Consider the following 115,343-nt stretch of genomic DNA (forward strand, 5'->3'; position numbering starts at 1 on the left):
GGGCGCGAACCTGGTCAACTCCATGTGCGAAAGCATCGCACCCCTGATCGAGCAGATCAGCGCTGGTCGGGTGTTCCTGCGCATCCTCTCAAACCTGACCGATCGCGCCCTCGTGCGTGCCCGGGCGGTCATCCCGGAAGCCCTGCTGGCAACCGTGGACTATCCCGGCGACCGGGTGCGCGACGGGATCATTCTGGCCAGCGAATTCGCCGCCATGGACCCCTATCGGGCCACCACCCATAACAAGGGCATCATGAACGGCATCGACGCCGTCGCGATCGCCACCGGCAACGACTGGCGCGCCATCGAGGCCGCCGCCCACGCGTACGCCGCCCGCGGGCCACGTTATGCACCGTTGTCGACCTGGAGTACCAACGACGCCGGCGACCTGGTCGGCGAACTGACCATGCCGCTGAAGGTCGGCACGGTCGGCGGTCAGGTGGAATCGAACCCGGCCGTGCGCATCGCCCATACAATTTTGGATGTCGCCTCGGCGCGCGAACTGGCCGAGGTAATGGCGGCCGTCGGGCTGGCCCAGAACCTGGCTGCGCTCAAAGCACTCTCGACCACGGGGATCCAACACGGCCACATGCGCCTGCACGCCCGAGCGGTCGCGGTGGCCGCCGGTACCGGCCCGGCGCGGTTCGATGAGGTCGTCGAGCGACTCCTCGTCGGCGGCGAGATCAAGGTGTGGAAGGCGCGGCAGATTCTGGCCGAACTCGAAGCCCGGCCGTCGCCGGTCCGCGCACCCCCGACCGCAGTGCCCCGGGCTGCAGCGCCCCAGGCCGCAGTGCCCCCGACCGCAGCGATGCCGGCTGCAGCGATGCCGGCTGCAGCGATGCCGGCTGCAGCAATGCCGGCCGCAGCAATGCCGACGCGTGCGCCGCTCGGTGCCCGCTCGCAGGTCGGCTACGGAAAAATCATCCTGCTCGGCGAGCACTCCGTGGTCTACGGCCGCCGCGCTATTGCCGCGCCGATCGGCCTCACCGTGCGAGCCGAGGTCGTTCGCGGCGAACCGGGGCAGGCGCCGGTCATCACCGACTGGAACGTTGATGGTTCGACGCAGGAAACGATCAGCCCCGACGTCTCACATCAGGTCGCCGCGTTGATCGCGGCGCGTCTCGGGCTGCCCGAATCCGGCGTGCGGGTCGACGTGTTTTCCAAGCTTCCGCGCGCGAGCGGCCTGGGAGCGTCGGCCGCGTTCGCCGTCGCACTGATTCGAGCGACCGCCGAGTGCTTCTCGATCGAGCTCAGCGACGAACAGGTGTCGAGCCTGGCCTTTGAGTGCGAACAGATCGTGCACGGCACACCCTCGGGCATCGACAACACCGTTGCCACCTTCGGTCGGCCGATCCTGTTTAAAAAAACGGATGCCCCGAGCGGTCACGAAATAAGCGACATTGTCACACCGCATCCGATCCCGATCGTGATCGGTCTCAGCGGTGTGCACGCCCTGACCGCGCACACCGTGGCCGCGGTGCGCGCGGCGTGGCTGCACAACCGCGCGCGTTACGATGCGATCTTCGATCAGATCGACTCCCTGGTGGGGGAGGGGGCCGACGCCCTGCGCCGGGGCGACACGGCCGAACTGGGCGAGCTCATGAACATCAACCAGGGCCTGCTCAATGCCCTGCAGGTGTCGAGCCCTGAGCTCGAGCAGATGGTCGCCATCGCGCGCCGGGCCGGTGCGCTCGGTGCCAAGCTCACCGGCGGGGGCGGCGGTGGCGCAATTATCGCCCTGGCCGGGCCCGCTGGCGCCGAACCGATCCGTACCGCTCTGCACCAGGCCGGCTACATCACCTATCTCACCGAGATTCGATAACTGTTTGACGCATTACCGTTGCTGTCGAAGCTGAATTAAGACATGCTTATGTAATGTTAATAAATCACCGCCGTGGATCCGTGGACGCCGACGGGTCAAGCCCCGGGCCGAACGTTCTGGAAACCCGCACCTGGGACCGAGTGCGGGAGCTGCTCGCCGAAGACGGCCCGCTGACCGCTGCCGAACTCGCCTCGCGGTTGCAGTTGACGCCGGCGGCCGTGCGGCGCCACCTGGACCAGCTTGCCGAAGAGGGTGCTGTCGAGGAGCGCGAGCCCGCGACGGCCGGCGGCCGTGGTCGGCCGGCCCGCGCGTACGTGCTCTCCGCGGCCGGTCATGCCGGAATGCGCACCGCCTATGACGATGTGGCCACCTCGGCGTTGCGCTTTCTCGCAGAACGGGCCGGGCCGGATGCCGTGGCCGAATTCGCGCGCGAACGTGGCGCACAGCTGGAACGACGGTATGCCACCCAGCTGCCCTCGACCGGCGGAGATGTTCGTTCCCGCGCTGAGGCGCTCGCCTCGGCACTGAGTTCTGATGGCTTCTCCGCATCGATCCGGCCGGTTGAAGCGAAGACGCCAATCGCCGGCGTGCACCTGTGCCAGGGGCATTGCCCGGTACTGCACGTCGCGGCGGAGTTTCCGGTGTTCTGCGACGTCGAGGCCGATGTCTTCTCGCGACTGCTCGGAGTGCCCGTTGAACGACAATCTCGGTTAGTCGACGGTGAGCACGTGTGCACCACCTTCATTCCGCTGGAAGTCATCCAGACCAAGCCGACCGCACTGTGACCTACGTCATTGCCTTGCCGTGCGTCGACGTCAAGGACCGGGCTTGTATTGATGAATGCCCGGTCGATTGCATTTATGAGGGTGACCGGGCACTCTACATCCACCCCGACGAGTGCATCGACTGCGGTGCCTGCGAGCCAGTCTGCCCGGTGGAAGCGATCTTCTACGAAGACGACGTACCGGAAGAGTGGGCCGACTACTACAAGGCAAACGTAGAGTTTTTCGACGATATCGGTTCCCCTGGCGGAGCGGCCAAGGTCGGTCCATACGCCAAGGATCATCCGCTGGTGGCGGCCCTGCCCCCACAGGGGCATTGATCGACAGCCACTGACTGATCGACAGCCACTGACTGATCGACAGCCACTGACTGAGCGACAGGCATGGCTCGATCGAACGTGCCCGGAAGTATCACACAACAACTGGAGACGAAGATGAGTGCACCGACAATAACGCCCGGTATCTCGGACGAGGTCCGTGAATTAGCGAATCAAGATTACAAGTACGGGTTCGTCACCGATCTGGACACCGATGTGGCACCCCGAGGCCTGGACGAAGACATCATCAGGCTGATTTCGAGCAAGAAGAACGAGCCGGAATGGTTATTGGATTCGCGTCTGCGTGCCTACCGGCATTGGATCACGTTGACGGCACCCACCTGGCAGCATGTCTCCTACGGACCGGTCGACTATCAGGACATTATTTACTACGCCGCCCCGAAGCCGAAAAAGAACCTGGCGAGCCTCGACGAAGTCGATCCGGAGTTGCGGGAGATGTTCGACAAGCTCGGCATTTCTCTGGGGGAGCAAGAACGACTCAGCGGAGTAGCGGTCGATGCCATTGTCGATTCGGTCTCGGTTGCGACCACGTTCAAGGACAAGCTGGCCGAGGTCGGTGTCATTTTCTGCTCCTTCTCTGAGGCCGTGCAAGATCATCCCGACCTGGTGCGGAAATACCTCGGCACGGTGGTCCCGTACAACGACAACTTCTTCGCGTCCCTGAACGCTGCAGTGTTTACCGACGGCTCGTTCTGCTACATCCCCAAGGGCGTGCATTGCCCGATGGAACTCTCCACCTACTTCCGGATCAATGCTGCGGATACCGGTCAGTTTGAACGCACCCTGATCATTGCCGAGGAGGGCGCCTACGTGAGCTACCTCGAGGGGTGCACCGCGCCGGTGCGGGACACGAACCAACTGCACGCCGCCGTGGTCGAGCTGGTGGCCCTCGATGACGCTCAGATCAAGTATTCGACCGTGCAGAACTGGTACCCGGGGGACGCTGACGGAAACGGCGGTGTCTACAACTTCGTCACCAAACGAGGCATGGCCGCCGGGCGCAATTCCCGAATTTCCTGGACTCAGGTCGAGACCGGTTCGGCGATCACCTGGAAGTACCCCGGCGTCGTCTTGAAGGGTGACAACTCGGTCGGAGAGTTCTACTCAGTGGCGCTGACGGCCCGGCATCAGCAAGCCGACACCGGCAGCAAGATGGTGCACATCGGTAAGAACACCAAGAGCACCATCATCTCCAAAGCGATTTCGGCCGGACACGGCCAGAACACCTACCGGGGGCTGGTGAATATGCGACATTCGGCAGTCGGTGCGCGCAACTTCACGCAGTGCGATTCATTGTTGATCGGCAAGGACAGCGGCGCACACACCCTGCCCTACATCGAGGTGAAGAACAAAACCGGACAGGTCGAACACGAGGCCTCCACCTCCAAAATCGGCGAGGAACAACTCCTGTATTGCCGCCAGCGCGGCATCCCCGAAGAAGAAGCGGTGTCGATGATCGTGAACGGTTTCTGCCGGGAAGTGTTCAAGATGCTGCCGATGGAGTTCGCCGTCGAGGCGCAAAAACTGTTAACCGTAAGCCTGGAAGGAAGCGTTGGATAATGCTGAAAATCGAAGAATTGCACGCCAGTATCGAGGACAAAGAAATTCTGCGAGGAGTGAACCTGCAGCTCAAACCGGGCGAGGTTCACGCGATCATGGGTCCCAACGGGTCGGGGAAAAGCACCCTGGCCAGTGTGCTGATCGGTCGAGACGGTTACCAGATCTCGGGCAGCGTCAGCTATGAGGGGCAGGACCTACTGGCTCTGTCACCAGAGGACCGCGCTGCCGCTGGCGTATTCCTGGCCTTCCAGCATCCGGTTGAGATCCCGGGCGTCGGCAACATGTACTTCATGCGCACCGCACTGAACTCCCTCCGTCGTCAGCGCGGGCAGGACGAACTTGATCCGGTGGATTTTCTTGAGCTGGCCCAGGAGAAAATGAAACTGGTTGAGATGGACCAGACGTTCATGAACCGCTCGGTGAATGAGGGCTTCTCCGGCGGCGAGAAGAAACGAAACGAAATCTTGCAGATGGCGATCCTCGAACCCAAGCTCGCCATCCTGGATGAGACGGATTCCGGTCTGGACATCGATGCGCTGCGGGTTGTCGCCAGCGGGGTGAACGCTCTGCGGAGCGAAGGCCGGAGTATGCTCGTCATCACGCATCACCAGAGGCTGCTCGACTACATCATTCCCGATCAAGTGCACGTCATGACCGCCGGCCGCATCGTGCGTTCCGGCGGCAAAGACCTGGCGCTGGAGCTCGAAGCGCATGGCTACACGGACACGCAGCCGGTGGATTCTGGGCGTTCGACCCCGGTCGGGGTGTCCCGGTGACCCTGCAGCGGGCGGCCGGCGGGGTGCTCGCCGGTTTCGAACCTCGGCTCGGAACGCGCGACCCTGCCTGGCTCAATGACGCGCGGGTGGACGCCCTGCACTGGGTGGGCGAACACGGCTTCCCGACCCACAAGAACGAGGATTGGAAGTACACCGGGTTGGCCCCCCTCCTGGCCGTGCCGTTCGCTGCCGCTACCGTCGCCTCCGGCGGTCGGGTCACGGCAGAACTGATCGACGCTGCAGCGGTCGATCTCGGTGGACTACGCCTGGTCTTCATTAACGGCCACTATTCGGCGCAATTCTCCCGACTGACCGGGCTGCCAGCCGGTGCCGTAGTCACTACCCTGGCCGCCGTGCTGGCAGCCGGGCCTGACCGCCTCGAACCCTTCTTCGCCCACACGCCTGGGGCGCGCCACGCCTTCGCCGCATTCAACGATGCGCTCGCCGAAGACGGCGCATTCATACACCTCACGGCCGGCGCCATCGTGGACGAACCGATCCAACTCGTGTTCTTTTCTGACGCGGGCGGAGTGCCACTGATCTCCAGCCCCAGATCGGTGCTGATCGCCGACCCCGGCTCGCGAGCAACGATCGTCGAGACCTACGCCGGGATCGAGGCCGACGTGTATTGCACCAACGCTGTCACCGAAGTCGTCCTGGCCGAGGACGCGCAGATCGAGCACTACAAGGTTCAGAACGAGCCGGTGACGGCCTTCCACGTGGCGCTGCTCTCCGTGCGGCAAGGGCGCGGTAGCCGATTCTCCTCCCGCTCGATCATGCTGGGCGGCGCCATCGCCCGGCACGAGGTGCGCGTTGTGCTGGACGGCGTCGGGGCCGAGGTCAGCCTCGACGGTATCTACCTGCCGCGGGGCGATCAACTCCACGACAACACGATCTTCGTCGACCACGCAGCGACCGACTGCACCAGTCACCAGCTCTACAAGGGGGTGTTGGATGGGCGTTCCCACGGGGTATTCAACGGTCATATCATGGTGCGGCACGGTGCAGACGGAACGGATGCGAACCAGAAGAACAAGAATTTGCTGCTCTCCGACCGGGCCGAGGTCGACACTCGTCCCCGACTGGAGATTTACACCGACGACGTGAAATGCACACACGGTGCCGCCGTCGGTCAGATGGACGACGAGGCCTTGATGTACTTGCGGGCGCGGGCTATCCCACTCGAGGAAGCCCGGGGCCTGCTCATCTACGCGTTTGTGCACGAGATGGTCGACCGGATCGACTTGTTGCCCTTGCGGGCACAGCTGGAACGCGTGGTCGCCGGTCGGTTCGGAAATGACGCCCATCTGGTTGCATCGTGACGCCCGTTCGCGCCGTGACGACGAGCCCCGGTCAGAGGCGGGCACGGGCGGAACGCCCGGGCGAGCCAGCGGGCTCTTCGGTCAGTGCGGGTATTAGGGGTCTCTACCAGGACATGATCATCGACCACGGGCGCCGACCACGCAACTTTTGCACGATCGAGCGCGCGACCCGCACGGTCGAGGCGGTCAATCCGATTTGCGGCGACCAGGTGGTGCTCTCCGTTCAGATCAGCGATGGTGTCCTTGCCGACGTGGCCTTTCTGGGCGACGGATGTACCATCTCGCAAGCATCCGCCTCACTGCTGACCATGGCCGTCAAGGGGCTGCACGAAGATGAGGCTTTGGAGCTGTTCGATCGCGTCCACGCCATGCTCACGACCGAACCCTCCGGCGACGATTCCCTGGCCGAGGTAGGCAAGCTTGCCGTGCTCTCCGGTGTCTGGGAATATCCGGCGCGGGTCAAGTGTGCCTCCCTGGCCTGGCAGGCGCTGCGCAACGCGCTGGAAACGAAGGAAGACTGATCATGGGCTCCAGCGGTTACCAGATAGTGGAACTCAGTCAGAACTGTCAGGCAACCGTGATTCCGGGCGGATCGCCCATGTTGTTGCAGGCCGGCGAGCAGGTGGTCGTGACGCAGACCCTGGGCGACAGCGTGACCGTGCAGACCGCGATGGGTTACCTCGTGCGCATAGGCGCTGAGGATTCCGCAGCGCTGGGCCTGAGCCAGCCCGCCACCTCCAGCGTCGGATCCATGATGGTGAAGGAAGGCCCGTTCGAGCTGGATCACGTACTGGACGCGCTCAAGAACGTGTTCGACCCGGAAATACCGATCAATGTCGTCGACCTGGGGCTGATTTACCTGTGCCAAGACGAGTTGTTGCCCGATGGCACCCACCGGGTCGAGGTGAAAATGTCCATGACCGCTCCGGGCTGCGGCATGGGCGATGTGCTTAAAGAGGATGCCCGAACCGCGATCAAATCGGTCTCCGGCGTCAGCGAAATCGATATTGAACTGGTCTGGGATCCACCGTGGGGCCAGGACCGGATGTCGCCGGCGGCAAAGCTCCAGCTCGGAATGTACTGACGCACGCTGAATAGGTTCCGCCGTCACGCGCGTAAAGTATTTGTTGATTGTGCTGGTCCAAGCGAAGTGGAAACCCTGTGGCCGAAGTTCCGGCAAATGTGAATCGAGCAGTGCCCGCGAACGTCCCGGCACGATGGACGCGTACGGCGCGATTAGACGCCCTGCCGTTTACGCGCGAGCATCGCCGCCTGTTGGTCGGCTCCGGCCTGGGCTGGGCGTTGGACGCCATGGACGTGGGACTGATCTCGTTCGTTTTGGCCCAATTGGCGGTGCAATGGAACACAACCGACGTGGAATTGTCCTGGATCGCTTCCGCAGGTTTCGTCGGCATGGCCGTAGGCGCCGTTCTCGGTGGGCTCCTGGCCGATCGCATCGGACGACGCCAGGTCTTTGCTCTGACCCTCCTCGTCTACGGCCTGGCGACGGGAGCATCCGCTCTGTCCGGATCGGTGGCCGTGCTGATCGCCTGGAGATTCCTCGTGGGGCTGGGTCTCGGAGCCGAGCTTCCGGTCGCTTCGACGCTGGTCAGCGAGTTTGCGCCGCCACGAATTCGCGGTCGCATCATCGTGCTGCTGGAATCGTTCTGGGCAGTTGGCTGGACCATCGCGGCCGTGATCGGATATCTCGTGGTGCCGTCGTCGGAAAACGGATGGCGCTGGGCCCTGGCCGTCGGCGCTGCACCGGCACTGTACGCCATGTTCGTGCGCCTGGGCCTTCCGGAATCGGTTCGTTTTCTCGAATCGCGGGGGAGATTTGTGCAGGCAGAGTCAACCGTTCGCCGATTCGAACGCTCGGCCGGAGTAGCGGTGGCACACCCAGAATTGAACCCGTCCGATCGTGACAGGCCAGATCGACGAGCTCGCACGGGGGGCTTGGCCGCTTTGTGGTCGCCGGGGCTGCGTGGCCGCACCGCCGCCCTGTGGTTGGTCTGGTTCTGCGTGAACTTTTCTTATTACGGTGCTTTCATCTGGTTGCCTACCCTGCTGGTCGCCTCCGGCTTCTCTCTGGTACATTCCTTCGGCTATACGCTGATCATCACGGTGGCGCAGCTTCCTGGCTATGCCGCATCGGCCTATCTGATCGAACGGTGGGGGCGGCGCAGCACCCTTGCTGTGTTCCTGATCGGCTCAGCTATTTCGGCTGCCCTGTTTGGCACCGCAACCGACGCCAGCCAGGTGATCGCGGCCGGTATGCTGCTCTCGTTCTTCAATCTGGGCGCGTGGGGCGCGCTCTACGCCGTGACGCCGGAAGTGTATCCCACTCGCATTCGGGCAACTGGAGCTGGGTGGGCGGCTGGCAGCGGTCGAATCGCCGCTATCGTGGCGCCACTGGCCGTTCCCATACTGCGCGAGACCGGCGGAACCGGGTTGTTGTTCACTGTTTTCGCGGCATTTTTCGTGGTCGCCGCGCTCGGTACCTTCGGGCTCCCCGAGAAACGAGGCCAGGCTCTGAACGATTGATGTTGCTCGGCCGAGCTGTTGGCGAGTGCCGAAACGATTTAGACCTGCGGAAAGAGCAGCGGGAGCTGCAGAGTCAGCCACGGGCTGAACGCCCACGGCGTGGCACGCACCGCCAGGAAGAGGTCGTCGAGAGGCACCCACCGCCATTCCATGACCTCGTCGGCTCGCGGCGCAACGGGCGTCTGGGTCACTGCCGTGAACACCGGGCAGATTTCGTTCTCCACGATTCCGGACGCATCGATCGCACGGTAGCGAAAATCAGGTAAAGAGAGGGTGAGTTCGGTCAGTTCGATGCCGAGTTCGTGGCTGGCCCGGCGCAGCGCCGCATTCGCCAGAGTCTCACCGGGCGCCGGGTGACCGCAGAAAGAATTGGTCCACACGCCGGGCCAGGCTTTCTTGGTCAGCGCACGGCGGGTGACCAAAATGCGCTCGTTCTCATCGAAGACGTGGCAGGAGAATGCCAGGTGCAGCGCGGTATCACGGTCGTGCACGAGCGCCTTGTCGGCCGTGCCGATCGGCGTTCCGTCCTCGGCAACGAGCACCACGGTCTCTCCTGCCAGAACATCCCGATCATCGGTTATGGAATTGTGCGCCACGTCTGTCCATCCTCTGAATTTTCCTACGTCAAATCTACGCCAGCGGCGCGCAAACTATGTTGAGGCACCAGAAAACCCCCACGCCGAGGCGCGGGGGTTCGGTCGGGCCATGTGGTGTCGGTTAGACGAACAAGTTCGCGCGCTCGAGGTCTTCGGCGAAATCCACCTCGACGGCGTAGAAGTCGGAGATGTTCACCGGCTCCACCAGCATGCGGTTCTGCTCGATCGCAAGCTCAATGCCGCGCTCGAAGTAGTCCTGGTCGGCTACCTTGCTCAGCTGGCGGATCAGCGTCGCCTTGTCGGCACTCGACACGTAGTTGATGCCGACGGCTTCGCCGAGTCCGCCCTTGACAGTCTTGGACAGCTCCTTGATATAGCCCTCGGCGCTCGTCGTGTACTTGACCTCTTCATCGGACACCTTGTCGGTGTTCACGGTGACGAAGGACTGGTCGCGGGCCATCATGGCGGCCGCGCGGTCGAGAATGGCCGGGTCGAAGACGACGTCACCGTTCATCCAGAGCACGCCGCCCGACTTCGACGCCTGCAGGGCACGCAGCAGGCTTTTCGACGTGTTGGTCTGGTCGTATTCTTCGTTGTAAACGAAGGATGCCTGTGGGAACGCTTCGATGATGTGCTCGAGCTTGTAGCCGACGACGATGGTGACCTTGGCGGCTTTGCCGAAGGCGTGGGCGATGTTGTCGAACTGCTGCTGCATGATGGTGCGGCCATCGTTAAGTTCGGTGAGCGGCTTCGGCAGCGAGCGTCCGAGGCGGCTGCCCATGCCGGCGGCCAGAATAACGACCTGCGTCTTGACCGACTGCGTCTTACCTGCCTGTGTCGTCACGATTATCTCCTCAAGAATGGTTGGGGCTACGCCTGAAAACCCACTCGCTTGCGAAGAGTTTGCTTAGGATTCACCCACATGTTCACGTAAAGACACACCGTTATGTCAATCTCACCATAACCCGTCGGGTCGTTCCGCGGGCAGAAACGTCGCAGCACGTGTCCATTTCGTGACCCGGCATGGAGCGTACTCACAGGTTGAAATGGCTGTCAAGCGGCCTTCCGCGCCCTCAGGTCGGTGGTCCTTGGTAGGTTAGCTGAGTGACTTTTGTGCCGCTCGACTCCGAACCTGACGACGAATCTGTAACTGTCACTTCCGCTGAATCGAAAGCGCCGAACGCCGTGGAACGAAAGATCGTGGAACTCAACTCCGCGGGTCCGGCGGCAATTGAGTCAGCTCTCGTCAAACCCGCCACGCTGGAACCTCCTGTTCCGAAGCCGGCTGCAGGTAAGCCTGCCGCGCGTAAACCTGCCGTGCGTAAACCAGCTGTACGCAAGCCAGCCGCTGGGGCATCGGCTGCGGCCACGGCTAAGAAATCGACCGCGCCTGGACCGAACGCATCAACCTCCTCCGACACAACGGACACAACGGACACAACGGCCACAACGGCCAAGCCGATCGCACGCAAGCCGGCTGCACGTAAACCGACCGTGCGCAAGCCGGCGGTTCGAAAGGCATCCGTCCCCGCGTCAACGACCGCTCCGGCACCATCCGCGGCCACGACGTCGTCGCTCGCCAACAGCGCGACCGACGAAACGACTCGTCCCTATGCGACGCGCGATGCGCTCCAGGACCGGCTCCGCACCGCTGCGCCCACAGACCCGCCCGCGCCGGATCCCCAGACCGAGGTTCCAGTCGAGCTAGAGCCACAGACCGAGGTTCCAGCCGAGCTTCAAACGGCGCCCCAATCAGCGCCCAAAACGGCACCCAGGACGGCCCCGAAGGCGGCCCCGAAGGCCGGACCGAAGGCGAGCCTGAAGGCACAACCGAAGTCCGTGCCCGCATCCGTGGCCAAGCCGGCCCCGATTGTGATCGAGGCCCGTGGCCTGATCAAACGCTTCGGACAGACCATCGCGGTTTCCGACCTCAACCTGACTGTTCGTGCCGGGTCGTTCTATGGCATCGTCGGACCGAACGGTGCCGGCAAGACCACGACCCTGTCCATGATCACCGGGCTGCTTCGGCCGGCAGCCGGAACCGTCACCGTGCACGGAATCGACGTGTGGAAGCGACCCAACGACGCCAAGCGCGTCATCGGGGTGCTGCCCGATCGGCTTCGGCTGTTCGATCGGCTGACCGGGGCGCAGCTGCTTTATTACGCCGGCACGCTCCGCGGGCTCGACAACGACACTGTGCGTACCCGGTCGGCGGATTTGGCCGCGGCGTTCGGCCTCGAGGACGCACTCAACCGGCTGGTCGCCGACTACTCCGCCGGCATGACCAAGAAGATCGCCCTGGCCTGTGCCATGATCCATTCCCCCCGCGTACTCGTGCTCGATGAACCCTTCGAGTCGGTCGACCCGGTTTCCGCGGTCAACGTCACCGAAATTCTGCAGAAGTATGTTGCTGCCGGCGGCACCGTCGTGCTGTCCAGCCACGGTATGGATCTGATTCAGCGGGTCTGCGATCACGTCGCGATCATCGTGCAGGGGCGGGTCCTGGCGGCCGGCACCGTTGACGAGGTGCGTGGTCAGAAGACGCTCGAAGACCGGTTCGTTGAACTCGCCGGTGGGCGCAAGGTGGCGGAGGGCATGGAATGGTTGCACAATTTTTCGGATTGAAACTCCGGCTGCTCGCTAACCTGTTTCGCCGGAGTCCCTGGCAGGTCGTCGGCCTGGTCGTCGGCCTGCTCTACGGGCTCGGCGTTGCCATCACTCTTCTCGTCGCCCTGATCTCCCTGCGATTCGTCGGTGACCCGGTTCTGATTCGTGATTCGCTCATCGTGGCCGGATCGGTGGTGGTGCTGGGCTTTCTGCTCATCCCGATCGTCGCCGGAATCGACGACAGCATGGACCCACGCAAGTTCGCCTTCCTGGGCATTCCGAATCGTTCCCTGTCGCTGGGCCTGGCAGGGTCGGCTCTCATCGGTGTTCCGGCCGTCACTCTGAGCATTGTCCTGCTCGGCACGGTGTTCACCTGGTCGCGTGGCGTGGGCCAGACGCTGCTCGCGCTCGTCTCAGCCGGGCTCATCTTGGCCACCTGCATTCTGTTGTCGCGAGTGAGCGCATCCCTCGCAGCGTTTCTGCTCTCCACCCGGCGTTCGCGAGAATTCACCGGCCTCATCGGAGTCGTCGTGCTGGTCATGATTTCCCCGGTGGTCGTGGTGCTGATCAGCACGGACTGGGCCCGGCACGGCCGTACCTTGCTCGGCACGCTCGCCTCAATTCTGGGCTGGACGCCGCTCGGTGCAGCCTGGGCAGTGCCCGGGGACGCCTCCACCGGTGCCTGGGGCCCGGCCATTCTCAAGCTCGTCATCGCTGCAGCGTCGGTCTACACCCTGTGGTTGATCTGGCAGCTGGTCGTGGCGCGTATGCTCGTGTCGCCCGGTCGCGAAGCGGCAGCGAAGCAGTATTCCGGGCTGGGCTGGTTCGACCGCATGCCGCACAACGCCGTCGGCGCCATCGCCGCGCGCACCTTCACTTACTGGGCCCGTGACTCGCGCTACTGGGTATCGCTCATCATGATCCCGATCGTTCCGATTATCGCGGTCCTGCCACTCATTATCGCCGGTGTGCCCGTGCACTACCTCGCCCTGGTCCCGGTGCCGCTCATGTGCGTCTTCCTCGGCTGGACTATGCACAACGACGTCGCCTACGACAGCACGGCCATCTGGCTGCACGTTGCCTCCGGTACGCGCGGGGTAGCCGACCGCATCGGTCGGCTTGTTCCCGCATTGGTCATGGCCATCCCCGTTATCGGTATCGGGTCGGCCATCAGTATCTGGTTCTACGGAGACTGGACGGTGCTGCCGTCCATGCTGGGAGTGAGCACCTGCATCCTCCTGGCCGGTCTGGGTTTTTCGAGCTACACCTCGACGAGGTTTCCGTACCCGGTCACGAAACCTGGCGACAGCCCGTTTGCGCAGCCGCAGGCCTCCGACACGGCAGCGGCTCTGGTGCAATCGTTGACCTTCACCGGCTCGATTGTTCTCGCGCTGCCCGCGCTCCTGTTCGCGTACCTGGGAATTACCGCGGATCCGGTCTGGCATCTGCGTAGCCTGGGAGCTGGAATCGGGCTCGGCCTGCTCGCCGTGATCGTGGGAATCTGGCTCGGCTCGCGCACCTTCGAACGACGTGGACCCGAGATGCTCGCCTCCGCGCAGCGCGCCTGATCACCACCTACCTGATCACCCCGTGCCAGCCCAGCCGGCCCGAGATTGCTTAGACTGGTGCCATGACTGAATTTCGCGCGAGCATTGCAGAACCCGGCCAGCCCGGCGGCGGAACGTCCACCCTCGACCGTGAGCTCGAAGAACTCATCAAGCAGGAGCAGCTTGAACCGGGCGACCACGAACGGTTTTCGCACTACGTCCCCAAGGACAAAATCATGGAGTCGGCCATTTCCGGCAAGCCGGTCAAGGCGCTGTGCGGCAAGAAGTGGTTGCCGGGGCGCGACCCGGAGAAGTTTCCGGTCTGCCCGACCTGCAAGGCCATCTACGAAAAGATGAAGGCCAAGTAGCAGGTAGTCCGGCCGCAGCTATCGGTACGAGGTCGGAATAACAGCCTCACCGCGCCCGAGCCGAAACGCTTCAATCGGCAATTCCTGCATAACGGATGCATTATGCGCGCGAGCGCGCAGCGTCCCGGCAGATCCCAGGTAACGTTCGTCGACGGTGCCGCCTTCGATGAGGGGCACGAGGAGTGTTCGTTCCAGTCCGCTGCGGGAATCGAACTGGGCAGCGGGCCCATGGTCGAGCACGACGATTTCTTCCTGCGCGATACCGGCGCCATCCACTCGGCGCAGTGCGCTCTTGCGTCCACCGATGGACAGTTTCGCGGTTGAGGTCTTGGCAACGGAAATCCAGTCATCGCCGTGACCCTTGTGTGCGACGAGCTTGTAGACCAGGCCGGCGGCCGGCTCGCCAGAACCGGTGACCACCGAGGTACCGACGCCAAAGGCGTCGACCGGGCTGGCCGACAGGGCAGCGATGGCGAACTCGTCGAGATCGCTCGTGACCGTGATCTTCGTGTTGACCGCGCCGAGCGCGTCAAGCTGGGCGCGCGCGGCGGCCACGACGGTGGGTAGATCTCCGGAGTCGATGCGGATTGAACCGAGGTCGGGGCCAGCGACCTTGACCGCCCGGGCGATGCCGGCGGGCACGTCGTAGGTGTCCACGAGCAGCGTCGTGGCCGCACCGAAGGCATCCACTTGCGCCTGGAATGCTTCTTCTTCGCTGTCGTGCAGCAAAATAAATGAGTGCGCGGCGGTGCCCATCGTTGGCAGGCCCCACTGGCGGCCGGCTTCGAGGTTGCTGGTCGAGGCGAAGCCGGCGATGAATGCGGCGCGGGCGGCAGCGACCGCCGAATGCTCATTGGTGCGGCGTGAGCCCATTTCGGCGATCGGGCGGCCGAGGCTGACCGAGACCATGCGCGCGGCCGCGCTCGCGACCGCGATGTCGTAGTTGAGCACGCTCAAAATGAGTGTCTCCAGAATGACGCCCTCGGCGAAGGTGCTTTCCACCAGCAGAAGCGGCGACCCGGGAAAGTAGGCTTCCCCTTCCTGATAGCCCCAGACGTTGCCGCTGAAGGAGTAATTGGCGAGATAGTCCAGGGTGGGCGTGCGCACGACCCCGTTCTGCTCCAGCCAGGTCAGTTCTTCGGTTTCGAAGCGAAACTGCCGAATCAGGTCCAGCAGTCGGCCGGTGCCGGCGACGATGCCATAGCGGCGGCCCGCCGGCAGGCGCCGGGCGAAGGCCTCGAACATGCACTCGCGATCGGCGGTCCCGCTTTGGATTGCGGCGTCGACCATCGTGAGTTCGTAGCGGTCGGTTCGCAGTGCCGGTGAGTGCAGTGCCGGTGAGTGCAGTGCCGGCGTGCGGGCAGCCGGGGCGCCATCTGCAGGAACGGGGAACGTAGGGGACGGGGTCACCCGGCACAGCTTATCCGCTCGGTCGGGCTAGGCTTGATCTTCGTGACGGATGCACCGATTGGTATTTTCGATTCCGGAGTGGGCGGCCTGACCGTCGCCCGGGCGATCAAGGACCAGTTGCCGAACGAATCCATCCTCTATATCGGCGATACGGCGCACTCGCCCTACGGCTCGAAGAAGATCGCCGATGTGCGCGGTTTCGCACTCGACGTGCTCGATGACCTCGTCGCCCAGGACGTGAAACTGCTCGTCATCGCCTGCAACACGGCGTCGGCGGCCATGCTGCGCGATGCCCGCGAACGCTACAGCGTTCCGGTGATTGAAGTCATCCAGCCCGCAGTTCGGCGTGCGGTCGTGACCACGCGTAACCAGCGGGTCGGGGTGATCGGAACGGTCGGCACCGTCAACTCCCGCGCCTACAACGATGCCTTTGCTGCGGCGCCCCAAATCTCCCTGTTCAGCCAGGCCTGTCCCCGATTTGTGGAGTTCGTCGAGGCCGGTGTCACGACCGGCGCCGAGCTGCTCGCCGTCGCCGAGGAATACCTCGCACCGCTGCGCGCGGCCGAGGTCGACACCCTGGTGCTCGGCTGTACCCACTATCCGTTCCTGCGCGGCGCGATCTCATATGTCATGGGGGAGGGCGTGACTCTGGTCTCCAGCGACACCGAAACCGCCAACGACGTCTACCGGGTGCTGGTCAGCCAGGGGCTCGAACGTGGCCGCACGAGTCCGCCGACCTATCGCTACGAGGCCACCGGTGACAGCGCCGAGGATTTTCTGGCCCTCGCTCATCGCCTGATCGGCCCCGAAATCAACCGGGTCGAACTGATCGAAACCGGCGCGATCAATCTGAGCGCACTCGCATCGCCACCCTTTTCCGTCTTGAACCCGAACCACTAGGAGTACACCGTGACCGAAACCCTGCGCGCCGACGGGCGCACCAACGACGAACTGCGCCCGATCACGATCGAGCGCGGCTGGAGCGACCAGGCCGAAGGGTCGGCACTGATCTCCTACGGGCGCACCAAGGTGCTCTGCACGGCATCGTTCACCAACGGCGTTCCGCGCTGGATGAGCGGCAAGGGCAAGGGCTGGGTCACTGCCGAATACTCGATGCTGCCCCGCTCGACCAACAGCCGCATGGACCGCGAATCGGTCAAGGGCAAGATCGGCGGCCGCACCCACGAGATCAGCCGCTTGATCGGCCGCAGCCTGCGCGCTGTCGTCGATATGAAGGCGCTGGGCGAGAACACCCTGGTGCTCGACTGTGACGTGCTGCAGGCCGACGGCGGCACCCGCACCGCGGCCATCACGGGCGCCTACGTTGCCCTCGCTGACGCGCTCGAGTGGGGTCGCAGCAAGAAGTTCATCTCGCAGAAGGCGCAGCCGCTCATCGACAGCGTCTCGGCCGTGTCAGTTGGCATCATCGGCGGTGTCCCCATGCTCGATCTGGCCTACACCGAAGACGTGCGCGCCGACACCGACATGAACGTGGTCGTGACCGGTCGGGGCAAATTCGTCGAGGTGCAGGGCACCGCCGAGGCGGCACCGTTTGACCGCAGTGAACTGGACACGCTGCTCGATCTGGCGCTGAAGGGCGCCGTCACCCTGACCGAGTTTCAGACCAGCGCGCTGGGGAACTGACACGTGCAGATCGTTCTCGCCACGCACAACGCCCACAAGGTTGAAGAGCTGCGGCGCATCCTGGCCCCACAGCTTCCGGGCGTTGAGGTGCTCGCCTACGACGGCCCCGAGCCGGTCGAAGACGGCGTCAGTTTCACCGAGAACGCCCTGATCAAGGCCCGTGCTGCCGCGGCCCACACCGGGCTGCCGGCCATTGCCGACGATTCCGGTATCTGTGTCGACATTCTCGGCGGAGCGCCCGGCATCTTTTCTGCGCGCTGGTCTGGCCCGGCCAAAGACGCTGGCGAGAATCTGCGCCTGTTGCTCTGGCAACTCAGCGACGTTCCCGAGCAGCACCGCGACGCGCACTTCACCTGCGTGGCAGCCCTCGCACTGCCCGACGGCACCGAACGTGCCGTGACCGGCGAATGGCCGGGGCAGCTTCTGTTCGAACCGGCCGGCGAGAATGGATTCGGGTACGACCCGATCTTTCTGCCGGAGGGCTATGCCATCTCGGCCGCCGAACTCTCGGGGCACGTGAAAAACCAGGTTAGCCACCGGGCGATCGCCTTCGAGGGTCTCGTTCCGGTACTGCGCGAGGTGCTCGGCAGCTGATTCACCGCCAACTCGCCGGGCGGCTGGCGAGCAGCCCACCACGGCCCTAACCTTGTGCCATGGGCCACGATCACGCGCACGGCACCGGATCGAACCGGAGGCGTTTGTCGATCGCCATCGGCATCGTGGGTTCCGTGCTGGTGCTCGAGGTACTTGGAGCCTGGCTGACCGGCTCGCTCGCCCTGTTGGCCGACGCCGGGCACATGCTCTCCGACCTGTTCGGGCTCATCGTCGCGTTGACCGCCACCCTGGTCGCGGCAAGGCCAGCCACGGACCGGGCCACCTTCGGCTTTCAGCGCGCTGAGGTATTCGGCGCGCTCATCAATGGTCTGATCCTGCTCGTGGTGGCCGGTGTCGTCTCCGTCGCGGCGGTGCTGCGGCTGGTGCGCCCGAGCGACACGGAGGTGCTCGGCACTCCGATGCTCGTCGTTGCGATCATCGGTCTCGCCGCGAACGTGGCGGCTATGGTGCTGCTGCGTCCAGCCGCCGCCGGGTCGATCAACATGCGTGGCGCCTACCTCGAGGTGCTCGGTGACGCTCTCGGGTCGGTAGCTGTGATCGTCGCGGCCATCGTCATCCTCTTGACCGGTTTTGCGGGGGCGGATGCTGTCGCCTCGCTGGTCATCGCCGGAATGATCGTACCGCGCGCCTACTTCTTGCTGCGGGACGTCGTGCGGGTGTTCAGCCAGTCAACACCGGCCGACACGGACGTGTCCGAGATTCGACGCCACCTGCTCGGTGCCGCCGGTGTCGTCGCCGTGCACGACGTGCACGTTTGGGCCATTACGAGCGGCGCGCACGTGTTCACCGCCCACGTCGTCGTCGAACCGACGGTGCTCGCTGCCGGCACGGGCACCCTGCTCGACGAGCTGTCGGGGTGCCTGGCGAAGCATTTCGACGTCGCCCACTCCACCTTTCAGCTGGAACCGGCCGAGCACGCCGAACACGAAGACCAGCAGCACCGCTGAGCTGATCAGAAGCAGCTGATCAGAAGCAGCTGATCAGACCTCGTGCCGGCCGGAGTGGTTCGTGTTGAACGTGTCGGGGTCGAGCAGGTGGCTGCCGGTGGCTTCGCTGGGCCGATCGCGCAGGCGACGGGCCTTCACGACCGACTGCACGTAGTGGTACACCGTCGGGATCAAGGTGATCACGACGGCACCGATTAGGATCAGGTCGATGTAGGCCGTCACAAAATCAGCGACTGGCGGAATGTAGCCGAGAAAATAGCCTGCAAGGGTCAGCCCGGTTCCCCAGAGCAGGGCACCGATCAGGTTGTACAGGGTGTACTTGCGGTAGTCCATGTGGCCGACACCGGCGGCGACCGGGGCAAAGGTACGCACGATCGGCACAAACCGGGCCACGATGACGGCGACGCCGCCGAAACGCACGAAGAATGCATTGGTGCGGTCGACGTTTTTAATGCTGAACAAGCCGGATTCCTTGCGTTCGAAGACGCGCGGGCCGAACTTATGACCGATGAGGTAGCCGACCTCGCCGCCGAGAAATGCCGCAAAGCCGATGGCCAGTGCGACCCACCAGATGTCGATCTGAATCACGCCGGCTGCGGGGAACGCGAGTAGGCCGGTGATGATCAACAGCGTGTCCCCGGGGAGGAGAAAACCGACGAGCAATCCGGTCTCGGCGAAGACGATGGCACAGACGACGAGCAGCGCCCACGGACCGGCCGATTCGATGATCTGGGTCGGGTCGAGCCAGGGAATCAGTGCGGTGGGATTCATGCAGGGAACTCCAGTTGGCGGCGGGCATTTATCGGGTGAGTGCAGCGGATACCGAGCCCAGAGTATCGCGCAATCGTGGGAAATTGCCCGGCCGCTCCGCCCCGGCATTAGGGGGAGGTGACGCCCGATGACCGTGTGCGGGAGAGGGGACTTGAACCCCCACGCTCGAAAGCACAGGAACCTAAATCCTGCGTGTCTGCCAATTCCACCACTCCCGCCGGTGTGCTCCTAGTCTAGATGGCCAGTTGCGCGGCAGGATCTCGTTGGCCGTCGTGATGACCAAGCAACGCCGCGGCATACGATTCCATCTGGGCACGCAGGGCGCCCACCAGTGCCGCCACGGCGGGCAGCCGCAGCGATTCGGTGCGCAATACCATCCAGTACGGCAGTCGCTCCTGAAAACTTTGCGGCAGCACCCGCACCAGATCAGCGTGCTGATCGGCCATGAAACACGGCAGGAAGCCGATTCCAGCGCCGGCCCTGGTGCCCTCCACATGCACGAAGACGTTCGTCGAGCTGAGCGACTCCCGCATCTGCGGCACCAGCCGCCTGGGCGCGTCGAGATCGTCGACCTGCAGCATCGAATCCACAAAATAGACGAGCGGATGCTGCGTCAGCTCCTCCACCGTCGTCGGAGTGCCGTGCTCGGCCAGGTACGGCCGGGAGGCGTACATACCGAGGTGGTAATAGCCGAGCAGGATCGATTCGGCCCGGTGCACCTGCGGCTCACCGACCACGACCTCGATATCCAGGCCGGAGCGGTGCTGCAGGGCGCGACGTGTCACGGTGACGATTTCAACTCGCAGCAGCGGATGCCGTCGCTGCAGCGCTGCCACGGCCGGGGCGGCGATGTAGGCGCTGAATCCGTCGGTGGCCGACATGCGCACCACTCCGGACAGCTGCGGGGAATCTGTCGCGGAGCTGCGCAGCAGGGTGAGCGCCGATTCGACGCCTTCGGCCGCCGACAGGGCTCGGTGTCCGAGCTCGGTCAACTCCCAGCCGCCGACAGCGCGGGCCAACAGACGACCGTCGAGCGCCTTCTCCAGAGCGGCGATCCGCCTGGACACCGTGGTGTGGTTGAGGCCCAGGCCCTCGGCGGCGGTCGTGAAACGCCCGGTGCGGGCAACGGCCAGAAAGATCAGCAGATCATCGGGGTGTGGGTCGGTACCAGCCGGTTCAAAGGTCATATCTGCAATTATGCACACGCGCTCTGTCATTTTGACTCTTGTTGCCCGGCCGTCCTGCGGGAATACTCAGTCAGGTCGTGCTTCAGCCAGGCGGCCGAAATCTTTTGCGCACTTCTCACCGCACAGTACGTGTCATTGACGACACAAAGGAGACAGACAATGAGTGTCAATCAACGCGTTGGGGCTGCCGGTTCCGGTAAGACCACGGCAACCGCCGGCAGCGAAACTGAAAAGTCCGGCCTCAAGAAGATCGTCGCCGCTTCGATGGTGGGCACGGTCGTGGAATGGTATGAGTTCTTCCTCTATGCCACGGCCGCGAGCCTGGTCTTCGGCACGGTCTTCTTCCCGAACGCCGGCAGTGAGCTGGACGGCATTATCGCCGCCTTCCTCACCTACGCCGTCGGGTTCATTGCCCGGCCTTTGGGCGGCATCGTGTTCGGCCAGATCGGTGACAAACTCGGTCGCAAGCACACCCTGCAGGTGACGATCATCATGGTTGGTGCCGCCACCTTCCTCATGGGCTGCCTGCCCGGCTTCGACACCATCGGCTACTGGGCCCCCGCGCTGCTCGTGGCCCTCCGCTTCATCCAGGGCTTCGCCGTCGGTGGCGAGTGGGGCGGCGCCGTTCTGCTCGTCGCCGAGCACAGCCCGAACGCGTCGCGTGGCTTCTGGTCAAGCTGGCCGCAGGCCGCCGTTCCGGTGGGCAACCTGCTCGCCACCCTCGTGCTGCTGACCATGACCTGGCTCCTTCCGCCCGAGCAGTTCCTCAGCTGGGGCTGGCGCGTGGCGTTCTGGCTCTCCGCGATCATCGTCGTGATCGGCTACTACATTCGCACCCACGTCAGCGAAGCCCCGATCTTTCTCGAGGCCCGAGCCCAGGTTGAGGCCGAGAAGGCCGTCAACTATGGCGTGCTCGAGGTCGTGAAGAAGTACCCCAAGGGAATCCTCGGAGCCATGGGTCTGCGCTTCGCCGAGAATATCCTATACTACATCATCGTGAGTTTCTCGATCGTCTATTTGAAGACGGTGCACGAGTACGACACGGGCCAGCTGCTGATCGCCCTGCTGATCGCCCACGTCGTGCACTTCATCGTGATTCCCCAGGTCGGCCGCCTTTCGGACCGCCTCGGCCGTAAGCCCGTCTACCTCGCCGGTGCTGTGCTCGGTGCCAGCTGGGCATTCTTCGCCTTCCCCATGTTCGACACGCTGAACCCGGTGCTCATCATTCTCGCCGTCACGGTCGGGCTCTGCTTCCACGCCCTGATGTATGCCGGGCAGCCCGCGATCATGAGCGAAATGTTCCCGACTCGGATGCGCTACTCCGGGGTATCACTCGGCTACCAGGTCACGTCGATTCTGGCCGGCTCGATGGCGCCGATCATCGCCGCCGCGTTGCTGCAGCAGTACAACACGTGGGTTCCCGTCGCGATCTACATCATGATCGCCTGCGCGATCACCGTGGTCGCCGTCGTCACCCTGAAGGAGACCAAGGGGGCATCGCTGCGCGAGGTCGACGCGGTCGACGCCCGCAAGCATGGGCTCGAGCCCGCCTCCTCCGGCAACTGACCGGCTCAACTCATTCGATCGTCAGAGGCGGGGCGCCGGGGGTGCCCCGCCTCTGACCGACCCACCCTGCAGCGATCGCGCAACTAAAAGGAACCAAATGACTGATCTCACCGACGCCGTCAGCGCCAACACCTTCGTTGCCAGCAGCGTCTCCGTTCGAACCCCGAGCCAGCCCCTCGCCGGTCGTCGCGCCCTCGTCACCGGCGGGGCGAGCGGAATCGGCGCGGCCGTCGTTCGAACGCTCGCCGCTCGGGGCGCGCACGTCGTCGTCGCCGACATCGACACAGCGGAGGCGACCTCCCTAGCCGAGGAGGTCGGTGGATCAATCTGGACCGTCAACCTGATGGCCACCGAGGCCCTCACCGATAACGCTCTTGCCACTGCTCTTGACGGCGTCGACATTCTGGTCAATAACGCGGGAATTCAGCGGATCAATCCGATCCAGGACTTCAATCCGGCCGATTTTCACAATATTCTCACGCTGATGCTGGAGGCCCCGTTCCTGCTGATTCGGGCCGTACTGCCGCAGATGTACGCGGCGAACTTTGGGCGCATCATCAACGTGTCCTCGGTGCACGGCATTCGTGCCTCGCCGTTCAAGAGCGCCTATGTCTCGGCCAAGCACGGGCTTGAAGGCCTGTCCAAGGTGACCGCCCTCGAGGGCGGGGCGCACGGAGTGACGAGCAACTGCGTGGCCCCCGGTTACGTGCGCACCCCCCTGGTCGAGAAGCAGATCACTGACCAGGCTCTGGTGCACGGCATTCCGGAGGCCGAGGTGCTCAGCAAGATCATGCTCACCGAGAGCGCGATCAAACGACTGGTTGAACCAGCCGAGGTCGGGTCGCTCGTGGCCTGGCTCGCCTCCGACGATGCTGCCATGGTCACCGGGTCGAGCTACACGATGGACGGCGGCTGGTCAGCGCGCTGACGCTGGGTCGATCGCTGATAATCGCAACGGATGCCCGGCATCCGTTGCGACCATTTTTGGGGCTCGGGGCACCTAAAAACAAGCCCTGTGGATAACTTTTACGCAGAACGGTAAATGAGGCCATCATACGGGGATGACCGAAGCCGTTCGTATCATCACAGAGCAAGTGCGATCGCGGGTGCGCCGGGAGGGCGTCGACCTGGCGGCCAATAACGCGCTGGTCGAGCAGTACGTGCGCGACGAACTGCGCCGGTACAGCGAGCGGGCGCTCAGCGGGCTCGCTCCGATGATCGCCGACGAGCACCAGGCCGCCCGCGAGGTTGTGGCCGCGCTGACCGGTTTCGGCGTCTTGCAGCCGTTTCTGGATGATCCGGAGATCGAAGAGATTTGGATCAATGGCCCGGCCCGGGTATTCGTCGCCCGCGACGGGGTCCCCGAGCTGACCACGCTGCTGCTCGGCGAGCAGGACGTGCGCGACCTCGTTGAGCGGATGCTGCAGGCCTCCGGTCGCCGAGTCGACCTCTCGTCGCCGTTCGTCGACGCCTCTCTACCCGACGGCTCCCGACTTCACGTCGTGATCCCGGATATAACGCGAAAATATTGGGCGGTGAACATTCGCAAGTTCACCCGGCGCATTCGCGATCTGAACCAGCTCGTCGGGCTCGGCTCACTCACCCAGCAGGCCGCCGATTTTCTGCGGATCTGCGTGCTCGGCGGCCAGAATATTCTGGTCTCCGGCGCCACCCAGACCGGCAAGACCACGATGCTGAACGCCTTGCTCTCGTCGACGCGGCCGGGTGAGCGCATCGTGACCGTCGAGGAGACCTTCGAACTCGATCTGTCGGCCCGAGACGTCGTCGCGATGCAGTGCCGGCAGCCCAGCCTCGAGGGCACCGGCGAGATCACCCTGCGCCGCCTGATCAAGGAATCCCTGCGCATGCGGCCCGACCGGCTGGTGGTCGGTGAGGTGCGCGAGGCTGAAAGCCTCGACCTGCTGATCGCCCTTAATAGCGGGCTCCCCGGAATGTGCTCGATTCATGCCAACAGTGCCAGGGACGCGCTGGCCAAGCTCTCCACCCTGCCGCTGCTGGCCGGGCGCAACATCGACTCGTCGTTCGTGCTGCCGACGGTGGCCGGCTGCATCGACATCGTGGTGCACTGCGAGATTGATCGGCACGGCCGTCGCCGGGTCACCGAGATCATTGCGCCGAGCGGCCAACTGGCCGGCTCGACGATCGAGGCGAGCCCCCTGTTTCTGTCCCCGCACGGGCACCTCGAGCCGACCGGCTCGCATCCCACCAAGCTCGCCAAATTTCGTGCCGCCGGCGTCGACCCGGCGCAGGTGTTGCGGCAGGGTGCCGCATGACTCTCGTGCTGGGGTGCCTGCTCGGGAGTGGGCTCGTGCTGCTGCTGGCGCCGTTTCTCTGGCCGGCCGGCGCTGTATCCGCGGGAGGCCGGGCGGGCGCCGGGGAGCGGATGCGGGTGCGCCTGGTTCAGGGTGGGCTGCGGTCGGTGCCGGTGTCGGCGTTCCTGGCGGTGTCGACGATCGTGGGCGTGGCATCCGCTGCCCTGATGCACGGCCTGTTCGCCGTACAGGCCCTGAGCGCCGTCGCCGGACTGGTCGGAGTGCTGCTGCCGTGGCTGATCGTCTCGTGGCGGGCCGCGGCCCGGCGCCGGGCCAATCGCACGGTCTGGCCCGATGTCGTCGATCACCTCGTGTCGGCACTGCGTTCCGGGCTGGCCCTGCCCGACAGCGTGAGCAGCCTCGCCCAGGCCGGACCGGTGGCCACCCGCACGGCGTTTGCCCAGTTCGAGCGGGAGTACCGGGCCACCGGCAATTTCAGCTACTGCGTCGATGAACTCAAACGCTCCCTCGCCGATCCGGTCGCCGATCGCATCCTGGAAACCCTGCGCATGGCCCGGGAAGTGGGTGGAAGCGACCTCACCGTGGTGCTGCGCAGCCTCGCAGCCTGGCTACGACAGGATGCCGCGGTACGGCTCGAAGTTGAGGCGCGGCAGTCCTGGGTCGTCAATGCGGCCCGACTGGGGGTGGCCGCACCGTGGATCATCCTGGTGCTGCTCGCGTCCCGCCCGGAGGCTGCCGTCGCCTACAACTCGCCGGCTGGCGTCGCCGTGATCGCGAGCGGCCTGGCCCTGTCAATCGTGGCCTACCGGGTCATGCTCGCGCTCGGCCGGCTGCCGGAGGAACGCCGATGGTTCGCGTAGCCGGCGGGTGCCGGCCATGAGCGCGAGCCTGGGCTGGGCCGTCCTCTGCGGCAGCGGTCTCGGTGTGGGGCTGTGGTCGCTCGTGAGCCTGACGCCGCGGCTGACCCGGCCCCGTCTGATCGATCGGGTCGTGCCGTACATTCTCGACGTCTCCGCCGAAGCCCGCAGCATCGTCGCCCGGAAAACCGTCAACCCGATTCCTGTGCTGGGCAGCCTGTTTGCGCCGCTGTTCGGAGCGCTCACCCGCGGGTTGTCGAACCTGCTTGGCGGCAGCGAGTTCATCGCGCGCCGGCTCCACCAGTCAGGCTCGGCGAAGACCGCGCTGGAGTTTCGCTCGGTGCAACTGGTCTGGGCGCTTCTCGCCTTTGCCGCCGGCACGGTGATCACCATCGTTACCCTTCCGGAACTGCCGTGGCCGGCGCGCGTGGTGGTGCCGTTCGTGGCGGGAATCGGTGGCGCCGTGTTGCGGGACTGGCTCCTGCAGCGGGCCGCCACCGCCCGGTTGGCCCGCATGCGCAGCGAGTTGCCGACCATTCTCGAATTTCTCACCCTGTCGCTGTCGGCGGGGGAAGGCATCCTGGATTCGATCCGACGGGTGTCCCGCACGAGTTCGGGGGAGCTGTCGCGAGAATTCGCGGGGGTGATCACCGAGGTGCACGCGGGGGTACCGATCGGGGTGGCGCTCTCGGCGCTATCGCGGAGCATCCAGTTGCCGGAGGTGACCCGATTTGTCGATCAGGTCACCGGTGCTCTCGAGCGGGGCTCGCCGATCGCCGAGGTGTTGCGCGCGCAGGCCCAGGATTCCCGCGACCAGACCAAACGCTCGCTACTCGAGATGGCCGGCAAGAAGGAAGTTGCCATGCTCGTGCCGCTGGTTTTTCTGATTTTGCCGATGACCGTTCTATTCGCTGTATTTCCCGGCCTGGTTGTGCTGCAGGCCGGTTTCTAAACGCACTGCCCGGTACCGTTCCGCTCACCAGAAAAGAGAATTCCATGTCCCGAATCATGCTTCGCCTCAAGGGTCTGCTCCGCGACGAGACGGGTGACGTGCCCGGTTGGGTACTGATCACGCTCATGACGGCCGGTTTGCCTAATAAAACATAAATAGGGTTATCTGATGCCCTACGCGCTAGGTGGGTCATCGACAGGGGTACTCCGGAATGAGTACCCCGGTGATTGGCGCCGTTCGACATCGAGGAACCGCGAGCACGTGTCCTGGCGGTCGTGGCGCTTGGCTTGGTGGCAGGTACCCGATCACTCCCCGCTGCGAGCCGATAGGTGGCGGTGATCGCATCTCAGCGGCGCGAGGATGCCCGCTAACGCACGAGTTCGGGATTGTCGGGGAAGTCGTCGGGGCTAGACCCGGGCCGCGGTAGGACCGCTCAGATTAAGGATTGAGCCAAGCTCTAACCTGGTCCTCTGCCGGCACGTTCAGCAGGATCCACCGGTCTTGGCCGTCTTGACGCACATCGCCGTGAACCCAAACGTCTGTGCCCTCTTTAGAAAGCTTCTTGACCAAGCTGCACCATAGCTTCGCCTCGTCAGCGGGCACGAAGCCTACCTGTCTCTTATCCTGATAAACGGCGACCGCATTCTTGTCGAACTTGTTGCCAGGATCCGCCATTAGCTGGAACGGTCCGATTCCCCTGCCGCGAATGGCCGACTGCCGATAGCTCACCCCGGCCACAGGCATCGTGTCTGTCGCATTCGGAAGGAAGGTTACTGTGCGCTTTCGACTGAAGAATCCCATAGCCAGCTCCCTATTGTCTTGATCTTCGCATGAGCCGGGAATGAGTTCCTGTCCCAATCCGAGGGCCGCGACGACGGTTGCTTCGCGCGCGTGATGGGGTGGGGGTCGGCTCTCTAAGAAATTGGAAGATGGGGCGGTGTTCCGCTCTGCCGATTCTCTGAAAAAATCGGGGATTTTCGCGGGTTCTGTCCCTTGCTTCGCGCGCGACCCCCTCGTCTCGTGCCGGGGAGAGAGTATTGGAAAGGAGCGGGGTGAACCGCTTATCGCGATCCCTAAGAAAATCCTCGAATTTCGCGGTCTTGTCGTGTCTTTTGTTTGGGAATCAAGTGAACCGAAGGGTGGCGGTGCTTACCCGTCGCCATTGACGGGGGCACCTGGCGCGCTGGTCGGGTCATTGCGCATGAAAGGAGTGCGCTATCCGGCCATCCATTCCGCTGGTCCTAGTGCATGTCCCGTGTGCGGTTGTCGCTGCACGGTTACTAGGGCGGTGAGGTTGACACGCAAGCTGTGGGGGTGGGGAGCCGCCCACGGGGCTGCAGGCGGCTCCCTGGTGGTGCTTATTAGATGATGCCCGTTACTTTGCAGACGGCCAGCGCGTTGAGGATCGCGAGGTCGAGGCGGGTGGTGAGGCGGATCGCGGTGCTGTTGGTGTTGAAGGCGTAGTCCTCGCTGTAGGCCAGCTTGAGGTCTTCGCCGACTCCGACGACGACCTGATCAAGGTCGACGGCGAGCGCGTTGGCGGCGGGCATGTTCGCGGTGACGAACACCTTGGATCCGAACAGGCTCGGCTTGTCGGCGTTGGCGAGGTCGGGCATGAGGAGGTAGCGGCCCGTGCTGTCTTTGGTGCCGCGGATCGAGGCCCAGCCGGCGGGGTTGAGGTAGAACGCGATACGCTCACGCTCGGCTCCGGCGGCTTCCAGCTTGGACTGTGCACTGAGCAGGTGATCGATGGTCAGCGCGGTGGTCGCAGCGACGGTCTGCGTGCCGGTGGCTTTGAGCAGACCGTAGATCCGGTGCGGGCTGGTGGCGCCGACTCCGTTGAACAGGTCCGCTTCGATAGCGGTTGCGGCCTGACGCACGAGGTCGGTGGAGACGATTTCGCGGGCCTGCCCGTTGGTGTCTGCGAGCACCTCGTTAGCGATGAGGGTCATTGCGGCGTAGGAGACGGGCTCGAGGGTGATCGATGCGAGGCTCGGGTCGGTCGGGGTGATTGCGTCGAGGTCGTTGCGTGAGCTCACGGTGACGCTGGCGGAGATGAGCGGGTATCGCACGGCGTGTTCGCCCACGGTGACCATCTTGGGCCCGGAGTCGAGGAAGACGCTTTTGGAGCGGAGACGATCGAACCATTCGTTCGCCTGCCCCGTGGTCAGCAGTACGCCGGAATTGGAGCTACCCAGAGCGCGCTGCTCGGACTGAAGGTCCTGATACTCGGCCCGCGAGGGGATCAGGGCGGATCGGGCTTCTCCGAACACCGGGCGCTTGGCGCCATTGAACGATCGCGTGTCCGGCTGCGCCATGAGTTCGCGAAACGCTGTTTCGACTTTGATGTTGGAGGCTGCATCTGCGTCCAACTTCTCGAGGCGGCTGTCGAGCGAACGCATATCGTTGAGAATGGTCTGGTACCGCTTATTTTCGACGGGCGAAAGGTCACGCTTCTCGACCTTGGCCTTATCTAGCATGCGCTCGGCGGAGGCGTAGGCGTCGGAGCGCTTTTCTCGTAGTTCGTTCTTCGTCGTCATTGTGTTTCTCCTAAAGTAATGTGCGGGTTTGCCGAAAATGGGCGAGTGCTTCGCGGCTGATTCGCCAGCGACCGGCGACGGATTCTGCCTGGAGACGGCCCGCTGCGATCGCTGTTCGAATGCCTCGGTCGGTCATGTGGAGTTGTCCCGCTGCTTGCGTGGTTGAGAGCCATTCAGAGGATGGGGCAAGTTCCGGCGTTGACGCTCGGGGCGTTCCGGTGGCGGCATTGGACCAGGCCAGTTCTGCCACACGAAACGCGATCAGAAGCGCGTCAACTTCGGGATCGACCCCGGTGTTATCCAGGCGGAAACGTTCGAGGCCCGCATACCGGTTCAGGTAAGCGCAGATCCGCGCCGGCACGACGATGACGCTGCCACCGCCGTGGATGTAGTGCTGTGCCGTGCGTGGTGACGGCTTCACAGCGTGCCCAGTCCTTTGAACATGGTCGCTAACTCCGCCTTGGACTCGATCACGAGCATCAGATCTTCGGTCTGGGGGTGGTCAACCACGAGCCCATCGACAGTGGAGAGAATTTCCCCCAGCACGTGCCCGCTGAACAGACCGACCTCGGCGGGGCTAAATCCGGTCAGAGTGTCTTCCATGATGTTGGAACGTTGAGCATCATCGCCACGAGCAGCGATCAGCCGCCAGACCGTGCCGGCCACGTTCTCTGTCCATTCATCGGTGCCATATGCCGCGGTCACGGTCGGTACCCGAATTTTCCGGTGCTATCGACGTACACGGACTTGTAGTCCGTCGTGAGCAGGGTGCTGTGAACGGCGAGCGAGTTGATTCCGTTGGCGAATGTACCGGTAGACCCGGATACCGTACCCGTCGCGCTCACGTTGCCCGTTACTGCGGATCCGGCAGGCGGGCTTGCCACGAGTGAATCAATGACCGCCTTCGTGTACGAGTTCGCCGCGATCGACGCTTGCACGCCAGCGTCGATGTTCAGCAGGGTTTCGTTCACCTTCGCGACTAGAAGCTGCACCTGGTTTGCCGTGTTGCCGATGTTCGTTCCAGACGGCCGTTGCAAGTCCCTGAGCTGTGTGCGGATGTCCTTGAGCTCGCGTATGAGCGGTTCGAGTCCGGGTCCGTCTGGGGTTCGATAGAGTGCCATGGTTAGTTCTCCTTTTCGTGGTGCGTGTTGGACTTGTTGTTGTTTCGGTACCGCTTGCCGGCCCAGATTCCACCTAGCGGCCGGTCGAGCTCGGCATAGGTGGCGCATAGGTCGTAGAGCGGGCAGGCTCGGCAGATTGCGCCGAGTGCGCCTATCTCCTGGTTGTCGTCGGTAAAGCGGTCGTCACGCTGGCACGCCGGGTCCGTGGTGAGCATGGCGACCTGTAACCGGGTGAATGCCTCGGTGGCGCGGCTCATGCTGCGACCCGCTCGGCGTCGTGCTCGGGGTTGCTCTTCGCACAGATCCCCGCAGCGCGTGACGCCGGAAACAATAGCGGCGCGGCGCACACCCGGCAGGTGCCGGGGTCAGGCTGTGCAGCCGGTTCGACGGTCTGCGACGGTTCAAGCGGTTCCGTTACAGGGGTATCGGCAGACACTTCGACACTTCCCGACGGTTTAGACGGTTCCTGTCGGGGGGTGATGCCGGACTGTCGCCACGACTTGAGGAAGTCGGCGCGAGCGTATCCGCGCTGGTCCCGCGAGTTCTTCGAAGACCTGATCTTGATAAGCACGAGCGTTCTGCCGAGTCGCTGCACGGTGAGCGCGCGACCGTAGGCGCTCCCGGCATCCCAGTAGTCGGGGTTAGTCTGGATCAACCGACTCACGAGCTCGTTGGTGTTCACGAACGGCTCACTCTCGGGCCATACCGCGTACAGGTCCATGAGCATTACCATTTGGGGCGGGAGCTTCATAAGACCCTCTTCTCGTTCCATCTCTACCTCTTGAATGTCTCGGTCGATCAGGCGGTCTGCGACCTCGGGCCACGTACCGCCCGCAGCAGCAGCAACACGCTTGAGCGGGTTCCACTTCTCCTTCATGCGGCCTACGCAGCCGGTGGGGAGGTCGGGGCGTACCGTGCGGATGAATTCCCGGGCGGCGTCCATTGCATTCGCGAGCGCTTCGGCGTGGTCGCGGGCATCCGCTTCGATCTCTTCCCAGTCGGAGGATTCAACTACTCCGTAAAGGTCAGGCATGAGCAGCACGCGGATAGACCGTGAGCGGGTGTCGTCGGGCAGGTGTGGGGAGTTGCCCGCCATTGCCACCGGGGCGTAGGTAGACATCTCTGCTACGTCCCATTCGCCGCCCTTGGCCGGCACGAGTACGGGCCGAGTGGCGCCGCGCTTGTACCCGCTATTGAGAATGGCAATGAGGTCTTCTACGCCCGGTTTCTTCGGGTCGAGGGAGCGGTCTACCTCGTCAATCAGGATCGTCCTGATGCCCTTTGAGAGCATCCGGGCGAGCAGTGCAGGCGAGGATATGGACGCGGCCTGAATCGGGTCGTGACAGAGACGCTGTAGGTGTTCGAGAACGGTGGTCTTGCCGCTCCCTGGCATCGTGGAGTCGAGCACGAGCCGCGGGGTCGAATACGTTTCGAGTGCAACGTGAGTGTGTGCAGCCCAGAGCGCGAGCAAGTCGAGGTCGAGAGCATCCGGCACGGAGATAAACCGGGCGAGCCATTCTCGAACTTCGGTCAAGGTAGACCCCAGTAATGAACCGCTTGAACCGTCTGTAACCGTCGAGCCGTCGAGAATGACGACATCGCCGCTCACTTGGCGCCGCCTGAGTAGATCTCGTGGCGGGTGATTTCGAGCTCTGCATAGCTCGGACCGATCAAGATCGGCGCACGCGGGTTGAATGCGGCTGCATAGTACCGATCACGGTCGGCGTTTGCCTGAGCGAGCGCAGCCTCGAGCCGGGTGTACTCGGGGAGCAGTGATGCCAGCGCGAGCCGGTGACCGTGCAGCACGTAACCCTGCAGGGCGGGCGTGAGGTCGTCGAGCTTGATTTCGTCGGCCACGAGGCGCGCGAGCTCGGCGGCGAGGCGGGTCTCGACGGTGGCGCCGATCAGGGGCGCGGGTTCTGCTGAGGTCGGCTCGGTGGGCGGTACTGTAGAAGTATTCGAGCCGCGAGTGAGAATTTGAGCCGGTCCCGTTGCCAGGGGCCGGTTTTGCTCTGCCACTAGGCTGCACGCCCAACGGGGCGCAGCAGTGAGGCGAGCCGATCGCGTTGCTCGGGGGTGAGCGGCGGGGCTTTGCTGACGACCTTGGTGATGTAGTCAGCGAGGCGCTCGGCGGCTAGGTCACGGTGTGCGACTGCGATCTCGGGGGAAGGATTACCCCAGCGAGCCGCAGCGGCTATCTTGGCGACAGTTTGGCGCTTGGACGATTTTTCGGATAACAAAATAACAACACCTTTTCGGTGATGTCATCCTTGCCCAAGGTGATAACGGTATGCCGCCAGCAATAGGCGGGGCATTCTTTGAAGCTGGTTGTTATGCTACTGCATTGCATGGTGTATATGGCGCGACACGCCAGAATCTAGGTTTCGATGCGGGCAAGAATTACAGGTGGCTCTCCATTTCGATATGCGGCGACGATGGCGCGAAATCGTAATCGATACGCGCGACGGCAGTTCCCGCAGAACGCACTAACACCTTCATCGACATCTGAGGACTCGATGGACGCGAGACTTATGGTGCCCCAAGTCTCAGACTGATTGGACAGGGTGCGCGGCGTCGACAGGGCTTTCTTTGGACCTGGGATGCCAACTGCCACGCTTATCTTCGCCTCCCCATCGTCGTGCACGAGGCGCGCGAGAACGTGGGCACCGCGGCCGCGATCGCATAGGGCCAGGATTGTTTGCTTCATGGTGCTTCCCTTCTTGCGGGCAGGTAGATGAGAACGTCACCCACCTGCCCGGGGTGTCGATTGGTTACGCTGCGAGCGCGTCCAGGCGGTCAGCCATAGTGCGCAGCCATGCAGGGAATGCCTCGTAGGTGTCAGCCGCTTCTCTGAACTCCGCTGCCGTCATTTCGCCGCTTCCCTCAAAACTGATATCCCCTGTGAATATGCCTAGACGGTCGGAGATGGAGCCGAGCACGATTCCTCCGTCAAAGCTGGCATTCACGGCCTCGTGAGACCAGTCGGATTCGGGCACGATATATTCATGGCCGTCACCGGTGCACTCGGGGTATTTGCACGGCGTGTTTTGCGCCGCGGTCCACAGTTTCTCGTTCTCGGTGCGTGATGCGTCGTTCATGTTGGTTCCAACATTGGCTACAGTATTCATGATTCGTTTCTCCTTGCTTGGTGTTGCGGATCTCGCCCTCGAGTTGTTGGATCAGCTCGAGGGCACTTTCAGGACTACGCGCCTATGACAGCCACGCGATAGCCACATCTTCGGGGTCAAATACCCTCGTGTTCTTCTGCTTGGACACGGTGACGGTCATGAGCGACGCAATCACCTGCCGCTTTTGAGGCAAGCCGAGCAGCGCCCAGGCGTTGGCCGTGTCCTCTGCTAGGGCTAAGTCGGTCATTGTGGAGCCACCGCGAGCGGAGTCTATGACGGCTTGAATCCGGGCTAGCTTTCCTTGGATAGTCGCAACCTGCTCGCGCACCGCGGCCGGCCGCATCGTTCCGTCTGCCACGAGCTCGGCCAGGTCATCCCACCGTCGACGCAACACCAGAGCTTCGGCCTGTTGTGGCGCGATGTCTTGGTCTACGCGCATAAGTTCGAGCACGTCCGGCCGGGAGAATCGGGCGATGACGACGCCCTCCACGAGGGCATCTAAGCGCTCTTGGTCGCGCTGAGTGCACCACTTGTCAGTACAGGCATAAGCGATCCGTGGCGGTCGGTCTACGCCCTTGCGCGGATAGTCTGGGCGAGCCAGCATCCGACCTCCGCAGACGGCGCACAGAGCAAGTCCAGACAGTAGATATTTGGTCTTATTGCTCCAATCGTGCGGGGTCTTACGATGCGTTCGAAGTCGGGTGTAATCGTCCCACTTCTGGCGCGTGATGATCGGCTCCCAGTCGCCGTCTGCCACGACTTCGCCCTTGTACTCACGAATACCTGCATAGGCCGGATTTCGTAGGCGAGCGCGCAACGTCGTGATGCTCCACTGCTTTCCCGTAACGGTCAGAATGCCGCGGGTGTTAAAGTCCTCAACGATGAAGTAGTAGGAATCGCCGGCGAGGTATCTGCTGTACGCCTCACGCAGCACGACGGCTTCGTGCTCCACGATTTGGACCTTCCCCCCGACGCGCTCGTAACCATACGGCCGATTCGAGAACTGCCACACGCCTGCATTTGCGCGCTGCACGTTCGCGGCGACCTGCCGAGCACCCTTTTGTTCAACCTCGTAACGAGCAGCCGCGCCGAGAATCTGGGCCATCATTCGCCCTGCGGCGTTATTGAGGTCAAGATCACCCGCCTTGACCGTGAGAATGCGCAGCGCGTGCTTCTCCGCGAGCTCAACCAACTCCACGAGATCCCGAACACGACGATAGAGCCGGTCGGTGTGCCAGACGATGATGGTCGATACGGTGCCGGCCTTTATGGCGGTAAGCAGTTCTTGGAATCCTGGGCGCGTTCCCTTTGATGCTGAAACGTCGTTGTCGACGTACTCGTTCGCGATTTCGAGATTCTGCGAGGCTGCCAGTGCCCGGCATTCGGTGAGTTGGCGCGCTACGGCCGCGCCTGCCCCGTCCCTGTCGAGGGACTGTCTCACATAAATGATTGCCTTCATGCCGATTACCCTACACCTGTTATGGCCGGTTTGGTTTTGATCATCTGGGGCCTGGCCGGTCCGGCCCTCAGCGGGGTCTTCCAACAGGCCATGGATCGCGTCAGCAGTTTCTGACCGACCCATGCATAAGCGGATGCGGCGGCTCGCCTGGTTGCGCCTTCACGAGTTGCGCGACGAGGCGGGTAGCGCCGTGGCCGAGTTTGTCATGGTGGTGTCGTTGCTGACCTTTCTCACGCTCATGGTCATGCAGCTGGCGCTCGCGCTGCACATTCGCAACACCGTGCTCGATGCCGCGGCCGAGGGCGCCCGCTATGCCACACTCGCCGATAGCAGCCTGCCCGCCGGAGCTGCGCGAACGCGCGATCTGATCACGACCGCCATCGGATCGATCTATGCCACCGATGTGGTCGCTCGCTACGGCACCCGTGCCGACTACCCGAGCGTCGAAGTACGGGTGGTGGCGCCGCTGCCACTGATGGGCCTGCTCGGTGCCCCGCGCGGACTGGAGGTGGTCGCGCATGCCGCGGTCGAAACGCTGGAGTAGTCGCTCCGGGTCGCCCGGAAGTGAGGCCGGTTCGGCCTCGCTGGAATTCATCACGGCGGGAATGATCCTGCTGGTTCCGCTGGTCTACCTCGTGCTCGCCCTGTCGTCGTTGCAGGGCGGTGCGCTCGCCGTGGAGGGAGCCGCGCGGCAGGCAGCCAGGGTCTACGTGCAGGCGCCGGACCAGGCCACGGCGACCGAGCGCGCTCGGCGCGCCGTGGCCTTCGCGCTCGAAGACTACGGGCTGGATGCCGGAGATGCCGAGGTGCAGATCGAGTGCTCCGGTGGGCCGAGCCACTGCCTCACCCGCCAGACTCTCGTGACGGTCACCGTGCGTATCGGCATAGCCCTGCCGCTCGTGCCCGACCTGCTGGCGCTCGAGCAGAGCGCGAGCGTGCCGATGACTGCGGCATCCACGCAGATCGTGTCCCGGTTTGGCGGCCTCGAATGAGCGGGCGACTGCCGCACGCCGGGGCCGAGGACGGGTCGACCCTGCTGCTCATCATCTTCTACGGCTTTCTCGCCCTCAGCCTCGTGCTCGTGGCACTCTCAGCGACGTCGCTCTACCTTGAGCACAAGCGGCTGCTGAGCCTTGCCGACGGGGCGGCGCTCGCCGGGTCCGAGGCCTTCACTCTCGGCGAGGTGCAGGTCGGCATGGTGGGCCCTCGGCCGCAGCTGCGCTCCGGTGACGTGTCGGCTGCGGTGGATGAATACCTGCGCCTGGTCCCGCACGCCTCGTTCGAGGCGCTCGGCGTGACGAGCGCGGCATCCGCTGATGGGCAGAGCGCGTCGGTGACCCTGCGGTCGTGGTGGCGCCCACCCGTGCTCACCCTCGTGGTTCCCGACGGGGTGCCGCTCGAGGTAACGGCGGTGTCCCGGGCTGTGTTCCACTAACAGCATCCCCTTCCGCGAGAGCGGGATAATTGCTGCCTCAGCACCCGTGAAGCAACACATTTCCCGCTCTCGAGGGAGATGGCCGGGGTAGGCGGGGAGCGCCCACAAAGGCGCACTAGCTTTTTCAGGATGGAAGCGTACTATGCACAGACACGTAGCCGACACGGAGGCCTCTTACCCGTAGGAGGCATCACATTTTTACGCAGTCGAAACTCGTTCCAGCCCCGGTCCCCGGTTGGTAGTGCTGGCGACCTCGGGTCGTCGTTCAACCGGGCTGGTCGCCACCGGTTGACGTGGCCCAGCATGGCGGCTGAGAATCACCGAGAACGGCTGTTAATTCATGGATGCATTACTAGACCGACACGAAGTCGATGAGCACAGTGTGGAGCAGCTCGACTTCGAGTCCCTTCTCCCCTGCGAGGGAGTGCATCACTACCGCGGATTGAGCGGTCACGATCCGGCCGAATCGGGTGGCTTCATGGTGATCTCGCCGTGCTGTGGGCCCAAGGTCATCCAATGCTCCTCCCGGGTCGACGCGATGCGCGTGTCCGGAGTGCTCTACTGCGGTGCCTGCCAGCACGAACATTTGACCAGCGAATACACCTTCGTTCCGCTGCAGCTCTAGGCCGCGGTCGTCCGCGCATTCTCAGAGCGGATGCCGCGCGCGGTACCCTCGCTAGGTGCCCTGACGGCGCCGACAGGAGCAGCGTGCGTACCAAGCGGGGGCAATGGAAGGGTGCGGGAGCTCAACTCGCCACCGAAGTCAGCATCAATTTCGGTTCGTCGCTGGCCGGACTGCTCATTCCCCTCGTCGGCTCGCCGGTCGTCGTCGCGGCCCGACAAATCGTCATGGTCATCGTCGTGCTGCCGCTGGCCCGGCCCAGGCTCAAGAACCTGACCTGGATCCGCATCTGGCCGCCGCTCGCCCTCGGCGTCGTGCTCGCCGTGATGAACCTCAGCTTCTACCAGGCCGTGAGCATGCTCGGGCTGGGCGTTGCGGCGACCATTGAATTTCTCGGCCCGTTCGCTCTCGCCCTCGTCACCAGCCGCCGCATCCTGGACTTCGTGTGCGCCGCGGCCGCCGCCGGGGGCGTGTTTCTGCTGACCTGGTCGGACGGCACGCTCGACCTGCTCGGCATTGCGCTCGCCCTCACCGCAGCGGCTTCCTGGTTTTGTTACATCCTGCTGACCCGCAGGGTGGCGACCGAATTTGCCGGCCTTGAGGGTATCTCCATTGCCAGCCTGGTCAGCCTCGTGATCGTGGTGCCGTTCGCCGTGCTCACCCTCGACCTGTCGGCGTTCACCTGGGGCGTTGTCGGGTTGCTCCTGCTCGTCGGAGTGGTTTCCTCGGCCTTTCCCTACACACTCGACACGTACATTCTGCGGCGGATCAGCCCTCGGCTGTACGCGATCATCACGAGCTTCGGCCCGGTGATCGCGGCCGGGTTCGGCGCGCTCGTGCTCGGCGAGACCTTCACGCTGCTGCAGCAGATAGCGATCGTCGTGGTCTGCGTGGCCGCCGGGGCTGCCATCGCGACGCAGCGCGACCAGCCGAAGTCCGACCTCGAGCTGACCGCGGTCGCGATTCCCTGACGCGGCGACCCTGCGCGGGCGGCCGTACCAGGCCGGCCCGGGCATCCGCTTATCGAGCGGCGCCGAGGCCCGGCCTATTCGACGCGCAGGCCGAGGTGGGCGGCGAGAAGCGGCGCCAGCATGCCGAGCTGGGCATCGTCGATCGTGGCACCGCGCAGGCCCTCAAGGCCGTGGACGGCCGAGAAGTCGCTGGAGCGCAGGTCGACGTCCTTGAGCTTGGCGCCGCCGACATCGAGGGTGCCGATGCGGCAGTTCTGCAGTTCGAGGCGCTGCACGGTGGCGCTGCCGAGGTCGAGCTCGTCGATAATGCAGTTGCTCAGCAGCACATCGGTCAGGGTCGCGTTGCGCAGATTTACGAAATCGAGCTTCGACCCGTCGATGTGCACCGAGCGCAGCGTCGCCTCGTAGACCTCGACCGAGCCGAGTCGGGCGTGGTTGATCTGCACGTCACGCCAGTTCGAGCGCGGCGCGCTGAACACCGGGGCGTGCAGATCGGTGGCGAGACATTCCGAGAAGGATGCTCCGCGCAGCTTGGTCTCATGCAGCGAGACTCCCGCAAATTCACACTCCCCGAAGGAGATACCGGTCAGGTCGCGGCCGTCGAGGTTCACGCCGGTGTAGCGCTCGGCCTCGCGACCGTCGCCGGAGCAAAGCTGCGCCCCGTCGTCGTCGGCGAGGTCGGGCAGCGTTATGCGGTCGATCGACGCCTTGCGGGTGGCTGCTTTCGCCACCTTTATTCGATGGGTTCGAGCACGAAAACCGGAATCTTCCGCTCGGTCTTGACCTGGTAGGCGGCGTAGTCGGGGAAGGCTGCCACGGCGCGCTCCCACCAGACGGCCTTTTCGTCGCCGGTGATCTCGCGGGCGCGCATGTCCCACTTCTCGGGCCCGTCTTGCAGCTCCACCTCGGGGTGCGCGATGACGTTGGCGTACCAGACCGGGTTTTTGGGGCTGCCACCGAGCGAGGCGACAGCGGCATAGTGGCCGTCGTGTTCGACGCGCATGAGCGGTGCCTTGCGCAACTTGCCGCTCTTGAGGCCGACGGTGGTGAGTACGATCACTGGCATGTCACGCAGAGTCGTGCCCTCGGTTCCGCCGGACTTCTCGTACAGGTCGACCTGGTCGCGCACCCACTGGGCGGTGCTTGGCTCGTATTCTCCGATGAGGGGCATATTTGGCCCAACGCGCGAGCCGCCGGGAACATTCCACCCGGTCAGGTTCGCCCGGTCAGAGCAGGCGGCCGGGGCGATGCGGGGCGTAGCGCGGAATGTAGCGGCGCAGCAGCACCGCGCCGCAGAGGCCAATTGCCCCCATCACGCCGCTGGCAACCGAGAGCGAGACCAGCGCGGTGATGCCGGCGACCGCCAGGGGAGCTGCGGCGCTCCCGAAGTCGGCCGTGAACCGCCAGGCGCCCAAGAACGGTGCGGGATTCGGCCGCGGAGCGAGGTCGGCGCCGAGCTTCATCAGCAGGCCGCTGCCGACCCCGTTGGCGAGCGAGAGGAACATGGCCACGCCGATGAACCACTCCACGTTGCTCGGCAGGTCGTGGGTGAACGCGAGTGCCAGGTGGCCGACACCGAGGCCGATCATCGAGGGCAGCGCGCTCCAGATGCGGCCGAACCGGTCCATGATCTGGCCGCTGACATAGAACAGGGCGAAGTCGATGCCGCCGGCGATGCCGATGATCAACGCCGTGTCGGGGGCGCTGATGCCGATACTGACCGCCCAGAGCGGCAGCATCACGGTGCGGCTGGCCCGCATCGCACCGATCAGACCGGCGCCCGTACCGAGCCGCAAAAGCACTCCGCGGTGACTCCAAATGGTCTGGAACAATCCCTGCACCGGCACGGCCGGTCGCGCCGTTCCGGTGCTGCTGATCGCGCCGGTGCTCGTGTCGGTGGCGTCGAATATGGTCCTATCAGCGGAGGGAGTGGCAAAGGCTTTCGACGGGTCTGGCAACAACAGCAGCGTCGCTGATGCGGCGACGCAGCAGATGATGAATACCCAGAACACGGCCTGCGTACCACCGGTGAGGTGAATCAGGCCGGCCGAGAGAAAGGGGCCGACAAACCAGCCGGCTCGAAACACGCCGCCGAGGGTCGACAGCGCGCGGGCCCGGTAGACCAGCGGCACATAGTTGGTCATGAAGGCATGCCGGGCGAGGGCAAAAATGGCTGTGGCGAGGCCGACCAGAAAAATGCCGAGACCGAGCACGAGTGGGTTGGGAGCGACAATGCAGACGATCACGGCACCGATGGTGAGACCGGATGCCCAGACCATCGCGTTCCGTTCCCCAATGCGCGAGACGATCCAGCCGCTGGGAATATCGCCGACCAGCTCACCGAGCATGACCATCGCTGCAATCACACCGGCAATGGCCAGGGAGGCACCGAGGTCAGTCGCAACCAGGGGAATCAGCGGGATAATCGCGCCCTCGCCGATCGAGAACAGCAGGGTCGGTAGGAACGCGACCAGGGCGACCGAGCGCAGGCTGAAGGGGCGCTCGTGATTGCTCATCGGTTCGATGCTACTCGCAGTGCAATCCCGACGGTGCTATCCCGACCCGTGCTGCTCAGACCCGTGCGATCCCGCCCCTGTAATCAGACACGTACGATCCCGCCCCTGTAATCCGGCACGTGCAATCCCGACCGTGTTTTCCGGAGTGCTGTTCGAGTGGTGCTCTCACCAGCCCGGCAGCACCGCGCCTTCGCCCGGTAGGCTGAACAGAACATGATTGACTTGGATTTCTCAGTACAGATCGCCGCGCTGCGGACCACGTTTGGCGACATCCGCTCGGTGATCGACATTGATCGACTGCGCGCGGAGATTGACGACCTCAGCGGCGAGGCCGGTATGCCCGACTTGTGGGACGACACCGAGCACGCCCAGAAGGTGACGAGCGACCTCAGCCACCGGCAGTCGCAACTGGCCCGCATCGAAAGCATCGGTGCCCGCCTCGATGACCTCGAGGTGCTCGTGGAGATGGCCAATGACGGCCAGGGCGACCAGGAACTGGCCGACGAGGCCGGCGTCGAACTCGCCAGCCTGCAGAAGCTGCTCGGCGAGCTCGAAGTGCAGACCCTGCTCAACGGCGAATTCGACGAACGCAACGCCGTCATCACCATTCGCGCCGGCGCCGGGGGAGTGGATGCCGCCGACTTCGCCGAAATGCTGCTGCGCATGTACCTGCGCTACGCCGAACAGCACGACTACCGCACGACCGTGCTCGACATCAGCTACGCCGAAGAAGCCGGCATCAAGAGCGCGACCTTCGAGGTCGATGCCGCCTACGCCTTCGGCACGCTCAGCGTCGAGGCCGGAACCCACCGCCTGGTACGGATGAGCCCGTTCAACTCGGCCGGCAAGCGCCAGACCTCGTTCGCCGCGGTCGAGGTGGTGCCTTTGATCGAACAGACCGAGTCGATCGAGGTGCCCGACGGCGATATTCGAGTGGATGTCTTCCGCTCGAGCGGCCCTGGCGGCCAGTCGGTCAACACCACCGACTCCGCCGTGCGCATCACCCACCTGCCCACCGGCACCGTGGTGAGCTGCCAAAACGAGAAGAGCCAGATTCAGAACCGGGCCGCCGCCATGCGCGTGCTGCAGTCCCGGCTGCTGGTACTCGAGCGCGAGAAAGAGGCCGCGACCAAGAAAGAGCTCGCCGGCAACATCACCGCGAGCTGGGGCGACCAGATGCGCAGCTACGTGCTCGCGCCCTACCAAATGGTCAAGGACCTGCGCACCGAGTACGAGGTGAACAACCCCAGCAACGTCTTCGATGGTGACCTGGACGGTTTCATTTCGGCCGGCATCCGCTGGCGCAAGAAAGCCCCCGAAGACTAAACGGATGCTGAGCCTTCCCCCTCTCGGGTATGTCGCAGTAGGGAAAACGCCAGCGGGTGCCTAGGCTCTAAGAGCTATGATCCGCTTTGATCACATAACCAAGAAGTATCCCGGCACCTCTCGGCCGGCCCTGAACTCGATCGACGTCGAGATTTTGCGAGGCGAATTCGTCTTTCTGGTCGGCGCCTCCGGATCGGGCAAATCGAGCTGCCTGCGGCTCGTGCTCAAGGAGGAGAAGCCGACCAGCGGCAGCATCCACGTGCTCGGGCAAGACCTGCGCTCGATCTCCAACCGCAAGGTGCCCTATTTTCGCCGCAACATGGGCGTGGTCTTTCAGGACTTTCGGCTGTTGCCGAACAAGACGGTCTTCGACAATGTCGCGTTCAGCCTGCAGGTCATCGGCAAGAGCCGTGGCTTCATTCAGGAAGCCGTGCCCGACACCCTGAAGATGGTCGGCCTGGCCGAGAAGGCCCAGCGCCTGCCGCACGAACTCTCCGGTGGTGAGCAGCAGCGCGTGGCCATTGCCCGCGCCATCGTGAACAAGCCCCAGATTTTGCTGGCCGATGAGCCCACCGGAAACCTCGACCCCACCACGAGCGCCGAAATCATGGCACTGCTCGCGAGCATCAACGCGGGCGGCACCACCGTGATCATGGCCACCCACGAGGCCGGCATCGTGGACAAGATGCAGCGCCGCGTGATCGAACTGGTCAACGGCGAGATCGTGCGGGATGAACGCCAGGGCGGCTACGCCACCGCGTCCATCCCGACCATCGTGCCGTCGTCTGAAGCGGATGCCGCAGCGAGCGACCCCGTACCGGTCGCGTCGGCCGCCGTCGCAGCGCGGGCCGAGGCCCAACCGTCGTTGACGCATCCGTCGGCGCCGGTTCCCGAAACCTCCGTGTCCCTGCACCAGGCGGCGGCAGCTGCGGTTGCCGCGGCGGCCGCGTCGGTTGTTTCGGTACCGACCGTGTCGGCTCCCGCGGCCGAGGCTCCTGCTGATGAGGAGGCCGACACTGCCGTGGCCACGCCGCCGATGGCGCGCCCAGTTCTTCCGGTCGCCCCGAACGACGCCCCCGAACAGCTCACCCTCGCCGAGAAACTCGGGCTGCGGGCGCCGGGCGAGAAACCCGACCAAACCGGCGAACAGAACGTGGGGCCCAACCGATGAGGCTCGGACTGGTGCTCTCCGAGGCCGCGAACGGTCTGCGACGCAACGCATCCATGGTCGTCTCCGTGGTACTCGTGACTTTCATCTCGCTGACCTTCGTCGGCGCGGCCGTACTGATGCAGATGCAGATCGGCCAGATGAAGAACTTCTGGTACGACAAGGCGCAGGTCGGCATCTATATGTGCTCCGACATCTCGCCGGGCGAAACCTGCACCGGCGGCGACGCCTCGGCAGAGCAGATCGCAGCCGTCGAGGCCCAGCTCGAATCGCCGACCCTGGCGCCGTTCGTCGACACCTACTATTTCGAGACGCACGAGCAGGCCTTCGAGAACTTCAAGAAGCAGTTCGCCGGCAACCCGGTGGCCGACTACGTGACCGCGGATCAGTTGAACCAGACCTTCTGGGTCAACCTCAAAGACCCGTCCCAGTCCGCCGTGCTGGTCGAGAGCTTGTCCGGGGTGGCCGGCGTAGAAAACGTCGCTGACCAGCGCAAATACCTGGACCAGATCTTCTCGGTGCTCAACGTCGCGAGCTACACCGCCATTGGCATTGCCGGGTTGATGCTGATCGCAGCGGCGCTGCTGATCGCCACGACCATCCGTTTGTCGGCGTTCTCGAGACGCCGCGAACTCGGCATTATGCGACTGGTCGGCGCGAGCAACCGGTTCATTCAAACGCCGTTCATTCTCGAGGGCGTCTTCGCGGCGCTGCTCGGCTCGCTGCTCGCCGGCGGCGCGATTGTGGCGCTGGTCTACTTCTTCGTGCAGGGGTATCTCGGGGCCAGACTCACCGGCTTTGCCCTGGTCGGTATGGATGATGCGCTCGTTGTGGTGCCCATTCTGCTGGTGGTCGGTGCGGTGCTCGCCGCGTTCTCGGCCAACTTCGCGATCACCCGCTACCTCAAGGTTTAAGCGTCAAGCGGATGCCCGCGCGTAGCGATCAGGCGCGGGGCCGGTAGACTGGTGGGCTGTCTGCCGGATCTTTCGGTGGCATCCACTTGACGAATAAAAATTGAGGTGAACACATGCCCAGGGAACGTGGCGAAAAGGTCGTGGCGACCAACCGCAAGGCCCGACATGACTACCTCATCAGTGACACCTACGAGGCCGGAATGGTCTTGAGCGGCACCGAGGTCAAGTCGCTGCGCGCGGGCCGGGCCACCCTGGTTGACGGCTACGCCTTCATCGAGGGCGGCGAGGCCTGGCTGGATGCGGTGCACATTCCGGAGTATTCGGGTGGCTCGTGGACCAATCACCCGCCGCGCCGCAAGCGCAAGCTCCTGCTGCACAAGAAGGAGATCATTAAGATCAGCCACAAGACCAAGGAGGGCGGTTACACGCTCATTCCGCTGCGGATTTACTTCGCGGATGGTCGGGCCAAGGTTGAGATCGCCGTCGCCAAGGGTAAGAAAGAGTACGACAAGCGTCAGACTCTGCGTGAACGCACCGACAAGCGCGAATCGGACCGCGCGATGTCGGCGCAGCGCCATCTCGGCGACTAGGCAACTTCTGTAGTAGTATGGAGGGCTGCACCGAAACTGGTGCAGATTGGTAACTCAACAGCGTGTGACACGAACCCATCGCTGGCGCTTTTTGAGGCGTGCGATGTGTATGGGGATGATCGGTTTCGACATTGTTTGCGCAATTGTGAGAAGCGGGTCGAGGATGCAGGGTTATCTCGTAAACGATCTCTGCAAAACAATAAGTGCCAATTCAAAGCGCACTGACTTCGCTCTCGCTGCCTAAGCGAAAGCACTAAAGAAGTCCGCCAGACCGGGAATGCTCTCTACCCGGATCCTGACGCCATTTAGAGAGATTGCTTCTACATTGAGCCACGGGGTGTAGAGGGACTTAAACGAAGGCTGGGCCTGTCGGAGTAGATGCCAGTGGCAAATTCCGGGGCCGAGAAAGCGATTTCACTGGATACACCCGTAGAAGGCATATGACCACAGCAGTGGACCGGGGTTCAATTCCCCGCATCTCCACCACCGGTTCTGTCACACGCTGTTACCGCTTCTGAGGCCGCCCATTGGGCGGCCTCATTTGGTTTAAGCGGATGCTATGGTCAGCGCAGGCGCAGGCCGACCGACGGGCGGATGGGTTCGCGCTGGCCGCCGGAGTGCACGATGAAGTCGCCGTCGACACTGAGCTGGCTGGCGTGGCAGCGGAGGGCGGCCACGACGGTGGCGCGATGGGCGTCGAGGTCGAACCATTCCGTATCCGCTGTGGGGGAGTGGAGAATCTCGGCGTAGGGGAGGGCGATTGCTCGGCTGGCGGCGAGGGCGGCGTCGTGTACCCGCACGTGGTCCGGGTGGCCGTAGCCGCCGGTTCGGTCGTAGCTGATGACCAGGCTCGGTTGCACGTGCTGGAGAACGGCTACGAGGTCGGTGGTGACCTCGGTGAGCGGAGCGCGGGCGAGGGCATCCGCTGCGGAATCGGCGGCAGGGCCGGCCAGGCCGGGGCGGATCCACTCCATACCGGAGTCGCGGTAGTGGCGCGGCGCGAGCCCGGGCGCGCGGGCCGGTGCCTCGCCGAGCCAGAATCCCTCGTTGATGCCGAGCGTCCGGGCGGCGCGCTCGAGTTCGCGCTCGCGTTCCTCGGCCAGGGCGGCAGTGCCGACGAGCGCCGCGAGCGGCCCCGCGACGACTTCACCGCGTTCACCGCGGGTGGCCGTGACCAGGGTGATGCGGATGCCGCGGCTCGCGAGATACGCGATGAGGCCGCCGGTGCCGATGGTCTCGTCGTCGGGGTGCGCGTGCACGAACAGCACCGACCTGACGGCGTCCAGAATGCTCATCGGACAGAATCTCGATCGCTCTTCGGCGTGACAGTGGGGGGGACAGCGGATTCGAGAGCCATCCGTCGAGCCTATCGCCGCCAGCCCTATGGCGCCCCACGTACGCCTTAGGGCGAAAGATGGCACCTCGCGTAACACGCGCGTCGAACTGCGCGCGCTGCCCGGTACAGCTAGCCGCGCAGGACCGTTCGTGAAATGGACGTGCTCCCCGGAGCTTGACTCGATGGCGATGGCGATGGCGATGGCGATGGCGATGGCCGCGACGATGACGGCGGTGGGTTGGGGTCGACGAGGTCGTCATGGTGGATCGAGTCGCCGTGGATGGAGTCGACGAGGGTGTGCAGGGGTTCGTTGCTCCCGCCCCACTGCAGGGAGATGATCTCGGCCGCGATCGAGACCGCTGTCTCCTCCGGCGTGCGGGAGCCGAGATCGAGGCCGATCGGACTGCGCAGCCGGGCCAGCTCGCTGTCGGTCACGCCGACCGCCCGCAGCCGTTCCAGCCGGTCGAGGTGGGTGCGGCGGGATCCCATGGCGCCGATATACGCCACCGATGGGCCGTGCAGGGCGGCTTCAAGCAGGGGAACGTCGAATTTCGGGTCGTGGGTGAGCACACAGATGACCGTGCGGGGATCGATGAGGCCGGCCGCGATCTGTTCGCGCAGGTAGCGGTCGGGCCAGCTCACCACGACTTCGTCGACCCCGGGAAAGCGGGCGGCGGTGGCGAACACGCCACGGGCATCGCAGACCGTGACCCGGTAGCCGAGAAAGGTTCCGAGCCGGGCCAGAGCGGTGGCGAAATCGATCGCTCCGAAGACCAGCATGCGGGGCCTGGGCGCGTAGCTCGCGAAGAATACCCGCATGCCCTCACCGCGACGCTCGCCGTCTGGACCGTAGGTCAGAGTCGTGTTGCGGCCGGCGGCGAGCAGCCCCTGGGTGTCGTCGCCGATGGCGTGGTTGGCGCGGTCCGATCCGAGATCGCCCTCGAATCCCTGCGGCCGCACCACGAGGTGGCGGCCGATCCAGCCGGCATCCGGATGCTCGATCACCGTGGCGACCCCCACCGGGCGCCCGGCGTCCACATCGTCATGCACCCCCTCGAGCAGTGCGAAGGTTCCGCGGGAGACGGGTTCGATGAAGACGTCGAGGATACCGCCGCAGGTCAGCCCCACCGCGAAGGCGTCGTCGTCGCTGATGCCGTAGCGCACGAGCACCGGCACGCCGTCCTCTACGACCTGGGTGGCCAGTTCGTAGACGGCGCCCTCGACGCAGCCGCCAGAGACCGAGCCGGCGACCGTGCCGTCGGCGCTGACCAGCATCGATGCGCCGGCTGGCCGAGGTGCCGACTGGAAGGTGCGCACGACGGTCGCGAGGCCCGCCGTCGCGCCGCCCTGCCAGCCAGCGAAGAGGGTAGTGAGAACTTCACGCATGCCGGGCTCCCTTCTGTCGTCGGTCGACTCTAACGGCCGGATGCCCGTCGGCCGATTCGGTATGCGATGAACGCTACCGTGGCCAGCAGACCCACAAGTTTCACCGGGTCGCTCAACTGGTCGGCAATGACGCCCTTGACCAGGCTCAGAGCGTTGAGGCTCGGGGCCGGCGCTGCCCGATACGGCGCGCCGCGATGCCCGCCAGCGGGTGCCCCGCTATGGCCGTCTGACGGAGCCGCGCGCGGTGGCACTGGGCGCGGCGGCACGGCGCTGGGCAGCCGGGCGGGGGCATCCGGCGTGACGTTAGGGAGGGTATCGGCGGCCGGGGCATCCCCGGGTGGAATATCACTCACGTCGGTGACGGCGCGGGGGGAACCCTGGACGAGGGTGGCCGGGTCGTCGAGGTGGTCCCCTACGGGGGTGGCAGCGCTGTCGGCGGCCCTGGCTGCGGCATCCGCTTCACCGTCGGAATCAGCAGCGGCACCGCCCTCGATCAGGTCTTGCAGATTGCCGGCGAACAGCCCCATCATCTGCTCGGTGACGCTGCTGATGACGCCCTTGCCCATGGCCGCCGCCTTGCCGGAGAGGGACAAATCGGCGCTGACCGTGCCCTGGGTGACACCGTCGGTTTCGACCAGAACGAGGGTGACCGTGGCCTGGGCTGTACCCTGACCGCGGGTCTCCTGAGCCTTGCCGGAGAATACGGCCCGGTGTGCCTCGGCGTCGCGCTCGTCGACGTTCATCTGCCCGCGGTACTGCATCGTGACCGGGCCAAGCTTGACCTTCATCCCCACCTGGTAGTTGTCATCGCTGAGTTGGTTGAGAATCTGAGCGCCCGGCACACACCCGGCGACACGTTCGAAGTCCATCAGGGTGTCCCAGACCGTGTCGACGGGGGCGATAACGGTGAAGGTGCTGTCAAGTTGCATCAGGGTGTCCTCTGCTCGGTCAGGTCGGTTGGTGGGAGAATGCTCGTTGATCGGATGCTGGCGGGTCGCCGCGAATCGCGGCCGCCACCTCGGCCAGGGCGGCGTAGCTGTGGCCGCTGACGAAGGCGTCGCAGTAGGGGAGCGCGGCAGCCATTCCGCCCACGAGCGGCCGGTAGTCGACGGCGACCTTGCGCGGGTTCACCCAGATAATGCGGTGCGCGAGTCGGCGCAGGCGTGCCATCTGGGCGGCGACGTCGACCGGGTCGTCCTGCGCCCAGCCGTCCGAGAACACCACGATCACCGCTCCCCGGGCCAGACCGCGTCGCCCGAAATCGTCGATGAATCGACGGATGCTCGCGGCCAGCCGGGTACCGCCGGCCCAATCCGTCGCGGTGGCGGCCGCCTGCGCGAGTGCCTGGTCCGGGTCGCGGAGCGCGAGCTGACGGGTCAGCCGGGTGAGCTGGGTGGAGAACACGAACGCTTCGGCCCGCGCGCCGGACGCCGCGCCCTGAAGCAGCGACAGGAACACCCGGGTGTAGGGCTCCATCGAGCCCGACACATCGCAGAGCAGCACGAGTCGGCGCGGCTTCGACCGGCGGCGGGCGTGGTGCAGGGCGATCGGATCGCCCCCGGTACGCTGCGCTGACCGCACGGTGCGGGCCAGATCGAGCCGGTCACGGCTGTGCCGCGACGGATGCCTGCGGCGGGTCAGGCGGGTCGGCGTCGACAGCACGATGCGGGCAATGAGCTCGCGCAGGCGGGCGAGTTCGTCGGGGGCGAGGTCGGCGAACGCCATGTCGTGCAGGTGTTCGTCGCTCGAGGCCAGGGCGAGGATGGCGTCGTGCTCCGGGGCCTCGTTATCGTTGTCGCTCGAGTCGGTGCCGGGCAAGGGGGCCGGCGGTCGATCGGCCCCAGGCTCGGGAGCTGCGGCCGGACGATTGGTCGGCGGGGCGGCCTGGGAACGGGTTTCCGAGCCGATCACCGGGGGAGCATTGGGATCACCGCGGCTTTCGGCCGGGTCGAGTCGACCGTCGAAGACAGCGCTGAACACCGCGTCGAACCGGGCAAGGTGCTGCTGCTGGGAGACGAACACGATCTGGCAGGCCCAGTACAGGGCGGCGCGGTCGGTCGGGGGGACGAGGCGGAGCGCCTCGGCCAACCGGGCCGCCCGGTCGGGCGACACGGGAAGTCCGGCGCGGTGCAGGGCCGTGCTGAACCCGGCGGCGAGGGCCGCAGCTTCGATCGGCGGGATCCGGCCCTGGGCCGGCGGCTTCGGAAGCCTCGGTGAGGCCGACTCGGTGCCGGGCTGACGTGCGCCGGGCTGACGTGCGCCGGGCTGACGTGCGTCGCGCTGACGTGCGTCGGGCTTGCTGGTGCCGGGCTCACTTCTGCCGGGCACAGGTGCGCCGCGGTCAGGCACCGGCGGCCTCGACGACCCAGGCGGCCCCGCGAGCGGTAGCGAGATCGAGGTCGTCCCGGTTCTTCAGCACGAAACCCCAGGTCTGCTCGACCGCCCGGCCGCTCAGCTGTTCAATGCCGAGCACCCCGAGCGCGCCCACCCAGTCGATGGCCTCGGCGATTCCGGGCGGCTTCACCAGGTCAAGCGAACGCAGGCGGGTGATGGCCTGGGCGGCCTCGGTCGCAATCACCTGTGAACTGCTCGGTACCCGGCGGCGCACGATCTGCGCGATCCGATCCGGCCCCGGGTAGTCGATCCAGTGATACAGACAGCGCCGGGTCAGCGCGTCGTGCAGGTCGCGGGTGCGATTGCTGGTGAGAATCACGATCGGCGGATGCGTGGCCCGCACGGTTCCGAGCTCGGGGATGGTGACCGCAGCTTCGGCGAGCAGCTCAAAGGTGAAGGCTTCAAACTCGGCGTCGGCCCGGTCGATCTCGTCGAGCAGCAGCACGGCCGGCCGCGGGCCCGCGTGCTCGATCGCCTGCAACAGCGGGCGGCGCAGCAGGTAGTCGCGGCCGAACAGCTCGGTCTCGGCCAGTTCAACCCCGCGCGCCTCGGCCAAACGGATGCCGAGCAGTTGCCGCGGGTAATTCCACTCGTACAGTGCCTCCCCGGCCGAGATACCTTCGTAGCACTGCAGGCGAAAAAGTGCGGTGTCGAGCAGTCGGGCGAGTGCCTTGGCGATCTCGGTCTTGCCGACCCCCGGTTCGCCCTCGAGTAGCAGCGGCTGCCGCATGCGGACGGCCAGGAAAACCGCGGTTGCGAGCCCGTCGTCGGCCAGATAGTCCTCGGCATCGAGGGCGCGCTGTAGCGCGGCGACATCGGGCACGATCTCGGGCAGAGTCACCAACGCAGCCACCCCCATCGTGAAGTCGGGCGGCTACGGCGCGGACAGCTACCGCGCGGTCGCATACGGCTCCGGATTCGCCAGAAACGCCTTGCGGCAGCCCGCCGCACAGAAATAGACGGTCCCGCCATTGTGCTCGACCTGTAGCGTCGACGGCAGCGCGGCCACGGACATGCCGCAGACCGGGTCGATCGCGACGCCGGCGGCCTGCGACTCGGCAGCAGGTGGGTCGGCAGCACGCGCTTTGGCGTCAGGCGGCTCTGCGGCGATCGCCGAATCCGCCGCTCCCGCCACAGCACCGGCACCAGCCGCGCCCACACCAACCGCGCCCACACCAACCGGATGTCCCTGCCCGGCCCGTTCCTGTACCAGCTGCGCCAGAATCGACACCGCAATCTCTCCGGGCGTTCGCGCCCCGAGGTCAAGGCCCGCCGGACTGAACACCCGAGCGCGCTGCTCCGGCGACACGTCGAGCGACGCAAGCACCGCCGCACCGCGCCGGGGACTGGCCACGAGCGCCACGTACGGCACCCCCACAGCCAGCGCCGCCAGCAGCGCGGACTCCTCGTCCCGGCCGTGGGACGCGACGACCAGCGCAGCGTCGCCGGCCTGCGGGGCGGCAGAGGCGCCATCCGTTTGCAGGAGCTCGAAACCGACGAGCGGTGCGAGGGTGGCAAGGGCCGCGGCGTCGGGCGTCGACCCGACCACGATCAGGCGCGGCAGGGGAAGGCGCGGTTCGAGAAAGATCTCGATCGCCCCGCCGCTGACACAGGGGTTGGAGACCTCGACCGCGCCGTCCTCCACCGTGCTCGACGGTACACCGGCCACGACCTTGAGCAGCAGCGGCTGGCGACTTTCGAGCACCTGCAGGCTGTACAGGCGAACGGATGCCTCCACGCAGGTTCCGCCGACGAAGCCCTCGATCTCGCCGGTCAAGCGCACGAGCGCCGTGTCGCCCGCGTGCGCGCTCGTCGGGCGCACCGCGCGCACCACGGTCGCGTGCACGAACGGTTCGCGGCGCGCCTCGAGCTCCCGCTCCAGCACGGACTTCATCTCGGGCATGCTAAACCGGCGGTCTCGTGCGGCCCTGCATGGCCTCCCAGACCCGGGATGGTGTGCACGGCATGTCCATGTGCACCACGCCGAACGGGGCGAGAGCATCCACGACGGCGTTGACGACGGCCGGCGGTGACCCGACCGTGGCAGACTCACCAACTCCCTTTGCTCCGATCGGGTGGTGCGGCGACGGAGTCACGGTGAAGCCGGTCTCCCAGTCGGGTACCTCCATGGCGGTGGGGATGAGGTAGTCCATGAACGAGCCGCCGAGGCAGTTGCCCTCGTCGTCGAACTCGATGATCTCCATCAGTGCCATGCCGACACCGTCGGTGAGGCCACCATGAATCTGGCCCTCGATGATCATCGGGTTGATGCGGGTGCCGCAGTCGTCGACGGCGATGAAGCGGCGCACCTTGACATGGCCGGTGCCCGGGTCGACGTCGACGACGCAGATATAGGCGCCGAACGGAAAAGTGAGGTTGGGCGGATCGTAGGTGACCTCGGCGTCGAGATTGCCGTCGATACCCTCGGGCAGCGCGACCGTGCCGTGGGCGCCCATCGCGATCTCGGCCATGGTCTTGCCCACGCTCGGATCGCCCTTGACGAACCAGCGGCCCTTCTCCCACTCGAGGTCTTCCGGCCGGGTCTCGAGCATGGCCGCGGCGATGAACCGGGCCTTCTCCCGCACCTTGCGGGCGACGAGCGCCACGGCGGCTCCGCTGACCGGAGTGGACCGGCTGCCATAGGTGCCGAGGCCGAACGGCGTCTGGTCGGTGTCACCGTGCACGACGTCGATGTCTTCCGGGGGGATGCCGATCTCCTCCGCCACGATCTGCGCGAACGTCGTTTCGTGGCCCTGACCCTGGCTTTGCACCGAGATGCGCACGACGGCCTTGCCCGTGGGGTGGATGCGCAGTTCGGCGCCGTCCGCCATGCCGAGGCCGAGAATGTCCATGTCCTTGCGCGGGCCGGCACCGACCGTTTCGGTGAAGAATGAGATGCCGATGCCCATGAGCTCACCGCGTTCGCGTTTCTCCTTCTGTTCGCGGCGCAGTTCGTCGTAGCCGGCCATCTCCATCGACAGCCGCATGGTGGGTTCGTAATCGCCCGAGTCGTACTCCCAGCCGGTCTTGTTGGCGTAGGGAAACTGCTCCTTCTTAATGAAGTTTTTCAGGCGCAACTCGGCCGGGTCCATGTCGAGCTTGCGGGCCAGGATATCGACCATCCGCTCGACCAGGTAGACCGCTTCGGTGACCCGGAACGAGCAGGCGTAGGCCACGCCGCCGGGCGCCTTGTTGGTGTACACGCCGGTCACGGTGCAATGCGCTGCCTGCAGGTCGTAGCTGCCGGTGAAGATGTGGAAGAACCCGGCCGGATACTTGGTGGGCTGGGCGGTGGCGTTGAACGCGCCGTGGTCGGCGAGTACATTGGTGCGCAGGGCCAGGATCTTGCCGTCCTTGGTCGCCGCGATCTCGCCCTGCATAATGTAGTCCCGGGCGAACGAGGTGCTCATGAGGTTCTCGGAGCGGTCCTCGACCCATTTCACCGGTTTGCCGGTGACGATGGAGCCGACCACGGCGAGGATATAGCCCGGGTAGATTCCGACCTTGTTGCCGAAGCCGCCGCCGATGTCGGGGGAGACCACGCGAATCTTGTGCTCGGGAATGCCGGAGACCATCGCGAACAGGGTGCGGTGGGCGTGCGGCGCCTGCGTCGTCTCGTACAGGGTGAGGCGGCCGTCGACGGCATCGAAGTCAGCGACGGCGCCGCAGGTTTCCATCGGCGCCGGGTGCACCCGCGGGTAGACGATCTCCTGCTTCACCACGACGTCGGCGCTCGCGAAGACGGCATCCGTTTCGGCTTTGTCGCCGGCTTCCCAGTCGAAGATGTGGTTGTCGGTGCGGCCTTCGAGGTCGTCGCGAATGACGGGAGCGCCCGGGTCCATCGCCTTGCGGGCGTCGACGACCGGCGGCAGTACGTCGTACTCGACCTGGATCAGTTCAAGGGCGTCGCGGGCGGCGTAGCGGTCGTCGGCGACGACGAAGGCGACCTCCTGGCCCTGGAAGCGCACCTTGTCGGTGACCAGCACGGCCTGCACGTCCATCGAGAGGGTCGGCGCCCAGGCCAGGCCGAGGGCCTGCAGGTCGCTGCCGGTGATGACGGCGTGCACGCCGGGATGGGCGAGCGCCGCGGTGGTGTCGATCGAGACCAGCCGGGCGTGGGCGACGGGAGCGCGCAGGATCGCACCGTGCAGCATTCCGGGCAGCACGATGTCGTCGACATAGTGGCCCTTGCCACGCACGAACCGCGGGTCTTCCTTGCGTTGCATACGCCCGTGGCCGATTGGCCGGTCGTGGTCGCCGGCCGCCGGGTTCGACGGGCGGTCTTCGAGGATGGTCATGCGCGCACCTCTTCATCTTCGGTTGTGTCAACGGCGGCAACGAGTGGATGCTCGGCGGCCCACTGAATCGACCGCACGATGGTGGCGTAGCCGGTGCAGCGGCAGATCTGTCCCGAGATGGCCTCGCGAATCTCGAGCGGTTCGGGGTGCGGATTGTGGTCGAGCAAGGCGCGGGCGGTGAGCATCATGCCGGGGGTGCAGAAACCGCACTGCAGGCCGTGCTCCTCCATGAAACCCTGCTGCACCGGGTCGAGCGTGGCACCGTCGGCGAGTCCTTCCACCGTCGTGATCGTGTGCCCGTCGGCCATGGCGGCCAGCACGGTGCACGATTTCACCGGCTGGCCGTCCATGAGTACCACGCAGGTACCGCAATTACTGGTGTCGCAACCCCAGTGCGTTCCGGTGAGCCGCAGGTCGTCGCGAATGAAGTGCACCAGCAGTACGCGCGGTTCGATCTCGCGGGTGACATCGGTGCCGTTGATGGTCAGGCTGATCTGCATGAGGGCTCAACTCCTAGATCGTGATCTCAGAAACGGATGCCGCGGCGCGGCGGCAGGCCGCCCGCAGCACCCGACGGGTCAGCTCGTCGGCGAGGTGCCGCTTGTAGTCGACCGGTCCGCGCTGGTCGGTGAGGGGGTCGCAGGCGATGGAGGCCAGGCGCCCGGCCTCCGTGAATAGCTCCTCGGTCGGAGCCTGGCCGATCAGCACGGCTTCGACCTCGGTGACATTGCGGTCGAGTCCGACCGCGGTGAGGCCGACGGCCACCTGGCCGATCGTGCCGTCGGACGTGAGCGTCACGCTCGCACCGGCCGCAGCCACGGCCCAGTCTCCGACTCGTCGTTCGACCTTTTCGTAGGCGCTGCCGGAGCGCTCCCGAATCGGCACGCGCACCTCGATCAGCAGTTCGTTCTGGGCGACCGCGGTCTCGTACGGGCCGCGGTGGAAATCGGCCATGGACAGCATCCGCTCACCGGCCGGCCCGCGCACGACGGCCACCGCTTCGAGCACGTGGCAGACCGTGGAGAGATCTTCAGCCGGGTCGGCCTGGCAGAGCGAACCGCCGATGGTGCCGCGATTGCGCACGATCGGGTCGGCGATGACCCGTTCGGCATCGGTGATGATGGGAAACAGTCGCTTGACGTCGTCGGATTCGAGCAGCGTCGTGTGCCGGGTCATGGCGCCGATGCGCAGCACGTGCTGATCAACGAGCACTCTGTCAATCAGCAAGTAGTCGAGCTCGAACAGGTCGTTGATGTCGATGAGCCAGTCCGGCCGGGCCAGACGCAGTTTCATCATGGGCAGCAGGCTGTGACCGCCGGCGACCACCCGGGACTCGGGCCCGTGACGATCGAGCAGGGCCAGGGCATTTTCGACCGAACTGGCACGAACATAATCGAACGGAGCCGGAATCTGCACGGGCTTCTCCTCACGAAAGAAGGTTCCTTGGCCCCACGCATCAGTGCGCGACACCGTTGTGTGCCACAGCTTGCTCCCCGCGCCCACCCGCTGTCAACAACGACCTCGGCGAAGTTAGGCGCTCCGGCGCGCTCTACCGGGCCAGATACTCGTCATGCTTCTGATGCGCCTCAGCGACCTGCTCGCGGATGCGGTTGATGTCCTTGGCCTTGTCGCGGTATTTCAGGTCCATGGCCAGGACCTGTTCTTCTTCCGCGGTCAGCATTCGGTAGATCCGCTCGCGCTCGGCCAGATCAGCGGTGTAATCCAGATCGAGGTAGCTGACCGCGTGGCGGCGCGCGTTGTTGATGGCGGTCTGGGCTTTGCCCGCCTTACTCAACAGCGAGGCCACAACGGTGATCGTGAGCGCTCCGATGATCACGCTCAGGGACAGCCCCGTGCTGATTTCCACGACCGGGACCGGTACACCACCGTTGATGAACGGCAGATTGTTCTCGTGGAGCGCGTGGAGCACCAGCTTGACGCCGATGAACGCCAAGACGAACGCCAGGCCGTAGGAAAGGTAAATCAGCCGGTCCAGGAGCCCGTCGATCAGGAAGTACAGCTGGCGCAGTCCCATCAGCGAGAACGCGGTCGCGGTGAAGACGATGTAGACATTTTGTGTGAGGCCGAAGATCGCCGGTATTGAGTCCAGGGCGAAGAGGATGTCGGTACCGCCGATGGCGACCATCACCAGCAGCATCGGGGTCAGCGCCCGCTTGCCGTTGTGCATCGTGAACAACTTGTCGCCGTCGTAGTGCTCGGTGGTGTGGAAGAGCCGTTTGGCCAGCCGAATCATGACGTTGTTCGCCTGCGTATCGCCGTGGGCTTCGGGCTTGAGCAGATTGCCCGCCGTGATCAGCAGGATCAGTCCGAAGATGTAGAACACCCAGGCGAAGGAATTGATCAGCGCCGCGCCCAGAAAGATGAACCCGGTGCGGGCAATCAGGGAGAAGACGATGCCGAACAGCAACACTTTCTGCTGGTCTTCGCGGGGAACCCGGAAGCTCGCCATGATGATCAGGAAGACAAACAGGTTGTCAACGGACAGCGCTTTCTCCGTGATGTAGCCGGCGAAATATTCCGACCCCATCGTGCTGCCGCCGAAGACCAAGACCAGGATGCCGAAGAGGATGGCCAGGCCGACGTAGATGGAGGACCACACAGCGGCTTCCTTCAGCGAGGGAACGTGCGCCTTGCGAATATGAAAGAAGTAGTCGAAGGCGAGCAAAGCCAGGATGACAACGATGGTGATGACCCAGATGAGGGGTGTAACAGTCATGAACTCTGCTTTCCTAAGGTGGCGGCAGTGAGCCTAGCCCAGTTGCGGATGCTGCGTGACTCTTGGCGGCAAAGTGGCGGCTTGCGGTTGCCCAAGGTTAACCGCTTCGTCCGCGCCCGAGTAATCACGGGCGGTTCTTCCACTCCTGCCAAAACTTCGACTCGGCTACGGCTGCCTTCTGCTGCTCGAGGGCGTGCAGGCGGCCGTAGCTGAAGGTGTTCTCGCCGCGCAGGTAGGCGTCGACCGCGCCGCGCTTGAGCAGGCGCTCGCGGGCGATGACGCTGTCGTGCTGGTTGCCGAGAATGGTTTGAAGTTTCTGGGCGAAGGCACTGACCGTGGCGGCGCGCTTGCGGCTGAGCGGATGCGCCGTCTCAGCCGCATAGCGCAGCCGCTTGGCCCGCTTGCGCACCTCGTGCAGGGCGAGGTCGCGCTCGGCGCCCGGCACGGTTTTCGTGGCGGCTCGCACCGCGCGGCGCAGTTTCTTCCATTCCTTATTGATCAGTGCCGGCACGACCGTGCGTGCTTCCTGCCTGGCCACGGCGGTGAACGGCGGTGAGGTCACGAGCGCCGCGAGGGCATCGAGCAGCCGAAAGTAGCGGTGGCTGTTGAGGGCAGTCAGGAGCGCGTGGTGCGCCGCGTCGGTGTCAGTATCCGCGCGACTGCCAAGACGCTCGCGAATCGGGCCGAGCAGCAGCCCCTCGGGTTCGCGGTCGAGGTGGCCTGTGAGGCGGCGCTGCATCACCTCTTCGTCGCGGGAGCCGCCCAGAACGGCCCCGAGCCAGGCGAGTTCGCTGCGCAGGTTCGGCACCACGGTCGCATCGAGCAGGGAGCGATAGGTGGCGAGAACCGAGCGCAGCCGCCGAGTGGCGACGCGCAGGGCGTGCACGCTTCCGGTTGTGGCCTGCCGTACCTGGGGATCCTGGGCGCGCAGCACCTCGTACTGTTCGTGCAGGTTCAACACCAAAACGTCGCCGGCCCACCCCGAAGACCGGGGCCGCCGGGGCGCCGTGTCCGGACGCTCGGGAAACCGGTCGCCGAGGGCACGGGCCAGCTTTGACCCGTGCAGCGACACGTGGATGCCGCTCGCCGCGAGCATGGACTCCCCGGCGTCGAGCAGGTCGTCCGGACCATCGACGAGTTCAAGCTCCCATTCACGCCAGGCCGCCGTTGCCGGATCGGGGGTGAGGCGCTCGGCCTGAACGTGGTCGTCGCAGACCACCGCGAGGGTCTCGCCGCCCACGCCGATCAGGGCATGCACCACTCGCTCGGTGTTCAGCCGGGCCACGGGAACGAGCGGGGAGTCCCGCACGTGAAACCGCACGAGTTGGGCGAGCGACTCGGGGACGGCATCCGCTTCGCTGTGCCCATCAGAAACGAATACGTGCTTGCCCAGCGGTGCGTGAATTTCGCGCCGACGCCCGGCATCCAGCGGCAGTTTCAGGTGCCACCCGGCGTCGTCGCCGCCGGTGCGGCGACGCAGGGTGACGTGCTGGGCGGTGAGTACGAGATCGGCGGTGTCGAAATAGACGGCCTGAAGATCGTGGGTGACCGGCGCGGCAACCGTCTGCACCCCGGGAAGGTCGTACAACCGGGGCAGCAGCGCCGTTTCGTCGACGTCAAACTTGAGTTCTGTCTCGATGCCGCCGTTAGTATCCACGATTCAGCCTAGCGCGGGACCCGCGCCAGGCTGCCGAGGTCAGACTCCCGCGAGCCAGAGGTCGGGGCCGAAGATCTCGTAGTGGATGCGGTCGGCCGGAACGCCGGACTTTAGCGCCTGGGAGCGGAGGCTCTGCATAAACGGGAGCGGACCGCAGAGATACACCGAGGCGTCCTCCGGGATCGTCACGTTCTCCAGCGACATGAAGCCCTCGTGGTGGCCCTCACTCGGGATCTCCAGCCAGAGTTCGAGTTCGGCCGCCTCCAGCAGGGCGACGTCTTCGTTCATCTGGTCGCGCAGCGCCCAGCGCTCGAGGTTGCTCTCGGCATGCAGTACGAGCACCTCACGCTTTGAGCCGGTGTCTACCAGAGAACGCAGAATCGAGGCGCTGGGCGTGCAGCCGATTCCGGCCGAGGCCAGGACCAACGGGCCGGTGCCCGCATCGAGGGTGATGTCGCCACAGGGCACGGAGAGGATGAGCGTGTCACCGACCTGTACGTCGCGGTGCAGCACGGGGGAGACTTCGCCGTCGGCGTCGAGCTTGGTGGTGAAGACGCGGGTCGTGGACGTGCCGGCCGAGAGCGAATACTGACGCACCTGGCGGATACCGTCGGGCATGACGGCGGTGACGCTGACGTACTGGCCCGGCAGGGCGGGCGTCACGGGAGTGTCGTCGGCCGGTTCAAGGGTGAACGTGACGGCGTCGGTTCCGGCAGCTTCTTTTTTCACAACGATCCAGGGGGCGAGCGGCTTGTCGCTGGCGAGTCCGGCGTAGAGGCCCTTCTCCATCTTGATCAGGGCGTGAGCCATCAACCAGTAGACCTCGGTCCAGGCGGCGGCGATGTCGGCGGTGATGACGTCGCTGAGTTCGTCGGCGATGGCCTCGAACAGGTACTTGTAGACGACGTCGTACTGCTCGGGCGTAATAGAAAGGGAGACGTGCTTGTGGGCGATGCGGGAGAGCATGGCCTCCGGCGTGGTGTCCGGGTTCTGCACGAGGTAGGTCGCGAAGACGGCGATGCTGCCGGCGAGGGCCTGCTGCTGCGTGCCGTTCCTCTGGTTGGAGCGGCTGAACAGCCCGTCGAACAGTTCGGGGTGAATGGTGAGCATGCGGTGGTAAAAATTCTTCGCGATCTGGGGCATCCGCTCGCCGACGAGCGGCAGGGTGGCTTCGATGAAGGGGAGAGACTGGGGCGAAAGCATGAATACTCCTTCTGCGTGGCGACACCCGTTCGTGGGGTCTGCGTCAAAAGTAGCATTTGATATACCAATTAAACGGATGTTTTCTACAAGTTGTAGAAAATAGGGACTTTAGTCCTACCGCACCAGACCGAGTTCGACCAGAACCGGTCCATTCGGTTTTCCGTGTGGCAGAGCCGCGATGACGATGCCGTCGAGCTCGCGGTAGAAGGATTCCCGCGCCCGGCGCAGGGCGCCGCGGAGGCCGCATCCGCTCAATAATGGGCAGGGTCCATCGGGCGAGTCGCACGCTGCCAGATCGGTGCGGGTATCGAGCTGGCGCAGCAGCGCCCCGACGGTGGCTTCGCGGCCGAGCGTGCTGATGCGCACGCCGCCGGTGCGTCCCCGGATGACCTCGACCAGGCCCAGCTCGCGGAGCCGCATGATGGCCTTGGTGACGTGGTTGTAGGGCGTGCCGACCTCGGTGGCGACGACCCGTGAGGTGTACGTGATGCTCTCCGGCGCAGCTGCCAGCAGCATGACGACCCGCAGGCACACGTCGGAAAAAGCAGTGATCCTCATTCCTTAACTGTAGGTGCGCGGCTCGCGCCCCGAGAGTAGGAGAGAATGGGACAAGTGAACACTGAGTCGGAGACGCTGTTTGAGATAATCCGCTTCGTGGACCTGGCGGGCGTGCTCGCCAATGCCATTCTCGGCGGCGTCGCCGCGCGCACCGCACGCCTCGACATTGTCGGCTTCGTGGTTCTCGCGATCATGAGCGGGCTTGGCGGCGGCATGATTCGCGACACGCTGCTGCAGCAGGGCACGCCGGCCGCACTGCTCGACCCGGCCTACCTGATCTGCGCCATCCTCGGCGGGGTCATCGCCTACTTCGTGACCTTCAACGGTCGGTGGACTCGCCGCGTGCTGCTGCTGCTCGACGCGCTCGCCGTGGGCTGCTGGTCGGCGGTCGGGGCGCAGAAGGCGCTCGAGGCCGGTCTCGGCTGGCTCCCGGCGATTCTGCTCGGCATGATCACGGCCGTCGGCGGCGGCATGGTGCGGGACATTATGCTGCTCAAGGTGCCGACGATCTTCGGCGGAAACACGCTCTACGCCACGAGCGCGCTGCTCGCGAGCACCGAAATGGTCATCCTGAGCAAGCTCGGATTCGTCGCGATCGGCACCGGAGTCGCGATTCTCAGCGGAGCCGCGCTGTCACTGCTGGCCAAACGCTACGGCTGGATTCTTCCGACCGGGTACGCGCTGCGCATCCCCAAGCCGATTCTGCTGCTCAACCCCCGGGCTTGGCGGCAGCGCCGCCTCGATGCGCGCAACGCCCGCAACGGTGTGAATCCCGACGATCCGGGTGCCGGAGTCTAGTTTCGGCGCCCTCAGGCCGGGTTCAGCACGGCGAGGGTTGCCGCGTGCAGCAGGCCGTTCGTGGCCAGGGCGCTGCCGTGCCACGGTCCTGGCTGGCCGTCGATCGAGGTGAAGGTGCCGCCGGCTTCCTGCACGATCGGGGCCAGGGCAGCCATGTCGTAGGGCTGCAGGTCGAATTCGCCGGCCACGTCGAGGTGCCCCTCGGCGAGCAGCATGTACGACCACATGTCGCCGTAGGCGCGGGTGCGCCAGACCTGGCGCGAAAGCGTGACGAGCTCGTCGAGGTGCCCGGCTTGATCCCACTGCTGCAGGCTGCCGTAGCTGATGGATGCTTCGGCGAGGGTCGCGATGCCGGAGACGCGTAGGCGGGTGGGGGCGGCATCCGCTTTGCTGCTGCTGCTGCTGCTGCTGCTGCTGTCGGCGGTCGTATTAGTTGACCAGGCGCCGCTGCCGGTTGCGGCCCACCAGCGTTTACCGAGCGCCGGGGCGCTGACCACGCCGAGCACGGGGACGCCGTCGATGGCGAGCGCTATGAGGGTGGCCCAGATCGGGATGCCGCGGAGGAACCCGGCAGTGCCGTCGATGGGGTCGATGATCCACTGGCGCGTGGTTGATCCGGCCGTGCCGAATTCCTCGCCGAGAATGCCGTCATCGGGGCGCTGTTCGGCCAGCCGGTCGCGGATGGCGCGCTCGACCGCCCGGTCGGCATCCGTCACCGGGGTGCGGTCGGGTTTGGTCGTCACGACGAGATCGAGCGCTGTGAAGCGGGCACGGGAGATCGCGTCGGCAGCATCGGCTAGGGCAAGAGCCAGCTGCAGGTCGTCGGAAAGGGCGTAGTTTTGCGGTTCGGTCACGGTCTCAAGGATAGTAATTTCACGAACGGATGCCGGTCACCGCCGCTTTTCGGCCTCGATTGGCATCATGCCCTCTTGGGGTGTTAGGGTTACACGTTGCCGCGGATAGTTCCGCTGCTTGACATGCACCTCTAGCTCAATTGGCAGAGCAACTGACTCTTAATCAGTGGGTTCCCGGTTCAAGTCCGGGGGGGTGCACCATCAAACCCCGTCGTTACTGCTGATGCAGTTCGGCGGGGTTTTTTCGTGCGCGGTCTTTCGAGTCCCCGACCAGTGTCGACATCGCCGGGGCCCTGCGCGTGGCCACGCGTACGCAGACCGACCCCAACGTGGCATCCGCGAGGTGCTGGCCATTCTGCGCCCGAATGATGGTCGGGCCCACGATCGCCCCTCACTCGCCAGCCGCTTGCCTACGGCAGTGTGTTCGGCAGCGGGGCCAGAGGTTCCGTCGGAATCGCTAGCTGCTGCAAGTCGATAATAGCTACTGCTGATCGTCGCCCGGTCTGGACGTCTTCGGGCGGCCGCTGTGTTGGATTGTTAGCGCTTTGGAAATTGTCGCGAACATTGCGTGGAGTGGGAATGGTGTATGCACAGACGTACCGCACCCCGGTGATATCGATGTCCGATTGCCATTTGATGTCCGCGACGCCCGTCGCTGAAGGCCCTTTCTCCAGCCATGCGACTACCCATCCTGAGGGGTCTGTCGTTGTCATCAGTTCTGGTTCGATTCAGAGGTTCGAAGAGCTGTGGCCCTCGCGGATTCGTGCTTAGGGCGTCAACTTCTCCGGGCATCGTTCTCGCCACGGTGTGCTCCTTCCTCGAGCAACTGCGTTCTTGCTGAGCATTAAATTATTGCCGCATCCCCCCACGTGTGTTGGGGCTGTTGACGCCGATCGAAAACCGGGCGAGTATCGGGCTCATTGGCCCTGTTTTGGCCCGGTTTTGGCGCGGCGTTGACAACCGGGCCCTTTCCCCGTGGGGCGAGCTGGCCGAAAACGGGACTGATAATGCGAATGCAGTTTCGTTCAGAGTTCCCAATGTGTCTGAAAATTCCTCGACTTTGAGGGATGAGCTTGGTACACTTGTTCTATGAGCCAGAGCGGCGACACCCCCCAGCCGGGCCTCGTCGATCCGTTCTTTGCGGCCCACGGTTACCGGCCTTCCACACCCAAGGAGCGCGCCGAGTTTGATGCGTTCTGGGCGCAGTGCCAGGCAGACTGGCGCGTTGAGATCGCCGAGGGCCTCGGGCAGTTCGCTCCGTACGACGCCCTCGAAGACGTCGATACGGAGCCTTTCAGTACCGACCCCTTCGTAGCGGATCCTGTCGGCCCGGCGTTCTATCGCCGTGAGATGCCTGACGGCCCGCCCATTCCGGCCGGCCTGGACCTGATCGAGGTGTTCGCCGCGGTGCCGCCCGAGCACCTGTTCGATGACGACCTTCGCGAGGAGTTCCTTTACGCCGAGTACCTCCGCACCGAGCACGACATTGACGACGAACCGGGTCCGCTGCTACCGGCCGACAGCAGTCGGGCCGACGACCTGAGTCCGTTTCAGCGGCACCAGGCGCAGTTCGTCGACCGGGTGCTCTACCTCGAGAAGGTCATCGCTTGGGCGCAGGCGAGTAAGGCTGAGGTCTTGACGGAGGCGTGGGATTACACCACCAACAGTGCCGAGACCGGGCGCCCCCAGGCCGGTCCGCAGCATGAGCATGACTGGGATGCGACCTTCGCCGCTCAGCAGGGCCTGGTCGCCGAAATGGCCTGTGCGCTGCGCATCCCGGCCGGCACTGCCTCTGGCCTGTTGCGGGAGAGCCGGGTGTTGGTCGAGTCCCGGCCCGAGACCCTCGATGCGCTCCGCACCGGGGAGATCTCCCTCCGCCACGCTCGACAGGTGCTCGACCAGCTCGACTCCGTCCCGCAGCCCGCCCGCGCCGAGTTGGAGGCGGTATTGCTGCCGCACGCTCGTAAACTCACTCCGGCGCAGTTCGACGGTAAGGCTCGCAAACTCCGGGAGCGGTTCCACCCTGACAGCATCACCGTTCGCCGCACCCGGTGTCTGGCCGATCGCCGGGTGCAGTTCTTCCCCGACCAGGACGGCATGGCCACCCTCTGGCTGCGGGCGGCCGGAGACGACCTGCAAGGCGTCTATACCCGGGTCACCGATGCTGCGATCAGTCTGCAGGGCCCGGATGAGCCCCGCACCCTCAGCCAACTCCGCGCCGACGTCGCCATTGACCTGCTCCAGCAGGGCGTCACCGGCAGCGGCCTCGGCGCCGGCCTCACCGCCAACGTCAACATCACCGTCCCGGTCCTGACCCTGATGGGTGTGAGTGAGGAACCCGGCGAGCTCGAAGGGTACGGCCCGATCGACCCGGAGACGGCCCGCCGGCTGGCCGGGACCGCGACGAGCTTCCTCCGCGTCCTCACCCACCCGCACACCGGCATCGTCCTCGACGTCAGCTCCACCCCGTTCCGCGTGCCCGCGGCGCTGAAAAAGTACCTGCGCCTACGCGATGGAACCTGCCGGTTCCCCGGCTGCAACCGCTCCGCCGGCCACGCCGACCTCGACCACACCATCGATAAACAATTCGGCGGCCCCACCACCGCCACCAACCTCCATTTCCTCTCTCCCGCCCACCACAACCTCAAACACTTCTCCGATTGGAAAGCCGTCGCCGACCCCGACGGCACCGTCCACTGGACCAGCCCCGCCGGCAAACACTACGCCACCGACCCCGCCACCCGCATCAACCCACCGCAACAACAAACCGCGCCAGCATCACCCATGCCGGCCGAGCCGGCACCACCCGTGCCCGACCCGTGGACCACCGACTGGACCTCCGCCGGGAACTCCACTTGGAACACCGACAACCTCGACCTCGACACCGATCCTCAACCGTTCTAGGGCAAGCGATCCTCACCGGGTTCGTCGGTTCGGGGGTGCCCTCCGGCACCTTCGCACGTTGCTGGCCAGAACATTCACCTCGATAGACTGTGCCAACGTTCACCCCAACTCAACCGCAGCGACGCGGAAAGGTCTCTATGCCCCGCACGGATTCAATTGCTACACCCTCCGATCAGGGCGTGACGGTGTCGACGACCGGCACCGACGCATCCGCTTCGGCACACGCTGACGGCGAGGTGCTGCTGCAGCGGGACGGATCGCTGGCCCGCATCATCCTGAACCGGCCCAAGGCCCTGAATGCCCTCACGCACGACATGATCCGCAGTATCGCCGCAGCGCTCACCGACTGGGCTGACGACGAGACCGTGCAGACCGTGCTGCTCACCGGCAGCGGCGACCGCGCCCTGTGCGCCGGCGGCGACATCGTCTCGATCTACCGCGATGCCCGCACCGATCCAGACGAGAATGCCCGGTTCTGGGCCGATGAATACACCCTGAACGCCCAGATCAAGCGGTACCCCAAACCCTTCGTCGCCCTGATGGACCGCATCGTGCTCGGCGGGGGAGTCGGCCTCTCCGGCCACGCCTCACACCGCGTCGTGACTGAACGCACCCGACTCGGCATGCCGGAGACCACCATCGGTTTCGTGCCCGACGTCGGCGGAACCTACCTCTACTCGCGCACCCCCGGCGAGCTCGGCACCCATCTCGCCCTTACCGCCGCGACCATGACCGGTTCCGACGCGATCGCGCTCGGCCTGGCCGACAGTTTCGTCGACTCGACCCGGCTCGATTCCCTGGTCGATGCCCTCAATCGGAGGCCCGTTGCCGCGGCCATCGCCGAGTACGCCGAGTCGACGGTGCCCGCGGCCCCGCTGCTGGCCGAGCGCACCTGGATCGACGAGTGCTACGCCGGCAACAGCCTGCCCGGGATCATCGATCGGCTGCAGAACTCTCCCGTTGCTGCGGCCCGCGACGCCGCCACGGCCATTCTGGCCAAGTCGCCCACCGCGCTCACGGTCACCCTCGAAGCCCTCCGCCGCGCCCGTGAACTCGACAGCCTCGAAGCGGTGCTCGAGCAGGAATACCGAGTCTCCCTGCGCATGGTGGCCGGCCACGATGTGGTCGAGGGCATTCGCGCCCAGGTCATCGACAAGGACCGCAACCCGAACTGGCAGCCGAGCAGCCTGGACGCCGTGTCCGGCACCGATGTGCAGGCGCACTTCGCGCCGTTGGGGGAGCGCGAGCTGCGCCTGCCACGCGTACACGTTCCCGCCGAGCCCGAAACGAGCGTGCAGCCAAGCACGAGCGTCGAGCCCGGCATGACCGGCGAAATCCACACGACCGGCGAACTCCGCCAGAACACCGAACGGAAGGCCACCGCATGAGCGACACAACCCAGACCGAAACTCTGACCGACGCCGACACCTACGAAAACATCCTGCTCGAGCGCCACGGCCGGGTCGGCGTGATCACGCTCAACCGCCCGAAGGCGCTGAACGCCCTCAACTTCCACACCATGCAGGACGTCGTCGGTGCCGCCACCCGGCTCGACACCGACCCCTCGATCGGCGCGATCATCATCACCGGTTCGGAGCGGGCCTTCGCGGCCGGCGCCGACATCAAGGAGATGGCATCGATGAGCTACATGGATATGTACCTCCAGGACTGGTTCGCCGGTTGGGACAAGCTCGCCGGCGTGCGCACCCCGGTCATCGCCGCTGTTTCCGGCCACGCCCTCGGTGGCGGCTGCGAACTCGCCCTGATCTGCGATTTCATTATCGCCTCCGGCACCGCGACGTTCGGCCAGCCCGAGATCAAGCTCGGCGTCATACCCGGCATGGGCGGATCCCAGCGCCTGACGCGCGCCGTCGGCAAGGCCAAGGCGATGGAGATGATCCTCACCGGCCGTACCATCGACGCCGTCGAAGCCGAACGGGCCGGTCTCGTCGCCCGCATCGTGCCCGCCGCCGACCTGCTGGCCGATGCCCTAGCGACCGCCACGGAGATCGCGGCCAAATCGGCACCGATCGCGATGCTCGCCAAGGAGGTCGTCAACGCGGCGTACGAATCGATGCTGAGCGGCGGCATCCACTTGGAACGTCGCCTGTTTCATTCGGTGTTCGCGACTGAGGATCAGAGCGAGGGCATGGCCGCCTTCATTGAAAAGCGGTCACCGAATTTCACGAACCGCTAGCGACCACGCTTCCAGCTGTACTCATTCTCGGGCCGCCCGGGCGTGCCGTAGCGCGGCGCGCGCAGCACGAGACCGGTGTTGGCGAGATATTCCAGGTAGCGGCGCGCGGTCACCCGGGAGAGCCCCAGCGGCTCCATCAGCTCACTCGCCGAGACCGGCGCGGTCTGGGCCTGCAGAAAGGTGACCAGCGGATTCAGCGTCGAATCGGCCAGGCCCTTCGGCAGCGGAATATCGGTCGGCGCGCGCAGGCTCGCGAACGCGTTATCAACCGCCGACTGCGTCACAACGGATGCGTGCGCGTTCAGTTCCGCACGAAAGTCCCGGTAACTGGACAATTTCGCAGCGAAGGTCGAGTAAGTGAACGGCTTGATCAGGTACTGCACGACGCCGGCGGCGATCGCCCCGCGCACATTGTCGAGGTCGCGCACCGCGGTGATGGCGATGATATCCGTGGACAGACCGGCCGAACGGATGCGCCGGCTCACGTCGAGCCCGTGGCTGTCCGGCAGGTTCATGTCCATCAGCACGAGGTCGATCGGGGTGCCGGCCGAGGCGGCGGCCGCTACCCGGCGAAAGGCCTCCTGCCCGGTGCCGACCGTGGCGACGAGCTCGAACCCGGCCAGGCGACCGATGTAGACGGCGTGCGCCTCGGCGGCGAGTGGTTCGTCCTCGACGACGAGCACGCGAATCGGTGCTGAGTCAGTCATGATTGACCGCCGCAGCGAGCGTTTCGGGCGGTGTCGGTGTGGCCGTGGTGTCTGCTGCTGCGGGCAGAGGCGCTGCGGGCAGAGCAATCGCCGGAATCGTCACCGTGAACACGGCACCCTCGCGACGCCCGATGGTGAGTGTGCCACCGAGGCGCGTGACCGCCTGGCGCACCAAAGCCAAACCGAGGCCGCGGCCGCCGACCGTGCCAGTGCCCTTGGTGCTGAATCCCAGCCGCAGCACCTCATCGATGACATCGAGCGCCACACCGGGACCGCTGTCGGCCACCTCGATCACGACGGCCTGCTCGGTCGACGACACCGTGACCGATACGCGGCGTGGGTCGTCGCCGCCCGCCGCCGCATCGAGCGCGTTGTCGACCAGATTGCCGAGCACCGTCACGAGGTCCTGGATGGACAGCCCGGACTGCGCGAGCGTGCCGGACGCCGTGACGGTCAGGGTGATACCCAGTTCGTTAGCCTGCGCCGATTTGCCCATGATCAGGGCGCTGATCACCGGTTCGTCGACCGAGCCGACCATCTCGTCGGCGAGTCGCTGGCTCAATTCGAGGTCTTTTGTGGCGAATTCGAGTGCCTGCTCGGTGCGGCCGAGTTCCATCAGCGACACGATCGTGTGCAGCCGGTTGGAATGCTCGTGGGTCTGCGCTCGCAGTGCATCGGACAGGGTCCGCATTGACTGCAGCTCACTGCCCAGGTTCTGCAGATCGGTGTGGTCGCGAATCGTCGCCACGAACCCCATCGGTTCCGCACGGGCACCCGCGTTCCCCGAGGCGGTCGCCGGCTCCTGGTTCACTACGAGTACTCGCGTGCCGGTCACATGAATCTCGTCGTGCGCGTTGCGGCCGCTCCGCAGCAGATCTCCGAGACTCGGCGGCAGGCTCAGGGCGGTCAAAGCCTGCGGTCGCTCGAAACTTCCCGCCGCCGGGCGCGGCGGAATCCCCAGCAGGGTGGCCGCCTGATCGTTGTAGAGCACGAGGTCACCGTGCAGATCGACCAGCACCAGACCCTCCCGCACGGAGTGCAGCACCGAGTCGTAGTAGACGAACAGTTGCGCGAGGTGCTCCGGTCCCCAGCCCAGGGTGACCCGGCGTAAGTAGCGCCCCAGCAGCCAGGTCACCACTGACCCCGACGTGAGGAGCCCGAGAGCCAGACCGAGCACCGAGGGTAACCGGGCGTTCAGGGCGATCGTGATATTGCTCGTCGTGGTGCCCACCGCGACGAGCGCGCGCACGGTGCCGTCGGCATCCGTTACCGGCACCACGGCACGAACGGATGGCCCGAGGGTTCCGGTGCTGATTTCGGTGAAGGCGGTTCCGGAGAGTGCCGGAGCGATGGCGCCGATGTAGTCTCTGCCGATCTCGGTGTCTGTTGGGTGGGTCCACCGGGTACGGTCCGGGGCCATGATCGTGATGAAATCGAGCCCCGCATCGGCGCTCAACTCGAGCGCGTAAGGCTGCAGCGACGCGCTCGGGTCGGCCGACTCACTCGCCGCGAGCACGAGCGGACTGTCGGCGATGGCGGTGGCGACCGCGAGCATCCGGTTGCCGGTCTCGACGTAGCCGCGATCGCGCGCGTCGACGAAAAAGGCCGTTCCGACGAAGAGCGTGAGCATGACGATGAACAATGCGTGCGCGAAAAAGAGACGCCGAGCGATGCTCCATTCCTTACGCACTACCTGCCTCTTTCGTGAGCTCGTGAACAATATGACCGCAACCGTGCGCGAGCGGGGTGCGTCTAGCAGTGTGGAACAAATTGCACCGACCGGAGCCCCTGGTGGATCAGGTTAAGCCTAGACATAGGAGTCTGACATGGCATCGACGCCATCAACCCGTACCAAACTCAACAAACCCGGCAAGCCCAAGAAGAGAATCGACTCGTCGCACTACCTCTACATGGCCGTCATCGTCGCGGTCGTGCTCGGCATCGTCGTCGGCTTGGTCTGGGGCGGACCCGAGGGTTTCGCGGTCTCGCTCAAGCCGCTTGGTGACCTGTTCATCGCCCTGATCAAGATGATGATCGCCCCGATCATCTTCTGCACGATCATCCTCGGCATCGGCTCCATCGCCAAGGCAGCCACCGTCGGCAAGATCGGTGGCCTCGCCCTCGGCTACTTCCTGGTCATGTCGACCTTCGCGCTCGGCATCGGACTGGTCGTGGGCAACATGATTCACCCGGGCGAGGGCATCAACTTGTCGGATGCCACCTTCGCCGCCACGGAATCGGCCGACACCAAATCGTTCCTGCTCGGGATCGTTCCCACCACCCTGTTCTCGTCGCTGACCAGCGGGAACATTCTGCAGACGCTGCTCGTGGCTCTCATCGCCGGCTTCGCGCTGCAGCGCATGGGCCCGGCCGGCAAGCCGATTCTCGATGGGCTGGCCCACGTGCAGGCCCTGGTCTTTCGCATTCTGATCATGGTCATGTGGCTCGCCCCGATCGGTGCATTCGGTGCGATCGCGGCGGTCGTCGGTGCCACCGGCATTCAGGCCGTAATCAGTTTGTTCACGCTCATGGCCGCCTTCTACATCACCTGCATCCTCTTCATCGTGGTCATCCTTGGCGGCCTCCTCAAGCTGGTCACGGGTGTGAACCTGTTCAAGCTCATGCGCTACCTCGGCCGGGAATACCTGCTCATCGTCTCGACGTCGTCGTCCGAAGCCGCGCTGCCGCGACTGATCGCCAAGATGGAACACCTCGGCGTCTCCAAGCCCGTCGTTGGAGTCACCGTGCCCACCGGCTACTCGTTCAACCTCGACGGTACCGCGATCTACCTCACCATGGCCTCGCTGTTCATCGCCAACGCGCTCGGTCAGCCGCTGGCCCTCGGCGAACAGATCGGGCTGCTCGTCTTCATGATTATCGCCAGCAAGGGCGCCGCCGGGGTCTCCGGCGCCGGCCTCGCAACACTGGCCGCGGGCCTGCAGGCCCACGCCCCGCAACTCGTCGGCGGCGTCGGCTTCATCGTCGGCATCGACCGTTTCATGTCTGAAGCTCGCGCGCTGACCAACTTCACCGGCAACGCCGTGGCAACCGTCATGATTGGCTCCTGGACCAAGGAACTCGACCTGGTGCAGGTTGACCGCGTGCTGGACAAGCTCGAACCGTTTGACGAACGCACCATGCTCACCCACGGTCACGTCAGCGTCGCCGACACCCAGCGCACCGAAGAGAAGGCCGCGCAATCCCGGGTATTGGAACGCATTTGAGTCGAAAAGGCGAGTATTAGACTCGCGCTAAGGGTGTCGTCCGGAGGAATCCTCCCGGGCGGCACCCCTTTTTTTCTGCCCTTTCGGGCCACCGAAACCGGGGTGTGTTAGGATTGTTGACGGTCTTACAACCCTTCACCAGGACGCGCAGACGTAGCCACCATTTGAGATGGAACGGCCGCCTTCGTATGGTGCGGCACCGACGGATGCGATCCCATGATTGCTCCAGCCCGCGTTGATTGTCGCGTTTGGGCCGCTTGGCGCCAACCCGTCCGACAAGAGAGCACGCCCCAGTGTCAGCCGTGAAATCGGCTACGTTCGGCGTGCACCGGAGAACGCGTGACCGAGAGTTCAGAAACCATAGCCGTCAAGGCAGATCACCTCTACAAAGCATTCGGACGTCGTCCGCATGAAATCGTCAAGAAGCTCAAGGCCGGCAAGAGCCGCGCCGAAATCTCTTCCCTCGGAGTGGCCGCCGTCATCGACGCTTCCTTCGAGGTCAAGAGGGGCGAGATCTTCGTCGTCATGGGCCTGTCCGGCTCGGGCAAATCGACTCTCATCCGCATGCTCAACGGCCTGTGGGAGACGACCTCCGGCACCGTAACCGTTGGCGGCACGGACATCACCGACGTGTCGGCCAAGGAATTGCGCGACGTGCGCCGCAAGAGCATTTCCATGGTCTTCCAGCACTTCGCCCTGCTGCCACACCGCACCGTGATCGACAACGTGGCCTACGGCCTGGAGATTCAGGGCATGGGGCGAGCAGAACGCCTCGCCAAGGCCCAGACGATCATCGACCTCGTCGGTCTCGCTGGCTGGGCCGACAACCTGCCGTCCGAGTTGTCGGGCGGAATGCAGCAGCGAGTGGGCCTCGGACGAGCCCTCGCCGCCGACACCGACGTGCTGCTCATGGACGAAGCCTTCTCGGCCCTCGACCCGCTCATTCGCCGTGAAATGCAGGAGCAGCTTATCGAGCTGCAGGCCGCGCTCGGCAAGACCATCATTTTCATCACCCACGACCTCAACGAGGCCATGTTCCTGGGCGACCGAATCGCCGTCATGCGTGACGGCCGCATCGTGCAGATCGGCACGCCGGAAGAGATCCTGACCGACCCGGCCAACGACTACGTCGCCCAGTTCGTGCAGGACGTCGACCGGGCGCGCGTGCTCACCGCGACGACCGTCATGGAACCGGTTCGGGCTGTCGTCACCAAAACGGCTGGCCCGCGAGCCGCGCTCCGCACGATGCGAGACCTCCAGACATCCGTTGTTTTCGTGCTCAACCGCGACCGCAGTTTCGCCGGAATCGTGCGCGACCGCGACGTGCTCAAAATGGTCAAGGCCGGGGACGCCGACCTTCGAGCAATCATTCGAGACGATGCCACCACAGTTGCGCCCGATACTGCCCTTGTCGATCTCGTCGAGCCTTCCGTCGGCAGCGACCTGCCCATCGCAGTCGTCGACTCGAAGAATCGCTTGCTCGGAGTCATTCCGCGCGTCACCCTGCTCGCTGCAATTGGCAACGTCACCACGAGCACTGGTGAACTGCCGGTGATCCACCCGCCGGCGACTATTCCGGTCAACGTTATTACCGATATTTTGCGCGACACCGCGCTGGACGGAGCCGAAGCGTGAACGACTTCCGTATTCCCCTCGGCACCTTGATCGAATCCTTTATCGAATGGATCACGGTTACCTTCGGGTTTGTTTTTGCTTTCATTCGCCTGATTGTTGACGGTGCCTTCGGAGGCGTAGCCTTCGTGCTCGTCGCGCCGCCGTTTTACGTCATCATCGCGATCGCAGCGGCCATCGGCTTCGCCGTCCGCGGCTGGAAGTTCGCCGTGGGAACAGTGATCGGCCTCGGCCTCATTCTCGGTGTCAATCAGTGGGAAAACGCGATGTTGACCCTCGCCCTGGTTCTCGTGGCGAGCATCATCGCCATCGGGCTGAGTGTTCCGCTCGGTATTCTCGCGGCCAAATCTTCGGTCGCCTCGAGTGCCATCCGGCCGATGCTGGACTTTCTGCAGACTATGCCGGCCTTCGTCTACCTGGTTCCGGCCCTCATTCTGTTTCGGGTCGGCGAGGTTCCCGGCATCGTGGCGACCATCATCTTTGCCATGGCACCCGGTGTGCGGCTCACCGAACTCGGCATCCGCGGGGTCGACAAGGAGGTCGTCGAGGCCGGCCAGGCCTTCGGCGCGAGCCCGTGGCGTATCCTCAGGCAGATTCAGCTGCCGCTGGCAACGCCGACGATCATGGCCGGCATCAACCAGGTCATCATGCTGTCGCTCTCGATGGTCGTCATCGCCGGCATGGTCGGCGCCGGTGCTCTCGGCGGTGAGATTGTGGCGGCGCTGTCGCGTCTCGACGTCGCCCTCGGTTTCGAGGCCGGTCTCGCCGTGGTCATCTTGGCGATCTTCCTCGACCGTGTCACCGCCGCGCTCGGCAATGGAAGCACTCCGCTCGGACGTATGCTCGCTGCCCGTAAGGCCAATCGCGTGGCTGCGAACTCGGCAGCACAGCCGGCAAACGTGCCAGCATCGGCTCTCGTCTGACCTGGTCATTCCGAGTCCCTCCTCCCAACGGATGCCCCGCATCCGTTCCATGTGCGCAGGCTCCATGGGAGCTGGCGCACGCACCACGAGTCAATCCCCAGTCGCCCGCAGCGGGTGGCACGAAAGGAAGACGCATGAAAATTCGTTCAACACCCCTTATCGCCCTTGGAGCGGTTTCGCTCCTCGCCCTAGCGGGCTGTGCCGCCGAAACCGAGGTCGACACGGTCGGAAACGGCAACAACGACCAGAAGAACGTCACCCTCGCCGTGTTCAACGGCTGGGATGAAGGCGTCGCGGTCTCCGAGCTGTGGAAAGCCATTCTCGACGAGAAGGGTTACAACGTCGAACTCGAGTACGCCGACGTCGCCCCCGTCTACGAGGGCCTCTCCACTGGCGACTACGACCTCACCATGGACATCTGGCTGCCCGACACCCACGGCGAGTACCTCAAGACCTACGGCGACGAGATCACCGACCTGGGCGCCTGGAACAACGAGTCCAAGCTCACCATCGCGGTGAACGCGGACGCCCCGATCGACTCGCTCGCCGAACTGGCCGAGAACGCTGACCTGTTCGGTAACCAGATTGTGGGCATCGAAGCCGGCGCCGGCCTGACCGCTGCGACCCAAGACCGCGTCATTCCGTCTTACGGCCTCGAGGGCATGGAATTCACCACGTCGTCGACGGCGGCCATGCTGACCGAACTCAAGGCAGCCACGGATGCCGGCGAGAACGTCGTCGTGACCCTCTGGGAGCCGCACTGGGCTTACGGTTCGTTCCCGATCAAGAACCTCGAAGACCCCGAGGGTACCCTCGAGTCCGTCGAGAGCCTGCACTCCTTCGGCAGCGCCGACTTCTCGGAGAAGTTCCCCAAAGCCAGTAGCTGGATCGAAGGCTTCGAGATGGACCTCGAGACTCTGTACACCCTCGAAGAGGCCATGTTCGTCGACTACGACGGCTCGGACTACGCTCCGATCGTCGCCCAGTGGATCGAAGACAACCAGGAGTACGTGGACGGCCTCACCAGCTAGTCACGGATTCTGAACGAAGAACGGCCCGCGTCCTCGGACGTGGGCCGTTCTGTTTATTGTCGCGGAGTAGAACTTGTCGATAGATACATGATTTTTTCATCACGTCGCCGTGGTCAGCCATCAGCTGTTCATGGAGTTACGGCGCGAATCTCGGTACAGCGGAGGTGGTGTACGCCACGCCGGGTGTGGAATCCCCAACGTTTGTCGCTTAAGCGGAGTCGCGCCAGACGATAGGTGTCTGAAGAAGGATGCCGTCGGCGGGTTGCTCCTCGCCGCGCAGCTGGCCGAGCACGCACTCCGCTGCTCGCTCACCCAGACCGAAGGCCGGCTGGTGCACGGTCGACAGGTGTGGCTGGGTGCGCAGCGCCCAGGAACTGTCGTCAAATCCGACGATGCCGACGTCACCGGGCACGCTGCGCCCGGCATGGCGGAGCGCTTCGAGTGCTCCCGCTGCTACGGCGTCAGAAGCCGCGAACACGCCGTCAATCAGTGGGTCGCGTTCAAGCAGCGTGCACATGCCTTCAATCCCGTCGGTGAAGGTGTAGAGCGGTACTTGGGCGACGAGAGCAGGGTCGAAGCGGTCGCCCAGGGCATCCGTGAAGCCGGCGAGTCGGTCGGCGCCGGAATCGCGATCGAGTGCGGCTGCAATCATGCCGATGCGCTTGCGTCCGGTCTGCATGAGGCGTTCGGTAATCGCGCGCGCTGATGCCCGGTTGTCGATTCCTACGAATGGCAGCGGGCTCTGCTCTGGCGGATGTCCAACGAAAGCCGCCGGAAGACGCAGCTTCTCGATGACTCGGGTGATTGGGTCTTCGCGGCGGGCGGAGACGATGATTACCCCGTCGACGAAACCGCCGCTGAGGTAGCGGGCGACGCGGTCGGTGTCGCGCTGGGAGTCGATGACGAGACTGACCATCTGGTAGTCCGAGTGGGAAAGCACGGTGTTGGCCCCGAGCAGGATGCCGCCGATGTTCGGGTCATCCAGAAATAGCGAGTGTGGCTCGTGCACAATGAAGCCGACCGCTTCTGAGCGCTGCATGACCAGACTGCGCGCTGCGTTGTTCGGTACATAACCGACCTTCTCGATGGCGGCTTCGATGGCGATGCGGGCTGACGCCGAGACGTAGGGTTCGTCGTTTACGACCCGACTGACCGTGCCGCGGGACACGCCAGCCTCCACGGCGACGTCGTGAATCGTCGCGCGTTTGCGTCGAGACGGAATTATCACCATTTGATAACTGTAACGCTCACGAACAACCGCCGCACTTGACAGGGCCGCCAGCAGATACTTAGTCTGTGTACGTTCACAGAAAACCCAATGGAGAGTTTTTTTTCTTGATTCTGTGTACGTTCACAGAGCCGTCAACAGTGTGTCGCCTAAACGGCTTGCACGCCACAGTCAGGGAGCGCATGAACTCGCGAGCAGCCATTTTGAACGAGACGGCCACGGCCACTCCGTTCGTGCACGAGGGCATCGCCTACGGCTGTGACTACAATCCCGAGCAGTGGGGGCCCGAGACGTGGACCGATGACGTGCGCCTGATGCGCGAGGCCGGCGTTGACCTCGTCGCCATTAATATCTTTGGCTGGTCCCACCTCGAACCGCGGGCGGGCGAATACGACTTTGCCACCCTCGACACGATTATCGAGCTCTTGCACGCCAATGGCATCCGGGTCAATCTCGGCACCGGCACCTCCTCGCCGCCGCCGTGGCTGACCACGCTCCACCCTGAGATGCTCCCGGTCACCGCCGAAGGCACCACCCGCTTCCCGGGCGGCCGCCAGGCCTGGTGTCCGAGTTCGGCCGTGTTCCGTGAGCACGCGCTCGCCCTGGTGGAGAAGGTCGCCGAGCGGTACGGCCGCCACCCGGCCGTCGCCCTCTGGCACGTGTCCAACGAACTGGGCTGCCACAACGCGCTGTGCTACTGCGATGACACCGCGGCTGCGTTTCGTCTCTGGCTGCAGGCGCGCTACGGCACGATTGACGCTCTCAACGCCGCCTGGGGTACTTCGTTCTGGAGCCAGCGCTACGGCGAGTGGGCCGAGATCCTGACCCCGCGGCTCACGCTGTCCAGCCGGAACCCCGGCCAGGTGCTCGACTTCCACCGATTCAGCTCGGCCGAACTGCTCGACTACTACCGCCTCGAGGCCGCGGTGCTGCGCCGCCACTCGAACGTGGCGGTGACCACCAATTTCATGGTCACCGCGCACATCCGTAACCTCGACTACTGGTCTTGGGCCGGCGATATGGACATTATCGCCAACGACCATTACCTCGACCATCGCCTCGCCGACCCAGCCATCGAACTCGCTTTCGCCGCTGACCTCACTCGTGGGCTCGCCCAGGGGGAGCCTTGGCTGCTCATGGAACAGGCCACCGGCGCCGTCAACTGGCAGCCGCACAACCTGGCCAAGGTGCCCGGCGAGATGACTCGCAATTCCCTCGCCCACGTCGCCCGCGGTGCCGATGGCATCTGCTTCTTCCAGTGGCGCGCCTCCCTACAAGGGTCAGAGAAGTTCCACTCCGCCCTGGTACCCCACGCTGGCACCGACACCGTGCTCTGGCGCGAGGTCGTGGCCCTGGGCGCGACCCTTGATCGCCTCGTCGAGGTCGCCGGCAGCCGGGTCGTCGCGGATGCTGCGATCATCTTCAGCTGGGAGGCCTGGTGGGCCGGCGACGGAGAGTCTCGCCCCTCCCATGCGGTGCGCTATCTCGACCAGGTGCACGCCGCCTACACGGCTCTGCACCAGCTCGGCGTCACGGTCGACATCGTCTCGCCCGACGCTGATTTCTCGGCCTACCGCCTCGTTGTCGCCCCGTGCCTCTACCTGATCTCTGACGAGCAGGCCCGGAACCTGGGTTCCTATGTTGCGGCCGGCGGCCACGCCCTGATCACTTTTTTCAGCGGCATCGTCGACGAAGACGACCGGGTGCGCTCCGGTGGCTACCCTGGCGCGTTCCGCGAGCTCCTCGGAATCACTGTGGAGGAATTCTCCCCGCTGCTGCCCGGACACGTTCTCACCCTCGACTCTGGCGCCGCCGCGAGCCTGTGGAGCGAACGCCTGCGGGTGGACACCGCCGAGGTGGTGGCGAACTACCTTGACGGGCCACTACCCGGAATCCCCGCCATCACTCGCAACGGTCACGGAAGCGGGACAGCCTGGTACGTTGCGACCGCGCTGGAGCCCGGAGCATTGAGGAACCTCATGCGCACGATTGCTGAGGAAGCACGCGTTACCGCGGTTGGCCCGGAGAGCGCGGGAACCATCGAGGTCGTTCGCCGAGTGAATGCCACCGGCAGCTACCTGTTCATCATCAACCACGGTCACGATGACGTTGAGCTTCCGGCCTCCGGCCATGAACTTGTCGTCGGAGAGCCCATCGGTCGAGTCGTGCGCGTGCCGGCCGGCGCCGTCCGCGTGATTAGAGAGGACCCCGCATCATGAGCGCACCTGCCGTTCCTATAACGGATGCCCCGGGCGCCGCCGCCGGGAAGGGGCCCCGCGCCGCCAAGCCGCCAAGAGCAAAGCCCCGCGTGCAGCACAAGGGAGCGATCCTCGCGTTCGTGATCCCGTTCGGTGCACTGTTCGCCCTGTTCTACCTCCTGCCGATCGGCTATGCGATCTACCAATCGCTGCTCGTGATCGAGCGCGAGGGTACTTTCGGTCAAGCGACTCAGGTCTTCGGCGGACTCACCCAGTACATCCTGGTCTTCCAGAACGGGCCTTTCTGGGAGTCGATCGGCCGGGTGCTCGCCTTCGGCATTGTACAGGTTCCGATCATGCTCGGCCTCGCACTGCTATTCGCCCTGCTGCTGGACTCGCCGCTCGTGCGCGGAAAGAAGTTCTTTCGGCTGGCGTTCTTTGTTCCCTACGCGGTGCCCGGCGTCATCGCCGCGATCATGTGGGGCTACCTCTACTCGCCCAACCTGTCACCGTTCAGTGCCGTCACCGAAAACATCAATTTCCTCTCGGCGGACCTCGTTCTCTGGGCCATCGCCAACGTCGTCACCTGGGTCTTCGTGGGATACAACATGCTCATTATCTACTCGGCGCTACTGGCGATCCCGGCCGAGCTCTACGAGGCCGCCCGCCTCGACGGGGCCGGGCAGCTGCGCATCGCCTGGTCGGTCAAGATCCCGCTGATCATGCCGGCGATCGTCCTGACCGCGATCTTCTCGATCATCGGCACCCTGCAGTTGCTCGCCGAACCGCAGGTGTTCCGCAGCTTCAGCTCGGCCGTGACCAGCACGTTCACTCCGAACCTGACGGTGTACTCCACCTCATCGATCCCGAACTTCAACCTGGCCGCCGCGTTCTCCGTGGTGCTGGCCCTGGCCACGTTCATCCTCTCCTTCACGTTCCTGAAGTTCACGCAGCGGAAGGAAAGCAAGTGAGCACCCTGACCCCTACCAAGCCGGCACGCGGAATCCGTTCCTTCGAGGGCAAGACGCCGCGCGCGCAGCGAGAGAGCCCGTTCGCCCGGGTCAGCGCCATGATCGTCATGGGCGTCTTCACGCTCTATTTCCTGGTGCCGATCTGGTGGCTGCTTGTCGCGGCCTCGAAGAACCGCTCCGAGTTCAATAGCACGAACCCGCTCTGGTTCGCTGACTTCTCCCTGTTCGAGAACATGGCAAACCTGGTGGCCTACCGCGACGGCGTCTACCTCAAGTGGATGCTCAACAGCGCGCTGTACGCCGGTGGCGGCGCCCTCGTGGGCACGCTCATCGCCGGAATGTGCGGGTACGCACTGGCCAAGTACAACTTCCCGGGACGCGAACTGATCTTCAACGTCGTGCTCGGCGGGGTGCTGGTGCCCGCCACGGCTCTGGCACTGCCGCTGTTCCTGATCTTCAGCCAGATCAGCCTGACCAACACGTTCTGGTCGGTGTTCCTGCCCAGCCTGGTCAGCCCGTTCGGGGTCTACCTCTCCCGCATCTACGCGTCGGCCAGCGTTCCCGACGAACTGATCGAGGCCGCCCGCCTCGACGGCGCCGGCGAACTGCGCACCTTCTTCACTGTCTCGGTGCGGATGATGGTGCCGGCTCTGGTCACCGTCTTCCTCTTCCAGTTCGTCGCCATCTGGAACAATTTCTTCCTGCCGCTGATCATGCTGCGCGACGAGACCCTGTTCCCGGTCACGCTCGGCCTCTACGCCTGGAACTCGCAGGTCAACCAGATCCCCGTGCTGCGCGATTACGTTCTGATCGGCGCTCTGCTGTCGATCATCCCGCTGATCATTATCTTCCTGCTGCTCCAGCGCTTCTGGCGAAACGGCCTCAGCGCCGGTTCGGTGAAGTAGCCAGCTTCACCCCCTCGCTTCCCCCCCCCCAGCTGCACCACCCCCACCCCCAAGAGAAAAGAAGAATAATGCAGATCAAGAAGAGAGCAGCCACCGTCGCTTTGCTCACCGCAGCCACGGTCGTGCTGGCCGGCTGCGCGTCCGGCTCGACCGCGCAGGACGGCGGCGACGCCGCAGCCTGCGTACCCTCGGACGGCAAGGTTGATCTGACCTTTACGACCTGGATCCCTGGGATCGAGGATGTCGTCAAGATCTGGAACGAGGAGAACCCCGACGTTCAGGTGAAGGTGCAGACCGGCCCGAACGGCAACGGCGGCACGTACCAGAACTTCTTCAACCAGCTCAAGGCCGGCAACGCGCCCGACCTCGGCCAGATCGAATACGATGCCCTCCCCAACTTTCGCGTGCAGGACGGACTGACCAACCTCGCTTCCTGCGAGGGTGTGCTCGATGCTCAGGACAACTTCGTGGATTGGACCTGGGGTCAGGTCAACTTCGGTGAAGCAGACGCCGTTTACGCGGTGCCGCAGGATGCCGGGCCCATGGCCATGTTCTACCGCGCAGATCTCTTCGCGGCCAACAACATTGCGATCCCCACCACCTGGGAAGAGTTCGCCGTTGCCGCGGAGGCCGTGCGCGCCACCGGCGGATACATCACCAACTTCTCGCAGAGCGATATCAACCAGTTCGCCGGATTCGTCTGGCAGGCCGGCGGAAGCTGGTTCGAGAACGATGGTGATAATTGGACCATCGACCTGACCAGCCCGGAGTCCGTCAAGGTTGCCGACTATTGGCAGGACCTGATCGACCGCGACCTCGTCTCGACCAACCCGCCGTGGACCGACGAGTGGAACAACGCCTACAACACCGGCTCCAACTGGACCTGGAACTCCGCAGCCTGGGGTGCGAACTCCATTGCCAGCGGCGCTCCGGACACCGCCGGTAACTGGTCTGTCGCCCTCTCCCCGCAGTGGGCTTCCGGCGACAACGCCGCCGGCAACTGGGGTGGCTCGTCGACCGCGGTGTTCAAGGGCTCGAAGCACCCGTACGAGGCCGCCCAGTTCGCGCTGTGGCTGAACACCTCTGACGAGGCGCTCACGATGCTGAACGAGTCGGCCAACCTGTACCCGGCCGCCAAGAGCGGCCTGGAACTGCCGGCCCTCAAGGAAGGCGTTGAGTTCTACGGTGGCCAGCCCATCTATGACGTGTTCGCTGAGGCGTCAGCTCAGGTATCGCCCGACTTCGTCTGGGGCCCAACCATGACGCAGGTGTACAACGACACCTCGGACGGCTTCAAGGGCGCTGTCACGGGTAATGGCACCCTGACGGAGGCTCTCACGAGCGCTCAGCAGAGCACGATCAACGCTCTCGAGGCTCAGTCGATCCCGGTCAACAAGTAGCATCAGTTCTACTGTGCCCATTTCCTACCTCCGTGCCGCGGGCACCAGCCTGGTGCTGGACGCCCGCGGCACGGGGGTGCCCGTTATCGTGCACTGGGGTGCCGACCTGGGCGATTTGAGCGCCGCCATGCTGACGACGTTGGCCGACGCATCCGTGCCGGCGATCGCGCCAAGCTCGATCGACGTGCCTCTGCGGCTCACCCTGCTGCCCACCCTCGCACAGGGGTGGAGCGGACGCCCGGGAATCAGCGGTTTCCGGCCGGGCCTGGGCAGTCCGGCCATCGACCTTAGCCTGGTCGGCATTCGGGCCGGTGAGCGCCCAGCGGGGCGCGCCGCATTGCCCGGTACCCAGACCCTGACACTCTTGCTGGCCGATGCCGCCGCCCAGATATCCGTGCGCACCGACCTTGAACTCTCGGTTCAGGGGGTGCTTCGGCTGCGCCACACCGTGACCAACACGAGTACCGCCGCCGGCGACGCAGCATTCGAACTCGGTTCGCTCGACGTCATACTGCCAATTCCCGGTCGGGCCGGCGAACTGCTTGACTTCACCGGGCTGTGGACTCACGAGCGCCGGCCGCAACGCAGCATCCTTGGCCACGGCGTGTGGAGCCGGGAGTCCCGACACGGCCGCCCCGGGCATGACGACTCCTTTCTCATGGTGGCCGGAACTCCTGGATTCGGTTTTCGTTCCGGTGAAGTGTGGTGCACCCACCTCGCCTGGAGCGGTGACAAGCGCGCCTGGGCTGAGAACAGCCCCTTGGGCTTTTCGGTGCTCGGAAGCGGTGAACTGCTCGCTCCCGGCGAGCTGGGTGTGGCCGCCGGTGAGAGCTACAGCACCCCGTGGACCGTTGCCGCATACTCGGAGGCTGGGCTCGACGGGCTGTCGGCGCGGCTGCATCCGTGGATCCGATCGTGGTCAACTATTAGGACGCCGCGCCCGGTCGTGCTGAACACGTGGGAGGCCGTCTACTTCAAGCACGACCTGCCTACTCTGGCTCGACTTGCGGATGCCGGGGCGCAGGCCGGCGTGGAACGATTCGTCCTCGACGACGGCTGGTTCACCAATCGTCGGGATGATCGCCGTGCCCTCGGCGACTGGTTCGTCGACCCCGTGACCTGGCCCCATGGCCTGCATCCGCTGATCGAACATGTGCACGCGGCCGGCCTGGATTTTGGCCTCTGGGTCGAACCGGAGATGGTGAGTCTCGATTCGGAGGTGGCCCGTGCGCACCCGGAGTGGGTGCTCGGCGGCGTCTCCGAACCCGCCGCCGACGAAACACCGGCGCTGACCTGGCGATTCCAGCGCGTGCTCGACCTTGGCCATCCGGAGGCCTTTGCGTGGGTCTTGGCACGGCTCACCGCCCTGCTCACGGAGTACCCGATCGCCTACCTGAAGTGGGACCACAACCGCGATCTGCTGGCCGGTTCCGCGCACCGGCAGACGGCGGCGCTGTACCGGCTCATCGATGCGGTACGCGCGGCGCATCCGGGCGTCGAGATCGAGTCCTGTGCGTCAGGGGGAGCCCGGATCGACCTGGGTATCCTCGAGCGCGTCGACCGGGTCTGGACCAGCGATACCAACGACCCGCTCGAGCGACAGCAGATCCAGCGCTATACGGGCGTGCTCGTGCCGCCGGAATACCTCGGCGGGCATCTCGGTGCGGCCACGGCGCACACCACTGGACGCACCTCCGAGCTCAGCTTCCGACTGGCGACTGCCCTGTTCGGCAGCGCCGGCATCGAGTGGGACCTCACCAGCGCCAGCGCCGAGGAGCTCGGGCAGATCGCTGAGTGGATCACGCACTATAAGCGCCTGCGCCTCCTACTGCACTCCGGCGTCGTCGTGCGGGCCGACCCCAGCGACCCGGCCCTCGAATTGCACGGCGTCGTCTCGCCCGACCAGAACACGGCCCTCTTCGCCCAGGTGGCCCTCACAGCCCCGCGTTCGGCGCTGCCCGAACGGATGCGGTTTCCCGGGCTCGCGCCAGAGCGGCGCTACCGAGTGTCGCCCCTGCTGCTCGGAAGCGCCCCGCGCGCAATTCAGGATGCACCGCCGGCATGGAATGCCGCGGGTGCAGGCTCAAGCGCCGCTTCACCGACCGCCGACGAAGCTGCCAGTGGCAGTGTCGGAGGTTCGGTAACGCTGACCGGAGCGGTGCTCGCCCGCGTCGGGCTGACCGCGCCGCTGCTTGCCCCGGAGCAGGCCGCACTTTTCGCGGTCGACGCGGTCGACTGAGCGATTCTGCCTGTGCCTGGTGTTACGCGGCTTCGAGCTCGCGCACCTGCTGCAGCCAGACGTCGAACAGGTCGCTGTCGAAGTCGTCGACGCTCTTGAGCTTGTACTCGCTCATTTCGGCCGACCCGCTCGCATTGAGCTTGCCCGAGTCATCGGTGATGGCCTGTCCTCGCCAGAACAACACGGTGACGAAGGTGGGGTACGCCTTGAATCCGGCGACCGGTAGGTCATCGTCGAGCCAGACCGGATGTCCGTGCCACAGTTCCGTCGAGGTCTCCGGCAGGGCCAGGTCGAACTTGTCCCGGAGCAGGCCGACGACGGTCGCGAGCGGCTCGGCCGGCACGGCCACGTACTCGGCGATGGTCGTCGGCTTGGCAGCGGCTGCGACAGTGGCGATAGCCGGGGCGTCGACGTGGAATTCGGTGGGGGCGGAGGTGAGCGTGGATGTCAGGTGAATAGCCTCTTTCGATGCTGGAGTTCAGGCCCGGCGAGGTGCCGGACAGGTTCGTTACTGCTTCCACACTCTCACGGAATTCGCGTTCGAGGCTGGGCGGACACTCAGGAACAGCGCTTCCAGGCACAGGAAAAAGCGCCGCCCGCCGACCGGGTGGTCGACGGGCGGCGCCCGATGAAACTACAGGTTCTAGGCCGCCGGACCACCGGCAACGGCGAGGATGTCAATGACGAACACCAGGGTGTCGGTACCGGAGATGCCCTGGGTACCCTCCTCGCCGTAGCCGAATTCCGGCGGAATCACGGCCAGGACCTGGGAACCGACGGTCTGACCAACCAGAGCTTCGGTGAAGCCGGCGATCACGCCGTTGGTCGGGAACAGGCTGTAGTCGGCCCGGCCCCAGGAGGAATCGAAGGTTTCGCCGGTGGCCCAGAGGGCACCGGTGTAGGCGACGGCCACGCTCGCGCCATCGGTCACGACTTCTCCGTCACCGGTCTTCAGGTTCGTGATCTTCAGGTCGGTGGGAGCGTCGGTGGCGGGGATGGTGATGGTCGGTGCGCCGTCATCGGCGAGGGCCACGGTGGGGAAGCCGTCTTCGACGGGCTGGTCCTCGCCGGAGGCCTGCGTCGGGACATCCTCGATCACGCTGATGACGTCCATCACGAAGATGACCGGCTCGCCGGCGGCGACGCCGGTCGTGCCCTGGTCGGCGAAGGCATCCGCGGCCGGGCTCACGGTGACAATGCGTTCACCCTCGACGGCGCAATTGGCCGAACGCACCAGGCCCGGCAGAAAGCTCGTGTCATTGATCGGAATCACGAGACTGGCACCGTCGGTGTTGTAGGTCGTCGGCTGGATGACCTCTTCGGTCTTGGCGTTGTACAGGGTGATCGCCACCTCGACGATCGAGTCCGTCTTGGCGGTGTCGGTTCCGGTGCCCTCGATGGCGACCGTGCGCTGCGAAGCCGTCGGCTCCAGTGGTGCATCGATCGAGATGTCGAGCGGAGCGCCGAAGTCACCGGTGACCTTCACGCTATCGGAGAGCTTGCCCGACTCGGTGCAGTCAGCCGAGGGGGAGCTGGCGGCAGCGGCATCCGTTGCTTTGGTCGTGTCGCTGCTTCCGCAGGCGGTGAGCGCGAGCGTCAGGCCCACAATGGTCAGCAGGGCGGGGATTTTCGACACGGGGCCTCTTTCGAGAACGTAGCAAGTTGGCAGGCAATTGTTCGGTTGGCGCGAACGGCCAAGTGCCTACTCTGCCACGCCTCGCCTATGAGCGGGCTGAATGGCGCGCGGTGGCGCGATTCAGTCGTCGAGACCGCGCGCGATCAGCGCCTCGCCGAGGGCATCCGCTGCGTAAAGTGATCGCACCACCACCGGTACTGCGATCGACATGAGCGACCACTGCGTACCGCGCGCGGTGCGCGCCTCGAGTACCTCCCGCACGATGTCACTGACCAGCGGAATACAGCGAATGGTGAGGGCCACGAGCAGTCCTACCCTGTCGGGGTCGACGAACCGTCGAAAAGGGCGCAGCAGCGTCTGGAACGCTTCGAGCACCGCCGTGACCGTTGTGGTCATGGTGAACAGGGCGGCGAGGGCGACGGCAACCAGCAACCGGCCAGCCATGAGGGCAGCGACGAGCCAGCCGGAGAGCAGCCCCTGGATCGGCACGGCGATTAGCAAAATGAACAGAATCGGAATGATCTGCCCCACGGCGGCTCGCACCGGAACGCGGGCGATCACAAACAGCAGCACGACCCCGGCCGCAGCCCCGCCGACAATGCGGAGGTCGGGCGAGGTTCCGATCACGACGACACAGAGCGAGAGCAGAAACAGCTTGAGCAACGTCGGCGCGCGGTGAATGAACGAGCTGCCGGGGCTGTACAGCCCGATCATGCGAGCAGGGCGCGATAGGCCGCGAGCGACCGTTCCGGCGCGCCGTCGGCCACGACTTCACCCTCCTCAATCACGATCACCCGGTCGAATTCTTCGACCAGGTGCAGGTGATGGGTGACCACGATGACCTGCTGGGGGAGCGTCTGCAACAGTTCGCTGATGCGCCGCACATTGCGGGCGTCGAGCAGAGTGGTCGGTTCATCGGCGACAATCGTCGCCGGCTCGGCGACCAGCACGGCGGCGAGAGCCAGCAACTGTTTCTGCCCGCCGGACAGGCGATGCGCCGGATGATCGGCGTGCTCGCTCAGCCCGAACTGAGCGAGCGCGGCCGTCGTTCGCTCGTCGATCTGCCCCTTATCGAGGCCGCGGCGTCGCAGCGTGAAGGCGACGTCTTCCCGCACCGTGGGCATCACGATCTGGTTGTCGGGGTTGGTGAAGATGAACCCGATCTTGCGCCGCACGTCGCGGGCGTGCCGGCCCACAGACTGCCCGTCGACTGTCACGGTGCCGATCTGCGGGGTGACGAGCCCGTTGATCAGGCGCACCAGCGTGGACTTGCCCGAGCCGTTCGCGCCGACGATACCGATGCGCTGCTCGGTCAGGTGCAGGTTCACATCACGCAGCACCGAGCGGGCGCCGAACGCATGCGAAACCTGCTCGAAGCGGATGCTGCTCACGCGCGGCCCTGGCGCCCCTTCGGCAGCGCGATCAGGCCGGGGTAGGCCTTGTGTACCTGGCGGGCGACCAGCACGGTCACGATGACCTTGATCAGGTCGCCGGGGAGGAAGGCGACGTTCATTCCGATCGCAGTCCAGAGCGGCAGCCCGAGATTGATGGCCATGACCGGAATGCCCAGGAGATAGACGGCGACGATGCCGCCGAGAATGGTGGCACCGAGGGCCGGCCAGAACGGGTACTTCGGCAGCAGCCGGGCGGTGAGGTAGCCGGTGACGAAAGCACCGAGCAGCCAGCCGTACAGGTAGCCGGCAGCCGGGCTGACGGTGAAGACGCCGATTCCACCGCGGGCGCCGGCGAGCAGGGGCAGCCCGACCGCGGTCAGCACGAGGAACAACAGCACGGCGAGGGTTCCCTTGCGCGGGCCGAGAATGGCGCCGGCGAGCATCACGCCGAGGGTCTGCATCGTGATCGGCACCGGGCCGATATTGAGCGGTCCCGGCAGGCCGAGCGCGGCGATGAGGGCGGCGAAAATAGCGATCTGGGCAAGATCACGGGCGGGCAGAATGCGGCGAGCCGGAGCGCTCGAGCGGATGGTGTCGGTCATGTTTTCAATTTAGATTTCGGCAGGTACCCGGCGCTGAAGAATACCTACAATAAAAAGCGCCGAACTGTAGAGGTTGTGATTTCTTCCGCCGGCCCGTCAGCCCGCCAGCACTCGAATGGGGGAGGCCAGGCCCGCGACGATGGCATCCGCTGCCCGAACCAGGGCCAGGTGGGAGAGCGCCTGCGGGGTGTTGCCGGCCTGATGCCCGCCTGCCACGTCGTACTCCTCCGAGAGCAGGCCGACATCGTTCACGAAGCCGAGCAGGCGGTTCATCAGTGTGTTGGCATCGTCGATGCGACCGGAGGTGGCGTACTGCTCGACCAGCCAGAACGAGCAGGCCAGAAACGGATTCTCACCCGGCGGCAATCCGTCAACCCCGGCAGCCGTGCGGTAGCGCAGGAGCAGGCCATCACGGCAGAGGTCCGCCTCGATCGCGGCCACGGTGCCGAGCATGCGGGGATCGGTCGGGGCGCAGAAGCCGACCTGCGGGAGAACGAGGAGGGAAGCATCCACTTCGGTACTGCCGTAGTACTGCACGTAGCTGCCGAGATTTTCGTTGAAACCGCGAGTTTCGATGTCGGCGCGCACCTCGTCGCGCAGCGTCTTCCAGCGTTCGAGCGGACCGTCGAGGCCGCACTCCTGGATGCCGCGCACGGCACGGTCGAATGCGGCCCAGACCATGACGCGGGAGTGCGTGAATTCGCGGGCCTGCCCGCGCACCTCCCAGATGCCCTGGTCGGCCCGGCGCCAGTTCTTCTCGAGAAAGCTCATGAGCGCGCGTTGCAGCGGCCAGGAGAATTCGGTTTCGCGCACCCCGGCAGCGCGTGCGGCGTGCAGGGCAACCATGACCTCGCCGATGACGTCGGACTGGAACTGGTTGACCGCGTCGTTGCCCACCCGCACGGGGGAGGAGCCGTTGTAGCCGGGCAGGCTGCTCAGCTCGCGTTCGGGGAGGTAGCGCTCGCCGGAGAGCCCATACATGATCTGCACGTCGCTCGGATCCCCGGCAATGGCGCGCAGCAGCCAGGCCCGCCAGTCGCCGGCTTCCACCTCGTAGCCGTGGCTGAGCAGCACCTCGAGCGTGAGCGAGGCGTCCCGCAGCCAGACGTAGCGGTAATCCCAGTTGCGGGTGCCCCCGGCCTGCTCGGGGAGTGACGTGGTCGCTGCGGCCACGATGCCGCCGGTTCGTTCGTGTGTCAGGGCGCGCAGCACCAGCAGCGAACGCACCACCTGGGCGCGCAGGGGGCCTTCGTGGCTGCAACGGGATGCCCAGCTCTGCCACCAGGCGCGGGTCGAGCGGTAGGCCGCATCGATGTCAATGGCCGGTGGAATCTCCCGGTGCGAGCGATACCAGGTCATTTGGGCATCGACGGTTTCGCCGGCCGTGACATCGAAGTGCGATTCGTGCCGGTGGTCTGAGGCGTGCAGGGCCGGGCCGCGCACGACGATGGCGTCGGGTCCAGCGATCGCGACCAGGCCGCGCACCGACTCGCCCTTCAGCTGGCGCACCCACGGAATCGTCGTCGCATAGCCAAAGCGGATGCGCAGATCCTGCGTCATCGCCATCGTGCCGGTGATGCCGCGCACCCGGCGCACCAGGTCGGCCCGGCCATCACCGTGCGGCATGAAGTCGAGCACCTCGACCTGACCGGTGCTGGTGGTCCACAGTGTCGATAGCACGAAGGTGTCGCCGTCGTAGCGGCGGGTGGCGATGGCGTTTGGGTCGGCGGGCGCGAGCAGCCAGCGGCCATGGTTTTCATCGCCGAGCAGCGCACCGAACATTGACGCGGAGTCGTAGCGGGGCAGGCAGAGCCAGTCGATGCTGCCATTGAGTCCGACCAGTGCCGCCGAGTGGCAGTCGCTGATCAGTGCGTAGTCCTCAATAGGGAGTGCCATCAGGCCATCCTGTCAGCAGGAGGGTGAGAGTGCGCTGACGATCTGCTTAGGCTACGAGGCGAGCGGAGGCGAGGGTGGCCGATGCCTTATCGATCCAGGCAGCGGATGCCGCGGCGAGGTCGTCGTCCGCGCTGGCCACGGTTGCAATGGGGGCGGTGTTGATCAGCTGGGTGTGGATCGGGGCTGCGTCGATCGGCTGCGCGGTGATCGAGACGGGTTCGTTCCAGGTGACAATCGGGGCCGGGGTCCAGGACAACGCCGTCGGTTCGCCGCTGCTTTCGCCGCGCAGCGTCGCCTGCTCGGTGAGGATGGTCTCGGTCAGTTCGACCGCGATCTCCCGGGCCTTGAGCCCGTGAAAAATGACGTCGGTATCGCCGGGGGTCCGGGGCGAGAGCGTCCAGGCACCGGTTTCGCCGATCAGCTCGCCGAGTTTGTCGTGCAGCAGCTCAAAAATCTGTTCGTCGCCAAGGACTGGAGCTGCGGCCACGCTCATCGCCGCGCTCGCGGCCAAACGTCGGCGTCGACGACCAAACATGACGAGCCCCTTTCAGATGCAGCCGACAATCAGCTGCAACCTCCAGTTTCGGCCACCAAACCGCGACTCGCCGGACGGCGCGCCGACCAGCAGCCGAACTCAGCTGTCGATTTCGCGTTTATTGGCGTCTTCGATGACCGTGCCGATGGCCACAGCGGCGCTCAGCGCCCACCCCAGCCACAACATCAGCAGACGCCAGTCGCGCGGTCCGTGCCTGGTGGCCTGCACGGTGTTCCATCCGCCGGCGATGACGCCGATCATGGCACTGCTGAATATGAACTTTCGCATGTGAACCTCCGGCCTAAGGTTACCCGGAGCCTCCCCGGCCGGGGCAAACCCGAATAGGCTGAGAAAAACCCCTGAACTGACCGATCGGACAGGATCTGACCGATCGGTCAACTAGCCTGTGGTCGTGCCCATTCTTCCTGCGACATCCGCTGCACCGCCGGCCGGCGGCATCCGCTCACAAACCGGCGCCGATCTGCGCCAGGTCGCGCTGACCCAGTTCGCCTCGGTGGGATTCGCGGCAACCTCGCTGCAGAATATTGCCGACATCGCGGGCTTCTCCAAATCCAGCGTGCTCTACCACTTCGCCTCCAAGGAGGTGCTGCTCGAGCAGGTGCTCACGCCGGCCATCGACCAGCTCGAGGTTGTTCTCGACCGCTTCGTGACCGCGCCCGAGAGCATTGCCACCCGTGAGCGGTTCGTCGACGACTTCATCGACTTTCTGCTCGAGTTTCGGCTGGAACTGCACACCTTCATCAACCAGGCCCAGTCGCTGCGCGGCATCGCCATCATCGACCGGGCCGGACTGCTCATCGTTCGACTCGCCGCGAGTATCTGCCACGACGACGCGAGCAATGAAGACCGCCTGCGGTTCGGCTTCGCCCTCGGCGGTGCCGCCTACTCGCTCGTGGCCGGCATGACCTTTCTGGGCGAGGCTACCCTGCCCGACGACGACCTGCGTCCGGCGCTGCGCACCGTGATGACCGAACTGCTCGCCCCCGTCTCCGTGCACCCGCGCCCCGCTCACTCCTGAATTTCTGCGCCGTCCGAAAGTAGTTTTCATGGCAACCGTTCTGTATCGTCTCGGCCACTTCGCCTACCGGCGGGCCTGGCTCGTCATCGGTATCTGGGTGCTGCTGCTCGCCGGCATCTTCGGCGGCGGCGTAGCCCTCAACGGCCAGACGCAGGAGTCCTACGCAATCCCCGGCACCGAGTCGCAGGATGCCATCGACTCGCTCGCCGCGGTGTTCCCCTCGGCGGCCGGCGCGCAGGTGCAGGTCGTTTATCACGTGCCGAGCGGGGCATCCATTGATGATGCGCCGTACCGGGCCGCCATCGAAAGCATGGCCACAGAGATCGGCGCCATCGACGGCGTCGACACCGTGATCACCCCGTTCAGCGACTACGCAGCGGATGCCGTCTCGAGCGACTCCGAGACCGCCTTCAGCCAGGTGGCGCTCACTGGGCAGTCCACCGACGTGTCTACGGACACCCTCGACGCCCTCGTGGCCACTCGGTCGATCGGGGAGGACGCCGGCTTGCAGGTCGCGTTCGGCGGCCAGGTCTTTCAGGACAACACCTTCGGTATCACCGTCACCGAGGTGCTCGGCGTGCTCTTCGCCGGCGTCGTGCTGCTCATCACCTTCGGTTCCCTGCTCGCCGCCGGCATGCCGCTGCTCATGGCCATGATCGGCGTCGGCGTCGCGATCGGCGGCATCACCGCGGTGAGCGCCTTCGTCTCGGTCTCGAGCACCGCCCCCATGCTCGCGCTCATGCTCGGGCTCGCGGTCGGCATCGACTACTCGCTGTTCATTTTGTCGCGGCATCGATCCCAGCTGGCTACCGGCATGAAACCGCACGAATCGGCCGCGACGGCCGTCGCCACCGCCGGTGGCGCCGTGGTCTTTGCCGGCATCACCGTGATCATCGCCCTGCTCGGACTACTCGTGGTCGGCATCCCCTTTTTGAGCGTGATGGGACTCGGCGCCGCATTCGCCGTGCTGGTCTCGATCGGCGTGGCCGTGACCTTGCTGCCCGCCGTGCTCGGCGTGGTCAAGGGCAAACTCATCCCCACGGTCGGCGGACGGGCCCACCGCCGGGCGACCGCCCCCGACGATGGAAGACCGACCCTGGGCCGGCGCTGGGTCGGACTGGTACTCAAAGCCCCGATCGTCGCCGTCATCGTGGTGGTCGGCGTGCTGGGAACCCTCGCCATTCCCGCACTCAGCCTCGACCTCAACCTGCCGGACGGCGGCTCCGAACCGGCCGGCTCCACCCAGCGGGAGGCCTACCAGCTCATCAACGACGGCTTCGGCCCCGGCTACAACGGCCCGCTCATCGTCGTCGTCGACATCACCCAGACCACCGACATCTTCGGCGACCTCGACACCATCGGCGCCCAGATTCGCGACCTGCCGGGCGTCGCCTACGTGGGCACGGGTACCCCAAACCCCACCGTCGACACGGCCATCATTCAGGTGATGCCCGACAGCGCACCGGATGCCGCGGCCACGAAAGACCTCGTGCAAATGATTCGAGACCTCGGCCCGGGCATCACCGCGAGCCTCGGCACCCCGATCGCCGTCACGGGCGCGACTGCCGTCGGCATAGACATCTCCAACCGGCTGACCGACGCCCTCATTCCCTTCGCGCTCATCGTGGTTGGGCTCTCGATCATTCTGCTCATGATGGTGTTTCGCTCCGTCTTCGTGCCGATCAAGGCCGCGCTCGGCTTTTTACTGTCGGTGTTCGCCGCCATCGGCGCCACCGTGGCGATCTTTCAGTGGGGCTGGTTTCCCGACCTGTTCGGCGTAGAAAACCCCGGCCCCATCCTCAGCTTTCTGCCAATTCTGCTCATGGCGGTTTTGTTCGGCCTCGCGATGGACTACGAGGTGTTCCTTGTCTCGGGAATGCGCGAGGAATTCGTGCGCACCGGCAACGCCCGGCAATCGATCATCCACGGCTTCGCCCATGCCGGCCGGGTTGTCACCGCCGCGGCCCTGATCATGTTCTTCGTCTTCTTCGCGTTCGTCCCCGACGGCACCGGCGCCATCAAAGGCATCGCCTTCGCGCTGGCTATCGGTGTCATGCTCGACGCCTTCCTGGTGCGCATGACGCTCGTTCCGGCCGCGATGGCACTCGCCGGAAACGCCGCCTGGTGGCTGCCACGCTGGCTCGGGCGGCTGCTGCCGAACGTCGACATCGAGGGGGAGGGACTGCGCCAGCACCTGCACGACAGCGCGTGGGCTGCGGAGCAGACCGATGCGATCACGGCCGATGAAGTCGTCTTCGGCCTCGAGACCGCGCCGATCGGTCCGCTCAGCCTGAGTATTCCGGCTGGTTCGCTCGTGCGGCTCACCGGCACGGCCGGCCACCGCCGGGTCGTCGCGGCCACCCTGGCCGGGCGACTCGATCCGGTCAGCGGACGACTGCAGGTGCTCGGCTACCCGCTGCCATCCGACCGGCAGCAGGCCCTGCGCCGGGTTGCCCTCGCCGATATCGGTGAGCATCGGGACACCGAGATCACCGTCGGAGAACTGCTCGCCGAACGGCTGCGGCTCACCCTGCCCTGGTACCGGACTGCCTCGGTCGCCAGCCGTCGCGCCGACTGGATCAGCAGTATTAACCGGGCCCTGGGTGCCGGTCAGCCGGTGACGGCCGCCACGACGATTTCGGCGCTACCGGCCCACGGTCGGGCGACCGTGCTGGTCGCGGCGGCGCTCACCGAACGCCCCGGTGTGGTCTTCGTCGACCTCGGCGAGGGCCTCCCCGAGCCCTTCCTGGGCCGGGACCTGGCGACGGTACTGGCCATGCTGGCACCCCCGACAACCACGCTGGTGCTCGGCGCTGCACGCTTCGACATCGATGGCCCGGAATCGGCGCACGATCGACCGTGGCAGCAGATCGATCTCGACGCGCCAGTTGACGTCGACCTGATGATGGATTCCCTCGATGGAAAGGTCCTGCAGCGATGAGCACCGCACTCGACAAACTGTTCAGCCGTACCCCGCGGCGGCGGCGGCTGACCGTCGCCGCTCTCGTGGCCGTCGTGGTCGCCGTGCCGCTCGCCGTGGCCGGACTGTTCACGGTGGCTCTCGTCTCGGCCGATGACCGGGTCGACACCATTCCCGCGATCGTCGTGAACAACGACGAATTCGTCACGACCACCCTGCCGGACGGCACCGAACAACAGGTTCTAGCCGGTCGATTGCTCGTGACCGAACTGACCGCGCCCAGCGCCAGCGATGCCAGCACGGCCGGATTCGACTGGACCATCTCCAACACGGCCGACGCGCAAGCGGCGCTCGCCGCCGGAGACGCCTACGCGATTCTGACCATCCCCAGCGATTTCTCCGCCTCGATCACCTCGCTCTCAGGCAGCACCCCGGTGCAGGCCGACCTCGATATTCGCACCGATGACGCCCATTCCTACCTCGCCGGCTCGCTGGCCCAATCGGTCGGCTCGGCCATGACGGGCGCCTTCGGCCAGGCGATCACCGCGCAGTATCTCGAAGGCCTGTACACGAATCTCGCCCTGCTTGGCTCGTCCCTCACCGATGCCGCCGACGGCGCGGCCGCGCTCTCCACCGGGGTGAGCGGGGTCAAGGCCGGCCTCGATTCCCTTGCGGCCGGCACGGCGACCGCCGCTACCGGGGCGGCATCCGCTGCCAGCGGAGCGACGAGTTATGCCTCGGGCGTGGCCTCCTATACCGACGGCGTCACCGGGCTGAGCGCGGGGCTGACCGAGCTGAAGTCCGGCGCCGGCGCGCTGGCTCCGCTCGAAACCGGGCTCCCGGCCTACGCCTCGGGAGTGCAGGGAACGGCGGCAGCGTTCACGGCCCTCAACGCGCAGATGCAGGCCGACCCGAATGTCGCATTCTACGCCGGCGCGCTCGCGCAAATTCAGGGTGGCCTCACCGCACTCGGCGCCCAGAGCCCGGGCATCGGGGCAGCCGGCACCGGTATTGGGTCGGTGCTGGACGGCATCTCGTCGAGTGCGAACGGTGCGCTCACGCTCGCGGCTGGCGGCCCAGCCCTGTCGAGCGGTGCAAGCGATCTCGCGACCGGTGTGCAAGGAATTTCCGCTGGGCTCGGTACCCTCGCTTCCGGCACCGAGTCGGCCCAGGCCGGGACGCACGCACTGGAAGCCGGGGCCGCCGAGCTCGCGACCGGGCTGGCGGACGGCGCGGCGGGGGCATCCGTTTTCACCGATACCGATGCCGCGACCACCGCCGCGGTCGTCTCCGAGCCGGTCAGTGTTACGACCGAGCGCGACCACGCGATCGACTCGGCCGGCCCGATCATCGGCATGATTTTCGTGCCGGTCGGCCTGTGGATCGGCGCCCTCGTCGTCTTTCTGCTGTTCACACCGCTCACAGCATCCGCCCTGGCTTCGACGACGAGCACCGGCCGGTTGCTGCGTCGCGGCCTCGGCCGGGCCTTCGCCATCGTTGCCGGCCAGGCCGTTCTGGTCACCGTGCTGCTGCATACCGCCCTCGATGTGGCGTGGACGCTGCTGCCGGCCACCCTCGGCTTCGCCCTGCTGCTGGCCTTCGTGTTCGTGGCCGTGCAGCACTGGCTGAGCGTCGCGTTCGGTCGGGTCGGCATCGTCATCTCGCTCGTGCTGCTCGCCCTGCAACTCGCCGCGGCGAGTGGGCTGTACCCGATCGAACTCGTCGCCGCCCCGTTCCAGGCGTTGAGCCCCTTTCTGCCGCTGACCTGGGCCGTGAACGGCCTGCAGGCGATTGTCAGTGAAAGCGGGGGAGCGGATGTTGCCGCCGCCGCCGCAATACTGCTCCTGTTCGCGATCGGTAGCGTGCTGCTCTCGTTCTGGAGTGTGGCCCGAGCGCGCGGAGCCCGCTCGTTCGGGTTGGGGCTGGCGAGGGCGTAGGGCGCGGTGCCCCCCATGAGACTGGGGGGCGACTGGTACCCTTGGGAGGGCAACACAGGCGTGCACCGCGGGTGTGCCCGGAACGGATGATCCATTACTTATTCAGCCGACTCCACGCGGTTCGACCGCGACCAGACCGCACTCGACGATTCAGGGGCTGACGCTGCGCCCGATGACACCGCAACCGGTGCGTACACGCTCGTCGTCGTCTCCAACCGGCTGCCGGTCGACTTCGAGGAAGGCGACGACGGTGCCGTCACCTGGCGCACCTCACCCGGAGGCCTGGTCACCGCACTCGAACCGCTCATGCGTGCGTCAAACGGCGCCTGGGTCGGCTGGCCCGGCGTCGCTGATCGCTCCTTTGCGCCGTTCGATAATGACGGCATCTCGCTCGTGCCCGTGCGGCTCAACGAAGAAGACATTGAGGACTACTACGAGGGCTTCTCCAATGACACCCTCTGGCCGCTCTACCACGACGTTATTGCGCCGCCGAGCTATCACCGCGAAACCTGGGACGCCTACGTCAGGGTGAACCGTCGATTCGCTGCCGCCGCCGCAGCGGTCGCCGCCCCCGGAGCCACGGTCTGGGTGCACGACTACCAGCTGCAGCTCGTTCCGCGCCTGCTGCGGGAGGCCCGCCCCGACCTCGTCATCGGCTTCTTCAATCACATTCCATTTCCGCCATATGGCATTTATGCTCAGCTGCCCTGGCGTAAACAGATTCTGCACGGCCTGCTCGGCGCCGACGTTATCGGCTTTCAACGGGTAGCGGATGCCGGCAATTTCTCCCAAGCGGTGCGTCGTCTCTATGGCTATGCCACCCGCGGCGTCGTTATCGACGTGCCCACCGGTGACAACGGCCAGAGCGGGCAGACCGGCCAGAGCGGGCAGACTGGCCAGAGCGGGCAGACTGGAGAGACTCGTCGTGTCATCGCCAAGCACTTTCCCATCTCGATCGACGCGGCCGCCTACGAAGAACTGGCCAGACGCCCCGATATCCAGGCCCGCGCACGTCAGATTCGGGAGGACCTCGGCAACCCGAAAACGCTCATGCTGGGTGTCGACCGGCTCGACTACACCAAGGGCATCGGCCACCGCATCAAGGCCTTCGGGGAACTGCTCGCCGACGGACGCCTGAGTGTCGAAGACGTCACCCTGGTGCAGATCGCGAGCCCGTCCCGCGAACGGGTCAGCACCTATATGGCCCTGCGCGACGAGATTGAACTCGCCGTCGGTCGACTCAACGGCGACTTCTCCACGATCAGCCACACCGCCATCAGCTATCACCACCACAGCTACCCGCGTGAAGAAATGGTCGCGATGTATCTCGCCGCTGACGTCATGCTCGTCACCGCGCTGCGTGACGGCATGAACCTCGTCGCCAAGGAATACGTCGCCGTGCGCTTCGATGCCGACGGGGTGCTCGTGCTGAGCGAGTTCGCCGGCGCCGCCGATGAACTCAAACAGGCCATCCTGATCAATCCGCACGACATCGACGGCACCAAGGACGCCATCGTGCGTGCGGTCGAGATGCCCCGGCGGGAACGCGCCAGACGTATGCGGTCGCTGCGCCGCAAGGTCGCGGAGAACGATGTTGCCGCCTGGTCGGCCTCGTTCCTGCGGGCCCTCACCGGCGGCGCTGCCGTGGCGGCCGGAATCCCCGACGATCTCGATTTGGCCTTGCAGAATCTTGCCGGTGCCGAGAACGTGCTCATCGCCCTCGACTTCGACGGAACGCTGGCCCCGCACGTTGACCACCCCGAAGACGCCCGTGCAATCACCGGCACCCGGGAAGCCGTTCAAGCCCTGCTCGACCTGCCCGGGGTGCGCGTAGCCTTCGTCTCTGGGCGCGCCTTGGTGAGTCTGCAGCACGTTGCCCAGCCGCAGAGTTCGGTGTTGCTCACCGGCTCTCACGGCATCGAGGTTCAGCTGGACACCCCCGAGATCGAACTCAACCTGGTCTCCTCTGAGCTCGAACAGCTCGACACCCTTGCCCGGGTGCTCACCAGCATCTCCGGATCGATTGCCGGGACCACCATCGAGCGCAAGCCCGCCGGTCTGGCCCTGCACACCCGGCTCGCGACCGAGAAAGACGGCCAAACTGCCCAGCGCGAGGCAAGGGAACAGCTCACCGATCAACTGCCCGGACTTACCGTTCGCGAAGGTAAGAACGTGCTGGAATTCTCGGTACGCTCCAGCACCAAGGGCGATGCCCTCGAGAAGCTGCGGGAGTACACCGGGGCCGACCGGGTGTTCTACGCCGGCGACGATGTGACCGATGAAGACGCCTTCGCGGCATTGCGTGACGACGACCTCGGCCTCAAGATCGGCCAGGGCGCGACCCTCGCCGGCTACCGGGTGCGCAGCCCCAAGGAAGTCACTCAGGTCCTCGTGCGCATCGCCGCACTCCGTGCTGGTCTTGCGCTCTGAGGCCCCATTGAAAATAGAGGGCGCCCTGAGGTTCTAGACTCAGAGGCATGTCTGAGATCGATGTGAAACCCCGTAGCCGCGCCGTCACGGATGGAATCGAGGCCACCACATCGCGTGGAATGCTTCGCGCCGTCGGCATGGGCGACGCCGACTGGGACAAGCCCCAGATCGGCATTGCGAGTTCGTGGAACGAGATCACGCCGTGCAACCTCTCGCTCGACCGCCTCGCCCAGGCCGCCAAAGAAGGCGTGCACTCCGGTGGCGGCTACCCGCTGCAGTTCGGCACCATCTCGGTCAGCGATGGCATTTCGATGGGCCACGAGGGCATGCACTTCTCGCTTGTCTCGCGTGAGGTCATCGCTGACTCGGTCGAGGTCGTCATGCAGGCCGAACGTCTTGACGGCAGCGTGCTGCTGGCCGGTTGCGACAAATCCCTGCCCGGCATGCTCATGGCCGCCGCCCGCCTCGACCTCGCCAGCGTGTTCCTCTACGCCGGCTCCATTGCCCCGGGCTGGGTTAAACTCAGCGACGGCACCGAAAAAGACATCACCATTATCGACGCGTTCGAGGCCGTCGGCGCGGTCAAGGCCGGCCGCATGAGTGAAGCGGATGCGAAGCGCATCGAGTGCGCGTTCGCTCCGGGCGAGGGCGCCTGCGGCGGTATGTACACCGCGAACACCATGGCCAGTGTCGCGGAAGCCCTCGGAATGAGTCTGCCCGGCTCGGCGAGCCCGGCATCCGCTGACCGTCGCCGTGACTATTTCGCCCACCGCTCGGGCGAGGCCGTGGTCAATATGCTGCGCCTCGGTATCACCGCGCGCGACATTCTCACCCGCAAGGCATTCGAGAACGCCATCGCCGTGGCCATGGCCTTCGGCGGCTCCACCAACGTCGTGCTGCACCTGCTCGCCATCGCCCGCGAGGCCGAGGTCGAGCTGACCCTCGACGACTTCAACCGCATCGGCGACAAGGTTCCGCATATCGGCGACCTCAAGCCGTTCGGCAAGTACGTCATGAACGACGTGGACCGCCAGGGCGGCGTGCCCGTCGTCATGCGTGCGCTGCTCGAGGCCGGCCTGATCCACGGCGACGCGCTCACCGTGACCGGCAAGACCGTGGCCGAGAACCTCGCCGAGATCGACCCGCCCGACCTCGACGGTGAGGTGCTGCGCACCCTCGACAACCCGATCCACAAGAGCGGCGGCATCACCATTCTCAAGGGCAGCTTCGCGCCCGAAGGTGCAGTGGTGAAGACCGCCGGCTTCGACGCCGCCGTCTTCGAAGGCCCCGCCCGGGTGTTCGAGCGAGAGCGCGCGGCGATGGACGCCCTGACCGGGGGGAAAATCTACAAGGGTGACGTCGTCATCATCCGCTACGAAGGCCCGAAGGGCGGGCCGGGAATGCGCGAGATGCTCTCGATCACCGCCGCCATCAAGGGCGCAGGCCTCGGCTCCGATGTACTACTATTAACGGACGGTCGATTCTCAGGCGGCACAACCGGACTGTGCATCGGCCACATAGCACCCGAAGCGGTGGACGCAGGTCCCATCGCCTTCGTGCGCGATGGTGATCTGATACGGGTCGATATCGCAGCTCGCACGCTTGACCTACTGGTCGCACCTGCTGAGCTGGCCGCCCGGCAAGTCGGCTGGGCGCCTCTTCCCCCGCGCTATACCCGGGGCGTGCTGGCAAAGTACGCAAAGCTCGTGCATTCCGCCGCCGAAGGCGCCATCACCGGCTGACGCTGCGCACCGGCTCACCGGCGCACCCCGTGGGGACACGCTGATAGATGTCGCAAGACCGATTTCAAAGTAGGGATTCTACGATCATGACCACGGAAACCACGCCTGTGCCCTCGGCCCCCGCGTCCGCGGAGCCGGAAATGCTCACCGGTTCGGGGGCGATCATTCGCACCCTGGAGCTGCTCGGTGTTACCGACGTCTTCGGTATCCCCGGCGGCGCCGTCATCCCGCTGTACGACGAGCTGATGACGCAAACCAAGATCCGCCACATTCTGGTGCGCCACGAACAGGGTGCCGGTCATGCCGCCGAGGGTTATGCCTCCGCAACCGGCCGGGTCGGCGTGGCGATCGCCACGAGCGGACCGGGTGCCACCAACCTGGTCACGGCCATTGCAGACGCCTACATGGACTCGGTCCCGCTGCTCGCGATCACCGGCCAGGTCTTCTCGACGTCCATGGGAACGGATGCCTTCCAGGAGGCCGACATTATCGGCATCACGATGCCGATCACCAAGCACTCCTTCCTGGCTCGCCGGGCAGAGGAGATTCCGGCGGCCATCGCCTCGGCGTACCACATCGCCTCGACCGGACGCCCCGGCCCGGTGCTCGTCGACATCACCAAGGACGCGCAGCAGAACTTGGCACCGTTCATCTGGCCGCCGAAGCTCGACCTTCCTGGTTACCGGCCGATCGTCAAGGCCCACGGCAAGCAGGTGCAGGCTGCGGCCCAGTTGCTGCTCAATGCCAAGAAGCCGGTGCTCTACGTGGGCGGCGGTGTGATCCGGGCCAAGGCCTCACCCGAGCTGCTCGTGCTCGCCGAGACGACCGGCGCACCGGTCGTGACCACCCTGATGGCACGTGGCGCCTTCCCCGACTCGCACCCGCAGCACCTCGGAATGCCGGGCATGCACGGCACCGTTCCCGCCGTGCTCGCGCTGCAGGAGAGCGACCTCATCATTTCGTTCGGAGCACGCTTCGACGACCGGGTGACCGGAAAGATCAGCGAATTCGCCCCGAATGCGAAGATCGTGCACGTTGACGTCGACCCGGCCGAGATCTCCAAGATCCGTCTGGCCGATGTACCCATCGTCGGTGATGCCAAAGATGTCATCGCCGATCTCATCGTTGCCTGGCAGGAGGCGGTTCAGGCCGCCGCCCCCGACGCCGGTGTTCCCGACACCGCTGAGTGGTGGACCTACCTGCGTGGCTTGAAAGACGAGTTCCCACTCGGCTTCACCGAGCCCACCGACGGCCTGTTGGCCCCGCAGTACGTGATCCAGCGAATCGGCGAGCTCACCGGCCCGGAAGCGGTCTACGCGGCCGGCGTTGGCCAGCACCAGATGTGGGCGGCGCAGTACATCAAGTACGAGCGTCCCAATTCCTGGCTCAACTCGGGAGGAGCCGGCACTATGGGGTACTCGGTTCCCGCGGCGATGGGCGCCAAGGTCGCCGAGCCGGACCGCGTGGTCTGGTCGATCGACGGCGACGGCTGCTTCCAGATGACCAACCAGGAACTCGCCACCTGCACGATCAACAAGATCCCGATCAAGGTCGCGATCATCAACAACTCCTCCCTCGGCATGGTGCGCCAGTGGCAGTCGCTGTTTTACGACGGGCGGCACTCCTTCACCGACCTGAACACCGGTCACGGTACCGCCATGGTTCCGGACTTCATCAAGATGGCGGATGCCTATGGTGCGCTCGGAATTCGGGTCACCAGCAAGGACCAGGTCGATGATGCCATCAAACTGGCCCTCGCCACCAATGACCGCCCCGTCGTCATCGACTTCATTGTGAGCCCCGGCGCCATGGTGTGGCCGATGGTTCCGCAGGGAGTCAGCAACAGTTTCGTTCAGTACGCCAAAGACCATGCACCCACCTGGGGAGACGAGTAATCGTGACGAGCCACGTTCTGAGCCTGCTCGTCGAGGACAAGCCCGGCCTGCTCACGCGCGTCGCCGGCCTGTTCGCGCGTCGCGGCTTCAATATTGAGAGCCTCGCCGTGGGGCACAGCGAGATCGCCGGGCTGTCCCGCATCACGATTCTGGTTGACGTCGAGGACATCCCGCTCGAGCAGGTGACGAAGCAGCTCAACAAGCTGATCAATGTGATCAAGATCGTCGAACTCGACCCCACCCAGTCGGTGCAGCGCGAACACCTCCTGATCAAGGTCAAGGTGGACAACACGACCCGGTCGCAGGTGCTCGAAGCGGTCACCCTGTTCCGAGCCCGGGTCGTCGACGTCGCCGCCGACGCCCTCGTCATCGAGGTCACCGGTGACACCGGCAAGACCCAGGCGTTCTTGCGCATTCTCGAGCCGTTCGGAATTCGCGAACTTGCGCAGTCGGGCATGCTCGCCATCGGCCGCGGTTCCAAATCGATTACCGAGCGGGTCTTCAAAAACTAACGGTTTCAACTTTTTCTACTAATCAATTCACGAGGAGAAATACACATTGTCTGAGATTTTCTACGACAAAGACGCCGACCTGTCGATCATTCAGGGCAAGAAGGTGGCCGTCATCGGCTACGGCTCGCAGGGTCACGCCCACGCGCAGAACCTGCGCGACTCCGGCGTCGAGGTCAAGATCGGCCTGAAGGACGGCTCCAAGAGCAAGGCCAAGGCCGAAGAAGCCGGCTTCACCGTGCTGTCCACAGCGGATGCCGCGGCCTGGGCCGACGTCATCGTCATCCTCGCGCCCGACCAGGTGCAGCGTCACCTGTACAAGGACGACGTACTGCCGAACCTGGCTGCCGGTAAGGCCCTCGTCTTCGGACACGGATTCAACATCCGCTTCGGGTACATCACTGCGCCCGACGGCGTTGACGTCGTCATGGTCGCCCCGAAGGGTCCGGGCCACACGGTGCGCCGCGAGTTCGAAGCCGGTCGCGGCGTTCCCGTCATCGTCGCCGTCGAGAAGGACGCTTCGGGCAACGCCTGGCCGCTCACCCTCAGCTACGCCAAGGCGATCGGTGGCCTGCGCGCCGCCGGCATCAAGACCACCTTCACCGAAGAAACCGAAACCGACCTGTTCGGCGAGCAGGCAGTGCTCTGCGGCGGTACCTCACAGCTGATCCAGTACGGCTTCGAGGTTCTCACCGAGGCCGGCTACCAGCCGCAGGTCGCGTACTTTGAGGTGCTGCACGAGCTCAAGCTCATCGTCGACCTCATGTGGGAGGGTGGCATCGCCAAGCAGCGTTGGAGCGTCTCCGACACCGCCGAGTACGGCGACTACGTCTCCGGCCCGCGCGTCATCGACCCGAGCGTCAAGGAGAACATGAAGGCCGTTCTCGCCGACATCCAGAGCGGCGCGTTCGCCGAGCGCTTCATCGCCGACCAGGACAAGGGCGGAGTCGAGTTCCTCGCCCTGCGCAAGAAGGGCGAAGAGCACCCGATCGAGGCCACCGGCCGCAGCCTGCGCAAGCTCTTCGCGTGGAATGCCTCGAACGACGACGACTACACCGATGGTTCGGTGTCGCGCTAAGTATCCGCTTAGATTGAGGAAGGGGTTCTCGTTCGCGAGAGCCCCTTCTTCGTTCCCCGGCACGAGCGTCGAAAGGGCAGACGAATGACAACGGATGCCGTGGGCACCGAAAATCAAACGGTGTGGCGCAACCGCATGTCGGCCCTGGCCATGCTCGGCGTGTGCCTCTACGTGTTCATCGACGTGGTGCTGCACTTTCTGCCGCCGCACTACAGCCCGATCAGCGACGCCGAGAGCAACCTCGCGGTCGGGCCGTTCGGCTGGATCATGAACCTCAATTTTCTCGGGCGAGCGGTGTTCTGCGTCGCCGCCGTCGTGGCGATCGCGCTGGCGGCCAGGCTGCTGGTCCCACGGCGTCGGGACCTGCTGCTCGGCGCCGGCCTCGGGCTGTTTCTTGTCGGGGGAGCCAGCTCGGCCGTGCTCGCCTTCTTTCCGACCGATGTCAGCGCGTCCCACGAGAGCACCCTGCAGACGTCGACCACCGTCGGCGCCATCCACCTGGCCGTAGCGTCCTTCGGCTTCGTCGCGGCCCTGATCGCCATCCTGCTACTCACGGCCTGGTTGCGCATCCGCCGGGTTATGCCGCGGGTGCAGCCGTGGGCGATGGTTTTCGCGGCGCTCACCCTGACCGGTCTGCTCGCAGTCGTCGCCGCCAGTGCCTGGGCGCCTGGTGTGGTCGGGCTCGCGGAGCGCCTGGCGCTCGTGGGTATTCTGGGGTGGACGTGGTGCGTGAGCGCCGGAATCCGTCGACTGGCCTGACCTACACCAGCCGGCCCGCGCTGAACACTCGGTGAACAGAATGATCTCACTGCCAAGTATTCGGCAGTCGCCCCCAAACTGGGGTGATGTCTACTCTCTCTCGACGTGATCTCTTCTCGGCCGGTGTTTTCGTTGTTGCCGGCGCCGCAGCAGCGACCGTGGGCGGCCAGCCAGCCAGCTCGAACGCCGCCGTCCTGTCCGCCGGCACCCGATTCGACCACGGGGTTGCCTCCGGAGACCCGCTGCCCGACGGCATCCTGCTCTGGACTCGGGTCACTCCGATGAACGAAGCCGCACCCGGGTCGGGCCAGGGCCCCGACGTCTCGGTGACCTGGGAGGTGGCCGAGGACTCGGGCTTTTTGCGGGTCGCAGCGAGGGGCACGACCATAACCGGTGCAGCCCGGGATCACACGGTGAAGGCGACACCGACCGGGCTGCGGCCGTCCACCAGCTACTGGTTTCGCTTCAGCTCCGGCGGAGTCGTTTCCCCGGTCGGTCGCACCAAGACAGCCCCGGCCGCCGGTGTCGCCATCGATCGCCTGCGCCTCGGTGTCGTGTCCTGCGCCAACCTGCAGGCGGGCTTCTTCACCGCGTACCGCCACCTCGCCGATCGCGGCGACCTCGACGTCGTGCTGCACCTCGGGGACTACCTCTACGAATACGGCGTCGGTGAGTACCAGGCCCGTGACGTGGTCGTGCGGCCACACGACCCCACGACCGAAATGATCACCCTCGAGCACTACCGTCGTCGGCACGCGCAGTACAAATCCGACCTCGACCTGCAGGCACTGCACGCCGCGGTGCCCTTCATCGTCACCTGGGACGACCACGAATCCGCCAACGATGCCTGGTCGGAGGGCGCCGAAAACCACACCGAGGGCGCCGAGGGTGCCGAGGGCACTTGGAAGGCGCGGCGGGAGGCGTCCCAGCAGGCTTATGCCGAGTGGATGCCGGTGCGCTACGACGTGGGCGGCCAGCTCTATCGTCGCTTCGGCTTCGGCGACCTGGCGAGTGTGTCGATGCTCGACCTGCGCAGCTACCGCAGCGAGCAGGCCGCGAACATCGTCAGCGCCGACATCTCCAGCCCCGACCGCACCATCACCGGCACCGCACAAATGGACTGGCTCCTCGACGGGTTCACGCAAACCGACACGCAGTGGAAACTCGTGGGGAACCCAGTCATGATCGCGCCGGTGCGCTTTCCGTCGACGTTGTCCACCGCCGAGATCGGGGGAGTGCAGGCCCTCCTTGGCACCACGACGATCGACGGCGTGCCGTACAACGTCGACCAGTGGGACGGCTACGCCGCCGATCGCAGTCGTGTGATCAGTCACCTGCGCGACCACGGCGTCACGGACACCGTCTTCCTCACCGGGGACATCCACTCCGGCTGGGCCTGCGACATTCCGGCCGACCCGCTGACCTACCCGACAACCGGCACCTCCGTCGCCACCGAACTGGTCTGCACCTCGGTGACCAGCGACAATCTCGACGACATTCTCGGGGTGCCGCCGCGCACCGCGTCCCTCGCCGTTGAAACCGCGTTCCGGACCGCGAACCCGCACGTCAAATACCTCGACTTCGACTCGCACGGCTTCTCCGTGCTCGAGGTGACACCGGCAGCGGTGCGGATGGACTGGTACGTGCTGTCGGAGCGCACCAGCCCGGCGTCCACGAGCTCACTGTCGACGTCGTTCCGGGTCGCGGCCGGTACGCAGACGGTGACGGCCGCGTTGTGAGCGGCCTCGATTCGCTGACAGCGGTGAGCCAAGCAGACGGCATCGCCAACCGTCGGACATTTCTCAAGATTGCCGTGGGCGCCGGAGCTGCCGTCGTGCTGTCCGCTGCGCCGGGAGCGGCCTGGGCCGGGGCATCCGCTGCTGCAGACCCAAGAGCCCCCGCCGCCCGTACCCGGGTGTATGTGCTGGTCATTGACGGATGCCGCCCCGACGAGATCACGCGCGAGCTCACACCCCGCCTGTACGCGCTGCGTACACAGGGCGTCAATTTTCCGGCGGCCCGGTCGCTCCCCATTATGGAGACCATCCCCAATCACGTCATGATGATGACCGGCGTCCGGCCGGACCGCTCCGGTGTTCCGGCGAATGCCGTCTACGACCGTGCTGAAGGTGTTGTGCGCAACCTGGACCGACCGAGCGATTTGCGGTTTCCGACCGTGCTGGAGCGGCTGCGAACCGGGGGCCTGACCACCGGTTCGGTGCTCAGTAAGGAGTACCTGTTCGGAATATTCGGCGAACGCGCGACCTACCGGTGGGAGCCGGCGCCGCTCGTACCGGTGAGCGGCCACGCGCCCGACCAGTTCACGATGGACGCCCTCATCGCCATGGTCACGGCGTCCGACCCCGACCTGGTCTTCGCCAACTTCGGCGACATCGACCGATTCGGGCATTCTGACGAAACCGGCTCTTCGGTCAAGATCGCCCGCACCGCGGCTCTGGCCCGGAGCGACTCTCAGATCGGTCGTTTCGTCGATCACCTGGTCGCTGTCGGGCTCTGGGAGAGCAGTGTCATCATGGTGCTCGCCGACCACTCGATGGATTGGTCGATCCCCTCGAACGTGATCTCGATTGAGCTCATTTTGCAGGATCACCCGGCACTGCGCGAGCAGGTCGTCATCGGTCAGAACGGCGGCGCCGACCTGGTGTACTGGGTGGGCAGCGACGCCGGCCGTGCTGCCGGACTCGCCGAAGTCCGTGCTTTGGTCACGGCCCACGAGGGGGTGCTCGCGGTGCATGAACCGGCAGAGCTGCGACTGGGCGCAAACGCCGGTGACCTCGTGGCCTACTGCCGGGCGGGCTGGCGCTTTTCTGATCCGGCCGTGCTGTCGAATCCGATTCCGGGCAATCACGGGCATCCGACGACGGAGCCGATTCCGTTCTTCATCTCCGGTGGAAGCCCGCGCGTGCGCACCGGAATCACCCTGTCGGACCCGGCGCGCACGATGGACGTAGCACCGACGGTGGCTGCTTTGTTCGGTCTCGCAGCGCCGGCCGGTGGCTATGACGGAGTCGACCGGGCGGTGGCCTTCACCTCCGTGTGAAAACCCGTTGATTACCCCAATATAGGTAGAGTCGAGGAATGCACCGGTCGCATGGCCGGTTCCGCTGGTCCTGTGCACCGACGCACAGCTTCGCCGCAAGTCCTGCAAAACGAGGGCCTGTGGGGCCTCCTTTCCACTCGCGTAAGGCCGGTACCACCATGACCTCAGGCAACAACACCGGCGACGTCAAGCTGGTCGCCCCTGCCCCCCTCGACGACGGTCCGCTTCCCAAATGGAAGATCGTTGGCCCCGGACTGGTCGTGGCCGCGACCGGCGTCGGAGCGGCCGACATGGTCGCCACCCTCGTCGCCGGATCCCGCTACGGCTACGCCCTGCTCTGGGCGGTCATTCTCGGCGTGATCCTCAAGATCGTGCTGGTCGAGGGCGCCGGCCGGTACACCCTCGCTACCGGCATGACCATCTTCGAGGGCTGGCGGTCCCTCGGTAAATGGACCACCTGGTACTTCGGTCCGTACATTATGTTGTGGGGCTTCGTCTACGGCGCCACTGCCATGTCCTCGGCTGCCCTGCCCCTCGCCGCACTGTTCCCGGTCTTTCCGCTGCCGGTCTGGGCCGTTCTCATGGGTCTCGCCGGTCTCACCATGGTCTGGTTCGGCCGCTACGCCTTCTTTGAGAAGGTCACAGCAGTGCTCGTCGGCATCATGTTCATCACCGTCGTCGGCCTCGCCGTCATCGCCGTGCCCGACTTTCCGGCCATGCTCGCCGGCCTCGTGCCGATCATCCCTGAGGGGGGAGTGCTCTACACGCTCGCTTTGGCCGGCGGTGTCGGCGGCACCATCACCCTCGCCGCTTACGGCTACTGGCTACGCGAAAAGGGTTGGTCCACTCCGCGCTGGATGAAAGTCATGCGCATCGACAACCGCATGGCCTACGTCATGACCGGCATCTTCGTCGTCGCCATGCTCATCGTCGGCGCCGAGGTGGTCGCCGCTGCCGGTATCACCCTGAGCGCGGGGGACAAGGGATTGCTCGACCTCTCCACGGTGCTCAACGAGAAGTACGGCGTCGTCGTCGGTACCGGATTTCTGGTGGGCTTCTGGGCGGCATCGTTCTCATCGATCATCGGTGTGTGGAACGGCGTGAGCCTCATGTTCGCCGACTTCTGGGGCAATATGCGCGGTAAGAAGTCCGGCCACCCCGATACCCTCGTCGGTGGCAAATACTTCAAGTTCTACCTGTTATGGCTCACCTTTCCGCCCATGATCCTGTTTTTGCTCGGCTCACCGATCGGCCTCATTCTGGCCTACGGCGTACTCGGCTCACTATTCATGCCGTTTCTCGCCATCACCTTGCTGGGACTGTTGAACGGCAAGCGCATCCCGCGGGAATGGCGCAATAAGTGGTTCACCAACGGTGCGCTGGGCATCTGCGCGCTGCTCTTTATCGTGTTGGGCGTGCAACAACTGGTCACCGCTCTGAAGCCGCTGTTCGGGTAGCTTCGGCGGCAACCGGATACTCTGGAAAAATGAATGCCACACGCGACGACGATGCGCTGAACTGGGCCGGTGACGACGACCCGACGCTGGCTCCCGGGGGAACCGGTCGGGCCGCGCCAGAGACGACCAGCCTGCCGGAGGGGTGGACCACCCCCAAAACGGATGCTGCCCCCACCGACACCGCAGCGGATGCCGATAAGACCGAATCGGATGGCGCGGCCGCGAGCTCGGCCGCCCTGGTGGGCATGGGCATCCTCGCCGGAATGTACCTGCTCTACTCGATCGGCTGGTTCCTTGGCGTGTCCCGCCTCGCGCGTTCGACGGTTCTCACTGCGGGCGATCCCGTCGCCGATTTTATGACCTCCCTCGGCGGTTGGCTGGCCGTGGCGGCACCCGTGATCTGGTTTGGGGCGACCTTCTGGCTCACCCTGAGCCGGCCGCGCGCACGCTGGGTCTGGTTGCTGATCGGCGCGGTCGTTTTGATTCCCGTGCCCTTCCTGCTCGGATCGGGGCTCCCCGGATGAGCGACCTCGAGCCCACCGGCACCGTTGGTACGAATACCGTGCACCGTCGCCGCCCGCCGCGCTGGATCCTGCTGACCATCGCACTGTTCATCGGGCTGTTCTACGCCTACGACGTTTGGGAAGCCATCGGCAACCTGGTTGGTCTGAACCTGCAGGCGCAGTCCCTCGACACCCAACTGAGCGGCTTCGGCTGGGCCGTGCTGATCTTTGCGGTACTCCTGCCGGTGCTGGTCTACGCCCTCGCCTTCTGGCTCGGCCGCAACCGGGCCTTCGGAGTGCAGGCGCTGACCCTGCTCGTCGGACTCTGTGCGGTTGCTGCCCTGTCGCTCGACATCGCCACGGTGTTCGGCCTCGGTCGGCTGATCGCCTGACTAGATCACGGCGACCACGATCAGAGCCATCAGCACCAGTTGGGCGATGAGTCGGGGAACGAACGGAATCGCGATCCGCCCGAATCGTTTCTTGTGCCGGGCGGCATAGGCGTTAGCCGGAAACACCGCCGCCAGAAACAGCACGAGAGCCCCAGCGGCTAGCAGCATAGTCGGGGGATACAGCAACCCGAAGCCGCCGGCCAGCTCGCACAGCCCGGTGAACAGCACGAGGTTGGTCGGGTTGGTCCAGCCCGCCGTGCGCAGTCGCGGCGGAATCATCGCCGCCATGGTGCGCTGCACCGTGGGCAGAAAATGGATGATCCCGGCGCCGATGAAGACCACCGCGAGAATAACCCGCAGGGCCAGTTGGAGTCCGTCTATTACGTCGCTGCTCATGGCTCTATTGTGCAGCCGGTAGGGTGGAAAAAAGAGTGGCGCCTATTGCCCTGCCACCAACACCCGCAATCTAAGGATCCGATTTTATTGTCGAAGCCCGTCGTCCTGATCGCCGAAGAACTTTCCCCCGCCACCGTCGATGCTCTCGGGCCCGACTTTGACATTCACCAGGTAGACGGCACGGATCGCTCCGCGCTGTTCGCCGAGCTCGCCACCGCGCAGGCCGTCCTGGTACGCTCCGCCACCAAAATGGATGCCGAAGCGATTCAGGCCGCTCCGTTCCTGAAGGTCATCGCTCGTGCGGGCGTCGGCCTGGACAACGTTGACATTAAGGCCGCCACCGCGGCCGGCGTCATGGTCGTCAACGCTCCCACCTCCAACATCATCTCGGCCGCTGAGCTGACCGTCGGGCACATCCTGAGCCTCGCCCGTCACATCCCCGCCGCCTCCGGCGCTCTCGCCGACGGTCAGTGGAAACGCTCCAAGTACACCGGCACCGAGCTGTACGAAAAGACCATCGGCATCATCGGTCTCGGCCGCATCGGCGCCCTGATCACCGCGCGCATGCAGGCCTTCGGCACCAACGTCATCGCCTACGACCCCTACATCACCTCGGCGCGCGCCCAGCAGCTCGGCGTGACCCCGGTCACCCTCGATGAACTGCTCGCGCAGTCCGACTTCGTCACGATCCACATGCCGAAGACGCCGGAGACCACCGGAATGATCGGTGCAGCCCAGCTCAAGCTCATGAAGCCGACCGCGTTCGTCGTGAACGTCGCCCGCGGCGGACTCATCGACGAAGACGCACTGCACGAAGCCCTCGTCGCCGGCACCATCGCCGGCGCCGGCCTCGACGTGTTCGTCAGTGAACCGCCGACCGGCTCGCCGCTGCTCGGCCTCGACAACATCATCACCACGCCGCACCTCGGTGCGTCGACCGACGAGGCGCAGGAGAAGGCCGGCGTCTCCGTCGCCAAGTCCGTGCGCCTCGCACTGTCGGGCGAGCTCGTGCCCGACGCGGTCAACGTGGCCGGTGGCGTCATCGATCCCTACGTGCGTCCCGGCATCCCGCTGGTCGAAAAGCTCGGCCAGGTCTTCTCCGGCCTCGCCGCCCACAGCCCGCTCACGAGCGTCGACATCGAGGTGCGCGGCGAACTCGTCGAGTACGACGTCAGCGTGCTCAAGCTCGCCGCGCTCAAGGGCATCTTCACCAACGTGGTCAGCGAAACCGTCTCCTACGTCAACGCGCCGCTGTTGGCCGAGCAGCGCGGTGTCACCGTGCGCATGCTCACCGACGCCGAATCGACCGAGTATCGCAACGTGATCACCCTGCGCGGCGCCCTCGCCGATGGTTCGCAGGTCTCCGTCTCGGGTACCCTTACCGGGACCAAGCAGATCGAGAAGATCGTCGAGATCAACGGCTACGACGTTGAGGTCCCGTTCGCCAAGAACCTCATCGTCATGCTTTACACCGACCGCCCCGGAATCGTCGCCGTCTACGGCCGCGAATTCGGTAACGCCAACATTAACATCGCCGGCATGCAGATCGCCCGCCACGTGGCCGGCGGCAAGGCTCTCAGCGTTCTGACCGTCGACTCCGAGGTCCCAGCCGGTCTGCTGGCCTCTGTTCGCGCGGCCATCGAAGCCGAGATCATGGTGGAGATCGTCCTCACCGACTAGCTCTCTTCAAAACGGATGCGAGTGGGCAGAGGCCAGGCCGGCGCCCACTCGCATCCGCTGTTAAACGACTCCGACGCGCGAAGTGAGTCCGAAAGGTCGCAAATCGTACAGCCGGGGTAGGTTTTAGGACGTTTTACGACCCCGCGCGGCGTGGGCAGCGGGATATCCGGTTCAGGTCTGCGGCAGGAGCCGGCCGATCAGGGTGATCAGCCGGGTCATGGACTCGGCGGTGTGCTCCTGCGGCGCCAGTTCGTGTTCGGCCAGCGAACTGTTGACGTAGAGTCCGTCGCTAATGAGCATGATCGCCTCGGCGGTATCCGGGTCGTGGACAGCGTCTTCGATGACCGAGAGCCAGCGGCGCCGAATGTCGCCGAGCACCTGCATGGCCCGTGGATCGCGACCCTGGGCGAGGCGGGAGCCAGCGATGTAGGCGCGGTCGAGCGGGCTGCCGGTGTGCACCGAGGTTCGAATGAGGTAGTCGACCGGGCCGGCCGGGGCCGTGCGGATGTTCTCGGCATCCTCGTTCGCGAGCGCATCGAGACGGGCCAGCATGCCCTCGATCAGGGCGCCCTTCGAGCTGAAGTGATAGAGCAGTCCGCCCTTGGAGACCGCAGCGGCCGCCGCGACGGCATCCAACGTTGCCGAGCGCTCTCCGCCCTCGACCAGCAGGTCCTCGAAGGCATCGAGCAGTCGATCCCGGGTAGGAACGGATGATGCTGGCACATTTTTCGACATTGGCCCATGGTACCGAAATGGGCGGGCTTCACGCTGGACAACTATACCGTCCAGCCGGTACAGTAAACCTTGTGCCGCTGAAGGAGCGGTCGCAAAAACTACCCAGAGAGTGTTGAGATCGTGTCTGCCCCTGTTGTTCCCACCAAGCCCCTTGACCTGACCAGCACCGCCCTGAGCAGCGCGACCCGGCAGGCGCACGGCGCGGTGTCCGCTCTGACAGTCGTGCACGATCGCCGACGATGGTGGGCGCTCGCGGTGCTGATGCTTCCGGTGCTGCTGGTGTCCATCGACAACACCGTGCTCAACTTTGCGCTGCCCGCCATCTCGGAGGCGACCCGGCCGACCGGGGTGCAGCTGCTCTGGATGGTCGACATCTACCCGCTCGTGCTCGCCGGCCTGCTCGTGGCCATGGGCAGCCTCGGCGACCGCATCGGGCGTCGTCGCCTGCTGCTGATCGGTTCGACCGGTTTCGGAGTGGTGTCGGTGTTCGCGGCGTTCTCCCCGAGCATTGAGGGGCTCATTTTCGCCCGGGCAGCACTCGGATTCTTCGGCGCGATGCTCATGCCCTCGACACTGTCGCTGCTGCGCTCCACTTTTGTGGACCGTGACCAGCGTCGCCTCGCCATCGCGATCTGGGCCACCGGGTTCGCGGCCGGGAGTGCGCTCGGCCCGGTCGTCGGCGGCATTCTGCTCGAGCACTTCGCCTGGGGCTCGGTCTTTCTGATCGCCGTTCCCGTTCTGCTGCCGCTGCTCGTGCTGGCGCCAATTCTGGTGACCGAATCGCGGGATCCGCACCCGGGGCGCATCGACCTGCTCAGTATTGCCCTCTCACTCGGCACCATGCTGCCGATCGTCTACGGCATCAAGAGCATCGCCGAGCACGGCGTGACCTGGATCACGGTCGCCCCGATCGCGCTCGGACTGGGGCTCGGCGTCTGGTTCGTGCGTCGACAGCTGCATGTGCCGAACCCCATGCTCGACATGGGGCTGTTTCGACGCGGCGCTTTCAGCGGCGCGGTCGGCGTCAACCTGCTCAGTGTCACGGCGCTGGTCGGCTGCCTGTTCTTCATCTCGCAGCACCTGCAACTCGTGCTCGGGCTGTCGCCGTTGAACGCCGGGCTGGTGCTCGTTCCCGGCCTGGCCGCGATGATCGTGGCCGGACTGCTGATCGTGCCGATTGCACGCCGGGTACGGCCGTCGCGGGTGGTACCCGTGGCGCTGCTGGTGTCGGTGGCTGGATTCGCGTCGATCGCGCTGCGCGGCGGTGCAATCGATGCGTTCTGGATCGGCGTCGCCTTCGTGCTGCTCGGCATCGGAATCGGCGCGGCCGAAACCGTCTCGAACGAGCTCATCGTGGCGACCGCGCCGGCCGACAAGGCAGGGGCGGCATCCGCTGTGTCTGAAACAGCCTACGAACTGGGAGCGGTGCTCGGAACGGCCGTACTCGGCACCATCCTCACCGTGTCCTACCGGGCGGCGGTACTGTTGCCGGACGGCCTGAGCGCGGCCGACCGGCTGGCGGCGGGGGAGACTCTCGGCGGGGCGGTGTCCGTGGCCGGCCATCTTTCGCCCGCGGCCGGGGAGCAGCTGCTCGAGTCGGCCCGACACGCCTTCGACAGCGGTGTGGGCCTGACCGCCTGGATCGGCGTCGCGCTGGTGCTCGGAGCGGCCGTCGTGGCGCTACTGTCGCTGCGTCGGGCCCGCTAAACCCACGAAAGCGGGTGAAGTGTTGCTTCGCAAGTGCTGAAGCAACACTTCACCCGCTTTCGCGAGCTGTGGGTTAGAGGTCGTCGATCGAGTTCTCGCGACGGGTGACCTGCTCGCCGTTCGCCGGGTCGGCGATCGTGCGGGTCGTGCTCACGCTGTTACGACGCCGCGTCATCAGCACAATGCCGAGGATTGTCACGAGCGCTCCGGCCGCGAGCAGAATATAGCCGACGAGCGTCAGATCGACGCCGGTGACGGTCACGTCGAGGGCCCAGACCAAAATGGCGCCCACGACGAGCAGAAAGATTCCTAGTCCGATACTCATGATTTCCTGCTCTCCATTGGTGGTGCCCTGGGGACAATCCTAGGCACTCCGGCGACAAAGGTAAGGTTTGACTATACGCAATTTAGGTGTTCGTTGACTGTTTCGGAGCCACATGTCTCGTACTATCAAACTCGCTGTCATTCCCGGAGACGGGATTGGACCGGAAGTTGTCGCTGAGGCCGTGAAGGTACTCGGCGCCGTCACCGCGCGTGATGACGTCACGATTGAGACGAGCACCTTTCAGCTCGGCGCCGCGCGCTTTCTTGAAACCGGGGACGTGCTCACGGATGCCGACCTCGCGTCGATCCAGCAGCACGATGCGATTCTGCTCGGCGCCGTCGGCGGCGTTCCCGGCGACCCCCGGCTGAAAGACGCCAATATTGAGCGGGGCTTGCTGCTCGGCCTGCGCTTCGCCCTCGATCACTACGTGAACCTGCGGCCCTGCACGATCTACCCCGGAGTGACGAGCCCGCTCGCCGCCCCCGGCGTGGTTGACTTCGTCGTCGTGCGCGAGGGAACCGAAGGCCCCTACGTCGGCAACGGCGGCGCCATTCGCCGTGGCACCCCGCAGGAGGTCGCCAACGAGGTCTCGGTCAACACCGCCTACGGCGTCGAACGCGTCGTGCGCTACGCCTTCGAGGTCGCCCAGGGTCGTGAGCGCAAGCGCCTCACCCTGGTGCACAAGACCAACGTGCTGGTCTTCGCCGGCAGCCTGTGGCAGCGCATCGTGAACGAGGTGGCGCTGGAGTACCCCCAGGTTGCGGTGGATTACCTGCACGTCGACGCGGCGACCATTTTCTTTGTCACGAATCCGGGTAGATTCGATGTACTCGTCACGGACAACCTCTTTGGCGATATTCTCACCGACCTGGCAGCGGCAATCAGCGGCGGCATCGGCCTGGCAGCCTCCGGCAATATCAACCCGACGGGCCGCTTTCCCAGCATGTTCGAGCCGGTGCACGGCTCGGCCCCCGATATCGCCGGCCAGCAACTCGCCGACCCGACCGCGGCCATCCTCTCGGTGGCGCTGCTGCTCGATCATCTCGGGCTGACGGATGCCGCGGCTCGCGTCAACGACGCGGTCGCCGACGACCTGGCGCGCCGCTCCGCTTCGGTGCGACGCAGCACGGCTGAGGTGGGAGACGCCATCGTGACGCTTTTGACAGACAAGGTACTCAAATGAGCAAGACCACAACGTTTCCCCTGAACTTCACCGTCACCCCGTCGACCGAGGCCCGTGCCGAAGCCGAACGCGCCGAAATTCTCGCCGACCCGGGCTTCGGCAAGCACTTCACCGACCACATGGTCACCATTGACTGGTCGGTCGATGCCGGCTGGCACGACGCCCGCGTCACGCCCTACGGACCGCTGCTGCTCGACCCCGCCTCGTCGGTGCTGCACTACGGCCAGGAGATCTTCGAGGGTCTCAAAGCGTACCGGCACGCCGACAACTCGATCTGGACCTTCCGGCCCGAGAAGAATGCCCAGCGCCTGCAGCGTTCCGCGCACCGGCTGGCTTTGCCCGAGCTGTCCGTCGACGACTTCATCGAGTCGATCATGCAGATGATCGCGATCGACGGCGACTGGGTTCCGTCAGCGCCGGAGACGAGCCTCTACTTGCGCCCGTTCATGATCGCCAA

General features: G+C 65.2%; 108 protein-coding genes, 2 tRNA genes, 1 other RNA gene and 1 pseudogene (2 of these 112 cut by a window edge). 63 read left to right on the forward strand and 49 right to left on the reverse strand.

The annotated features are described in order from the left end of the window. The 9 genes from E3T46_RS18240 to E3T46_RS04460 form a co-directional block, all read left to right on the forward strand. Positions 1–1,822: the 3' portion of a hydroxymethylglutaryl-CoA reductase, degradative gene (locus tag E3T46_RS18240; RefSeq protein ID WP_198419103.1), read on the forward strand. 557 nt of this gene lie to the left of the window's left edge; only the last 1,822 of its 2,379 coding nucleotides appear in the window; its start codon lies beyond the left edge, outside the window; the stop codon is at positions 1,820–1,822. 53 nt (positions 1,823–1,875) lie between these two features. Further along, a complete protein-coding gene (locus E3T46_RS04425; protein ID WP_134577600.1) occupies positions 1,876–2,607 on the forward strand; it encodes a helix-turn-helix domain-containing protein in 732 nt (243 codons plus the stop codon). After that, a complete protein-coding gene (fdxA, locus tag E3T46_RS04430; protein ID WP_134472981.1) occupies positions 2,604–2,924 on the forward strand; it encodes a ferredoxin in 321 nt (106 codons plus the stop codon). Before E3T46_RS04425 ends, fdxA begins: the two co-directional genes overlap by 4 nt. Positions 2,925–3,038: 114 nt before the next feature. Beyond that, positions 3,039–4,502, forward strand: coding sequence for a Fe-S cluster assembly protein SufB (sufB, locus tag E3T46_RS04435; protein ID WP_134577601.1), 1,464 nt, complete (start codon positions 3,039–3,041; stop codon positions 4,500–4,502). Beyond that, positions 4,502–5,278, forward strand: coding sequence for a Fe-S cluster assembly ATPase SufC (gene sufC / locus E3T46_RS04440; protein WP_134442681.1), 777 nt, complete (start codon positions 4,502–4,504; stop codon positions 5,276–5,278). The genes sufB and sufC overlap by 1 nt, the downstream gene beginning before the upstream one ends. Then, entirely contained in the window at positions 5,275–6,600 is a 1,326-nt protein-coding gene (gene sufD / locus E3T46_RS04445) for a Fe-S cluster assembly protein SufD (protein WP_198419105.1), read from the forward strand. Before sufC ends, sufD begins: the two co-directional genes overlap by 4 nt. A 14-nt stretch (positions 6,601–6,614) precedes the next feature. Then, a complete protein-coding gene (gene sufU / locus E3T46_RS04450) occupies positions 6,615–7,121 on the forward strand; it encodes a Fe-S cluster assembly sulfur transfer protein SufU (protein WP_277870922.1) in 507 nt (168 codons plus the stop codon). Positions 7,122–7,123: 2 nt separating this feature from the next. Continuing rightward, positions 7,124–7,684 (forward strand): iron-sulfur cluster assembly protein, encoded by a 561-nt coding sequence (locus E3T46_RS04455; protein ID WP_134577603.1) that lies wholly within the window; start codon positions 7,124–7,126, stop codon positions 7,682–7,684. 110 nt (positions 7,685–7,794) lie between these two features. Then, complete coding sequence (locus E3T46_RS04460) at positions 7,795–9,144, forward strand: MFS transporter (RefSeq protein WP_241980448.1); 1,350 nt, start codon at positions 7,795–7,797, stop codon at positions 9,142–9,144. Positions 9,145–9,182: 38 nt separating this feature from the next. Here the strand turns inward: E3T46_RS04460 and idi are convergent, their stop codons facing one another. Further along, a complete protein-coding gene (gene idi, locus E3T46_RS04465; RefSeq protein WP_241980449.1) occupies positions 9,183–9,740 on the reverse strand; it encodes an isopentenyl-diphosphate Delta-isomerase in 558 nt (185 codons plus the stop codon). A 121-nt stretch (positions 9,741–9,861) separates the two neighbouring features. Further along, a complete protein-coding gene (locus E3T46_RS04470; protein WP_255454004.1) occupies positions 9,862–10,584 on the reverse strand; it encodes a phosphocholine cytidylyltransferase family protein in 723 nt (240 codons plus the stop codon). A gap of 995 nt (positions 10,585–11,579) precedes the next feature. Between E3T46_RS04470 and E3T46_RS04475 the strand changes: the two genes are divergently transcribed. The 3 genes from E3T46_RS04475 to E3T46_RS04485 all read left to right on the forward strand — a co-directional run bounded on the left by E3T46_RS04475 (position 11,580) and on the right by E3T46_RS04485 (position 14,262). Then, positions 11,580–12,365: an ABC transporter ATP-binding protein gene (locus tag E3T46_RS04475; RefSeq protein WP_241980465.1), complete on the forward strand. Its 786-nt coding sequence runs from the start codon at positions 11,580–11,582 to the stop codon at positions 12,363–12,365. After that, a complete protein-coding gene (locus tag E3T46_RS04480) occupies positions 12,341–13,915 on the forward strand; it encodes a hypothetical protein (RefSeq protein ID WP_134577604.1) in 1,575 nt (524 codons plus the stop codon). Before E3T46_RS04475 ends, E3T46_RS04480 begins: the two co-directional genes overlap by 25 nt. Positions 13,916–13,977: 62 nt before the next feature. Next, complete coding sequence (locus tag E3T46_RS04485) at positions 13,978–14,262, forward strand: DUF3039 domain-containing protein (protein WP_092449385.1); 285 nt, start codon at positions 13,978–13,980, stop codon at positions 14,260–14,262. 18 nt (positions 14,263–14,280) lie between these two features. Here E3T46_RS04485 and E3T46_RS04490 read toward each other — a convergent pair whose 3' ends face one another. After that, complete coding sequence (locus tag E3T46_RS04490; RefSeq protein WP_241977625.1) at positions 14,281–15,552, reverse strand: nicotinate phosphoribosyltransferase; 1,272 nt, start codon at positions 15,550–15,552, stop codon at positions 14,281–14,283. 162 nt (positions 15,553–15,714) lie between these two features. Here E3T46_RS04490 and murI point away from each other — a divergent pair, with 162 nt between their 5' ends. From murI to E3T46_RS04510, 4 genes are read left to right on the forward strand one after another with little or no spacing between them, the layout of a single operon-like run. Beyond that, the gene (murI, locus tag E3T46_RS04495; protein ID WP_104132669.1) at positions 15,715–16,572 is read left to right on the forward strand and encodes a glutamate racemase; all 858 of its coding nucleotides are present in this window, start codon (positions 15,715–15,717) and stop codon (positions 16,570–16,572) included. 9 nt (positions 16,573–16,581) lie between these two features. Next, on the forward strand, positions 16,582–17,316 hold the full coding sequence (rph, locus tag E3T46_RS04500) for a ribonuclease PH (RefSeq protein ID WP_104132668.1): 735 nt from the start codon (positions 16,582–16,584) through the stop codon (positions 17,314–17,316). Between the two features lie 3 nt (positions 17,317–17,319). After that, entirely contained in the window at positions 17,320–17,910 is a 591-nt protein-coding gene (gene rdgB, locus E3T46_RS04505) for an RdgB/HAM1 family non-canonical purine NTP pyrophosphatase (RefSeq protein ID WP_092449379.1), read from the forward strand. Positions 17,911–17,969: 59 nt separating this feature from the next. After that, the gene (locus E3T46_RS04510) at positions 17,970–18,878 is read left to right on the forward strand and encodes a cation diffusion facilitator family transporter (RefSeq protein ID WP_134577605.1); all 909 of its coding nucleotides are present in this window, start codon (positions 17,970–17,972) and stop codon (positions 18,876–18,878) included. A gap of 33 nt (positions 18,879–18,911) precedes the next feature. Here the strand turns inward: E3T46_RS04510 and E3T46_RS04515 are convergent, their stop codons facing one another. From E3T46_RS04515 to E3T46_RS04525, 3 genes are all read right to left on the reverse strand, one after another. Then, the gene (locus E3T46_RS04515) at positions 18,912–19,649 is read right to left on the reverse strand and encodes a VTT domain-containing protein (protein ID WP_134442688.1); all 738 of its coding nucleotides are present in this window, start codon (positions 19,647–19,649) and stop codon (positions 18,912–18,914) included. A gap of 136 nt (positions 19,650–19,785) precedes the next feature. Beyond that, positions 19,786–19,867, reverse strand: a tRNA-Leu gene (locus E3T46_RS04520). Positions 19,868–19,882: 15 nt separating this feature from the next. Further along, positions 19,883–20,836: a LysR family transcriptional regulator gene (locus E3T46_RS04525; protein ID WP_198419107.1), complete on the reverse strand. Its 954-nt coding sequence runs from the start codon at positions 20,834–20,836 to the stop codon at positions 19,883–19,885. A 159-nt stretch (positions 20,837–20,995) separates the two neighbouring features. Here E3T46_RS04525 and E3T46_RS04530 point away from each other — a divergent pair, with 159 nt between their 5' ends. The 5 genes from E3T46_RS04530 (at position 20,996) to E3T46_RS04550 (ending at position 26,505) form a co-directional block, all read left to right on the forward strand. Further along, the gene (locus tag E3T46_RS04530; RefSeq protein ID WP_134442690.1) at positions 20,996–22,402 is read left to right on the forward strand and encodes an MFS transporter; all 1,407 of its coding nucleotides are present in this window, start codon (positions 20,996–20,998) and stop codon (positions 22,400–22,402) included. Positions 22,403–22,499: 97 nt separating this feature from the next. Further along, on the forward strand, positions 22,500–23,330 hold the full coding sequence (locus tag E3T46_RS04535) for a 3-hydroxybutyrate dehydrogenase (protein ID WP_134442691.1): 831 nt from the start codon (positions 22,500–22,502) through the stop codon (positions 23,328–23,330). A gap of 133 nt (positions 23,331–23,463) precedes the next feature. Next, positions 23,464–24,696 carry an ATPase, T2SS/T4P/T4SS family gene (locus E3T46_RS04540; RefSeq protein ID WP_134577607.1) on the forward strand — a complete coding sequence of 411 codons (1,233 nt, stop codon included), beginning with the start codon at positions 23,464–23,466 and terminating at the stop codon, positions 24,694–24,696. Further along, positions 24,693–25,556, forward strand: a complete 864-nt coding sequence (locus E3T46_RS04545) for a type II secretion system F family protein (protein WP_134442693.1) — start codon at positions 24,693–24,695, stop codon at positions 25,554–25,556. Before E3T46_RS04540 ends, E3T46_RS04545 begins: the two co-directional genes overlap by 4 nt. A 16-nt stretch (positions 25,557–25,572) precedes the next feature. After that, positions 25,573–26,505 (forward strand): type II secretion system F family protein, encoded by a 933-nt coding sequence (locus E3T46_RS04550; protein ID WP_134577608.1) that lies wholly within the window; start codon positions 25,573–25,575, stop codon positions 26,503–26,505. Between the two features lie 438 nt (positions 26,506–26,943). On the opposite strand, the gene E3T46_RS04555 is transcribed toward E3T46_RS04550, so the two are convergent. The 12 genes from E3T46_RS04555 to E3T46_RS04610 all read right to left on the reverse strand — a co-directional run bounded on the left by E3T46_RS04555 (position 26,944) and on the right by E3T46_RS04610 (position 34,876). After that, positions 26,944–27,306 carry an HIRAN domain-containing protein gene (locus E3T46_RS04555; protein ID WP_134577609.1) on the reverse strand — a complete coding sequence of 121 codons (363 nt, stop codon included), beginning with the start codon at positions 27,304–27,306 and terminating at the stop codon, positions 26,944–26,946. 560 nt (positions 27,307–27,866) lie between these two features. Next, positions 27,867–29,045 carry a phage major capsid protein gene (locus E3T46_RS04560; protein ID WP_134577610.1) on the reverse strand — a complete coding sequence of 393 codons (1,179 nt, stop codon included), beginning with the start codon at positions 29,043–29,045 and terminating at the stop codon, positions 27,867–27,869. A gap of 10 nt (positions 29,046–29,055) precedes the next feature. Beyond that, positions 29,056–29,466, reverse strand: a complete 411-nt coding sequence (locus E3T46_RS04565) for a helix-turn-helix domain-containing protein (protein WP_134577611.1) — start codon at positions 29,464–29,466, stop codon at positions 29,056–29,058. After that, entirely contained in the window at positions 29,463–29,750 is a 288-nt protein-coding gene (locus tag E3T46_RS04570; RefSeq protein ID WP_134577612.1) for a hypothetical protein, read from the reverse strand. The genes E3T46_RS04565 and E3T46_RS04570 overlap by 4 nt, the downstream gene beginning before the upstream one ends. Further along, a complete protein-coding gene (locus E3T46_RS04575) occupies positions 29,747–30,166 on the reverse strand; it encodes a hypothetical protein (protein WP_134577613.1) in 420 nt (139 codons plus the stop codon). The genes E3T46_RS04570 and E3T46_RS04575 overlap by 4 nt, the downstream gene beginning before the upstream one ends. A gap of 2 nt (positions 30,167–30,168) precedes the next feature. Further along, on the reverse strand, positions 30,169–30,423 hold the full coding sequence (locus tag E3T46_RS04580; protein WP_134577614.1) for a hypothetical protein: 255 nt from the start codon (positions 30,421–30,423) through the stop codon (positions 30,169–30,171). Continuing rightward, on the reverse strand, positions 30,420–31,700 hold the full coding sequence (locus E3T46_RS04585; protein WP_241980450.1) for a DUF3631 domain-containing protein: 1,281 nt from the start codon (positions 31,698–31,700) through the stop codon (positions 30,420–30,422). Before E3T46_RS04585 ends, E3T46_RS04580 begins: the two co-directional genes overlap by 4 nt. A 71-nt stretch (positions 31,701–31,771) precedes the next feature. Next, entirely contained in the window at positions 31,772–32,185 is a 414-nt protein-coding gene (locus tag E3T46_RS04590) for a hypothetical protein (protein WP_134577616.1), read from the reverse strand. Continuing rightward, positions 32,185–32,406, reverse strand: a complete 222-nt coding sequence (locus E3T46_RS04595) for a hypothetical protein (RefSeq protein WP_104137410.1) — start codon at positions 32,404–32,406, stop codon at positions 32,185–32,187. Before E3T46_RS04595 ends, E3T46_RS04590 begins: the two co-directional genes overlap by 1 nt. Positions 32,407–32,543: 137 nt before the next feature. Beyond that, a complete protein-coding gene (locus tag E3T46_RS04600) occupies positions 32,544–32,873 on the reverse strand; it encodes a hypothetical protein (RefSeq protein WP_134577617.1) in 330 nt (109 codons plus the stop codon). Between the two features lie 64 nt (positions 32,874–32,937). After that, the gene (locus E3T46_RS04605; RefSeq protein ID WP_134577618.1) at positions 32,938–33,294 is read right to left on the reverse strand and encodes a hypothetical protein; all 357 of its coding nucleotides are present in this window, start codon (positions 33,292–33,294) and stop codon (positions 32,938–32,940) included. An 82-nt stretch (positions 33,295–33,376) separates the two neighbouring features. Beyond that, positions 33,377–34,876: a recombinase family protein gene (locus E3T46_RS04610; RefSeq protein WP_134577619.1), complete on the reverse strand. Its 1,500-nt coding sequence runs from the start codon at positions 34,874–34,876 to the stop codon at positions 33,377–33,379. Between E3T46_RS04610 and E3T46_RS04615 the strand changes: the two genes are divergently transcribed. The 5 genes from E3T46_RS04615 to E3T46_RS04630 all read left to right on the forward strand — a co-directional run bounded on the left by E3T46_RS04615 (position 34,875) and on the right by E3T46_RS04630 (position 37,781). Beyond that, positions 34,875–35,297 (forward strand): TadE/TadG family type IV pilus assembly protein, encoded by a 423-nt coding sequence (locus E3T46_RS04615; protein WP_241980451.1) that lies wholly within the window; start codon positions 34,875–34,877, stop codon positions 35,295–35,297. The genes E3T46_RS04610 and E3T46_RS04615 overlap by 2 nt on opposite strands. Next, on the forward strand, positions 35,272–35,745 hold the full coding sequence (locus E3T46_RS04620; protein WP_134577620.1) for a hypothetical protein: 474 nt from the start codon (positions 35,272–35,274) through the stop codon (positions 35,743–35,745). The genes E3T46_RS04615 and E3T46_RS04620 overlap by 26 nt, the downstream gene beginning before the upstream one ends. Further along, positions 35,742–36,188, forward strand: a complete 447-nt coding sequence (locus E3T46_RS04625) for a pilus assembly protein TadG-related protein (RefSeq protein WP_134442696.1) — start codon at positions 35,742–35,744, stop codon at positions 36,186–36,188. Before E3T46_RS04620 ends, E3T46_RS04625 begins: the two co-directional genes overlap by 4 nt. 340 nt (positions 36,189–36,528) lie before the next feature. Further along, positions 36,529–36,813, forward strand: coding sequence for a hypothetical protein (locus tag E3T46_RS17760; protein WP_134467497.1), 285 nt, complete (start codon positions 36,529–36,531; stop codon positions 36,811–36,813). 83 nt (positions 36,814–36,896) lie between these two features. Beyond that, on the forward strand, positions 36,897–37,781 hold the full coding sequence (locus E3T46_RS04630; RefSeq protein ID WP_241980452.1) for an EamA family transporter: 885 nt from the start codon (positions 36,897–36,899) through the stop codon (positions 37,779–37,781). 74 nt (positions 37,782–37,855) lie between these two features. Here E3T46_RS04630 and E3T46_RS04635 read toward each other — a convergent pair whose 3' ends face one another. From E3T46_RS04635 to E3T46_RS04645, 3 genes are read right to left on the reverse strand one after another with little or no spacing between them, the layout of a single operon-like run. Then, on the reverse strand, positions 37,856–38,512 hold the full coding sequence (locus E3T46_RS04635) for a pentapeptide repeat-containing protein (protein ID WP_134577622.1): 657 nt from the start codon (positions 38,510–38,512) through the stop codon (positions 37,856–37,858). A 2-nt stretch (positions 38,513–38,514) separates the two neighbouring features. Continuing rightward, positions 38,515–38,952, reverse strand: a complete 438-nt coding sequence (locus tag E3T46_RS04640) for a nitroreductase family deazaflavin-dependent oxidoreductase (RefSeq protein ID WP_092449355.1) — start codon at positions 38,950–38,952, stop codon at positions 38,515–38,517. Positions 38,953–39,007: 55 nt separating this feature from the next. Continuing rightward, complete coding sequence (locus tag E3T46_RS04645; RefSeq protein WP_134577623.1) at positions 39,008–40,297, reverse strand: MFS transporter; 1,290 nt, start codon at positions 40,295–40,297, stop codon at positions 39,008–39,010. 213 nt (positions 40,298–40,510) lie between these two features. Between E3T46_RS04645 and prfB the strand changes: the two genes are divergently transcribed. From prfB to ssrA, 5 genes are all read left to right on the forward strand, one after another. After that, positions 40,511–41,623: a peptide chain release factor 2 gene (gene prfB, locus E3T46_RS04650; protein ID WP_134442700.1), complete on the forward strand. Its 1,113-nt coding sequence runs from the start codon at positions 40,511–40,513 to the stop codon at positions 41,621–41,623. Positions 41,624–41,699: 76 nt separating this feature from the next. Then, positions 41,700–42,794 carry a cell division ATP-binding protein FtsE gene (gene ftsE, locus E3T46_RS04655; protein ID WP_134577624.1) on the forward strand — a complete coding sequence of 365 codons (1,095 nt, stop codon included), beginning with the start codon at positions 41,700–41,702 and terminating at the stop codon, positions 42,792–42,794. Then, positions 42,791–43,705: a permease-like cell division protein FtsX gene (gene ftsX, locus E3T46_RS04660; protein WP_104132645.1), complete on the forward strand. Its 915-nt coding sequence runs from the start codon at positions 42,791–42,793 to the stop codon at positions 43,703–43,705. The genes ftsE and ftsX overlap by 4 nt, the downstream gene beginning before the upstream one ends. A gap of 113 nt (positions 43,706–43,818) precedes the next feature. Then, positions 43,819–44,295, forward strand: a complete 477-nt coding sequence (smpB, locus tag E3T46_RS04665) for an SsrA-binding protein SmpB (protein ID WP_092449344.1) — start codon at positions 43,819–43,821, stop codon at positions 44,293–44,295. Positions 44,296–44,406: 111 nt separating this feature from the next. Further along, positions 44,407–44,781: a transfer-messenger RNA gene (gene ssrA, locus E3T46_RS04670) on the forward strand. A 77-nt stretch (positions 44,782–44,858) separates the two neighbouring features. Here ssrA and E3T46_RS04675 read toward each other — a convergent pair. The 13 genes from E3T46_RS04675 to E3T46_RS04740 all read right to left on the reverse strand — a co-directional run bounded on the left by E3T46_RS04675 (position 44,859) and on the right by E3T46_RS04740 (position 59,864). Continuing rightward, positions 44,859–45,590: a PIG-L family deacetylase gene (locus tag E3T46_RS04675; RefSeq protein ID WP_134577625.1), complete on the reverse strand. Its 732-nt coding sequence runs from the start codon at positions 45,588–45,590 to the stop codon at positions 44,859–44,861. Between the two features lie 170 nt (positions 45,591–45,760). Then, positions 45,761–47,017 carry an XdhC/CoxI family protein gene (locus E3T46_RS04680; RefSeq protein ID WP_134577626.1) on the reverse strand — a complete coding sequence of 419 codons (1,257 nt, stop codon included), beginning with the start codon at positions 47,015–47,017 and terminating at the stop codon, positions 45,761–45,763. A 29-nt stretch (positions 47,018–47,046) separates the two neighbouring features. Then, on the reverse strand, positions 47,047–47,946 hold the full coding sequence (locus E3T46_RS18360) for an SRPBCC family protein (protein ID WP_241980453.1): 900 nt from the start codon (positions 47,944–47,946) through the stop codon (positions 47,047–47,049). A 19-nt stretch (positions 47,947–47,965) separates the two neighbouring features. Then, positions 47,966–49,345: a VWA domain-containing protein gene (locus E3T46_RS04695; RefSeq protein WP_241980454.1), complete on the reverse strand. Its 1,380-nt coding sequence runs from the start codon at positions 49,343–49,345 to the stop codon at positions 47,966–47,968. Between the two features lie 13 nt (positions 49,346–49,358). Next, entirely contained in the window at positions 49,359–50,252 is an 894-nt protein-coding gene (locus E3T46_RS04700) for a MoxR family ATPase (RefSeq protein ID WP_241980455.1), read from the reverse strand. Positions 50,253–50,300: 48 nt separating this feature from the next. After that, the gene (locus E3T46_RS04705; protein WP_241980456.1) at positions 50,301–51,305 is read right to left on the reverse strand and encodes an XdhC family protein; all 1,005 of its coding nucleotides are present in this window, start codon (positions 51,303–51,305) and stop codon (positions 50,301–50,303) included. Between the two features lie 10 nt (positions 51,306–51,315). Further along, a complete protein-coding gene (locus E3T46_RS04710; protein ID WP_134577629.1) occupies positions 51,316–53,709 on the reverse strand; it encodes an aerobic carbon-monoxide dehydrogenase large subunit in 2,394 nt (797 codons plus the stop codon). Further along, positions 53,706–54,209 (reverse strand): (2Fe-2S)-binding protein, encoded by a 504-nt coding sequence (locus E3T46_RS04715; protein ID WP_092449329.1) that lies wholly within the window; start codon positions 54,207–54,209, stop codon positions 53,706–53,708. The genes E3T46_RS04710 and E3T46_RS04715 overlap by 4 nt, the downstream gene beginning before the upstream one ends. A 13-nt stretch (positions 54,210–54,222) precedes the next feature. Next, entirely contained in the window at positions 54,223–55,125 is a 903-nt protein-coding gene (locus tag E3T46_RS04720; protein WP_134577630.1) for a xanthine dehydrogenase family protein subunit M, read from the reverse strand. 133 nt (positions 55,126–55,258) lie between these two features. Continuing rightward, on the reverse strand, positions 55,259–56,446 hold the full coding sequence (locus E3T46_RS04725) for a TerC family protein (protein WP_134577631.1): 1,188 nt from the start codon (positions 56,444–56,446) through the stop codon (positions 55,259–55,261). A 124-nt stretch (positions 56,447–56,570) separates the two neighbouring features. After that, positions 56,571–58,103, reverse strand: coding sequence for a CYTH and CHAD domain-containing protein (locus tag E3T46_RS04730; protein ID WP_134577632.1), 1,533 nt, complete (start codon positions 58,101–58,103; stop codon positions 56,571–56,573). Positions 58,104–58,142: 39 nt separating this feature from the next. Beyond that, positions 58,143–59,306 carry a globin domain-containing protein gene (locus E3T46_RS04735; protein ID WP_134577633.1) on the reverse strand — a complete coding sequence of 388 codons (1,164 nt, stop codon included), beginning with the start codon at positions 59,304–59,306 and terminating at the stop codon, positions 58,143–58,145. 114 nt (positions 59,307–59,420) lie between these two features. Next, on the reverse strand, positions 59,421–59,864 hold the full coding sequence (locus E3T46_RS04740; RefSeq protein WP_134577634.1) for an Rrf2 family transcriptional regulator: 444 nt from the start codon (positions 59,862–59,864) through the stop codon (positions 59,421–59,423). Between the two features lie 54 nt (positions 59,865–59,918). On the opposite strand from E3T46_RS04740, the gene E3T46_RS04745 reads away from it, so the two are divergent. Continuing rightward, positions 59,919–60,662 carry a TRIC cation channel family protein gene (locus E3T46_RS04745; protein ID WP_134577635.1) on the forward strand — a complete coding sequence of 248 codons (744 nt, stop codon included), beginning with the start codon at positions 59,919–59,921 and terminating at the stop codon, positions 60,660–60,662. An 11-nt stretch (positions 60,663–60,673) separates the two neighbouring features. Here E3T46_RS04745 and E3T46_RS04750 read toward each other — a convergent pair whose 3' ends face one another. After that, positions 60,674–61,516 (reverse strand): inositol monophosphatase family protein, encoded by an 843-nt coding sequence (locus tag E3T46_RS04750; protein ID WP_134577636.1) that lies wholly within the window; start codon positions 61,514–61,516, stop codon positions 60,674–60,676. 125 nt (positions 61,517–61,641) lie between these two features. Here E3T46_RS04750 and E3T46_RS04755 point away from each other — a divergent pair. The 4 genes from E3T46_RS04755 (at position 61,642) to E3T46_RS04770 (ending at position 66,617) form a co-directional block, all read left to right on the forward strand. Continuing rightward, positions 61,642–61,717: transfer RNA gene (locus tag E3T46_RS04755), tRNA-Lys, on the forward strand. 888 nt (positions 61,718–62,605) lie between these two features. Beyond that, positions 62,606–64,420: an HNH endonuclease signature motif containing protein gene (locus E3T46_RS04760; protein ID WP_134577637.1), complete on the forward strand. Its 1,815-nt coding sequence runs from the start codon at positions 62,606–62,608 to the stop codon at positions 64,418–64,420. A 179-nt stretch (positions 64,421–64,599) separates the two neighbouring features. Next, entirely contained in the window at positions 64,600–65,808 is a 1,209-nt protein-coding gene (locus E3T46_RS04765; protein ID WP_241980457.1) for an enoyl-CoA hydratase/isomerase family protein, read from the forward strand. Beyond that, a complete protein-coding gene (locus E3T46_RS04770; protein WP_134577639.1) occupies positions 65,805–66,617 on the forward strand; it encodes an enoyl-CoA hydratase in 813 nt (270 codons plus the stop codon). Before E3T46_RS04765 ends, E3T46_RS04770 begins: the two co-directional genes overlap by 4 nt. On the opposite strand, the gene E3T46_RS04775 is transcribed toward E3T46_RS04770, so the two are convergent. Further along, complete coding sequence (locus E3T46_RS04775) at positions 66,614–67,324, reverse strand: response regulator (RefSeq protein ID WP_134577640.1); 711 nt, start codon at positions 67,322–67,324, stop codon at positions 66,614–66,616. The genes E3T46_RS04770 and E3T46_RS04775 overlap by 4 nt on opposite strands. Next, positions 67,317–69,014 (reverse strand): sensor histidine kinase, encoded by a 1,698-nt coding sequence (locus E3T46_RS04780; RefSeq protein ID WP_134577641.1) that lies wholly within the window; start codon positions 69,012–69,014, stop codon positions 67,317–67,319. The genes E3T46_RS04775 and E3T46_RS04780 overlap by 8 nt, the downstream gene beginning before the upstream one ends. Positions 69,015–69,150: 136 nt before the next feature. Here E3T46_RS04780 and E3T46_RS04785 point away from each other — a divergent pair, with 136 nt between their 5' ends. From E3T46_RS04785 to E3T46_RS04800, 4 genes are all read left to right on the forward strand, one after another. Next, complete coding sequence (locus E3T46_RS04785) at positions 69,151–70,548, forward strand: cation:dicarboxylase symporter family transporter (protein ID WP_134577642.1); 1,398 nt, start codon at positions 69,151–69,153, stop codon at positions 70,546–70,548. Between the two features lie 339 nt (positions 70,549–70,887). After that, entirely contained in the window at positions 70,888–72,183 is a 1,296-nt protein-coding gene (locus tag E3T46_RS04790; RefSeq protein WP_134472436.1) for a glycine betaine/L-proline ABC transporter ATP-binding protein, read from the forward strand. Next, on the forward strand, positions 72,180–73,103 hold the full coding sequence (locus E3T46_RS04795) for an ABC transporter permease subunit (protein WP_134442633.1): 924 nt from the start codon (positions 72,180–72,182) through the stop codon (positions 73,101–73,103). Before E3T46_RS04790 ends, E3T46_RS04795 begins: the two co-directional genes overlap by 4 nt. A gap of 134 nt (positions 73,104–73,237) precedes the next feature. Next, positions 73,238–74,134 carry a glycine betaine ABC transporter substrate-binding protein gene (locus E3T46_RS04800; protein WP_134577643.1) on the forward strand — a complete coding sequence of 299 codons (897 nt, stop codon included), beginning with the start codon at positions 73,238–73,240 and terminating at the stop codon, positions 74,132–74,134. 208 nt (positions 74,135–74,342) lie between these two features. On the opposite strand, the gene E3T46_RS04805 is transcribed toward E3T46_RS04800, so the two are convergent. After that, positions 74,343–75,365 carry a LacI family DNA-binding transcriptional regulator gene (locus tag E3T46_RS04805; protein ID WP_134577644.1) on the reverse strand — a complete coding sequence of 341 codons (1,023 nt, stop codon included), beginning with the start codon at positions 75,363–75,365 and terminating at the stop codon, positions 74,343–74,345. Between the two features lie 179 nt (positions 75,366–75,544). Here E3T46_RS04805 and E3T46_RS04810 point away from each other — a divergent pair, with 179 nt between their 5' ends. From E3T46_RS04810 to E3T46_RS04830, 5 genes are all read left to right on the forward strand, one after another. After that, positions 75,545–77,581: a beta-galactosidase gene (locus tag E3T46_RS04810; RefSeq protein ID WP_134577645.1), complete on the forward strand. Its 2,037-nt coding sequence runs from the start codon at positions 75,545–75,547 to the stop codon at positions 77,579–77,581. Beyond that, positions 77,578–78,531 (forward strand): sugar ABC transporter permease, encoded by a 954-nt coding sequence (locus tag E3T46_RS04815; RefSeq protein ID WP_134577646.1) that lies wholly within the window; start codon positions 77,578–77,580, stop codon positions 78,529–78,531. Before E3T46_RS04810 ends, E3T46_RS04815 begins: the two co-directional genes overlap by 4 nt. A gap of 98 nt (positions 78,532–78,629) precedes the next feature. Continuing rightward, positions 78,630–79,436 carry a carbohydrate ABC transporter permease gene (locus tag E3T46_RS04820; protein WP_092449442.1) on the forward strand — a complete coding sequence of 269 codons (807 nt, stop codon included), beginning with the start codon at positions 78,630–78,632 and terminating at the stop codon, positions 79,434–79,436. A gap of 68 nt (positions 79,437–79,504) precedes the next feature. After that, positions 79,505–80,836 carry an extracellular solute-binding protein gene (locus tag E3T46_RS04825; RefSeq protein WP_134577647.1) on the forward strand — a complete coding sequence of 444 codons (1,332 nt, stop codon included), beginning with the start codon at positions 79,505–79,507 and terminating at the stop codon, positions 80,834–80,836. Positions 80,837–80,849: 13 nt separating this feature from the next. Next, the gene (locus tag E3T46_RS04830) at positions 80,850–83,075 is read left to right on the forward strand and encodes an alpha-galactosidase (RefSeq protein WP_134577648.1); all 2,226 of its coding nucleotides are present in this window, start codon (positions 80,850–80,852) and stop codon (positions 83,073–83,075) included. Between the two features lie 22 nt (positions 83,076–83,097). Here E3T46_RS04830 and E3T46_RS04835 read toward each other — a convergent pair whose 3' ends face one another. From E3T46_RS04835 to E3T46_RS04870, 8 genes are all read right to left on the reverse strand, one after another. Then, positions 83,098–83,424: a DUF1801 domain-containing protein gene (locus E3T46_RS04835; protein ID WP_166788548.1), complete on the reverse strand. Its 327-nt coding sequence runs from the start codon at positions 83,422–83,424 to the stop codon at positions 83,098–83,100. Positions 83,425–83,718: 294 nt separating this feature from the next. After that, a complete protein-coding gene (locus tag E3T46_RS04840; RefSeq protein WP_134442625.1) occupies positions 83,719–84,711 on the reverse strand; it encodes an FKBP-type peptidyl-prolyl cis-trans isomerase in 993 nt (330 codons plus the stop codon). 120 nt (positions 84,712–84,831) lie between these two features. After that, positions 84,832–85,425, reverse strand: a complete 594-nt coding sequence (locus E3T46_RS04845) for an energy-coupling factor transporter transmembrane protein EcfT (protein ID WP_134442624.1) — start codon at positions 85,423–85,425, stop codon at positions 84,832–84,834. Next, complete coding sequence (locus tag E3T46_RS04850) at positions 85,422–86,102, reverse strand: ABC transporter ATP-binding protein (RefSeq protein WP_134577649.1); 681 nt, start codon at positions 86,100–86,102, stop codon at positions 85,422–85,424. The genes E3T46_RS04845 and E3T46_RS04850 overlap by 4 nt, the downstream gene beginning before the upstream one ends. Further along, complete coding sequence (locus tag E3T46_RS04855) at positions 86,099–86,707, reverse strand: biotin transporter BioY (protein ID WP_134577650.1); 609 nt, start codon at positions 86,705–86,707, stop codon at positions 86,099–86,101. The genes E3T46_RS04850 and E3T46_RS04855 overlap by 4 nt, the downstream gene beginning before the upstream one ends. 96 nt (positions 86,708–86,803) lie before the next feature. Beyond that, complete coding sequence (locus E3T46_RS04860; protein WP_134577651.1) at positions 86,804–88,603, reverse strand: glycoside hydrolase family 15 protein; 1,800 nt, start codon at positions 88,601–88,603, stop codon at positions 86,804–86,806. Between the two features lie 46 nt (positions 88,604–88,649). Continuing rightward, on the reverse strand, positions 88,650–89,138 hold the full coding sequence (locus E3T46_RS04865; protein ID WP_134577652.1) for a hypothetical protein: 489 nt from the start codon (positions 89,136–89,138) through the stop codon (positions 88,650–88,652). Positions 89,139–89,237: 99 nt separating this feature from the next. Then, positions 89,238–89,426: a hypothetical protein gene (locus E3T46_RS04870; RefSeq protein WP_134577653.1), complete on the reverse strand. Its 189-nt coding sequence runs from the start codon at positions 89,424–89,426 to the stop codon at positions 89,238–89,240. 124 nt (positions 89,427–89,550) lie between these two features. Between E3T46_RS04870 and E3T46_RS04875 the strand changes: the two genes are divergently transcribed. From E3T46_RS04875 to E3T46_RS04940, 14 genes and pseudogenes are all read left to right on the forward strand, one after another. Beyond that, a complete protein-coding gene (locus E3T46_RS04875) occupies positions 89,551–90,177 on the forward strand; it encodes a TetR/AcrR family transcriptional regulator (protein ID WP_241978934.1) in 627 nt (208 codons plus the stop codon). A 28-nt stretch (positions 90,178–90,205) separates the two neighbouring features. Further along, positions 90,206–93,118 (forward strand): MMPL family transporter, encoded by a 2,913-nt coding sequence (locus E3T46_RS04880; protein WP_134577654.1) that lies wholly within the window; start codon positions 90,206–90,208, stop codon positions 93,116–93,118. Next, on the forward strand, positions 93,115–95,034 hold the full coding sequence (locus E3T46_RS04885) for a YhgE/Pip family protein (protein ID WP_134577655.1): 1,920 nt from the start codon (positions 93,115–93,117) through the stop codon (positions 95,032–95,034). The genes E3T46_RS04880 and E3T46_RS04885 overlap by 4 nt, the downstream gene beginning before the upstream one ends. Before the next feature lie 192 nt (positions 95,035–95,226). Then, positions 95,227–97,464, forward strand: a pseudogene (gene otsB / locus E3T46_RS04890) (trehalose-phosphatase); the annotation flags it as partial. 47 nt (positions 97,465–97,511) lie between these two features. Further along, complete coding sequence (ilvD, locus tag E3T46_RS04895) at positions 97,512–99,206, forward strand: dihydroxy-acid dehydratase (RefSeq protein ID WP_134577657.1); 1,695 nt, start codon at positions 97,512–97,514, stop codon at positions 99,204–99,206. Between the two features lie 86 nt (positions 99,207–99,292). After that, a complete protein-coding gene (locus tag E3T46_RS04900) occupies positions 99,293–101,101 on the forward strand; it encodes an acetolactate synthase large subunit (protein WP_134577658.1) in 1,809 nt (602 codons plus the stop codon). Positions 101,102–101,103: 2 nt separating this feature from the next. Then, complete coding sequence (gene ilvN / locus E3T46_RS04905; protein WP_092449283.1) at positions 101,104–101,613, forward strand: acetolactate synthase small subunit; 510 nt, start codon at positions 101,104–101,106, stop codon at positions 101,611–101,613. Positions 101,614–101,659: 46 nt separating this feature from the next. After that, positions 101,660–102,688 carry a ketol-acid reductoisomerase gene (ilvC, locus tag E3T46_RS04910; protein ID WP_134577659.1) on the forward strand — a complete coding sequence of 343 codons (1,029 nt, stop codon included), beginning with the start codon at positions 101,660–101,662 and terminating at the stop codon, positions 102,686–102,688. An 84-nt stretch (positions 102,689–102,772) separates the two neighbouring features. Further along, positions 102,773–103,447, forward strand: coding sequence for a DUF998 domain-containing protein (locus E3T46_RS04915; protein ID WP_134577660.1), 675 nt, complete (start codon positions 102,773–102,775; stop codon positions 103,445–103,447). Positions 103,448–103,533: 86 nt separating this feature from the next. Further along, a complete protein-coding gene (locus tag E3T46_RS04920; protein ID WP_134577661.1) occupies positions 103,534–105,186 on the forward strand; it encodes an alkaline phosphatase D family protein in 1,653 nt (550 codons plus the stop codon). 23 nt (positions 105,187–105,209) lie between these two features. After that, positions 105,210–106,508: a nucleotide pyrophosphatase/phosphodiesterase family protein gene (locus E3T46_RS04925; protein WP_134577662.1), complete on the forward strand. Its 1,299-nt coding sequence runs from the start codon at positions 105,210–105,212 to the stop codon at positions 106,506–106,508. Between the two features lie 158 nt (positions 106,509–106,666). Next, positions 106,667–107,965: an Nramp family divalent metal transporter gene (locus E3T46_RS04930; protein ID WP_134442613.1), complete on the forward strand. Its 1,299-nt coding sequence runs from the start codon at positions 106,667–106,669 to the stop codon at positions 107,963–107,965. Positions 107,966–107,994: 29 nt separating this feature from the next. Further along, positions 107,995–108,489, forward strand: a complete 495-nt coding sequence (locus tag E3T46_RS04935) for a DNA polymerase III subunit gamma/tau (protein WP_134577663.1) — start codon at positions 107,995–107,997, stop codon at positions 108,487–108,489. Beyond that, positions 108,486–108,860, forward strand: coding sequence for a hypothetical protein (locus tag E3T46_RS04940; RefSeq protein ID WP_092449277.1), 375 nt, complete (start codon positions 108,486–108,488; stop codon positions 108,858–108,860). Before E3T46_RS04935 ends, E3T46_RS04940 begins: the two co-directional genes overlap by 4 nt. On the opposite strand, the gene E3T46_RS04945 is transcribed toward E3T46_RS04940, so the two are convergent. Next, positions 108,861–109,256 carry a DoxX family protein gene (locus E3T46_RS04945; protein ID WP_134577664.1) on the reverse strand — a complete coding sequence of 132 codons (396 nt, stop codon included), beginning with the start codon at positions 109,254–109,256 and terminating at the stop codon, positions 108,861–108,863. An 87-nt stretch (positions 109,257–109,343) separates the two neighbouring features. Here E3T46_RS04945 and serA point away from each other — a divergent pair, with 87 nt between their 5' ends. Then, entirely contained in the window at positions 109,344–110,936 is a 1,593-nt protein-coding gene (gene serA, locus E3T46_RS04950) for a phosphoglycerate dehydrogenase (protein WP_134577665.1), read from the forward strand. Between the two features lie 171 nt (positions 110,937–111,107). Here serA and E3T46_RS18665 read toward each other — a convergent pair whose 3' ends face one another. After that, the gene (locus E3T46_RS18665; protein ID WP_134577666.1) at positions 111,108–111,671 is read right to left on the reverse strand and encodes a TetR/AcrR family transcriptional regulator; all 564 of its coding nucleotides are present in this window, start codon (positions 111,669–111,671) and stop codon (positions 111,108–111,110) included. A 204-nt stretch (positions 111,672–111,875) separates the two neighbouring features. Here E3T46_RS18665 and E3T46_RS04960 point away from each other — a divergent pair, with 204 nt between their 5' ends. Then, positions 111,876–113,378: an MFS transporter gene (locus E3T46_RS04960; protein WP_241980468.1), complete on the forward strand. Its 1,503-nt coding sequence runs from the start codon at positions 111,876–111,878 to the stop codon at positions 113,376–113,378. Positions 113,379–113,451: 73 nt separating this feature from the next. Here the strand turns inward: E3T46_RS04960 and E3T46_RS04965 are convergent, their stop codons facing one another. Then, positions 113,452–113,703 carry a DUF6458 family protein gene (locus tag E3T46_RS04965; RefSeq protein ID WP_134442607.1) on the reverse strand — a complete coding sequence of 84 codons (252 nt, stop codon included), beginning with the start codon at positions 113,701–113,703 and terminating at the stop codon, positions 113,452–113,454. Positions 113,704–113,815: 112 nt separating this feature from the next. On the opposite strand from E3T46_RS04965, the gene E3T46_RS04970 reads away from it, so the two are divergent. Both E3T46_RS04970 and E3T46_RS04975 read left to right on the forward strand, forming a co-directional pair. Next, positions 113,816–114,886 (forward strand): 3-isopropylmalate dehydrogenase, encoded by a 1,071-nt coding sequence (locus E3T46_RS04970; protein ID WP_134442606.1) that lies wholly within the window; start codon positions 113,816–113,818, stop codon positions 114,884–114,886. After that, positions 114,883–115,343, forward strand: partial view of a branched-chain amino acid aminotransferase gene (locus E3T46_RS04975; RefSeq protein ID WP_134577667.1) — the start only. Its footprint extends 643 nt past the window's final position; 461 of the gene's 1,104 nt are visible here — the first part of the coding sequence; its start codon is at positions 114,883–114,885; the stop codon falls past the right edge of the window. The genes E3T46_RS04970 and E3T46_RS04975 overlap by 4 nt, the downstream gene beginning before the upstream one ends.

Origin of the sequence: Cryobacterium sp. Hh11 (assembly GCF_004404045.1) — a bacterium.
Lineage (GTDB): Bacteria > Actinomycetota > Actinomycetes > Actinomycetales > Microbacteriaceae > Cryobacterium > Cryobacterium levicorallinum.

What these genes read in the sequence shown, in the direction of transcription:
- E3T46_RS04425 (WP_134577600.1), top strand. Translation starts at nt 1,876, where the DNA reads ATGTTAATAAATCACCGCCGTGGATCCGTGGACGCCGACGGGTCAAGC.
- sufB (WP_134577601.1), top strand. Translation starts at nt 3,039, where the DNA reads ATGAGTGCACCGACAATAACGCCCGGTATCTCGGACGAGGTCCGTGAA.
- sufC (WP_134442681.1), top strand. Translation starts at nt 4,502, where the DNA reads ATGCTGAAAATCGAAGAATTGCACGCCAGTATCGAGGACAAAGAAATT.
- E3T46_RS04455 (WP_134577603.1), top strand. Translation starts at nt 7,124, where the DNA reads ATGGGCTCCAGCGGTTACCAGATAGTGGAACTCAGTCAGAACTGTCAG.
- E3T46_RS04480 (WP_134577604.1), top strand. Translation starts at nt 12,341, where the DNA reads ATGGTTGCACAATTTTTCGGATTGAAACTCCGGCTGCTCGCTAACCTG.
- E3T46_RS04485 (WP_092449385.1), top strand. Translation starts at nt 13,978, where the DNA reads ATGACTGAATTTCGCGCGAGCATTGCAGAACCCGGCCAGCCCGGCGGC.
- E3T46_RS04490 (WP_241977625.1), bottom strand. Translation starts at nt 15,552, where the DNA reads ATGGTCGACGCCGCAATCCAAAGCGGGACCGCCGATCGCGAGTGCATG.
- E3T46_RS04510 (WP_134577605.1), top strand. Translation starts at nt 17,970, where the DNA reads ATGGGCCACGATCACGCGCACGGCACCGGATCGAACCGGAGGCGTTTG.
- E3T46_RS04515 (WP_134442688.1), bottom strand. Translation starts at nt 19,649, where the DNA reads ATGAATCCCACCGCACTGATTCCCTGGCTCGACCCGACCCAGATCATC.
- E3T46_RS04525 (WP_198419107.1), bottom strand. Translation starts at nt 20,836, where the DNA reads ATGACCTTTGAACCGGCTGGTACCGACCCACACCCCGATGATCTGCTG.
- E3T46_RS04530 (WP_134442690.1), top strand. Translation starts at nt 20,996, where the DNA reads ATGAGTGTCAATCAACGCGTTGGGGCTGCCGGTTCCGGTAAGACCACG.
- E3T46_RS04535 (WP_134442691.1), top strand. Translation starts at nt 22,500, where the DNA reads ATGACTGATCTCACCGACGCCGTCAGCGCCAACACCTTCGTTGCCAGC.
- E3T46_RS04540 (WP_134577607.1), top strand. Translation starts at nt 23,464, where the DNA reads ATGACCGAAGCCGTTCGTATCATCACAGAGCAAGTGCGATCGCGGGTG.
- E3T46_RS04545 (WP_134442693.1), top strand. Translation starts at nt 24,693, where the DNA reads ATGACTCTCGTGCTGGGGTGCCTGCTCGGGAGTGGGCTCGTGCTGCTG.
- E3T46_RS04550 (WP_134577608.1), top strand. Translation starts at nt 25,573, where the DNA reads ATGAGCGCGAGCCTGGGCTGGGCCGTCCTCTGCGGCAGCGGTCTCGGT.
- E3T46_RS04555 (WP_134577609.1), bottom strand. Translation starts at nt 27,306, where the DNA reads ATGGGATTCTTCAGTCGAAAGCGCACAGTAACCTTCCTTCCGAATGCG.
- E3T46_RS04560 (WP_134577610.1), bottom strand. Translation starts at nt 29,045, where the DNA reads ATGACGACGAAGAACGAACTACGAGAAAAGCGCTCCGACGCCTACGCC.
- E3T46_RS04575 (WP_134577613.1), bottom strand. Translation starts at nt 30,166, where the DNA reads ATGGCACTCTATCGAACCCCAGACGGACCCGGACTCGAACCGCTCATA.
- E3T46_RS04580 (WP_134577614.1), bottom strand. Translation starts at nt 30,423, where the DNA reads ATGAGCCGCGCCACCGAGGCATTCACCCGGTTACAGGTCGCCATGCTC.
- E3T46_RS04600 (WP_134577617.1), bottom strand. Translation starts at nt 32,873, where the DNA reads ATGAAGCAAACAATCCTGGCCCTATGCGATCGCGGCCGCGGTGCCCAC.
- E3T46_RS04605 (WP_134577618.1), bottom strand. Translation starts at nt 33,294, where the DNA reads ATGAATACTGTAGCCAATGTTGGAACCAACATGAACGACGCATCACGC.
- E3T46_RS04615 (WP_241980451.1), top strand. Translation starts at nt 34,875, where the DNA reads ATGCATAAGCGGATGCGGCGGCTCGCCTGGTTGCGCCTTCACGAGTTG.
- E3T46_RS04610 (WP_134577619.1), bottom strand. Translation starts at nt 34,876, where the DNA reads ATGGGTCGGTCAGAAACTGCTGACGCGATCCATGGCCTGTTGGAAGAC.
- E3T46_RS04620 (WP_134577620.1), top strand. Translation starts at nt 35,272, where the DNA reads ATGCCGCGGTCGAAACGCTGGAGTAGTCGCTCCGGGTCGCCCGGAAGT.
- E3T46_RS04625 (WP_134442696.1), top strand. Translation starts at nt 35,742, where the DNA reads ATGAGCGGGCGACTGCCGCACGCCGGGGCCGAGGACGGGTCGACCCTG.
- E3T46_RS17760 (WP_134467497.1), top strand. Translation starts at nt 36,529, where the DNA reads ATGGATGCATTACTAGACCGACACGAAGTCGATGAGCACAGTGTGGAG.
- E3T46_RS04640 (WP_092449355.1), bottom strand. Translation starts at nt 38,952, where the DNA reads ATGCCCCTCATCGGAGAATACGAGCCAAGCACCGCCCAGTGGGTGCGC.
- E3T46_RS04645 (WP_134577623.1), bottom strand. Translation starts at nt 40,297, where the DNA reads ATGAGCAATCACGAGCGCCCCTTCAGCCTGCGCTCGGTCGCCCTGGTC.
- prfB (WP_134442700.1), top strand. Translation starts at nt 40,511, where the DNA reads ATGATTGACTTGGATTTCTCAGTACAGATCGCCGCGCTGCGGACCACG.
- ftsE (WP_134577624.1), top strand. Translation starts at nt 41,700, where the DNA reads ATGATCCGCTTTGATCACATAACCAAGAAGTATCCCGGCACCTCTCGG.
- ftsX (WP_104132645.1), top strand. Translation starts at nt 42,791, where the DNA reads ATGAGGCTCGGACTGGTGCTCTCCGAGGCCGCGAACGGTCTGCGACGC.
- smpB (WP_092449344.1), top strand. Translation starts at nt 43,819, where the DNA reads ATGCCCAGGGAACGTGGCGAAAAGGTCGTGGCGACCAACCGCAAGGCC.
- E3T46_RS04675 (WP_134577625.1), bottom strand. Translation starts at nt 45,590, where the DNA reads ATGAGCATTCTGGACGCCGTCAGGTCGGTGCTGTTCGTGCACGCGCAC.
- E3T46_RS04680 (WP_134577626.1), bottom strand. Translation starts at nt 47,017, where the DNA reads ATGCGTGAAGTTCTCACTACCCTCTTCGCTGGCTGGCAGGGCGGCGCG.
- E3T46_RS18360 (WP_241980453.1), bottom strand. Translation starts at nt 47,946, where the DNA reads ATGCAACTTGACAGCACCTTCACCGTTATCGCCCCCGTCGACACGGTC.
- E3T46_RS04705 (WP_241980456.1), bottom strand. Translation starts at nt 51,305, where the DNA reads ATGAAGTCCGTGCTGGAGCGGGAGCTCGAGGCGCGCCGCGAACCGTTC.
- E3T46_RS04710 (WP_134577629.1), bottom strand. Translation starts at nt 53,709, where the DNA reads ATGACCATCCTCGAAGACCGCCCGTCGAACCCGGCGGCCGGCGACCAC.
- E3T46_RS04715 (WP_092449329.1), bottom strand. Translation starts at nt 54,209, where the DNA reads ATGCAGATCAGCCTGACCATCAACGGCACCGATGTCACCCGCGAGATC.
- E3T46_RS04725 (WP_134577631.1), bottom strand. Translation starts at nt 56,446, where the DNA reads ATGACTGTTACACCCCTCATCTGGGTCATCACCATCGTTGTCATCCTG.
- E3T46_RS04735 (WP_134577633.1), bottom strand. Translation starts at nt 59,306, where the DNA reads ATGCTTTCGCCCCAGTCTCTCCCCTTCATCGAAGCCACCCTGCCGCTC.
- E3T46_RS04740 (WP_134577634.1), bottom strand. Translation starts at nt 59,864, where the DNA reads ATGAGGATCACTGCTTTTTCCGACGTGTGCCTGCGGGTCGTCATGCTG.
- E3T46_RS04760 (WP_134577637.1), top strand. Translation starts at nt 62,606, where the DNA reads ATGAGCCAGAGCGGCGACACCCCCCAGCCGGGCCTCGTCGATCCGTTC.
- E3T46_RS04770 (WP_134577639.1), top strand. Translation starts at nt 65,805, where the DNA reads ATGAGCGACACAACCCAGACCGAAACTCTGACCGACGCCGACACCTAC.
- E3T46_RS04775 (WP_134577640.1), bottom strand. Translation starts at nt 67,324, where the DNA reads ATGACTGACTCAGCACCGATTCGCGTGCTCGTCGTCGAGGACGAACCA.
- E3T46_RS04785 (WP_134577642.1), top strand. Translation starts at nt 69,151, where the DNA reads ATGGCATCGACGCCATCAACCCGTACCAAACTCAACAAACCCGGCAAG.
- E3T46_RS04800 (WP_134577643.1), top strand. Translation starts at nt 73,238, where the DNA reads ATGAAAATTCGTTCAACACCCCTTATCGCCCTTGGAGCGGTTTCGCTC.
- E3T46_RS04805 (WP_134577644.1), bottom strand. Translation starts at nt 75,365, where the DNA reads ATGGTGATAATTCCGTCTCGACGCAAACGCGCGACGATTCACGACGTC.
- E3T46_RS04810 (WP_134577645.1), top strand. Translation starts at nt 75,545, where the DNA reads ATGAACTCGCGAGCAGCCATTTTGAACGAGACGGCCACGGCCACTCCG.
- E3T46_RS04815 (WP_134577646.1), top strand. Translation starts at nt 77,578, where the DNA reads ATGAGCGCACCTGCCGTTCCTATAACGGATGCCCCGGGCGCCGCCGCC.
- E3T46_RS04820 (WP_092449442.1), top strand. Translation starts at nt 78,630, where the DNA reads ATGATCGTCATGGGCGTCTTCACGCTCTATTTCCTGGTGCCGATCTGG.
- E3T46_RS04825 (WP_134577647.1), top strand. Translation starts at nt 79,505, where the DNA reads ATGCAGATCAAGAAGAGAGCAGCCACCGTCGCTTTGCTCACCGCAGCC.
- E3T46_RS04845 (WP_134442624.1), bottom strand. Translation starts at nt 85,425, where the DNA reads ATGATCGGGCTGTACAGCCCCGGCAGCTCGTTCATTCACCGCGCGCCG.
- E3T46_RS04855 (WP_134577650.1), bottom strand. Translation starts at nt 86,707, where the DNA reads ATGACCGACACCATCCGCTCGAGCGCTCCGGCTCGCCGCATTCTGCCC.
- E3T46_RS04860 (WP_134577651.1), bottom strand. Translation starts at nt 88,603, where the DNA reads ATGGCACTCCCTATTGAGGACTACGCACTGATCAGCGACTGCCACTCG.
- E3T46_RS04865 (WP_134577652.1), bottom strand. Translation starts at nt 89,138, where the DNA reads ATGTTTGGTCGTCGACGCCGACGTTTGGCCGCGAGCGCGGCGATGAGC.
- E3T46_RS04870 (WP_134577653.1), bottom strand. Translation starts at nt 89,426, where the DNA reads ATGCGAAAGTTCATATTCAGCAGTGCCATGATCGGCGTCATCGCCGGC.
- E3T46_RS04880 (WP_134577654.1), top strand. Translation starts at nt 90,206, where the DNA reads ATGGCAACCGTTCTGTATCGTCTCGGCCACTTCGCCTACCGGCGGGCC.
- E3T46_RS04885 (WP_134577655.1), top strand. Translation starts at nt 93,115, where the DNA reads ATGAGCACCGCACTCGACAAACTGTTCAGCCGTACCCCGCGGCGGCGG.
- ilvD (WP_134577657.1), top strand. Translation starts at nt 97,512, where the DNA reads ATGTCTGAGATCGATGTGAAACCCCGTAGCCGCGCCGTCACGGATGGA.
- E3T46_RS04900 (WP_134577658.1), top strand. Translation starts at nt 99,293, where the DNA reads ATGACCACGGAAACCACGCCTGTGCCCTCGGCCCCCGCGTCCGCGGAG.
- E3T46_RS04915 (WP_134577660.1), top strand. Translation starts at nt 102,773, where the DNA reads ATGACAACGGATGCCGTGGGCACCGAAAATCAAACGGTGTGGCGCAAC.
- E3T46_RS04920 (WP_134577661.1), top strand. Translation starts at nt 103,534, where the DNA reads ATGTCTACTCTCTCTCGACGTGATCTCTTCTCGGCCGGTGTTTTCGTT.
- E3T46_RS04930 (WP_134442613.1), top strand. Translation starts at nt 106,667, where the DNA reads ATGACCTCAGGCAACAACACCGGCGACGTCAAGCTGGTCGCCCCTGCC.
- E3T46_RS04935 (WP_134577663.1), top strand. Translation starts at nt 107,995, where the DNA reads ATGAATGCCACACGCGACGACGATGCGCTGAACTGGGCCGGTGACGAC.
- E3T46_RS04940 (WP_092449277.1), top strand. Translation starts at nt 108,486, where the DNA reads ATGAGCGACCTCGAGCCCACCGGCACCGTTGGTACGAATACCGTGCAC.
- E3T46_RS04945 (WP_134577664.1), bottom strand. Translation starts at nt 109,256, where the DNA reads ATGAGCAGCGACGTAATAGACGGACTCCAACTGGCCCTGCGGGTTATT.
- E3T46_RS18665 (WP_134577666.1), bottom strand. Translation starts at nt 111,671, where the DNA reads ATGTCGAAAAATGTGCCAGCATCATCCGTTCCTACCCGGGATCGACTG.
- E3T46_RS04965 (WP_134442607.1), bottom strand. Translation starts at nt 113,703, where the DNA reads ATGAGTATCGGACTAGGAATCTTTCTGCTCGTCGTGGGCGCCATTTTG.
- E3T46_RS04970 (WP_134442606.1), top strand. Translation starts at nt 113,816, where the DNA reads ATGTCTCGTACTATCAAACTCGCTGTCATTCCCGGAGACGGGATTGGA.